Source organism: Chitinibacter sp. FCG-7 (assembly GCF_040047665.1).
Taxonomy (GTDB): Bacteria; Pseudomonadota; Gammaproteobacteria; order Burkholderiales; family Chitinibacteraceae; genus Chitinibacter; species Chitinibacter mangrovi.
Map to the genome: position 1 here is coordinate 1038089 of NZ_CP157355.1, position 115343 is coordinate 1153431.

Below are 115343 nucleotides of genomic sequence, written 5' to 3' on the forward strand. Positions count from 1 at the left end.
TATTTCACCCGATCGTAACGGATTGCACCATTGATCGCCCAGCCCGCCGCCAATGCATAGCTGGCATCGGCAAACAGCGCCTGATTGCCCAGATCAACACGGTAATCGCGGCGCACGCTGCCGGTTTGGTAGCTGAGGTATTTGCCGGTTTTCGGATCACGCACGATAGACAGATTCACTTCGCGCTGGTCATTCGGGCTGGCCTCGATCAGGCCCCCCACAGTTAGCTTCAAATCGCCCCATTGCTGGCGATGAAAGGCGCTCAGGCCCAGCGAGGTGAAGGTGTTGTCAGTGGTGCGCCCGCTGGCCGAGCTCGGGCCGGTATTGAAAATCAGATAGCTCGGCAATTGGTAGGTGCTGTTGTCGCGGTAATACAGCGTGGCGCTGCTAAAGCCGCCTTCGTTCAATTCGCCCGCCAAGCCGGTACTGGCGCGCAGGGCTTCAACCTGGCGTGTGGTAAAGGTCTGATACGAATAACCGGGGCGCGTCTGATAGTCGCTCTCATTCACACTGCCGGGCATATCGGTATCGAGCTTGGAATAGGTCAGCACCGATTTCCACAGCAGCGAATCGCTCAACCAGTGATCCAGCCGCGCAGTCAGGCCGGTTTTATTCATCGCGTTATAGTCTTGCCAGCTGTTGCCACGCGTGGCGCTATAGCCAGAGATACGCAAGCCGGTATCACCCCAGGAGTTAGACGCACCAAGGTCTACACGGCGATACCCCTCGGAGCTCAATTGCGCAGCAGCATTCCAGCTCAATGTCGCGCTGGGCGCAGCGGTGGTGAAATTGACTGCACCGCCAACTGCATTGCTGCCATACAGGCTGGATGCCGGGCCTTTGATGACTTCAATGCCATCGCTACCCGGCAGATTGATTTCATACAGCGCGTTGTGGTTGAAAATACCGACCGGACGAATCGGCACGCCGTCTTCCAGATACTGATACACCGCCGAATAAGTCATCGGCTGACGAATCGACATATTGTGCTGCTCATTGCCCAGATCGGTCATATGCACGCCGGGGATTTTATCGAGTACCTGACCAATAAAAGTCGGCTTGGTCTCAGAAATAGTTTTCTCGTTCACCTTGCCCATCGACACCGGCGCTTTGGCCAGCGGCGTGGCTTCGCGGGTAGCGGTGACGACAATTTCATCCAATTGTGTGATTTCGCTGGCAAACACATTCGCAGGGCCCAGCGTGGCCAGGACGGCGCAGACACTGCTGCGCAAAGTTGGAGTAGCAGACATTTTTTCCTCACGGTCTGGCGCGCAGCGGGCGGCCAGACTCAGCGAGCCCTGTTGCCAGTGCAGCAGGGCTGATCGAATCCATAGCTGCAAACACCGCCTGACTGATACGAGCGCGGAAATACCACTCGCCGCAGCGCAGCAAGCCAGATTTGCAGAATATTTAATGTTGACCCTGGGCTTGAAAACCCGAAGTCAGCAGACACTAGATAGATTGATCAGGAAATCAGCGGCGGGCCGCGCGGTGGCGGCGGGATGGAGAATGACTGCGGGGAGAAAAAAGCCTGTTGCCACGGCGGGGCGGCATGCTGCAGCGGCGCAAGCAAAGGCAGGCTGATCGGGGCTTGCAGCGGTGTAGTGGCGTTCAGCCCGGCCACCGAACACAAAGCACATTTAACGATCAGCTTGGCGTCACCGCTCTCGCTGGCCAGCGCGGCGATCTCGGCTTGACTGCTATCGAGCGCAGCAGGCGCTGGGCCAGTGCCACACCAGGCCATTTTCACGCCCGCATCCATCGCCGCCGCATGCACAAACGGTAGCAACAGCTGCGCCACGATGGCCAGCAGCGCTAGCCAGCTGGCCATCGTGGCACGGCAGGGCAGAAAAAGGGCAGGAAAACCGCGTGGGCGCACAGCAACACACCATAAAAGAAGTGCGCTGATCTTAACGTAAATATTCACACCCTGCCTTTGGCAAAGCTTACAGCGTAAACCGGGCAAGAAGATCGTGCGCCAGAACACAATTTGCTGGCTAAGCTGAAAACAGGGATGCTCGCAATAGGATAAAAACAATGGCGAAACCATCGGCAATCGCCGCAAGCAGGCAAATGCTTCGGCTGCTATTGCTTCAATCGGGGCTGGCCAAAATCCGCCGCGAATATCTGGCCGACGATCTGGGCGCAGGGATCAGCGTCTGCGTGGTGCTGATTCCGGCCTGCGTGGCCTACGCCGATCTGGCTGGCATGCCAGCCCAGTATGGTCTGTATACGGCGCTGGCCGGCATGCTGGTGTACGCCCTGCTGGGCAGCTCGCGCCATCTGATTGTCGGGCCGGATGCCGCGCTCGCCTTGCTGGTGGCGGCGGCCATTACACCGCTGGCCAATGGCAATCCGGCGCAATACCTGATGCTCAGCAGCGTACTGACGCTGCTGGTGGGCGTGCTGATGCTGATTGCGGCCAAGGCCAGGTTGGGCGCGATGGCCGATTTGCTGTCCAAACCGGTACTGCTCGGTTTTATGAATGGCGCAGCGCTGATTTTGATTGCCAGCCAGCTGGGCAAATGGACCGGGCTCAGCCTGCACGAAACGGCTTTTTTCCCGCGTGTACTCGAGTTAATCACCCGCCATGAACAGATCCACGCCACCAGCCTGATTATCGGCCTGCTTTCCATCCTGTTTCTGGCCCTGCTGCGCGAGCTGCAGCCCAAGCTACCTGCGGCGATTTTACTGTTTATCGTGGCCATTGGCGGCGCGTATCTGCTCAATATTGCCGAGCATGGCGTGGCGCTACTGGGTGATTTGCCCAAGGGGCTGCCCGATCTGGCCTGGCCAGCACTCAGCCTGAACCAGATCACCACACTATTGCCCGCCGCAGCCGGTATTGCCTTGCTGGCGATGCCCGAAGGCATTTTGCTGGCCCGCGCTTTTGCACAAAAAAATCACTATGAAATTGCCCCCAATCGTGAGCTGATGGCGCTGGGGCTGGCCAATGTGGCAGCCAGCCTGTGGCAGGGGTTTGCGCTGGGCGCCAGCCAATCGCGCACGGCAATCAACGACGCGGCTGGCGGCAAATCGGTGATGTCCGGCCTGTTTGCCGCCCTGCTCTTGCTGCTGTTTCTGCTTTTTTTGTCCGGCTCCTTGCGCTATCTGCCGGTGACCACACTGTCGGCGCTGCTGATTTTTGCCGGGCTAAACCTGATCGAGGTGCGCACCTGGGTCGAGATGTACCGGCTTGATCGCACTGCGGCGATTTTCTCGCTGATCACCACCGCAGGCGTGCTGATTGTGGGGGTATTGCCAGGTATCATCGTTGGCATCTTGCTTTCACTGGCATACCTCATACAGTTTATGGCGCGCCCCTTTGATGCCGTGCTGTGCTCGGTGGCTGGTCGCAAGGGCTTTCATGATGTGGCTGAGGCGCATTTAAGCGGCGAATCGCGCTATCTGCAAGGCCTGCTGGTTTACCGCTTTTATGCGCCGCTGCTGTTTGCCAATAGCAGCTATTTTGTTGACCGCATCAGCCAGCTGGTGGCCGAAGACGGCGACACGCGCTGGGTGCTGGTTGACGCGCAAGCTATCACTTTTCTCGACGTTACCGCCGCCGAGCAGCTACTGACGCTCAATCGCCTGCTGGAAGAAGCGGGCATTGATCTGAAGTTTGCCCGCTGCAACCGCCCGCTGCGCGAGGCGTTTGACCGCTACGGCGTCACCAGCGCACTGGGTGCCGACAGCTTTTTTGCCCACGTGCACGATGCACTGGCTCAATACAAGCTGCTCCACCCTGATGTTGCCCCCGAGCCGGTCAGCATGTCGTGGAATGGTGTTGATCGCCGCCTGGGCTAGTCAGCAGACCTTTAGGTTGAAAGCGTGTTCACAATCTAGCGGGCTAGGCCGGGCAAACGCGGCGGAAATACATGCGACGCAGCGTGTCGTAGCCCCAGTTGAACAAATAGGTATAGGGCAGGAAAAACAGAAAAAAGCCAATATCCATCGCCAGCGCATGCCACAGGCTTAAATCCATCCACCACATCGTCAGCGGCAGAGCCATCAGGATAAAGCCGCCTTCAAACAGCAAGGCGTGCAAAGCGCGGATGGGCGGCGTGCGCTGCCAGCCACGCAGGCGTTCCAGTTTTTCAAACAGAAAGTTGAATACCGCGTTCCACAGCATGGCAATACTGGCCAGAATCACCGCCAGCACGCCCACGTGCGCCATGCTCGAACCCATCAACCAGGCGGCCAGCGGCGTGACCAGAATCACGCCGCCCACTTCAAACAGCAGCGCGTGGGCGGCGCGCTCAAGCCAGGTTTTTTCCGGGAGCGATAAGAGGGTATCGGACTGATGAGTCGTGTTCAGCAAGAGGGTCTTCCTGTACGAGTTAAACGGATGCAGCGATTATCCAGCAAAGAACCGATAGAACTAAATTAGCTTCCATCGGATAATCCGATACATCAGTTCACAACACAGCGGGAACGCCGCCATGTTCAATTCAATCGACGCACTGAATGCCTTTGTACACGCCGCCCAGCTGGGCTCATTTTCCGCCGCAGCCCGGCATCTGGGCAAAAGCCAGTCCACCATTAGCGAAGCCATCAGCCAGCTGGAAATCGACGCCGGTCTGCAGCTCTTTGATCGCAGCTCGCGCCAGCCCAGCCTGACTCCGGCGGGCACCCGCCTGCTCAGCCACGCCCGGCACGTACTCAATAGCCACGCCGATTTGACGCATCAGGCGCGTTCGCTGCAAGCCGGGCTAGAAGCACAGCTCAGTATTGTGCTGTCCGATACCTTCCAGTCGTTGGAATTTGAAGCGCTGCTGAGCGAATTTGCCAGCGCATTTCCGCTTTTGCGGCTGGAATGCTTGGTGGGCGAAGATCAGGATGTGCTGGCCTTGCTGCGCAGCGGTCGCGCGCAGCTGGGGCTGATCAGGGCGCTGGAATCGGACGAAGCCGATGTCTGCCGCCACCCACTGCCCGGCCGCACCGAAATTGCCATTTATGTCGGCCAGCAACATCCACTAGCCAGCGCAGGCACGATCAGCAGTGCCGAGCTGGCTGCGCATCGCGAGCTCAAACTCAGCAGCTATAGCGAAACCATGCCCAGCACGCACAGCCCGCGCTGCTGGCTGGCACCAAGCTATCTGATGCTGCTGGAAATGACTTTGCGCGATTTTGGCTGGGCAGCGCTACCGAGCTGGCTGGTGCAGATGTTCGGGCAGAACCGGCTGGTGATGCTCGACGTTCCCACCTGGCCACGCGCCGTCCACGTCGATCTGGTGTGGCTTCGCCAAGCCCAACTCGGCCCGGCCGCCTGCTGGCTGATCGAGCAAATCAAGGCGACCCAACATCAACGGTGATGTTCTCAATGCGTGTTGATCGTTTTAGCGCCTTCGGCGCGATGTTTTACAGTCGCAATCCGCGACGGGGACTCACTTTCTTTGCTTCGCCAAAGAAAGTAAGCAAAGAAAAGCGCCCCCCGCCTGCGGCCCTCCGGGCTACCCTCGGTCGGTCGAGAGCCAAACGGTAAAGCTGTTTGTCTCGCTCCACTCCCTCGGCGATGGGCGAGAGGGGTTTCAAGCCCCAGATCCAGCAGCGCAGCTCAGATCAGATCAGCACGTATTGAGAAAATTACCCCACTAATAAGGGTATATATCTACAGATAAATTTTAATGAAGCCTACAGCCATATACCCATAGGATTTAGATCCAAAATCCTAATCGTCGGCCAAAGATTCAACATTATTGATCAAATGAAATTGATCAGATCAAAGCAGCAAAGCACGTGCCAACTAGATTCTAACGTGCGCCTCGATGTTCAGGCATGGGCGCAGCAGTTGGGCACACTGCGCGGCCGCGAATACAGTCAAAGACGCCTTTAACACCAGTGCCCAATTGCTCGCCCGCCTTGCTCAGATGGCTGCCAATGCCGGATAGGCCGCCCTCGTCATCTAGTGTAGGCGGAGTATCGGCGGCGGGTGGCTGGGCCGGTCGGGTTGCAACTTTTTGCGTGCTGCTACGCTCGCCCGGCGGCTGCGCGGTTGCTTCGACAGGAGCCTGCTCCTGCCATTGCGGCGGAGCGCTGGCCTGGGCGATCTCATTCAAGCCATCGGCAGCCATTTTTGCCAGCGTTTGCGCACGCTCTTGCTGCTCCATCTGCAAATCAGCGCCCTGCGCTATCCATTGCCTGACTGGCTCAACCGCCTCGCCCTCGACGCTAATCTGCGTCTGGGCAAATTCGATTTGTAGCTGATCTGACTGCGGCCAGACCAGCCAGAGCACAGCGCCCAGACTGGTTAGCGAAACCACGACCTGAGCGACGCGCGGCAAGGCCATAAAGTGCTGTTTGCCAGCCAGCGCGGTGCTCTGCAATCGGGGCTTCATCCACTGCCAGCCACGCTGTAATCTGGCCCACAGCAGCGGTGTCCAGCGTTGCATTAGCGCGGCCATCGTCTGGCTGGCACGCCAGCACCAGCGAGCCAGCCAGGCCGTTAGCCGCACCCCATGCTGCCAGAGCCAGGCTAGCAAGTTACCGGTTTGCACCAGCCAGGGCAGAACAGGGGAAGAGGGTGAAGCTGCTGGCGAAGCAGAATCGGGCTGTGATCCGCCTATCCCTCCCTCGAGAGTCAGCGTGGACTCATCCGCCAGCCTAGCCTCACTCACCGGGCCATTGGCCCCCGCCAGCAAGGCCGCCAGCGCCTCGTCGGCATGGGCAAAACGCGCTTCGGGGTGGCGCGCCAGACAGCGCATAATCAGCTCGGACAAGGCCCGTGGCACTTCGGCTCGCAACTCGTGCGGCGGTGGCGGATTGCTGTGCAAAACCTGATACACGATATTCATCGTGGTTTCGCCGTCAAACGGCGCATTGCCCGTCAGGCATTGATACAGCACGACGCCCGCCGAATACAGATCGGCACGGCCGTCGAGTTTCTTGCCCGCCAGCTGCTCGGGCGACATATAGCGTGGCGAGCCCAGTACGGTGCCGGTACGCGTCAGATCACTGGCTGGCATCTGGGCAATGCCAAAATCGGTGATTTTAAGCCGCCCCTCGCGGGTTAGCATCAGATTGGCAGGCTTGATGTCGCGGTGAATGACTTTATGCCGGTGCGCGTGCCCCAGCGCGGCAAACATCTGGCGCGCAATGCTGATCACTTGTCGGATCGACAAAGGGCCGCGCTTTTCCAGCATGTCCTTGAGCGTAACGCCTTGCACCAGCTCCATGGCCAGATACGGCTTGTTGCGCCACTGGCCACAATCATAAACGGTGATAATGCCGGGGTGATTGAGCCGCGCCGCCGAGCGGGCCTCCTGCAGCAGCCGCGCGGCATAATCGGCCGCTTCATGGCTCGCCAGATTGACCTGTACCAGCTTGAGCGCCACATCGCGCTCCAGCCTTTCGTCCCGCGCACGAAAGACCACGCCCATCGCGCCTTGCCCAAGGCGGGATTGCAACTGGTAATGCGCGATTTTTGGCTGGCTCATGGCAAAAAATATCGGGAAATCAATCGGTTCGCATTGTACCGTGCCGACTCGCCGCAGCGCAGCACTAATCCCCCGAAGGTGATCTTGCCCACAGACAAAGCGCGGGATTGTTGAGCCGGGTCAGCCCGTGCCTACGCTGCCATCAGCCAGAGCCGCTGCCACAACGTCATTCTGGGGTAAAATGGCGGTTTTATCTTTGCGTGAATGCCGCCATGAAAATCGCCCTCGCCCAGATCAACCCGATTGTTGGTGACCTTGCCGGTAATACCGAGCTGATTTTCGCTGCAGCCCGCGAAGCAATCGCTGCCGGTGCTGATATTTTGCTCACGCCAGAGCTGGCGCTAACCGGCTATCCACCGGAAGATCTGCTGCTGCGTCCGGCTTTTCTCAAGCAATGCAAACAGATGCTGGCGCGCTTTATCGACGAGCTCGACGGCATTACGCTGATCGTCGGCCACCCCAGCGGCGTAGCGGGCGATGAAGTATTCAACTCGGCCAGCGTGATTCGCGACGGCAATGTGCTGGGTCGCTACGATAAATTGCTGCTGCCTAATAATGCGGTTTTCGACGAAGTTCGCTACTTTACGCCCGGTTTTTCGCCCTTTGTTTTCGAGCAGAACGGCGTGCAGGTTGGCATCGCGATTTGCGAAGACATCTGGGATACCGAGCCCGCCGCCGCCGCACGCGATGAAGGCGCAGAGATTTTGCTGGTGCTCAACGCCTCGCCTTTCCATCAGGCCAAGCAGGAAACCCGCCGCGAAGTGGCGCGCCAACGCGTTGAAGAAAACGGCATTCCGCTGGTGTATTGCAACTTGGTCGGCGGCCAGGACGAGCTGGTGTTCGATGGCCATTCATTCGCGCTCAATAAATCGGGCGAGCTGGCGCTGCAATTACCGGCGTTTAGCAATCAGATTACCTGCTGCGAGTATATCAATGGAGACCTTGCTCAGTCTGACATAGCAGCCGATCCCCCCATAGAAGAAAGCATTTACGGCGCGCTGGTGCAGGGCGTGAAGGACTATATCGGCAAAAACCGCTTCCCCGGTATTTTATTGGGGCTGTCGGGCGGGATTGATTCGGCGCTGACGCTGGCGATTGCCGTCGATGCGCTTGGCGCCGAGCGTTGCCACGCGGTGATGATGCCGTCGCGCTATACCGCCGATATTTCAGTCACCGACTCGCGCGCGATGATTGATATTCTGGGCTGCAAATATTCCGAAATCGAAATCTGGCCTATGTACGAAGCCATGATGGCGGGTCTGGCCGATGAATTTGCTGGCCGCGAAATGGACACGACCGAAGAGAATCTGCAGAGCCGTATCCGGGGTATGCTGCTGATGTCTCTATCCAATAAAACTGGAAAATTGGTTTTAACGACTGGTAATAAATCCGAAATGACGACGGGCTACGCGACGCTGTACGGCGATATGGCCGGCGGCTTTGCGGTGCTCAAAGACGTCGCCAAAACGATGGTGTATCGCCTGTCGAACTGGCGCAATCAGCAAGCGATCGCCAACGGTCAACCCGCCCCCATCCCCGAGCGCATTATCACGCGCCCACCGTCAGCCGAGCTGCGCCCCGACCAGAAAGACCAAGATAGCCTGCCGGAATACGAGGTGCTCGATGCGATTTTGGCCGCCTATGTGGAAGAAAACCTCAGCATCGCCGACATTATCGCCCGCGGCTACGCTGAGGCCGATGTGAATAAAGTGGTGCGGCTACTGAAAATCAACGAATACAAGCGCCGCCAAGCGCCGGTGGGGCCACGGATTACCGAGCGCTCGTTCGGTAAAGACTGGCGTATGCCGATCACGCAGCGTTTTAGCCTGTAAATCGCCAGACCAAAGTGCCTGCACTTTCTTGGGTCGCTTGGTTGCACTACTTGCACTCTCTTTGGCTTCACCGCCTTTCGACAAGTGCACGACGAGCTGGCCTTGCGCCAAAATGTTTGGCCTGCTCCTTAAACAGACTGGTTTGTAACAAGACACAGGCCGCCCCCATTCCGGGCGGCTTTTTTCATGCGCAATTTTCTTTTGCAAACTAAATACTTAAGTCGCCTACAGCCACCACAGGTAGCGACTTTTCATCTTGCCGTAACATAAATGCAATCTTGCACTGATACCTTACAAGACTTATCGCACCACCGACATACTGGTATGCCATCCGAAAATCTTCCCGAACAGCAAGCCGAGCAAGTGCTGAGCATCATCCAGACGCAAGCACTGAGCGCCCTATTCCAGCCTATTGCCGCGCTGAGCGAAGGGCAGGCTTTTGGCTTTGAAGGCTTGATACGGGGGCCAGAACATCACCCGCTGCATTCGCCGATACAGCTGTTTCAAGCCGCCGAACGATGTGGCCTGCTGGCTGAGCTGGACCAGGCTTGCTGCAAAACAATTTTGCGCGCCTTTGTCGAGCGCCAGCTGCCCGGTCGCCTGTTTCTGAATGTGTGTCCCGGCAGCCTGATAGAGGCCGATTTGCGTGCCGCCGCCACGCTCGATTATCTGGCTGAGCTGGGCCTAGCGCCGCAGCGCATAGTGATCGAGCTAACCGAAAGCCAGGCGATTCGTGATTACGCCCTGCTATCGCGTGCGGTGGCGCATTACCGGCAAATGGGCTTCAAGATTGCGCTGGACGACCTAGGCGAGGGCTTTTCCGGGCTCAGGCTGTGGTCGGAACTCAAGCCGGATTTTGTCAAAATCGACAAATATTTTATCCACGGGATTGATCAGGACGCGCAAAAGCGGCAATTTGTCCGCTCAATCCAGCAAATTGCACTCAATACCCACACCACGGTGATCGCCGAGGGGATTGAAACGCGTGGAGAGCTGAAAGTGGTCAACCGCACCGGCATCAAGCTGGCGCAGGGTTTTCTGCTTGGCCGTCCGGCAGTGCAGCCCGATACCGCACTAAAGCTGCCGCGCCTGCCTCTCGATTACAGCAGCGAGCAGGCCAGCACCACCGCGCTATCGTTGCTACAGGAAGTGAGTGCGGTGTCACCGCACGATAGCCATGACGTGGTGTGGCAACGCTTTCGCTCCCAGCCCGAGCTGCTGGCCCTGCCGGTAGTCGAGCAGAACAAGGCCATCGGGCTGATCAAACGCAATGCCATTTTCGAGCTGTTTGCCCGCCCCTATAGCCGGGAGCTGTTTGGCGGGCGCAGCTGCAGCCTGCATATGGACGCCCAGCCCCTGATTGTTGAGCACGCCATGAGCCTGACCGAGCTGGCGCGGCTGATGACTTCGTGCGAGCGCCGCCAGCTGGACGACGGTTTTATCATTACCGAGGAGGGGCGGTATCTGGGCATGGGCACCGGGCGCGACCTGATTCGCGCCATGACCGAGCTGCAGCTGGCTGCCGCGCGCCACGCCAACCCGCTGACCGGCTTGCCGGGCAATGTGCCGATTCAGGACGCCATGAGCCAGCTGCTGGCCGCGCAGCACGACTTTACCGTGGTCTACGCCGATCTGGATCATTTCAAACCCTATAACGACGTATATGGCTACGCGCGTGGTGACGAATTACTGCAGTGCCTAGGGCAATTAATGCAGGATCATTTTGACGCCGGGCTCGATTTTGTCGGCCATATTGGCGGGGATGACTTTATCCTGCTGCTGCGCAGCCCGGATTGGCAACAACGCTGCGAGCAATTGCTGGCCGATTTCAAACTGCGGATTGCGGCGTTCTTTAATGAAGAGGATAGACAAAGCGGCAGCTATGTTGCTCCTAATCGGCAGGGGCAATTGCAAGCCCACCCGCTGGTATCGCTCTCGCTGGGCGCGGCGCATATCGTGGCCAAGTGGTATAAAAGTCACCATGAAGTGGCCAGCATCGCCAGCAGCGCCAAGAGCATGGCCAAGCGCGAAAGCGGCAACGCGCTGTTTATTGAGCGACGCATTCCCAATCCGATTGAAACTGGAAAGGTATATGCAGCAAAGCCAATATCAATCAAATCTACAGAGCAATACCCCAAGCAAAACAATGCAGAACTGAATAGCTAAAAACACAAACCCGGCCTCATCGTGCCGGGTTTGTCATCATGCCTGCTGCGCAAGCAAGAGAGCGTGAAGACTTTGGTCTTGCCTCGCTATTGCTGCAACGCATCAAGGGCGGATAAATCCCAGCCCAGATTCAAATCCTGATTGGCCAGCGCCAACAAGGGTTTGAGATTATTCATCAACGCAGCCAGATGCGGGCGCAGTTCTTCTTCGCGCCCTTTATGCAACATCACCAGCGCCTCGGAAATCAGCGGCGTCGGCACCTGCACACTGGCCGCATCAGGCATAAAGACATGATTATCCATCGGCTGCGCAAACAGGCGATCTTGCAGCACCGCCAGAATTCGCTCGGCCGAATGCACATCGTCATGCCATGAATTGGCCACCGCGACCGATGAGGTAACGCGCAATTGCTCGCTGCGGAAATTAACCCGCGCATTGGCAATCGTCTGGCGCAAGCGCTCGGCGACCACCCTAGCCTCAATCAGCGGCGTGGCTGGCGAGACCACGGCAAACATCGAATCATTCAAATGTGCCAGCGTGTCTTCTTTGCGCAAACGGGCTTCGATCAGCTTGGCCAGCATGCCCAGCAGTTGACCATACACCCGCTCGCCCAGTTTTTGCTGCAAAGCCTGGCCGTGGTTCACCTCCAGCAGCATGACGGTCACTTCGCTATTGTGCCGCAGGGCAAACGCCATCGCCTGCTCCAGCTGCAGATTGAGCAAGTGCGAGCTGCCCACGCCGGTGAGCGCGTCCGTGGTGCTGGTTTGTACCTGCACCGAGCGCGATTCGGCCAGCTCACGCCGGGTTTCTGCCAGCTCAAGATTGGCCTTCACTCGCGCCTGCATTTCGGTTTTATCGGTAGATTTGGTCACAAAATCATTCGCGCCGCACTCCACACAGCGCAATTTGGTCGCCTCATCTTCTTCACCGGAAATAATAATCACCGGCAAAAAATGCAAGCGTGGCTCACCCGAAGCACGAACGCGCGCGAGCAAACCCAGCCCATCCAGCTCGGGCATCGTCAGGTCGGACAGCAGCAGATTAATGCTGTCGTCACTCATCAGGCGACGCCAGCCTGCTTCACCGTCGGCCTCTTCGACCAGATCATACATTTCGGAAAGATGTTTCTTGATGGTTGCCCGCACGATCCGAGAATCATCAACAACCAGAATTTTAGGACGGCTGACCAGCTCGGTATTCTCGTTCATAAGATTCAGTCTATGCTTTAAACGTATTAACTAGCCTAGCATAATGAGCCGCAAAACGTGTGAATCAGCGGCGCTACTTGTGCAATATCACTAGACATTACCCGGCATGGCGTGTAAAAAACAAGCATTCTTGCGACATTGTCCTCTCGATCAAGGTCAATCCGATGGCTAGCACCTACCGCTTACAAATTGGCTTGTCTCCACTCTCGCCCCCCGAAGCCGAAGTGGCGCTAGCCACGATCCGCCGCATCTGGTGCATGCCATCATGGGTGCGCAAACAGCCCTTGGGCGATGGTGTTCTATTGCTTGAAGTGCGCCACGAAGCAGCGCTCAAGCCCGGCGAGAGTGCCGACTGGTTTGTTGAACGCATGGCCGCTGCACTCTGGCAGGATGTAGGACGTTTTGTCCGCATTATGATCGACATCGCCCCGCACGAAGCGCCTGATGGTCGAGTATTTATTCTGGAAGAAGCGTCTTACTGGCGCATCATGGAAAGCTTTCGCCTCTCGCATCCGCATTAATTGAAATATCAAAGACCTCAGATACAAGTTTTTCAATTCCTACGCAACAAGCGAGTTTCTATGAAACACCCACTCGCGCAGCGAGGCTCCCTCTCAGGGAGAGGGCGGGGGGAGTGGGTATAAAACATCAGCCTGCGAATCAAACAGCCTAATCATCTAGGGCTCGGCTATGCCGAGACCTGCCTCGCATCAGAATCCATGGCTCCGCAGGCGACAGGCGACAAAAAAGCCCACTAAAAAGTGGGCTTTTTTGCGATTCGGGCAAAAACTTAAGCCATTGCTTTGATAGCAGCAGCCAGGCGGCTCTTATGACGAGCAGCCTTGTTTTTGTGGAAAATCTTTTTGTCAGCGATACGGTCGATCGTGCTAACCGCTTGCTGGTAAACAGTAGCTGCTGCAGCTTTGTCGCCAGCTGCGATCGCTTTCAGTACCTTTTTAACTGCAGTGCGAAACTCTGAACGCTGAGCGCCATTGTGTTCACGTGCTGCGGTAGCTTGACGAGCGCGTTTGCGTGCTTGTGCTGTATTTGCCATGTTGTAATGCTCCTAGTAGGTGTAACGGGTCTACTGCTTGGCCGGAGACACGGACTTTCGGCAGCACACACAACCCTAGAAAGCCGACGATTTTATTCGTTCTTCACGGCAAGCGCAAGAGCGGCGTATCATTCGCCCCCATAGGGTGAGGAAACACGATGAATTTATTAAAAGCAGTGGCAGCTGTCAGCTCAATGACCTTGGTTTCACGGGTGCTGGGCTTTGCGCGCGATGCCATCATGGCGCGGATTTTTGGCGCAAGCGTGGCAACCGATGCATTCAATGTTGCGTTCAAATTGCCCAATCTTTTAAGGCGTATCTTTGCCGAGGGCGCATTCAGCCAGGCTTTCGTGCCAATACTGGCTGAATATAAAAACAAGCAGGGCGATGAGGCTGCGCGCGAATTCATCGCTGACGTGTCCGGTATGCTGACACTGATTCTGGCCATCGTCACCGTGATTGGCGTCATTGCCGCACCATCGGTGATCTGGATTTCTGCGCCGGGCTTTGCCAGAAACCCCGACAAATTTGCGCTGACCACTGATCTGCTGCGCATTACCTTTCCGTACATCTTGCTGATTTCGCTCTCGTCCTTGGCTGGCGCAGTACTTAATACGTGGAATAAATTTTCGGTTCCAGCCTTTGTGCCTACATTGCTGAATGTTTCATTCATTATTTTTGCGCTATTTTTAACCCCCTACTTTGATCCGCCGATTATGGCGATGGCCGTTGCCGTCGTCGTCGGCGGCGTGGCGCAATTGGCTTACCAGCTGCCGCATTTGCGCAAAATCGGCATGCTGTCCCGGCCAAAACTCAACTTTCAAAACGTCGGAATGTGGCGCGTGATCAAGCAGATGGGGCCAGCTATTCTGGGCGTTTCAGTCAGCCAGATTTCACTGATTATTAATACTATTTTTGCCTCCTTCCTGATTTCCGGTTCGGTATCGTGGATGTACTACGCCGATCGTTTGATGGAGTTTCCCACTGGCTTGCTCGGTGTGGCTTTAGGTACCATTTTGCTACCGTCGCTTTCCAAAACCTACGCCAACGACGATACCGCCGAATATTCTCGTCTGCTCGACTGGGGTTTGCGTCTGGCGCTGCTACTGGCAATTCCTTCCGCAGTCGCACTGGCGCTGATTGCCGAACCGCTGACTGTGGCGATGTTTCAGTACGGCAAATTTACCGCCCACGATGCGGCCATGACGCAACAAGCCTTGAGTGCCTATGCCGTCGGTCTGGTTGGGCTAATTCTGATCAAGATTCTCGCGCCCGGCTTTTATGCGCGGCAAAACATTAAAACACCAGTCAAAATCGCGCTATTTACGCTGGCGGTCACGCAGCTATTTAATCTATTGTTGATCGGTCACTTCAAACACGCCGGTTTGGCATTGGCCATTAGTCTGGGTGCGCTGACCAATGCGGGCTTGCTGTTTTATCAGCTACGCAAGCAGCAAATCTTTACCCCCCAGGCAGGCTGGCTGATTTTCATGTTTAAACTGCTAATCGCTGTGGGTATCATGGCCGCCGCACTCTTTGGCTTGATGCAATGGATGCCCGATTGGTCACAAGGCAATATGCTGATGCGGCTATTACGCCTTGCTGGCCTGGTCTTAGTCGGCGTCGTGGCCTACTTTGCAACGCTGGGATTACTGGGTTTCCGCCCTCGCGATTTTTCACGGCGTAGCGTTTAAAACTGCAACCACATCGTCAAGCTGATGATGTGGTTTTTTTACACTTGCAAACTAGACGACTGGTCTAATAAAATCGCCACTATCAATTCAAGCCACTGGAAATCATCATGAACGACACTCTCAAGCTGATGCACCAGCATCGCAGCATCCGCAGCTTTCAAGACCAAACAATCAGCGCTGCAACACTGGACGCCATTCTGGATGCCGCCTACAAAGGCCCAACGTCGATCAATGGGCAACAAGTTTCGCTGGTGGTCACGCAAGACGCCGCCCGCCGCGCGCAAATTGCCGAGATTGCCGGTGGCCAGCCGTGGATTGCACAAGCGCCAGTTTTTCTCACCGTGGTAATCGACTTTTATAAAACCGAGCAGGCGCTCGCCAAAGCGGGCAAGACGCAGCTGATTCATGAAAGTGTCGAAGGTTTTGCCGTTGGCGCAGTCGATGCCGGTATTGCCCTGGGCAATCTGATGACTGCGGCGCGCTCAGCCGGTTTGGGCGTCGTACCGATCGGGGGTATTCGACGTCATCCACAAGCCATAATTGATTTGCTGCAACTGCCGGCCAAAACATTCCCGATTGCCGGGCTCGCACTGGGCCATATCCAGCACGATAGCCCGCTAAAACCACGCCTACCACGGGCCAGTTTTGTGCACCACGAACAGTATCAAAGCGCCGATTTGCGCCAGCATATTGACGCTTATGATGAAACGCTGGCGCAATTCTGGCAAAGCATCGGGCGTGACGACGGTAAAATCTGGTCAGAAAATACCGCCCAAGTTTATCAAAGCATTTACTTTCCCGAAGTGGCTCCGACCGCAATGGCGCAGGGTTTCAAGTTTAGCGCGTAATTAAAGTCAGCCCGGGGCGCTGGCGAATGCCAGCGCCTCAAAATACCCTCAATGGTATATCTACCTAGGCAATGATTAACAATACCTACAAGCCCATACCCCCTAGTTAAAATCATGCCAATACGCGCTTGAGCCATCAAGCTGCGACGCAAAAACGGACTGCAGCGTAAGGTGCGCAGTCGTGCTAAAATCGACGCCGATCTTTTCCCCAAACCGCGGCAACCGCATGCACAGGCCTTTGCCCGGATACACTCAATTGATGGAGCATAGGATGACATCCTCGATTTTCGCCGCCGTAGAAATGGCACCTCGCGACCCGATTCTGGGCCTGAACGAAGCGTTTAATGCCGACACCCGCAGCACCAAAGTGAATTTGGGCGTAGGCGTTTACTACAACGACGAAGGCAAGATTCCTTTGCTCGCCGCGGTGAAAGAAGCGGAAAAAGCGCGTCTGGCAGCTCAGCCACCCCGCGGCTACCAAGCCATTGAAGGCAACCCAGCTTACAACGCCGGCGTGCAAAACCTGCTGTTCGGCGCAGAGAGCGAATTGATCGCTGCGGGTCGCGTTGTAACGGCTCAAGCTCTGGGCGGCACCGGCGCACTGAAAATCGGCGGCGACTTCCTGCAACGCCTGAACCCGAATGCAACCGTTTACATCAGCAACCCAAGCTGGGAAAACCACCGCGCGATTTTTGAATCGGCTGGCTTCAAAGTAGGCGATTATCCATACTACGACGCAAGCACTCGCGGCGTTGATTTCGCTGCAATGAAAGCCTTTTTGCTGGGTCTGGAAGCGGGCTCGGTCATCATTCTGCACGCTTGCTGCCACAACCCAACTGGCGCGGATATGTCTGACGCACAATGGGGCGAAGTGGTTGAAGCATGCCGCGAGCGTGGTCTGGTGCCATTCCTCGATATGGCTTACCAAGGTTTTGCTGAAGGCATCGATGCTGACTCAGTGGCGGTTAAAGCATTCGCAGCGTCTGGCCTGCAATTCTTTATCTCTAGCTCGTTCTCAAAAAGCTTCTCTTTGTACGGCGAACGCGTAGGTGCGCTGTCAATCATCACTTCAAGCAAAGAAGAATCTGGCCGCGTATTGAGCCAGCTGAAACGCGTCATCCGCACCAACTACTCTAACCCACCGATCCACGGCGGCGCAGTCGTTGCTGCAGTGTTGGCGAGCCCGGAATTGCGCGCAATGTGGGAAGAAGAACTCGGCGGCATGCGTGTTCGCATCCGCGCAATGCGCTCTGGTTTGGTAGAAAAACTGGCTGCGCGCGGCGTGGCGCAAGACTTCTCATTCGTAACGCAACAGCGCGGCATGTTCTCATACACTGGCCTAACTGCTGATCAAGTTGAAAAACTGCGCGCAGAATACGGCATTTACGCCGTATCAACTGGCCGCATCTGCCTGGCGGCGCTGAACGTGAACAACATCGACTACGTAGCGGATTCGATCGCGAAAGTGCTGTAATTTCCGGCTCTGCAACCATTTGCCCCAAAGCCCGCCTTGTGCGGGCTTTTTTGTTTCTATACTGATTTGGCATACACCTTAGCGGTCACCATCATGCCATTCAGCAATCGCAATATTCCCCTGCACTTGCATATTTCCTACCTGTTCATCGGCCTGATATTGGCTTTTGCACTGCTGGTGGGCATCGTGTTGTTTGGCAAAATGAGCAAGGAAGCACTGGATGCGACCAACCAGCGCTATGAAATGATCGGCAAAATGGCCGCCACCAGCGTGCTCGGCGTTTATCAGCCGACCAAAACATTTGTCGAAATTTTTGCCCATCATCGCATCACACGAGCCAGCACGCTGGAAGAACGCGTAGAAAGCCTGAGGTATCTAACTACAGCCCTTGATAGTATTGAGCCAGCGATCTCTACCTACATAGGGTATGAGAGTGGCGAGTTTTTTATGGTCAGAAAATGGCAGGAAAGCCCACTGCTCAGACAAAAGCTCAATCCACCCGCCAAAACGAGCTGGGTGATTCAGAGCGTCAACCTGCGGGGCAATATCATGCAGGGCGAATATCGCTACTACGACGGGCAGCTCAATGAGCTGGAACGCCGCATCGATCCAGACTACCAGTTCGACCCCCGCCCGCGTCCGTGGTATGTCAGCGGCTGGCAATCCCCCGATAGCGCAATTGCCACTGATCCGTATTATTTTGCGACCAGCGAAACAGTCGGCTTGAGCTATTCAAAAAAAGCAGCAGGTGAAAAAGCAGTCGTGGCGATGGATATCCAGATGACGCGCATCCAGCAAGCGCTGCAGCAAAAAATCACGCCCAATAGCCGCCTAGCACTGATCAACCCGCAAGAAGAAATCTTGTGTTGGCAGCTGGGGCAATCAATTAGCGGCATCCCCAAACTGCGCAAAAATGCCGACGGCAGCATGTCACTGCCCACCGTCAGCAATCAGGATGCGCGCGAACTCAAAGCCCTGCTGGCAGCTGAAGCCAACTACAGCCAGCACCCAGCTCCGCTGGATATTCATGGCGAAGAATGGCAAGGCTATATTGCCCGGATCGATATTCCCGGTGGCTCTCCACTACGCTTGCTGATTACATCGCCCCGGGCCGAGTTGCTCGAAACGGTCACCGCATCGCGTAATCAGGCCATGTTGATTTTTACCATCTTGCTATTAGCTGGCCTGGTGGCAGCGCTCAAATTTTCGCGCATGGCATCACAGCCATTGAAAGAGCTGAGTGAAGAAGCACAAAAAATAGAACAATTTGATTTTGAGTCCCCCATTGAAATGAAGTCGCGCATTACCGAGGTACTGGACCTAGCGCATGCCATGAACAATATGAAATCAACAATCAATTCATTTCTGGATTTATCCACCAGCCTGGCTTCCGAGACCAACTTTGAACGCCTGCTTGAACGCGTGCTTAACGAGCTCTCGGATATCGCCGGTGCCAAAGGAGGGGCGATTTATCTGCCAGAAACCAATCCTCAATTACTCAAGGCCAAATTGGCCGTGATGGATGGCAGCCAGCTTGATATGGGCGAGCAAGCACTGATAATGCTTGATCACGATGAAACCGTGATCGCCCGGGCCGCCCGCAACGGCACCGTAATTGATCAGCTGGCGCCAGCAACATTACAGCAACTGCTTGGCTCGCACCCTGAGCTGAACAGCACCAATACAGCTATTACTGTTCCACTGAAAGATCGCAACAAAACACTGGTCGGCGTTATTCTCCTGCTGCTTCCAAACGGCAAAGTGGATACCGGGCGACAAGCCTTGATTGAGGCCATTTCTGGCAACGCTGCCGTCGCCATTGAAAATCAGCGCCTGATTCTGGAGCAAAAAACGCTGCTTGAAGCCTTTATCCAGCTGATTGCCGGGGCGATTGACGCCAAAAGTGCCTATACCGGCGGCCACTGCCAACGGGTTCCCGAATTAACCAAAATGCTGGCCCAAGCGGCTTGCGAACAAAAAGAAGGTCCGTATGCGACTTTTGAGTTGAATGAAAATGAATGGGAAGAACTGCATATCGCCGCATGGCTACACGACTGTGGCAAGGTAACAACGCCAGAATACGTCGTCGACAAGGCCAGCAAGCTGGAAACTTTGTACGACCGTATCCACGAAATTCGCATGCGCTTTGAAGTTTTAAAAAGAGACGCAATCATTGAATACTGGCAGGCCCTCTCGGCAGGCGGTGAAGAAAACAGCCTTGCAGCCCAACGCGATGCACAATTGACCAGCCTGGATGAAGATTTTGCCTTCGTTGCCGCGTGCAATGAAGGGGGCGAATATATGGCTGCGGAAAAAATCTGCCGCCTGCAGCAAATCGCCGGCAAAACCTGGCTGCGTACCCTATCAGACCGGATCGGCATCGCCCACGAAGAAAAAGAGCGCAAAGAACGCAGCCCGGAACCAGCCCTGCCAACGCTGGAGCCATTATTGGCCGACAAAGCCGAGCACTTGATTACTCGTAGTACCAAAGAGCAAATGCCAGCAAGTAACCCTTGGGGTTTCAAAGTCAAAGTGCCCGAATATCTCTATAACCGGGGCGAGCTTTACAATTTATGCGTCACCCGCGGCACGCTATCGGAAGAGGAGCGCTATAAGATCAATGAGCACATCATCCAGACCATTATCATGCTGGAAAAACTCCCCTTCCCCCGACATCTATCGCGCGTTCCCGAGATCGCCGGTGGACACCATGAAAAAATGAACGGGACAGGCTACCCCAAACGCCTGCTTCGCGATGAAATGAGCATCCCGGCGCGCATGATGGCCATCGCCGATATTTTTGAAGCACTCACTGCCGTGGACAGACCTTATAAAAAAGGAAAACAGCTCTCGGAAACTATCCGGATCATGGCTGAAATGAAAAAAGGCCAGCATATTGATGCTGACCTTTTCTCGCTGTTTTTGCGCTCAGGCGTCTATCTGCAATACGCCCGGCGCTATATGAAACCCGAGCAAATCGATGAAGTTGATATCAAACAGTATTTATAAAAATATAAAGCATCCAAGCTCGCTATTGGCACATCTCACAGGGTACGGCGTGCGCCTAATGGGCTGCTCCGGGTGATTTTTTGGCTTTTTGCAAACATTCACGCCATTTTGTCGCCGTTGCTGCCGAGCTACCATCAACCACACAATCTCCAGCCTTCAAACGCAGATAATCAACCCCAGCATCCCCCGAACCTGCCACTTCGGACTCACTTTGACCTGCGGCAGCCGGAGTGCTTTTCTCCACCGATTCGGCCTTGCGCTCCAGACTTTTTATTTTGCTTTCCAGATCCGAAACATGATCCTGCTTGGCACGCAGATCGATTTTAAGTTCTTTCAGCTCTTTATCCAGTTCTTCATTGCGCTCCAAAACACCGGAAAGGCTATCTTTGAGCTTCCCGATCTGCTCCAGATAGAATTTTTTCTCAAAATGGCGCTTGGCCATGCCAATAGCAACGCCGGCGAGCAAAGAAAAAAGCAAAGAGATCACTACTGCCGCAATAATCAGATGAAGACGATATTGCACCAATAAATTAGGGCGGGATTGCGGCGGTTCATCAACAGGGGAAGGCGTAGCAGCTACGGCATCATCCGACATACTCAACTCCATCACAGCAGATATAAAATAGGAGTTAGCATAATCGCGACAACAGCAAAGTACAAAAAAGAATAGTTTGCTGTGGAAAAGAAAAAAGGCTAGCTTGACAGCTAGCCTTTTTATTTGGCTCCCCGACCTGGGCTCGAACCAGGGACACACGGATTAACAGTCCGTTGCTCTACCAACTGAGCTATCGGGGAATTGATCTTTACAATCAAATCATTTAAGTTAGTAAGAATTAAAAACTTAAATATGGTAACTTTGGCTCCCCGACCTGGGCTCGAACCAGGGACACACGGATTAACAGTCCGTTGCTCTACCAACTGAGCTATCGGGGAAGCGGTATGGGGCGTATAATAGACGCCCCTAGCTGTTCCGTCAAGAAAAACCGTATAAATTTATCGACGAAAATAAAACTCATGTCTAAAAATATTCTGATCGGCTTTCTAGCAAGCACGGGCGTTGTTGCTGCAGCCCCGCTTTTTTTTCCATACTCAATCTTCAAAATCGATGTGGAATCAAAGCTTTCCATGCTGTCGAATACCAAAGCGCAGATCGGAGAAATATCATTCAATTACAGCCCGCAGCCTGAATTTATTCTATCGAATGTCGTCCTTGATACGAGCGATACTGCCAGCATTGGCCAGATTTCAATTCCGCTAAGCACATACAATATACTCAACCTAGGCGACTCCATCCGCGATATCACCCTAGCAAAAGCCCAGTTTTCCCGTGCATTTGCCATTGACCTCCCCAACCGCTTGCTGCCCAAGGCAGGCTCTGGGCTAAAAATAGGCAGGATCAATCTGGCAGACACCTCAGTCAAGCTGGAAAAGGGATTAATTGGGCCAGTTGATGGACAATTGCGCTTCAAAGCCGATGGCAGTATTGATGATCTACTGATTACCTCCGATCAAGGCCGCGCAGAATTGCAAGTGCAGCCAGCAGAAGGTGATGCATTCAAAGTGCAATTGAACGCTAAAGGATGGCAACTGCCATTTGCTTATCCGGTACAGTTTGAATACCTCAAGCTCATTGGCACAGCCAACCGTGAAGGCATAGAGATAGCAGACATCCGGGCAGATTTGTACGGTGGCTTGGTCACGGGCAATGCCGTACTCAAATGGGATCAGGGCTGGAACCTGGCTGGGCAGCTGTTTAGCAAGAACATCCAGGCAGAACCATTTATTAAAGTATTCAGCAATGTCACCCGCGCCAGCGGCAGGATGAACGCCGATGCACAATTTCGCTATCAGGCGGCAAACTACAATACTTTATTTAAGCAACCACAAATCAGTGGCCGCTTTATTATCCAAGACGGCATGCTCAGCAATTTTGACTTGGTTACACCATTGAAATCTCAAAGCCCTAGCGTGCAAAGCAGAGGAGGGCAAACCAATTTCAACACCCTGTCCGGGGCTATTGCAATCAGCCACCAAAGTGTCCAGTTACGTCAGCTCTCACTGGATGCGGGCAAATTCCGCTCGCGAGGGGATATTGTTATCCGTGACAACAAAATTAGCGGCAATATTGCCTCGCAACTAGCGGCAGGCGCTGTCACAGCCAGCAATCAGCTGCAAGTGAGTGGTGCTTTAGATGCACCAGAGCTACGCAGCGGCGGCGCTTATCGCCCTTCAAACGAAGCAGCCCCAACCACTGAAACGGTTCAGCCAGAAACCCAGCCTGCCAGCTCGGGCGAATAATCTCGCTGCCGCGTCTCACAACGCGGAGCGTGATAAGATTGAGCGCACTTTATATTTCCAAACAGGAAGGCCTCAATATGACTTGGCTCGCTTCGATGGGCGCAATATTTTCAGCGACAAACCCGGCAATCATCACCTCGTTTGGCAATCCGGCCGCCGAGCTGCAAGCCTACACAGAACACACTGTGATTTGTCCACTGAGCCAGTTTGGCTTGATCCGCTTTAGCGGGGAAGAATCCCAGCCTTTCTTGCAAGGACAGCTATCTAGCGATATTCGCGCCTTGCAACGCGACCAGATTCAATTTTCGAGCTACTCAACGCCCAAAGGCCGCATGCAAGCGAGCTTTTATGTCATCCGCCGCGGCGATGATTATCTGTTGCAAATCGCCGCCGAAATCCAGCCAGCCATTCAGAAGCGCTTGTCAATGTTTATTTTGCGCAGCAAAACCAAAGCCAGCGATGCCAGCAGCGAGCTGGGCTTGCTGGGCGTAGCTGGCAAACACGCTAAATCCACCATGATTCAAGTATTCGGCCAGGCTCCCGAGTCAATGCAGCTGATTGAGCAAGATGGCGTCCAGCTCATCGGCCTACCCAATGAGCACTATCAGATCTTGCTCGAACAAAATCAGACTGAGGCCATCTGGAATAGGCTAGTGGCCGCAGGTGTCCAACCCGCGGGCGAACCGATCTGGCGTCTGAGCGAAATCCAGGCCGGATCACCATGGATCACGGCAGCAACTCAGGAGGAATTTGTACCGCAAATGGCAAATCTTGAGCTGATTGGCGGCGTGAGCTTTACCAAAGGTTGCTATCCGGGTCAGGAAATTGTGGCCCGAACTCAATACCTAGGCAAACTCAAACGCCGCACCTACCGCATGCACGTTGACAGCCTCGACGCCGCCGCAGGACAGGATGTATTTAGTGCAGAAATGAATGGTCAACCCAGTGGCAAAATCATGCTGGCAGCCCCGGCACCGCAAGGCGGCATGGAATTACTGGTCGTTGCCCAGATTGCCAGCCTTGAGCACGGCCTTCATCTAGGCGATGCAAATGGACCATTGCTGCACAACTTGGCACTCCCTTATGCCATGAATTGATATTTAAGCTTATAATCGCCCGATTGTTGATATTCGAGGACTATGCCCCATGGGGTTTCTCGCTAATAAAAAGATTTTGATTACTGGTCTTCTGTCTGATCGCTCAATCGCCTATGGCATTGCGCAAGCCTGTCACCGCGAAGGCGCTGAGCTGGCATTTACTTATGTCGGCGAAGACTTGAAAGATCGCGTAGTCAAGCTGGCGTCTCACTTCAACTCCAGCATTGTGCTGCCATGTGATGTGGCCAGCGATGAGCAGATTGGTGATTTGTTTGTCGAGCTGGCCAAACACTGGCCAAGCTTTGACGGCTTGGTTCATTCAATTGGCTTTGCACCACGCGATGCGCTTAAAGGTGATTACCTTGACGCGGTAACACGTGAAAACTTTGCGATTGCACACGACATCAGCTCGTACAGCTTTGCCGCCTTGGCCAAAGCTGCGCGTCCAATGCTGAATGAACGTGCTTCACTGGTCACGATGTCGTATCTGGGCGCAGAGCGCGCCATTCCAAACTACAACGTGATGGGTCTGGCCAAAGCCAGCCTAGAAGCGAATGTACGTTACATGGCCGCTTCCTTGGGCACCAGCAAAGAAATTCGTGTGAACGGCGTGTCGGCTGGCCCGATCAAGACTTTGGCGGCTGCAGGCATTGCCAACTTCGGCAAATTGCTGAAAGGTGCCGCCGATGCTACCCCAGCCAAGCGCAATGTCACGCAAGAAGAAGTCGGCAATGTCACAGCCTTCCTGCTCTCTGACTTGGCCTCTGGCATGACTGGCGAAATCTTGCACGTTGACGTGGGCTTCTTTATCGGCGCAGGCGCATTGGCTAGCGAATAAGCTTAGCGTTTACTCATAAAAAAGCCCGCTTCATTGCGGGCTTTTTTATTACCACCGTATGTATATGGCTGAACACCTTATCGGAATTGGGCTACCTGAAGATACTGTGATACCCCATACATTCCACGCCAACTAAATCCCGACTCGCCCGATTGCAGCAAGGAAAAACCAGCCCTACCCAGCAGCGAAGTAGCGGTTTGGCTAGCCGTATTGCTGCGTAATATTTGCAATGGGCTATTCAGTACTGCCAGTTCTTGTTGAGAGCTGGACACACTGCCCCCCAATTGATCTACAGCGTCGTTAAAGAGCTGGTTAACCGCATCAGTCCTCGCTAAGGCCTGCTGGCTCAGCCGAGTTTCATTCACCACCAGCTTGCCATCCTGCGCCGTCGTAATGCCAAGATCATTCAGCGACAAACGCTCATTGCCCAGGCCTGTGGCCAGATTATTCAGCACCCCCTCCAGCCGGTTGATTTCACGCCGCGCCAGACCCGATGCACCAGCACCATTTTCTGCAGCATTGACCGCGTTTAATTGCTCCCGCGCCTGATTGACCCGCCCTATCAGCTGGGAAATATTCTTGCCCAACTGCGCGGCATCGCGGTTTAGCGTGACATTCGCCTCGCCGGTCTGCAACAAATCCAGCTGCAAATTGCTGGCGCTATCGCGCACACGATTGCTGGTACTGCGGATTTCCCGGCCATCAATCTGCACGCGCGCATCCTGTGCAACCCGGCTGGCGGCTGCCGCCTGATTGCTATCAATCGCCAGCGTGGCCAGATTACCCGTTGCAGTAGCCCCCTGATTGGTCTGGGCGGTAATGGTGAACGCCTGTGCCGCGCCCAACGCCGCACTCTCCAGCTGCAAGCGTGCGCCTGCAGCGTCTTCAATGGCACTCGCCTTCAAACCCGGCTGAGCCTGGCTGATTTTCCTTGCTACATCACCCAGCGTATCGCTGGCGGCAACGTCAATCGTGATGCGTGACTCTTCACGTTGCGATGTACCGCCTGCGCCCAGCGCGCCAAACTGAATAGTCAACCGTCCCTGCCCGACCAATTCATCCTTATTGGCCAAATTGCCACTCTGGCTTAACTGCCCTTGCGCCAATTGCTCAATCCGCACGTTTTGCAGCGCACGGGGCTCGCCGCCGCCAATGGCCTGAGCCTTCAGAATATCGGGTGCACTCGAGCTGGCTTGTAATGGATTTCGCGCTGCGGGTGCGGCCAGTGTTTTCAGCTCGGCATTCAAATTACTCATCGCCGACTGGACTCTAGCGGGCGTGGAGAGCGTGACCGAGGTGCTATCGGCGCGTTTTTGCTGAAAGTCAGTTGATAAACGATTGAACGAATCGGAATTATTCAGCCGCAGACTGGATGCGCCCAGCCTGTCCACCGCGCTGAGCTGGTAGATGCGATCCAGCAATTGGGATGACAAACCAGCAGACTGCGTGATTGAACCACGGCCATAAATTGCGTCTGCGCCGCCGTAGCGCGAGTAAAAATCTGTGCGGCCAGATATACTATTTAGCATGGGCATCACCTGCCAATGCTCACGGATATTTCCTACAAGACACAGGAAATCATCATCCAGAGCACCCTGCTTTATTTTACGCCATAACGTTTCAAAATCAATAGGTTATAGACCATGTGCCAATTACTCGGCATGAATTGCAATACCCCTACCGATATTATTTTTTCCTTTGAAGGTTTCCGGCGTCGTGGCGGGCTAACCGATGAGCATTCCGACGGCTGGGGGATTGCCTTTTTCGAAGATCAGGGCTGCCGGCTGTTTCTGGATTACCTCCCGTCAATCTCCAGCCCGGTGGCCGATCTGGTGCGGGCCTATCCGATCAAAAGCAAAAATGTGATCGCCCATATCCGCAAAGCGACACAAGGGCAGATCAATCTGGCCAATACCCATCCTTTTGGCCGCGAGCTATGGGGACAACACTGGATTTTTGCACATAACGGCAATTTAAATACACTACCCACGCTGGAAAACAGCCGCTTTTTGCCGGTCGGCAGCACCGATAGCGAGCTGGCATTTTGTTATTTGCTCAATCAGCTGGCGCTGCGCTTTTCGACCCAGCCCGACTTGCTCACGCTACGCGAGGCAATTGCGGGCTTGAGCGCCGAGCTGGCGCAACTAGGGACTTTCAATTTTCTGCTCTCCAACGGCCAAGCGCTCTTTGCCCACTGCAGCACCAAGCTGCACTATCTGGTACGGCAAGCGCCATTTAGCCACGCTCATTTAAGCGATACCGATCTGGCGGTGGATTTTTCCCGAGAAACAACCCCCAACGATAGAGTGGCGATGATTGCCACCGAACCACTGACCGATAATGAAAACTGGATCGCAATGCATAGTGGGCAGCTACTGATGTTTGTGGACGGCCAGACCACCTAGGGTATATGCGTAAAGGGCAATACCAAAAATAGCTACAGCCATATACCCCTAAGCAGCAAATTGATGCAGATTCAATAGGGCAAAAACCCGGTCGTCAAAATATTCACCTTTTTCATCCAGCTGGCGCAACATCGGCGCAAGCCGCTCCAGCGGTAGCTGATTGTGCGAAAAGCGATCGCGCACGGTTTTGAGGCTTTGCGCACGGGACGCCAGTTGCGCACGCCTGGCTTCCATTTCCTTGCGCTCACGCCGATGCCCCCCCAGCGACAGATTCAGCCAGAGGATCAAGGGCACCGCCAGCAGCCAGAGCTCCATCAGCAAACAGGCAATCGCCCCCATCGACAAACCCAGATACCAGACCTGATCGATGTGTTCGATCTCCGGAAACAGCACCGACATCGTCGGCCAGCGGCGCTTGAGCATGGAACGGATACGGCTATCATCGCCCGCGTCGCGCTTTTTGCGCGCCAGCGCAGCATCCAAGGCCAGACTGATGTACCACTGGGTGACAACGCGGCAATGCAGCCAATCCTGTTCCAGATATTGCTGCATTTTGTCGTGCAGCTGTGTACAAAAATCCTCACTCGACAAGGGCGGCACCGAGTCATCATAAGGATCTTTGATCGAATGCTGCACGGTCAAAGGATAACCGGCAATTTCAATCAACATCTGCCGCCGGGCACTCATCAACTCGGCAGGGATTTTCAAGTCCGGATCGTCAAGGCGGATATATTGCTGAATCAGCTGATCCAGCGGCTCGAATGGCGGATGCGTACCGGGGTGGGTACGCATTTCTTTGCGGATACGCTCCACTTCGGCCAGCACGGCACGGCCAGTGGGCGCTGCCTCGGGCACCCAAGGCATACGAACCAGCGTTTCAGCCTTGTACAAGGCTTCGTCATAATGCCTGAAGTAGGCTTCGTAATAAGCCGCCATTTCCTTGTCGTCGCGGCTGCTATCGCCCGACATCAGGGGTTTGGTCGGCGGAACACGACGCAGATCGGTGGCCAGACGGTTCGCCAACGATTCCAGTTCGGGGGCAACGCCAGCACGGGCAAAGATGGGATCAAGCTCGTGTCGCTTGTTCCGCCAATCTTCCAGCGTTTTCCAGATACTCCAATCGGCCACATTACTCTCCCTGTCTGGCCTCTATTTTAACGTTGAAGCCGCACAAAAGGAGAGTTATCGCCGCAAAGTGTGCAGTGCCATTATTTACTTAGCATTGTTCTTGCGTTTTTTGGCAGTGGCCGCCAGCGCCGCCTCGATGCGCTCGCACAGATGCCGTAGCACTTCAAGCCGCGCATGGTATTTATTATTGGCGCCGACCAGATGCCAGGGCGCAACCTGGGTGCTGGTACGCTCGATCAGATCGCTACCTGCCTCGATATACGCATCCCATTTTTCCCGGTTACGCCAATCTTCATCGGTAATTTTAAACCGCTTGTATTCGATGGCCTCGCGCTCTTTAAAGCGGCGCAATTGCTCTTCATTGCTGATCGCCAGCCAGAACTTCACCACAATCACATTGGCAGTGCTGATTTGTGCTTCGAAATCGTTGATTTCACCATACGCCCGCATCCAGTCGGCACGGCTGGCAAAACCTTCGACACGCTCGACCAGCACACGCCCATACCAGGAGCGATCAAACAGCGTAATCTGCCCGTGCGGTGGCAAATGCCGCCAGAAACGCCACAAATAAGGTTGCGCTCGCTCCTCTTCGGTCGGTGCTGCAATCGGCACGGTACGATACTGCCGGGCATCAAGTGCCGCAGTAATCCGGCGAATCGCCCCACCTTTGCCCGCCGCATCCATGCCTTCAAACACACAAACAACCGAATGCTGCTTGAAATCGGGATGGCGCGTCAGGCCATTCAAGCGCCCTTGCAGCACTTCCAGCTGCTCGCTGTAGTGCGCCTTATCCAGATCGGTATCGAGTACCAATTTGTCCAACAGGCGAACACCATCAATCGACGGCATCAATGGTGCAGCATCAACCCTTTTTTGCCGTACTGATTCGCGCTCCAGATGATGGCCAATAGCTTCGACAATATGCGTTGCAATCGTGATATTACGGTAGCGCTCATCGGTGCTTTCAATAACCCGCCAGGGCGCATCGGCCAGATTGGTACGCAACAGCAAATCCTGTTGCGAAGCCATCACTTCATCATAATGATCCAGAAACCACAGATCAGAGTCGTCAAAACGCCATGCCGTGCGCGGATCATTGGCCAGCTTTTTCAGGCGTTTTTTTAATTGCTCTTTAGGTAAGTGCAACCAGAATTTCAGGATTAGCGCGCCTTCATCCGAGAGCATTTTTTCCAGGCGAATGATTTTGCCGACTTCATGCTCATAGCTCACCGAATCGGGGTTCGAGGTCAGTTGCTCCCACATCGGCCCGCTATACCAGCCACCAAACAGAATCGCCATTTTGCCTTTAGGCGGCAAAACACGCCAATAACGCCAATAAGGCGGACGGGCACGTTCTTCATCATTGGGAGCAGAAAAAGCATGCGTCGCAATATGCCGGGGGTCCATCCATTCGAGCAAGAGATTGGCCACCTGCCCGCGCCCGGCAGTTGGCACGCCGCCGAGCAGAACAATCAGGGGAAAATCACCACGCTCTTTGAGCTGGAACTGCATATTCAGCAACTTCTGCCGCAGCGTATCAGCGGCGGTCTTATATTGCTCCTTGCTCAGAGCATGCCCCAGTTCTGCGGCTGCGAACATGATATTTTCCCTCAATAGATCAATATCAGAAGAGAATCACCGAGTCATCCAGATCGGATGGGCGCAGCGATGCCAGCTCGGTGTCTTCAATCACTAACTCGTTTAATACCGAAATCACGCCGGAAAACTTCTCATCCAGGCTAAAGCCGGCTTCAAACAGATTGTCGGCATACAGGGCGCTGGCTTCGATCATAAAAGCCAACTCATTTTCCTGCGCGTCGGTCAAACCAAAGCCCACCAGAGACGCTGAAAACTGGGTACGCAGATTATCAAACAGCTCGTGCGAAGCCGTTTGCTGGTATTTGTAATCTTTTTCAACCTGCCTGACTACATCGGCAATGGCCGCCAGCGACTCGCGAATCTTCCGGCTCTGCGCTGCCATTCTTTGCTCAAGCACAATGCCATCAACACGGTGATCGGCAGCCTCGACCATAATGGCGATATGGTCGCGAATCCGGCCAATATAATCACCGTTTTCCCAGTTCAGATCCTTGATCTGTAAAGTCACTTTGGGATAGTTGATAATCATGCGGCTGCCGTATTGGTAAATCCGCTCGCCTTCTTTCAGGCTAAGCAGCAATTCGGCCTCCAGCGGACTGGAGCGACCTTCGCTATTCAAAGTCTTCTGCTCGGTTTCGGTCCGGATTTGCGCTGAAACCTTGAGCTGGAAATGGCCAGCGCAATTGGAAACCAGCGCTTTAAGCAGGGCTTCGATATCGTGGCAATCACTGGTGCGCTTCATGAAATCAATCACGCCGCCCATTTCACCACTATTAGAAATCGCCATCATGGCAATATTGGTCGCTTCCTGGAGCGACTGCTTCAAGCGCGATGCATCGGTAATTACCGAGCACAGCCGCTCGATTTTGAAAGCAATCGAAGCCAGATGCGCAGGCTTGACAATAAAATCGTCAGCGCCCACCGAGTAAGCCAGATCACGGTTTTCTGCCGAATCCTCTGCCGCCAGAAAAACAATCCGCGTATCAGGCAAGGACTCCAGAATTTGCTGGCACAGGTCAAAATCAGCCATGGTTGGCGTATTGGTATCAAGCACCACAATGTCTGGCGCATCCGCCAACACCTGCGGCAAAACGCCCTCGGCCAGCGCCAGTTGCTTGATCTCTCCCAGATGCTGCAAGGCCTGAGCGAGGTTGGCACTCAAACGTACATCACGATCAATGATCAAAATCCGTTTTCTGTTCATATCCTGCATGCTAAAGCCCTGAGCTGAAAGATGATTCAATAAAAATCCGATACCACAGTCATGCCGATGAGTGCGCTCTATCCTGATTCAAGCAAAAAGCGCGCGGTGTTGATTTGCCATTTTTGCGGGTTTTCATGCCCGACAATTTTGTCGGCCCCGCCTTTTCCCATCGGCCTGGCTAGGTCGATAATTTGTGGCGTGATATAGGCGTTTGATTTGGTACTAAAAACCGCTTTGACGATGGGCTGCAGCATGGCCGCTTCATTCTGTTCGATCACCACCGCCAGACGGCCTGATTCAAGCCTGACCAGCGTGCCCACCGGATAAATACCGATCGTGCGCATAAATGCCTGTACCAGCTCGGGGTTGAAATGAAACTTGCTCCATTCCCATAATTTGCGCAGCCCTTCCGGGGCGGGCATGCCTTTGTGGTAGCAGCGATCCGACGTAATCGCGTCATACACATCCACCACGGCCGCCATTTGCGCCATCTGGCTAATCTGCTCACCCGGCAGGCGGTGCGGATAACCCGTGCCATCCATGCGTTCATGATGATGCAGGGTAATATCGAGCGGAATGTCTTCCAGGCCATCGATCTGCCGCAAAATTTGCCAGCCTTCCTCCGGGTGCGTACGCATAATGGCAAATTCGGCTTCGGTGAGGCGGCCGGGCTTGTTCAGAATCTCGTTGGGGACTTTCATTTTGCCGGTATCGTGCAGCAGGCCACCGACGCCCGCGAGCCGGATCAGCTCTTTGTCCATTCCCATCGACTGGGCAAAAGTGACCATCAAAGTACACACGCTTACCGAATGCAAAAAAGTGTATTCATCCTTGTTTTTAATCGCACTCAAGCCCAGCAGCGCGCCGCTATTGCGCAGTACCGAATCGGTAATGTCTTCCACCACTTGCGCCACGCCATCAAGCTCAATGGCCTGCCCCAGCCGGACATCGCGCATCACCATACGTACGACATTGGTCGCCTGGCCATGAATTTTCTGTGCGCGCCCCATTTCCTGTGCAAACGATACCTTGATGATTGGCGATGGCGCTTCGGCAATCTTGATCAATTGCGCATCGAGTTCGGCGTTAACTTCTTCCACCGTCGGCGCGTCAGGCATGTCCAGCCCACGACTGGTGTCGATGTAGACCTCGCGCACGCCGGTGGCAGCGATCTGGGCGATCGCGTTGTCATCGCTGATCAGAAATTTATTGCGCACGAAGGGATGATTCATCCAGTCCACATTCAGATCATGGATAAACATGCCAACGCGTATTGCTTCGGAGGGGATTTTTTTGATCATGTCGACTGCAGGCAATTTTTTATCAGTGTAGAACATGATCGAATGTGGTGCAGCGCGGATTCTGTCTGGATAATTATTACAGCAGCTTGAGCAATGAAAGCATTGGCAGATGGCAGGATGAATGATTTGACACGAAACCGACAAGGATCACTGCTATCATAAGCCTGCACTTTTCCGCGTCTTACGTCTTTCACCCACGGAGCTTCCTACTATGAGTTTATTCGACACCCTGGCATCACAAGTTCTCGGCGGCAGCGAGCAGAGCAGCGCACTGGCGGGTTTGCTGGAATCACAGGGCGGTGTAGCCGGCCTGATCGAGAAATTCCAGAATGGCGGTCTGGGCGAAATTGCTCAATCGTGGATTTCAACGGGTAGCAATCTGCCGATTTCAGCCGAGCAGATCGAGTCAGTGCTAGGCAATGAAACCATTGCCAATCTGGCTTCCCAGTTTGGCGTTGACCCGCAACAGGCGGCAAGCCAGCTCTCTGCAGTGCTGCCCCAATTAATCGACGGCCTGACGCCAAATGGTGAATTGCCCGCTGGCGGCAGTGGCGATTTGCTCAGTGCAGGGCTGGACTTGCTCAAGGGTAAATTATTCGGCTAATACACTGAGGTGTATAGTACCGCAAGCCAAGCCAGCATTGGCATTCAGAGCAATACCTAAGGCCGACGTTCAAGTCGGCCTTTTTGTTTCAGCACTACTGTCACTTAGAAATACAAAGTCACTGGCCCTTTATTAATGAATTCGACCCAGCCGCGTGGCACCGGGTAGCCGCTAATCACCGGGAAGTAGGCAATAAAGAGCACCGCAGCCACCGCCGCCACCGCCCATGGCAGGTATTTGGCCCACGCACGCAGTGGGTTATCGAGCTGCAAACGCTGCAACTGTTGAAGAAGCCACACCAGCGCCAGAATAATAAACGGCACAGACGCAAAGAAATGGTAGATAAACACCAGTTTACGCGGGATCAGCGCCCACGGCAGGAACTGAATCAAGCCTGCGGCAATAATAAAGCTCAAAGCAAACAGCTGGCTCTGGCTAACCGCAAAACGCTGCAGCAGCGTTTTCGAGCTGGCCATAGTGAGCCGCCAGCCAATGGCGATCAGGAAGGCCAGCGTCCCCAGATACCAGGTCACCGGATTACCAAAGGCGCTGATCGACGACACTTTCAGCGGGCCAGTCCACTCGGTGCCCGAGTAGTACCACATCGGCTTGAGCATCGTTGGCCATTCGTACCACATCGAGCTGAACGGATGCGTGGCTTTCAACTGGCTGTGATATTGATACATACCGGTCTGGTTAGCCAGCATACCTGAAATGCCCTGCCCGGTAGCGTTCATCAGCGGGATATACGCTGCGGTATAAATCAGCGCGGGAATCACAATAAAGCCCAGCACCGACCACTGCACGCTTTGCGTGACCCAATCGCCATAGCTGCGCTGCCCCGGTAGCTTCGGAGGCAGGCTTTGCGCGACGCGATACTGACGCCATAAATTCCAGCAATACAAGAACGCCAGACCCACGCCGTGATACAGCACAATCCATTTGCTCGCCGCGCCCAGACCAAACATCGCGCCGCACAGCAGCAGTGATTTGAAGTCGGTTTTCCAGTCCTGTGTGGCCGGTTCCTGCTGCATCCAGCGCAGCATCCAGTACGAGCTGGCCAGAATAAAGAACACGCCATAGGTATCAATGGTGGCAATGCGGGTTTGCGTAAAGTGCATGAAATCAAGCGCGAGCAAGCCAGTCGCCAACAGCGCAAAGTTTTCCGAGCGGAAGACGCGGCGCGACAGGCCGAAAAACACCGGCAACATCGCAATGCCAAACACCACGCCCATAAAGCGCCAGCCAAATGGATTCATGCCAAACAGCCAAACGCCAATCGCAATAATGATTTTGCCCAGCGGCGGGTGGGTATTCTCGGTGGCATCAATGCCTTGCGAGATTTCCCACGCGCTGCGCGCGTGATACACCTCGTCAAAATACATGCCGTTATACGCGGTAGACAGCGTGACCGTTTTATCCTGCTCGTCGATCAGCGCCGCCGCATCGCTCGGCCCTGCTTGCAGCACCGGCGTGAGCAAGGCATTTTGCTGCCCACGCACGGCGATCTCGTTCATTTGCAGCGAGCCGGTACTCAGGCCAATTTTGAAGTAACGCGCAGGCAGATTGACTTCCAGTGGACGCCAGCGGAATTCGGAAAAGCGGTTGCTGATCACAATTCCTTTGCCAACCGTCCAGTTCTGCCCATCGGCCGACCATTGCAAGGCGTACTCGCCCTCGCCCAAGCCGTGATGGTATTGCAGCTGGCTCACCTGCTCGATTTTGCCCAGATCAAACACCGCCCAATCGCCCGCAGCAGGCGGATTCCAGAATTTTTGCGGCGACTGGCCATTACCCAGATAGGTAAACGCCGCCACGCTGTACACGGCACAAATCATCGCCAGCGCAGCCCACGCACGGCGGCTGACAGGCGCAAGCGGCTGCTCAACCGGGGGTATAGCCACAAAATCAGCACTTGCATTAGCACTGCGCTCAATACCTGCCGAGGTATCGTTTGAAACCAGAGCCTGACGATTGCCGCGCAAGAAAATATCGTAGCCAATGCGGAAGGTCTGCACCAGCAAAGCCACATTCGCCAGCGAGCACACCACCATAAAGAAGCTGCCATTGGGCACCGCAGTGCTATTGAGGCGGGTCAGAATATCGAGCGTGACCAGCGTATTGACAAACGTCGTTAAGCTAGCGGCAACGGCCAGCCACAGCACGCGCTTATCGGCAATCACCATAAAGGCGGTCAGGCCCACGAAGGCGGCGGGGAATAAATACCGCTCGTGCATTTTTGGCCCAACGACAAAAAACAGCACATAAATGGCAAACGCGCCAAACAGATAGCGGCCCTCGCCTTTGCCCTTGATCACGCCATACACCACCGCCGCCAGCGACGACAGCGTCAGTAGCCACGCCCATTTACCAACGGCCAGCCCCAAGAAAGGCGTGCTATTGGCCAGCCAGTTGCCGTTGAACAAGGCGTACAGATTAAACGCATTGATGGTCAGGTAGTCGTAGCTGGCCAGCGTGCCGCCGTACAGACTGAAAATCCACAATGGTTCGCGCGAAATGGTGAATGGCAGCGAGAGCAGAATAAAGGTGCCAATCGCCGCGCCCAAGGCTTTGAGCTGAACCTTCATATCACCCACAGTCAGCAAGGCAATCAGCGCAATCGGCCCTACCAGCAAGGCTTGCGGCTTGAAAATCACCGCCGCGGCATACAGGGCTGCCGCGAGCACAATGCGGCGGCGCTCCAGCATCAGGAAGGATGCTGCCAGAATCAGCGTGAAGATGCTGTCCACCTGCCCCCAGAATGTCGAGGTCACGATCGCCAGCGGATTAAACAGCCACAGAATGGCAGCAATCAGTGCAATCGCGCGCGTCGCATTATCTTTGCGGCCCACCCAGAGCAGAAATAGCGCACCGGCAATATCGGCCAGCATGGCGGGCATTTTCAGCGCGGCCAGAAAGCAGGGCGTGTCGTAGGCCAGACCAAACCAGTTGGCGGCACCGCCAACCAGCCACAAAACGGTGATGTAGCCGGGCGGATAATCGGCAAAATAGCCGGGGCGATAAAAGCCCTCGAAGCCGCGCTGATACATATCAAACGCCCACGCGCTGAATGTACCGATGTCATATGAATGTCCGCGATACGCGCCAGCCCAGTAGATTTTGATCAGGAAAACCGCCAGCACCAGCGCAATCGCTGGCCAGGTTTTGCTCAGCGGGGCAATGCCATCGAGCACGGCGCCAAAACGCTGGTACGCGCCATCGCGAGCGCGAATCAGCCACGCGACCAGCCCGATATAGCCCAGTGTCACCAGCCAGAGCACCACATTGGCGCTCAGTGCCGAGGGGCTGCCATTGTCGGCAGCGGGTGCCGCAGCTGCAGCTGGCGGCGGGGTAAAACTGATAATCTGGGTTTTCGAATCCTGCTCGCCCGGCTCGCCTTCCTGCACCGAAACATCGTCAAACCAAGCCGTGCCAGTGGCTAGGCTGCCATAAAAACCCAGTCGCAAAGCGACTTTGATTTCATTTTGCTCGGGGCCGGTTTTGCCCCAGGCCACCAGCTCCTGCCAATCCTGATCGCCTTTGATATCGCGCGAGTGATCCATCGCGTCAACAATACTGATATTGGCGCCCACCTTGGCGTCGGCAGCAATGCCCTGTGTTTTAACCCAAGCCGAGACGCGATACCAGGTATCCGGTTTAACCTTGATCAGCTGGGTCAGCTTGCCATCGTCGCCCTGCCCCAGTTGAATCTTGAGTGAAGATTTCCCGCTGCGAAACACGCTCTCGTCGCGTGTACCGATGCTTTGCGGCTCGCCTTGTGTCCAGTGATCAAAGGTCCAGCCCGATGCGCCGCCCGATGGGCTGCTCTCTTCCGCCCCCGCATTACGCGCCAGCTCGGCGTGCGCGGGCAGCGCCAGCACCAGCAAGCAACACCAGCAGGCCAGTAAAAACCGTTGCAGACTCAGGCGGCCAGCAAATAGCGGTGTAGATATCGACATGATTCAAACTCGGTCAAACAGCGGGGGAAGTTGGCACTATAACGGCTCTCTATCCTGACGCCTAGTTCCTGACATCACATCGGCAGTGCGCAGTTGCAACAAGCTGGAGCCAAATCGGCGTGGCAATTCCTTACAAGCCCAAGAGTGCTGCGGCCTGACATGCTCATCGCACTGCAACATTCAAATTGCTATATCAGCATCCGCTAAAGCGTTTATTTTCCTAGTGTTGTGGCAAATTTGCCTCAGTCATTTTGCACCTGCAATACCGCCTGGCGAGAGCTGGGGCACAAAGCTTGGCAAGCGGGGTTTTCAATCCAGGCTTGATGATGTAAGGTTAAGCCCAATCGCAATGTAGTCGCGAAAAAATCATAACAAACAGGCCACGTGCCTAGCGCCAACCGAGTGCCAATCAGAGCCTGGAGCGCATGGAGGATGAGACAATGCAGCAAAGCCCAACACAGCAACGCCTGTCGGTAGTAATCCCCTGCTACAACGAAGAGGAAGTGATCGGTGAAACGCTCAAGCGCCTAGGCGAGTTTCGTGCCACCGTTACTGACCTGGACGTTGAATTCATTTTTGTCGACGACGGTAGTAAAGATCGCACTCGCGAATTACTCACCGCTGCCCAGCAAGCCAACCCCGAAATCCGCGTGGTCGGCTTTGCGCGCAATTTTGGCCACCAGACCGCTGTTACCGCCGGGATTGATGCCGCCAGCGGCGATGCGGTGGTGCTGATCGACGCCGATTTGCAAGACCCGCCCGCAGTGATCAGCGAAATGATCGCGTTGTGGCGCACTGGCTACCATGTGGTTTACGGCACACGCGTTGATCGTCCGGGTGAATCGGCATTTAAACTGGTCACTGCCCGCGCCTTCTACCGCGTCCTCAATCGTCTGTCTGACGTGCCGATTCCGCTCGACACGGGTGATTTCCGCCTGATGGATCGCAAAGTCGTTGACGTACTCAAAGGCATGCCCGAGCGCGACCGCTTTATCCGCGGCATGGTCAGCTGGGTTGGCTTTAGACAAATTGCCCTACCCTACCGCCGCGCCGAGCGTTTTGCCGGCGAGAGCAAATACCCGCTGCGCAAAATGGTGCGTTTTGCCACCGACGGCATTATGTCTTTCTCGACCAAACCGCTGCGTCTGGCCGTGACGCTGGGCTTGCTGTCATCCTTCTTTGCCTTGATCGGCATTATCAATACGCTGGTGGTGCGTCTGACCACCGATCACTGGGTGCCGGGCTGGGCCGAGATCATGGTGGCGATTCTGTTCTTGGGTGGCGTGCAGCTCTTGTGTATCGGGATTCTGGGCGAATACGTTGGCCGCACCTACAACGAAATCAAGCGCCGCCCGCTGTATGTGGTGCAAGATCGTTTGGGCTTCCCCGACGAGCAGCAATAAATACAAACCCAGCCTGATCCAAGGCTGGGTTATTTTTTGCCCATAATACCCGTGGTGGTATTGCCCGCTGAATAAAGTAGGACAATGCCGCCAAGCATATACCCTCGAAGAGCGCATCATGCCCCCGTCGAACAAACTGCTGCGTCAACTCGTTCCGCAGTCGATTTATCTGATCTTTGCCGCTATTTTTTCCATTTTTCTGGCCGTCGCCTTTTTTGTCGATGCATTCTGGAAAAGCGACACCTGGTTTTCGCGTGGCGATCTGCAAATGCTGGGGCCACAAAACCCGCTATTGCAGGCACTGGGTATTGCGGTGTGGTTTCTGGTTTTATACGGCGCGTGGCGCGTGGCAAAACGCCTGGATCAAAGCCAATTCATCCGCCTGATAATTGCTGGGCTGTTTCTGGGCTTTTTTGGCCTGATTAATCTATTTATTTATTATTTTCCGGTGCATGCGTATGACGATGCGCTGGTCATCCGCATCGTGGTCGATGATTTATTGCGCGGTAATTTCATCTCGTTTTTTGACACAATGACTTTGGAAAACAAGGCCAAGAATTATCTTTATCTATTTCCATTACAAGTGCCGTTTACGCTATACACCTACGCCATTCACAACCTGATTGGCGATAGCTATACCTGGACGCGCATTATCAATACCATCTGGATTACCGGCAGCAGCTATGTGATTTATCAGATTTATCTGCTGTGGCAGCAAAAACGGCATGATTTTTTTGCCGCGCTGATTTGCACGACGTTTATTCCGTTTATTTTGCTCGGTGCGTGGGTGTATAACGATTTTCCGGCGATTTTTCTCAGCTGTATTGCAATTTATTTTTTTACGCTATGGCAGCAACAAGGCCGCAAACGCGCAATCATTCTGTGCCTGATTGCATTGGCTTTTGCCAATCTATTTCGCCCGATTGCGCTGCTGTTGGCGCTGAGCTTTGCACTGATTATCGTGCTGCGCTGGATTAAATCAGGCCAGTACAAGCCTGATCAAAGTACTAGTGCAAAAGTTTTATGGCAAGGCGTCGAAGCCGCAGACAGTACATCTAGTACGACAAGGCGAGACAACGATGCAAGAAAACTTTTGCTTAACTACTTATGGATTTTGTTTGGGCTATTTATTGCTATTCAACTACCGCACAAACTCGTCAATGGCGCGCTCGCGCTCGGCGGCGTGCCAACGTATAGCGGCTTGAGCACCAGCGCGCCCGCGCCCAAATGGATGTGGCTCAATATTGGCTACGATTACAAACGCCTCGGCGTCTGGTCGTACAACGAAGCGTATTCAACCTTTGTCAGCGAAGCGCCGATTGATGAAGACGCAGTCAATACGCTGTTCAAGCAGGAAATCGCCAAAAAATGGCAAGAGATTGGCCTGACCGGCACGCTAAGCCACTGGGCGAAAAAGACCTACTGGCAATGGACTGAAGGCACGTATCAGGCGGTGTATTACGGCATCGGCGATCCGGCCCGCCCCGATTATTTTGCTCACCCGACCGCTGCGACGCAGTTTGCCCATGGCGAACACGGCGAAACCTTCCGCTACACGGTGCGGCGCATTACGCAATTACAAAACTGGTTGTATCTGTTTGCCGCGACCTGTGTCGTTGTTTTGGCCTTCAAACGCGCCAGCCGCGATCAGGATGCGCCACTGGATGAAACCCTGCTGCTGTTGGCGTTTTACACGTTAATGGTATTTGGCATGTATATGCTGTGGGAGTCCAAATCGCGCTACATCTTATCGAGCACGATCCCGCTCTTGCTGCTCGCCAGTTACGGACTGCCACAGTTATTTGCCCGCTTTGAAGCGGCCTTAAAAGCTACACCAGAACAACAAACCACAATGATTGAGCCAATACCCGCAACGGAAACACAAAACTAAAACGCGGGATGGACGGAGGAAAAACATGAAGCAAGAAGCCAGTCACTTTGACTATCTTGATGGTGTGCGCGGTATTGCCGCGTTTTCGGTCACATTACATCATTTCTTTTATGCCTTTCTGCCTGCGCTGATCTGGGGCGCGGCAGGCAATAAAGGGCTGATTGTTCCGCAGCTAGAAATGGCGATTGCGCAAACGCCGCTCAATATCCTGTGGAGCGGCGATTATGCGGTGATGGTGTTTTTTGTAATGAGTGCGTTTGTGCTCACCTATCGTTTTTTCCGCGATCAGCACGAGCCGGATTTTAGCCGGGTCAGCTTTTTAACTTCGGCCACGCTGCGCCGCTATCCGCGTTTGGTGCTACCGATTTTTGCCGCGTCGCTGATTGTGCTGCTGGTGATGCAAATGGGCGGGCTGTTTCATCAGCAGGCTGCGCAATACTCCTTGTCGTTTGAATGGCTGGCGCTGCAATGGCATACGCCCAACGCTGGCTTTGTCGACGTGCTGCGCAACAGTTTTCTGGAAGTGCCATTCAAACCCGAGCCGCGCTATAACAATGTGCTGTGGACAATCTGCATCGAGTTTTATGGCTCACTGCTGGCGTTTGCGCTGGTGGCGGTGCTCGGTCGCCAGAGCTGGCGCGGCTGGGGCTATCTGGCGCTGGGCTGGTATCTGGGTAATTCGCCTTATCTATGTTTTGTGATGGGCGTGGCGCTGGCTGATTTGATGTATGCGCCGGGCGCGGCCAAAGTTCGCACCATCTTGAGCCGCCCTGCGGCGTATTGGATTTTGGCCATCGCAGGCCTGTATCTGGGCAGTTTTCCGAAGGGCATCGACGCGAGCCAGAACATCTGGTTTAGCTGGCTGTATTGGCTCGACGGCGGCTCAATGTCCAACGCGCAGTGGACGCACAACTGGGGCGCGCTGTTTTTGCTGCTCGCCGTGCTGCACGCGCCAAGCTGGCAGGCGCTTTTGTCGCGTCAGCCGTGGCGCTGGCTGGGGCGGATTTCGTTTTCAATGTATTTAATGCACGGCCTGTTTCTGGGCTCGATCTGCTCGTGGCTGATTGTGACGCTGGTGCCGAGCATCGGCTATGCGGCGGCGTTTGTGATCACCTTGCTCGTGTATTTACTGGCAGTGTTTGCCTCGTCGCACTTCTTTGCCAGGTATATCGATGAAGCCAGCGTCAAATTTAGCCGTCAGGCCTATACCCTGCTTATTGGTCGCAAGCTGGAAGCCTTCCTGCCGCGCTGGAATACGCGCTGGCGCAGCAGCCTGTTTGTGCGCCGAGAATGGGGCTATCTGCTGTTTGGTATTCTGCTGATGTATGTGCTGTTTTACGCGGCGCTGAAGCAGCCGTGGTTTGCGCACAGTGGCTGGGATTCGTATATTTTGCAGGCGCAAGCGTGGTGGCAAGGCCGTACGATGCTGGCGCAGGATTATCCGTATCTGGAATTGGCGATTTTCAAGGGCCAGTATTATGTGAGCTTCCCGCCAGTACCGACGATACCGCAGTTCCTGCTCTACCCTTTCTTCGGCGAGGGCACGCCGAATCATTTCCTGAATTCGGCCTACACCATATTGAGCTTTGCGCTGCTGAGCTTCTGGTTTAACCCGCAAGCCCAGCTGAAACAATTCTGCGTGCCGCTGGCGGCGGTGTTTGGCAGCAATCTGCTCGCTGTGTCGCTTAATGGCGGCGTGTGGTTTCAGGCGCAAGTGCTGGCGTTTTTATTCACGATCAGCGCGTTCTTTTTCGCGGTGAAAAGCCAGAATCGGCCGTGGGCGATGCATTTATCGGCCTTGTGTCTGGCGCTGGCCGTCGGCTGCCGCCCCTTCCAGCTCGTCTACTTCCCAGCGCTGTTATGGATTTTTGCTTATCACCTTGGCCATATTGGCAATGCGGCACCGAAGACCAAAACGCCCGAAGGCCGCGAAGACGCCGAGCCGTTGCAGCAGTTCTTGATTTTCCCGATTCTGATCGGCGGTGCGCTGGCCTGGTATAACTGGCTGCGCTTTGGCAACCCGATCGAATTTGGCCACAATTACCTGCCCGAATTCCAGCGCGCAACCGAGGGGCAATTTAGCCTGTCGTACGTCCCGGAAAACATCATGCGCAGCCTGCGCCTACCGAGCTTTACGCCTGAAGGCGGCTTGAGCTTTCCGCGCATGGACGGCGTGATGTTCTTTCTGGTCAACCCCATTTTCCTGATTCTGGCGCGCAAGCTCACGCAGCTGAAACGTGAATTCTGGCAGGTGAATGCCCTGCTGTTTGCCGCCATCGCAATTCATATGCTCGCCACCTGGAGCCATCGCACCATGGGCGGCTGGCAGTTTGGCAATCGCTACTTTATCGATATGATTCCGGCGGTGGTGCTGCTGTTGTGGCTCAATCGCAGCAAGTTTGATGGAAAAGATTTGATGCTGGCGCTGTTTGGCCTTGGGCTCAATGCGTATGGCGCATTGTGGCTATATCTTGATTGGCCTTAATGGCTGTGAGTAAAAATTTATGCCAAAACTGTTGAAACAATTTCTCACCTTCGCCGCCGTTGGCCTGTGCGGCACGGGTATTCAATATCTGGTGCTGTGGCTCGGGGTTGAGTTTCTGACCATGAAGGCCGCGCTGGCGTCCGGCATCGGCTATCTGCTCGGCTCGGTGGCCAATTACCTGCTCAATTATTTCTTTACCTTTAAAGATCAGCACGGGCAGAAATCGCACCGCGAGGCGGCGGCGAAGTTTTACACCATTGCGGGGCTGGGCTGGCTGCTCAATACCGCGCTGATGGTGCTGTTTGTTGAATATCTGCACTGGGCCTACTGGCCTGCACAATTGTTGACTACGGCGATTGGTCTGGTCTGGAATTTTGCCGGTAGCCGCTGGTGGGCATTTCGCCACCCGGCCAGCGCTTAAAGATTGCTAAAAGAGAAGAAACCATGTTTTTCGCACTGATCTACTTTATCGCCCACCTGATCGCCTGGGGCTATGCCGCGCAAAAGCTGTTTGCTACGCATCCACAGTGGATCCGCTTGGGCGCAGGTGGCGTCTTGGGTGCCACCGCATTAATGTGGGCGCCGGTGCCGTTTGCATTCTTTGTGCAATTTAGCCCGCTGAGCCACGGCCTGGGTCTGGTGCTGTCGTGCACGCTGGCGGGGACGATTTACGCCAAAGCCCGCCCACTAGCGGCCAGCCCGATTAACTACGGCGCGATGCCAAAAACGCTGCTGTGGCTGGGCCTGCCGATCTTTGCTGTAATGGCCTATCTACTGCACACGCATCTGATTTTGCCGACTGCCAATGGTTATGACGTGGGCCAATCAACGTTTGGCGATTTGCAAATGCATATGGGCATGGTGACGTCCTTGGCACGCCAGCAGATTTTCCCGCCCGAATACAGCATCTTGCCCGGCCAACGCCTGAGCTATCCGTTTCTAGTTAATCTGGTGTCGTCGTCGCTGTACCAGCTGGGTTTCTCGCTGCGTTGGGCTCTGCTGCTGCCCTCGCTATTGATGTGCGCGATGATTGTGTTCAGCTTTATCCTGCTCGCATTTGAGGTCAGCAAAGATAAACGCGCGACGCAAATCGCGACGCTGCTGTTTTTCTTTAACGGCGGCTTGGGTTTTATATATTTCTTTGGCTGGCACGAATACACCTTCGCGCAAATTCTGACCGAGTTCTACAAAACGCCAACCAATTACAACGAGATGAATATCCGCTGGTCGAACGTGATCGCCGATATGATTATCCCGCAGCGCACGACGATGGCGGGCTGGTCAGTGGCGCTGTTTGCGCTGTGGGCGCTGCTGCGTTTTACCAGAACGACGGTTCGTGAAGAAAAACGAGCCTGGGGTATGCTCGCCGGGGTCTTGGTGGGATTGCTGCCAATGATACATACCCACTCGTTTATGGCGATTGGCCTGATTTCACTCGGCTGGCTCGGCGTTGATTTGGTGCTACGTCGCAAGGCGATTGTTCAAGTCATTATCGATTGGTGCTGGTACGGTCTGCCGGCGATTGGCCTCGGCATCGGCCAATTGCTGTTCTGGACTTTCCAGCAAGCGACCGCTGGCGAAGGCTTTGTGCATTTCCATCTGAACTGGGTCAACAAGCTCGAAATCGACCCCTATTTCTGGTTCTACCTGAAAAACATGGGCGTGGTGTATGTGGGCTGGCTGATTGGCTTGGCGGTGCTCGCGCGCAGCGCATGGCGCGACAAATTGGCGGTTGCCGCTGATGGCGGAGAGGGTTCGCTGCTTGACAAGCATCTGGCGCTGTTGCAATTGGGCCCGCTGGTGATTTACATCGTCGCTGAGCTAATTATTTTCCAGCCCAACTTATACGATAACAACAAGCTGTTTTATATCTGGTATGTGTTCGCCGCGATCACCGCCGCGTGCGTGATTATCACGGCTTTCCGCTACTGGCTGGCGCGCGGGCGCTATATGCTGGCGGCTAATTTGGTGGTGTTTAGCATCGCGATTGGCTGCATCTCCGGCATACTGACTTTGGCGCGTGAATGGGTATCAAGCTACACCGCGTACAACCCCGCACACGTTGCCGCGGCGCAGTTTATTGATCAGAACACGCCGACTGACGCGATGTTTGTCACTGCCGACAACCACAACAACACCGTTGCTGCGCTGACCGGCCGCAATATCGTCGTCGGCACCGACACCTATTTATTCTTCCACGGGCTGGATACCAAGCAGCGCCACGACGACGTACGCAAAATCTACGAGAGCCCCGCCGAGCGCGCGGCGCTAATCGCCAAGTACAAGGTGGATTATATTTTCATCAGCGATTTCGAGCGTAGCAGCTACCCGGCCTTTGCCAGCCTGTTTGGCCTGTATCCGGTGATTTTTGATAATGGGCAGGTGCAGGTGCTGGCGGTGTCTCAGCGCGCGCAAAACTACCAGCGCTAGCCCAGATTGGCCCAAGCCACAGCCAAAAATGATGAAAATCAACAAGGGTATATCCATCAATAGCAATCTGGAATTGATCTTGATGGGTATACCTGACTACAGTCGGCCTTACCGCATTAAGCCTGATACGGCAGTGTCACTGTGAAGCAGCAGCCCTGCCCGCCCAGCCCGCTACCCAGACTGATGTGGCCATTCAAGCGGGCCACGGCTTGCGCGACAATCGCCAGCCCCAGCCCGGTGCCTGCCACATCGTGCCCCGCGCCGCGATAAAAGCGCTCAAAGACCCGCTCGCGATCAGCCTCTGCAATACCCGGGCCATTGTCGGCCACCGATACAATCAGACAGGCATTGAGCACCTGCAATTGCACCTCGATCTGATCGCCTTCGTTGACATACAAAATGGCGTTATTCAGCAGATTTTGCGCGATGGTTTGCAGCGCATTGCTGTCCGTGCGGCATGGCAGCGTATCGGGCGCATTCAGTGATAACTCGATCTGCCGTGCCATCGCCGCAGGGACTAGGCGGGCCAGCTCCCGCTGCAGCAAGGCCGCAACATCAATCAGCTCGTCGGGCTTAAGGCGATCGTTATCGATATGCGACATATCGAGCAGCTGCGCGATCAGATGCGAGGCGCGATGAATGGCCTGCTCCAGATTTTTTTCAGCGGTTTTTCGCTCGGCAGGCGTGGCCGCCAGTGTCAGTACATGCGCTTGCGCGGAAATCACCGCCATGGGCGTACGCAACTCATGGGCGGCATCCTGCACAAAAGCGTGTTCCCGCTCGATTTTGCCGCGCAATTGATCAAGCAGGTGATCCAGTGCAGTGGTCAGTGGTTTTAATTCGGCATAGGGGCTGGCAAAGTTGAGCGGCGACAGATCATCGCGGTGTTTGGCGGCAATGGTGCCGGACAAGACACGCAATGGGCGCAAGCCACGGGCAACGACCAGCCAGATGGTCAGGATCATGATCGGCAAGGCAATCAGCATTTGAATGGTCATACTGACGACCACCATTTTGAAAAACCAGAACGAATTCAAGCTGGGCACCGCCCACATTAATTCCCAGCGCGGGGTCTTGGCGTGAAAAACGCGATAAGTTTCGCCATTGAGCCGGATATCGTACAGCGTCGTATTCCCTTGCGGCAGAGCGCGCGCCTGAGCCTCTGGCGACAGATACAGCAAGCGCCCCTGCGCATTGCTGAGCTGAAATAGCATCACGCGGGGTATCTGCAGCTCACGATAGTTTAAGTTGTACAAATCGGAATGAGTGGCCATCACCATCTTGGCCTCGGTATCGGTTTGCGCTTTCTCCAGCACCTGCACCATCATTTTGCCCTGGGTGAGTAGCATGCGATCACGCTCGGCTGGATTGGTCTCGGACCAATAGCCATACAGGGCGAGCACCACCCAGACCAAGGCAAAAGCGAGCAAAATCGCCAGCACCACGCGGCGAATCAGACTGGGGCCAAAGTAATCGAGATAGCGTTTCATTTCACCAACATATAGCCAACACCGCGCACGGTGCGGATTTTTTGCGCGCCGATTTTCCGGCGCAGATTGGACAGATGCACTTCCAGCGCCCCAAAATCAATCGCATCCCCCAGCGGCTCCAGACGCTGCGCCAGTGCGCTTTTCGGCACCACAATCCCGGGCTCTCTGGCCAGCTCAAGCAAAAGATGAAATTCGCGCGGCGACAACTCCAGCGGCACGCCCGCCAGACTCACCTGATAACGCCGTGGCTCAATGTGCAGCTCGCCAATGATCCAGACATCGCTGGCCTGCTGGGCATAACGGCGCAAAACAGCGCGCATGCGGGCAATCAACTCCTCGGTGGCAAACGGTTTGATAATGAAATCATCCGCCCCGCCATCCAGCCCCGCCAGCCTATCATCCAGCGCCGAACGCGCGGTAATCACAATAATCGGCGTGGCAATACCCGCCCGCCGCCAGCGCCGGAGCAAATCAAAGCCCAGCCCGTCGGGCAGCGTCAGATCAAGCAGCACACAATCAAAAGCCATGTCCTGTGCGTAATGCGGCGCGTCGGCAATACTGCGCCGCCATTCGCTGCTGATGTCTTCGGCTTTGAGCGCCTGCTGCAGTGCGAACCCGAGATCGAGATCGTCTTCAATGATGAGGATATGCATGCCGCCACTTTACCCGAAGAACCTTAAGCTTAGCCAAAGCTTGCCCCTGTCATAGTGCTGGACATGATCAATCACACCGAATCAGGCACGCGGTAACAGCCAGGCTTGAATTCGGCTTTTAAACGGGAGCTCATCATGTGGGGTTTTGGCCACTGTCCAATCGATCTGGATCGCATCATCGCCGCGCAAACATCATCCGCCGCATCAAGACGCCCGGCCATAGAACGCCGTAGCGAAGCAGAGCAACAAACCCCACTTCATGATTCAGCCGCGAGCCCGGCTCAAATCACGAAGCACAAGGAAAATCAGTAGACAGAAATAAGCAACTGAATCCACAGTTTGGTCTTCACCCTTCGAGCATTTCTCCGACATCACCAAACGGGATCGAACACAGCAAGACGCTGTCATGCCTGCACACCCAATGGGGTTCAAGCCGCGAATATTTCATGCCGGAACATTGCTGGCTGTGCAGTAGCTTGATTCCCAAGGGGTATCCCATTCAAATCCTTGCTGTTATTAGCATCCATGCACATACATTGGATGGTATCGTGGAGTAAGTGTTTTCCTGTATTCACGGTTTGTTCATCAAATAGCCATCGTTCCGTCATCGATGCAGCCTAAGCTTTCCCCTACTTACAACAGGGGGAAATAATGCATAAACCAACAACTTTAGCCATTGCGCTAGCCTTGGCCGGCGTACTAAACGCCTGCGGCGGCAGCAACGATGCCATTATCAGCAATCCATCTGTCACGCCAGCACCTGCCAGCGCACCGATCGAAGTAAAAATGCTGGCGATTAATGACTTTCATGGCAATTTGAAACCCGGTGGCACGGTGACGATTCCCGATCCGGCTGACGCGAGCAAAACCATCAAGGTCGCGGCCGGTGGCAGCGAATATATGGCGACTTGGATTAAAACGCTGAAGGCCAAAAACCCCAACAATATCGTGGTATCGGCCGGCGATTTGATCGGTGCTAGCCCATTGATTTCGGCGCTATTTCACGATGAGCCGACGATTGAGGCAATGAATGAGCTGGGTCTGGAGCTCAATGCGGTCGGCAATCATGAGTTTGACGATGGTCGTGATGAAGTCTTGCGAATGCAAAATGGTGGCTGCCATCCGACCGATGGCTGCAAAGGCGGTGCGACCTTTACCGGAGCCAAATTCAAATTTCTGGCGGCGAACGTGATCGATACCGCCAGCGGCAAAACCTTGTTCCCTGCGTATCAGACCAAGACCTTTGGCGGTGTGCCAGTCGCGTTTATTGGTATGACGCTGAAAAACACGCCGCAAATTGTGACGCCAAGCGGTGTGGCAGGTCTGAGCTTTAAAGACGAAGCCGACACGGTGAATGCGCTGGTGCCGGAGCTGAAAAAACAAGGCATCGAGTCAATCGTGGTGCTGGTGCACGAGGGTGCAACTCAAGGCGGTGGCCTCAATGAATGTAAAGGCGTGTCGGGCGCGATTGTGGATATCGTCAAACGTCTCGATCCGGCGGTCGATGCCGTGGTGTCAGGTCATACGCATCAAGCGTACAACTGCCAGATCAATGGCAAGCTGGTGACCAGTGCGAATCAATATGGCCGCGTGATTTCCGAGATTGACCTCACCATCGATCCAAAAACCCGCGATATTATCAAATCGTCGGCGAAAAACATTGTTGTGAGTAATGATGTTGCCAAAGACAGCATCCAGACTGCGATCATTACCAAATACGATAATCTGGTGAAGCCACTAGAAAACCGCATTGTAGGTAAGCTCGCCGGTGCGCTGTCTAAAACACTCAATACGGCCGGTGAAAGCAGCTTGGGGAATGTGATTGCCGATTCGCAATTGGCGGCCACGAGCCCGGCCAAATTGGGCGGCGCACAAATCGCCTTGATGAACCCGGGCGGTGTGCGGGCCGATTTGACGCCTGACGCGAGCGGCAACGTGACCTACGGTCAGCTGTTTACCGTACAGCCATTTGGCAACACGCTGGTGTCGATGACGGTAACGGGCGCTGATTTGATCGAATTGCTGGAGCAGCAATTTACCGGCTACAGCAATAACCAGCCGTTTGATCGTGTATTGCATGTCTCGACTGGTTTTAGCTACAGCTATGACCGCACGCAGCCAGCCGGTCAGCGCGTATTGCGCAATACGGTGATGCTCAATGGCTCATTGATTTCAGCGGTGATGACGTATCGGATTACCGTGAATAACTATCTGGCGACTGGTGGCGATGCGTTTACCGTGCTGACGAAGGGAACCAATATCCTCGGCGGCGCGCAAGACGTGGATGCATTTGAAGCCTATATCAAAGCCCAAAGCCAGACTGGTTCGGTAGCGGTACCAGCACTGACTCGCATCAAGCGAATCAACTAAGCCGATCTAGCGCAAAGAATCGGCCAGAAAAGCCCCTGCAGGCACAAGCCTCAGGGGCTTATTCAATTGTGCTCTTCAGGTTTGAAAACACCGAATCAGGATGCCCCAGGATAAGCTGCTCGACGCTATAGCTCCTTAAGCTTGCATTAAGGAATACATCAAGATAATGGCATGGTCACCACTTTCAGGAAGTTTGCCATGCCCATCTCTAGCCGCTTTGCCCACTGCCTTATCTACAGCTCGCTTATTTGCGCACTGAGCGCCTGCGGCGGTGGTGCATACCGCGATCCGACAATCGACTGCCTGAAGAAAAATCCTAAGGCCTCGCTTGATGAATTGAAAAAATGCACTACCGACACCAAGACAACACCGAAACCAAGCCCGGCTGCCACCGCTACACCTGCGCCAAGCCCAACGAGCACAGGAGCGCCAAACAATATCCGGCTTAGCCCGCCAAAGCAGGGCTTACTCTCGATTGGCAACAATATCAATCTGGAATATCTGGATTTTGGCGGCAAAGGCGAGCCGGTGATATTACTGGCCGGGGGTGGCAATACCGCTTATATATACACCCGTTTTGCCCCCATGCTCAGCGATCAGTACCGGGTGATTGCTTTAAGTCGCCGTGGTTATGGCGCGTCCAGCCAACCCAGCACCGGCTACGATACGGCCACGCTGAGCAATGACCTGCACGCGGCCATCAACGCACTGGGATTGAATCGCGTCACGCTCATCGGCCATTCAATTGCTGGCGATGAAATGACCCGCTTTGCTGCGCTTCATCCAGAGCGCGTCTCACGACTGGTTTATCTGGATGCCGCCTATGATCGCACCGCCATGCTCCCGGTACTGCTTGAAAAAATGCCAGCCATAGCCGAACCAGAGCCTACAGCGACGCAAGTTGCATCGATTAGCGGATTGCAGAATTACCGTCAGCAAACACGTGGGGTACGCTGGCCGGAGGAGGAAATTCGCGCACTGGTGAAAACCACCCCTCAAGGCGAGATTACCGAACAGGTCACACCGGAGCACATTGAGGTGCAGCTGATCACCGGTGTGATTGCGCCCGATTACAGCAAGGTCAAAGCACCTGCACTGGCCATTTATGCCCAGCCGCAAAAGCCCAGTGACGTTTTTCCCTGGCTTAAACCCACCGATAGCCAATGGCTAATTGCGCAAACTGCCATAAACCAGACTCTGCTGCCCGCTTATCAACAGCAACGCGATTTATTTGCCAGAACCATGGCCAAGCAGCAAACGCTGGTGCTGCCCGGTGCGAACCACTATGTATTTATCTCGCATCAGGACGAAGTACTCAGGGCGATTCGGGCATTTATGCAATAAGCCCTGCGGGTTAATCAGCCCCAGCAAAGAATAACCTCCAAGGAAGTCCATCATGCTTAAACCATTGATTTTATCTGTATGTATTCTGAGCCCGATCAGTTTTGCCAGCGAGCTCACGCTAGGCTCGGGCACCGAGCAAGGTCTGTCGCGCCTGCAAAGCCTGTGGGCCGAGGCCAGCGAGGGCGACAACTGGCAGCTCGCTGCCGGTCTGGGCGTGGCCTATGCGCCCGAAGTGCTGGGTGGCAAGAAATATAAAGCCAGCCCAATGGCCAGCCTGGAAGTCGCACATCGCTCGGGCTTTTTTATCAGTAGTAGCAATGGCATAGGCTGGAGCTACACCGACAATCCGGCTTGGCAAGCCGCCGTTTTTCTGGGGCAAAGCGCCTCACGTGATGAGAAAGACAAGCTCACCGACAAAATCACTTTCAAAGGCATGGGCAAGATTAGTTCCGCGCTGCAAGCTGGCGCGTCGGTCAATTACACCCTGGGAGATGTCGAGCTTTCCAGCGTGATCACAACGGGCTTATCGGAGAAAAATCGCGGTGTGCAACTAACGCTGGGTGCCGATTACACCGCATACGCCAGCGAGCAATTTGCCTTGACGCTGAACAGCGCACTCACCGCCAGCAATGGCAAATATCAGCAGCGCTGGTACGGGGTAACAGCCCAACAAGCCAAAAACAGCCGCTTTAAAGCGTATCAGGCGGGCAGCGGCCTGACTTTGGCCAGCGTGGGCATCACGGGCATTGTACCGATCAACAAAGAATTGCGGCTAATCAGCAATGTGACATACAACCAGCTACTGGGCGATGCCGCCGATAGCCCATTGGTAAAATCAAAAGGCAGCGGCGCATTTTCCACATACCTGCAATACACCTGGTGAGCCGCAGCTCAATGATATCGTGACGCTGGCGAGAAAATTCCACGTTAAAAAGGCCGCGAATGCGGCCTTTTTAACATCAGAATGGCGTCTTGATTTTCAAAGATTCCAACAGCCAAGGTATGCAATCCCCTGCAGGACTTACGCGCACTATCCAGCAAAATACACTGACTATGTATTGCCTTTTAGCTCAATACTGGAGCGATCTTCAGCCATATACCCTGCCATTTTGTCTTTCAGCCTGATCCAGCAGCCTTTCACGCCATATTGCAGCAATGGCCGCTCGAAGCAGTAGGTAATCAAGCTGGCGACGATGATGGAGGCGATGAAAGCGATGAAAAACATCGTCCAGCGCCAGGTAGGATCGTCAGTTGGCGTAGGCGTGGCGGCGGTCCACCAGCCGTGTTCTTTGATCACGCGGGCGATAACTTGGTGCCAGATATACAGGTTGTACGAAATCAGCGATAAAAAGGTCAGCGCGCGATTGGCGAGGATGGTGCGGCAAACCGCGTGCGCGTACGTGGCCGCGACGGTGAACGCGATCAGTACAAAGCAAAAAAACAGCCGATGTTGCGATTGCCAGATCGGATAAGAATCGGGTTCGAAACGCACCTGATATAGATCATTGAACAGCAGCAGCATCGTCAGCAGCGCGAGCGCAACGATCACACCCATGCCTGATTTCACTGCGCTAAGCACACTCGTACCTTGTTCTCGCACCCAAACCAGCAAATATGCCGTCAGCATGCCGCCGCCAAATAGATCAAGAAAGCCCGGCAGCTGATTATTCAGATTAATAAACTCACCCACCGGCAAGGTGCGCGTCCAGTGGCGATAAATCAGCGCCACGGCGCACATCAGCGCGAACACCAGCCACGGTTTACGGCGAAAGCCCCATGCGAGTAGCGGGAAGATCACATAAAACTGCACCTCGACGCCCAGCGACCAGAACACGCCATTAATGCTGCCGTGCGTGTCGGGGAACAGATTATGCACAAAGCCCAGGTGCATCAAAATATCGGTCCAATAGCCACGCTGCGCGCTGGTGGGGTACATCTCGGGCAGCAGCACCAGCAGCAAAAGCATCGCCAGCCAGTACGAGGGCAAAATCTTAATCGCGCGCCGATAGGTGTAGTGGGTAATGCTCGGCAAACTGCCCTTGCCCAGCATCACTTTGGCGTGCGGATACGCCAGACAGAATGCACTGAGAAAGAAAAACAATTCAACACCCAGTGCGCCAGCGTACTGGATCATCTCGAAATTGATCCGCCCTTCGGTGAACGGCAGCGGAATCACCCACCAGGTGATTTGCCAGTAGTGAAACAGCACCACCAGCAAAATCGCCAAGCCGCGCAAGCCATCAACAATCGCGATATGCTGCGCCGCGCTCGTTGGCGCGTGCGGGTTTTCTAAGGTTGGCGCGCTCATCATGCGGCATCCTTCGCGCCATCTTTGACGACGACATTCCGGCGCATCAGCAGCATAGCCAAACCCATGCCGATCACCGACAGCACCAGCGTCGATCCCACCAGCATCAGCCACGGCGCGGCTTTGCCTTGCGCGGCGGGGCTGAGTGCGGCAGTTACATTCTCGGTTTTGGCTTGCGAGCGCGGCATTTCGAGCACTTTGGCACCGGCCGGAATCTCGGTAACCTTCTCCAGACTCACCGCATCAAACCACGCCTCGCCCTGATTTTCATTGCCAAAATGCCCCAGCCCGAGCAAGAGCTGGAGTTCCTGCGCATCGTTCGATTTGATATACACCTGACGCAGCTGCCAGTCGGCATCGGTACGCACCGTTTCGCTCACATCGTAGACGCCTTCAACACCGATCACGGCTGCGAGTTTGTCAGCATTTGCGCCGCGCGCTTTGACTTTGGCCTGAAATAAATATGTCTGATTGGGCTCAACGGCGATGGTTTTATTCACCCGCACATGGTTGGGCTTGCTGCTGCTTAAATGCAGCACCTGCTTGCCATCGGCAGCGGCGGCCGCTTCCAGCGTGGCTTTGGAAATATTGGGCTGCCAGGCCATGAAGCTCCAGTCATTCGGCAGCGCCGTGCCAGTTTCAAATGATTCATTGACGAAGAACTGATCAACTGATGATTGCGCCGCTTGGGCGTGAGAAGCTGACGCGGCCAAGCTAAGACTGGCTGCCAGTAAAACTGTACGTAACATTTTTAAACTCCATCCATGGTGGCTCTAACGGCCTTGCGGGTAGCCCGCTGGTATCAGTCTGCCAATGTACCAAAGCCGCGCCCACTAAGCACCAACCTTGTCAGACTTGATGTAGACAGGTATCAGGTATAATCGGCGCAATGCAATGTCGATCACACTGTGGTGCCTGCTGCACCGCCCCATCCATTTCCAGCCCGACCCCCAAACACCCGCATGGCAAAGCGGCGGGGCTGCCCTGCCTGCATTTAATGGACGATTTAAGGTGCGAATTATTCGGGCAAGCCAGCCGACCCGCCGTCTGCGGCGGGCTGCAACCTTCGATGGAAATGTGCGGAGAAAATCGTGAACAGGCGATGTTTTATTTGACGCAACTTGAAGTGGCAACGGCACCACACATTGTCTGAGCGGCAAAAGGCGCATCATGACGATAAGAACAAAATTCAGCCGAATATTTTTAAAATGTATCGCGGTAATCTGTTTTGTGTTTACGCTGCTATCGGGATACCTGCTTTTTTATCAATATGCTCAAGGTGGACATGTATTTTTTCGGGTATGTCGCAGCAATAACAATGATTGCTTGGCGCTCGACGCCACAATTGTAGCGACGATATGTATCGGATCTTTTTTACTGAGCGTGGCTCTATTCTTTTTCAGCCGTAGAAAAACAAATTGAACCTAACTTTCTGCAGAAACCAAATCCAATTTGGTAATGCCCGATCAGAGAGGATATAAGCAATGGAACAACTGCTGCGCGAGATGCAAAACAGCAAGACCGATCAGGATTCACTGGGCAAACTCACTGCGCTGGTCAATGCACTGCGCCCAGCTAGGGCGGATGATCAGGTGACGGCGGTGAATAATATTCGCGCGCTGTGTTATCTGCTGGAACAAAATCCTGAATACCGGGCTTCTTTGCGTCGTGAGTTTTTCTCGCTACTCGACAATACCCGGCAGGTAAATCTGTATACCGAGACGGGCATCTTGCTCAACGAGAGCATGATGACGGCGGTGAAGCGCCGCATTGGTGCCAAGCTGTTGCCTCCCACCATCAATGAAGAGCATTTCAGTGATTTACTGGGGGTAATCTTCCACAAGCCAAATGATTACTTGTGGCTGGACGCACTCCCCCAGGAGGTATGGTATGAAATCGGCCAGGCACTACATATGCACGAGCTGCAGGAAAACGAAGTTCCGCCGCATATCCGCCTGCAGCAGCTGGAAGCCATCCAGGTTTTGTCGTGCCGGATTTCGGCCATTGGCCTGGAGCCGGAAATCATCCGCAATCACCCGGATGTTGAGCGCTTCGAGTCGCCCTTTGTGCGCCTGAATGCCGAAGTGCTCAATTACATCGAGCAATACCGCCACGATCTCACCGCGCGCCGAGCGCCGGACGAAGACCACAGCCATTTACTGGTATTGCTGGAACAGTGCGAAGCGATCATGGGCAAGGTGTGGAAATACGCGTCCAAAAACGGCGCATCGGTCAGCCTGACTTATCATTTATTGCGCTTAAAGCAGCATATCGACCGCATGAAGCTGCTATTCGAGCTGGTCGACCCCAAAGGCGAGCAGGCCGACGCGCTGATTCGCCTGTTCAAGGCACTGGTCACGGCAGAAAACCGCAAAAACAGCGTGCGCGATGTATTTAGCGAAAATACCGAGCTGCTGGCGCTGCAGATTACCGAACACGCCAGCCATACCGGCGAGCACTACACCAGCGAATCGCGCCGCGAATGGCTGGATATGTTCCGCTCAGCCGCTGGTGCCGGGGTGGTGGTCGGCTTTATGGCGCTGATTAAAATCCTGATCAGCAAGGCGCATCTGCCGCTGCTGCTCGAAGCATTTGCCTTCAGCCTGAATTACGCCATCGGCTTTATGCTGATTCACATCATGCATTGCACCATTGCCACCAAGCAGCCCGCAATGACTGCTGCCCGCATTGCCGCCGCCCTGCCCGCACCGGGTAGCAAGGAAGGCTATGGCACGCTGGTCGAGCTGATCGTCAAAGTGGTACGCACGCAGTTTATTGCCATTCTGGGCAATGTGTTGCTGGCCATGCCGGTGGCGCTGGCGATTGCCTGGCTGTGGTGGGATAGCCTGGGCAGCCATGTGGTCGGCCCCGAAAAAGCTGCGCATCTGATGCATGATCTGATGCCGATTTCCGGCATGGGCGTGCCGCATGCGGCGATTGCCGGTGTCTGCCTGTTTATGGCCGGGCTGATTTCGGGCTACTACGACAATAAGGCGCTGTATAACAAGATTCCGCAGCGCATTGCCGCCCTGCCACTACTGCGCAAAACCATTGGCGATTATCGTAGCCAGCGGCTGGCACAGTATATCGAGCACAATCTGGGCGCGCTGGCGGGGAATTTCTATTTCGGCTTTATGCTCGGCTGCATTGGCACGGTAGGGATTTTGCTAGGCCTGCCGATTGATATTCGCCACATTACTTTCTCGGCGGCCAATTTCTCCTTTGTGCTGGCGGCCAATGATTTTTACCTGCCGATGTGGAGTGTGATCTGGGGCTTGCTCGGCGTGGCGCTGATCGGTACCACCAATCTGGTCACCAGCTTTGTACTGGCCCTGTGGGTGGCGCTGCGCTCGCGCAAACGCCGCCTGGGTGAATTGCAACCCGTACTCGGCCTGCTGTGGAAACGGTTCTGGCAGCGTCCGGTCGATTTTTTTATTGCGCCCAAACAGGTAGACAAAGTCAATGAGTGAAGCGGTATACACCTCGATCTGCGATGCGCTGGCCGAGCAGGGCTGGATCATTGTGCCCGATTTTCTTGATGCCCAAACGGTGAGCGAGCTGCATCAGCTGGCGCAGCAAAGACGTGAGGCTTTTCACCGCGCTGGCGTTGGCCGCGAGGCAGCGCATCAGGTGCGCAATGATATTCGCGGCGATTCGGTGCTGTGGATTGAAGATCACGATGAAGCCATGCAGCAAGCCAATGCACGCATGGCCCAATTGCAGCAGCACCTCAATCGCGAGCTGTTTCTGGGCCTGGCCGAGCTGGAATGGCATTTTGCCCACTATCCGGTGGGCGCGTTTTACCAGCGTCATCTGGATCAGCACCGCGCGCAGGACACACGCGTGGTGACCGTGGTGCAATACCTCAATCCGGATTGGCACACCGACGATGGCGGCCAGCTGCGGCTGTACCTGAATGACGGCGAGCAGCTGGACGTCACCCCCTACGGCGGCACGCTGGCGGTGTTTATGTCGGATCGGTTCGAGCATGAAGTGCTACCAGCTCGGCGTGATCGCTATTCACTCACCGGCTGGTATCGCCGCCGCGCACTCTAAGCAGGCCAGCCACCCGAGGGTGGCTGAATATATATTTCAGGCATTACTCCAACCAATCCTCAAACCACAGTCAACACCTGCTGTAGCGGCTTGCGGGGCTTTTGCGCCCAGTTGCTCGCCAGCGGGCGGCCGACGGTGACCAGCATGACCGGAATCAGCTCGTCGCCAAGTGCAAATTCCTCAATCAGCGCGTCGTGATCAAATCCTGTCATCGGGCAGCTGCCCAGCCCCATGCCTTCGGCGGCCAGCATTAGCGTCATTGCGGCTAAGGATGCCGAACGGATGGCCTCGTCGCGCTGCGCTTGCGGCTGCTCGTGCTGGGTGGCGCTGGCTATGGCCACCCAGCTATCGGCCAGTGCAGCCGGAATAGCCCCCTGCTCCACCGAGCCTGCCAGCACGCTGGCCAGCGCCTGATACCCATTGCGCACCCCGCACACAATAAATGTCACCGCTGCGTCGGCCACTTTTTGCTGGCCAAAACTCAGTTGCTGCAAGCGCTGCTTGTGCGGCTGGCTGCGCACGGCGATAAATTGCCAGTTTTGCAAATTAAACGCGCTGGGCGAGCGTGTAGCCAGATCGACCAGCATTTCAATCTGCTGATCGTCCAGCTGGCACTGCGGGTCAAAATGATTGATCGAACGGCGCGCCTCGATCAGTTGATGGATAGGATGTGGGTTGGGATGTGGGATGAAATATGACATGGTTTATTTCTCCTGAAGGGATGAAGGAACGGGCCGCGCAAACCACTGCACCGCCATGACACTGGCAAAAACAATCAACAAACCGGCGAGCGACAGCGGGCTCATTGCCTCGCCCAGCAGCCACCAGCCCAACACCACTGCCGACAGCGGGCTAAGCAGACCCAGCGCAGACACCGCCACAGCCGATAGCGAGCGCATGCCGCGAAACCACAGCACATAGGCAATCAACGCGCCAAAAATACATAGGTAGGCATAAGCCAGCAGCTGGCTGGGCCTTAAAGCTGGCAGTGGCGCATCCAGCCACAGCATGGCCGGCAAGAGCAGCACCCCGCCCAGTAAGAGCTGCCACCCCGTGAGCGCCAGCACCGGCAGAGGCAAAGCCCAGCGCCGGGTTAAATAGGTACCCGTCGCCATACACGCCGCTCCTGCCAATGCCGCCAGTACACCGGATATGCTCCAGCTGCTATCGGGAGCCAGTAGCAAAGCGCTCATGCCCAGCACGCCCATCAGGCAGGCGCACACCAGCCAGAATGCAGGTTTGATTTTTTCCAACATCCAGATCAGCGCCAGAATCAGCAAAGGCTGAATCGCGCCGATCACCGCCGCTAGACCGCCGGGCAGCTGATAAGCCGCAATAAACAGCAGCGATTGAAACAGGCTGATATTCAGCAGCGACAGCAGCAATACCTTGCTCCACTGACCTGCAGCTGGGCGCTGCCATTGCAGCGCCAGCAAAATCAGCCCGGCGGGCAACACACGGATTAGCGCCGCCGTAAACGGCCGATCGGGCGGCAAGAGCTGGGAAGTCACGATATAGCTGGAACCCCAGATCAGCGGAGCCAGCGCGGTGAGCAGTAAATGAGGGTTTAACAAAGCGCGCATGATTTTGTCTCGCATTCAAGATATAATCACTCTACGGGCAATTTATCTCGAATGCAAGATATATTGAGGGAATAAAAATGAAAGAAGCAGCACAGACAGCAGCAATAGGGCCAGCCGACTTTGTCGATGGCGTTCTAGCGCAGTGGCAACAGGAAAAACCGGCACTCGACACGCGCGCCATGGGTACGGCAGGCCGGCTTAAACGCAGTGCAGCCTTGATGCAGCGGCAAATGGATCAGCTCTTTGCGCGATATGATTTAAGCAGCTGGGAGTTTGACGTACTGGCCACGCTGCGCCGCGCTGGCGCGCCATATTGCCTGGCACCCACCGCGCTGTTTTCGGCACTGATGCTGGCCTCGGGTACGATGACCCGGCAATTGCAACAGCTGGAAAACCGGGGCCTGGTCTGCCGCATAGCCAATCCGCAAGATGCCCGCAGCCTGCTGGTGCAGCTGAGCGAGAACGGCCTGACGCTGATTGATGAAGCCATCGAAGCGCACACCCGCAATCTGCAGCACATCCTGTCGCCACTATCCGATGCGCAGCGCACAGCACTCGATCAAGGCCTGTCTGCCCTGCTGCCGATGCTGGAGCAGACATCGTAGTGCGCTAGGGATTCTCCTTCGTCCGGCCACAATTAATGTGCGTCTACCACGACATGGCGCAACTTAAGTTTTGCAGCCAATAGGCGGCAGAGAGACAATCTGGCCACAATCGAAGCTAGCAGATACGCAGACTTGGCTTAAGATGAATCCTGCAATCGTTTCAAGCCATGGACTCATCACGCCGGTGGCACGATTCACTACTCTGTATCCAACATTGAAAGCCGGTGGCGGTTTATTTTTGGAAGCCATTTCATGAAGATGGAAGTCAAACATTATTCGCTGCTGGCCAGCATACTGAACCAGCTGCTGGATGCCATTTGCGTGGTTGATGAGCATGGTCGCGTCATATATGTCAGCGCGGGTTGCGAGCGGGTTTTTGGCTATACGCAGGCCGAAATGATCGGGCGCGAAATGATCAGCCTGGTTGCCCCCGAAGACCGTGAACGCACGCTGGCCGAAGCTGGCAACGTCATGTCCGGACGGCCATGGGTTGGCTTTGAAAACCGCTACATCCATAAAAACGGCCATCTGGTGGACATCATGTGGTCGGCGATGTGGTCAGAGACCGAGCGCGTGCGCATTGCGGTGGCTAGGGATGTCACTGTCCGCAAACGGGCCCAGTCCATGCAGGCGGCAATGTATGCAATTGCCCAGCTGGTCATCGAAGCCGACGATCTGCCAGCTCTGTATCGACAAACCCATCAGATCATTGGCCAGCTGCTGCCTGCTACGGCTTTCACCGTTGCCATCCGGCCCGGCCAGGACGCAAGACTAGTTTTTCCCTACCCGCAGGCACTGGCCAATCAGCACGCAGCGGCGATGGGGCTGTCGGCCATGTTCGACCAGATTCTTGCCTCTGGCGAGCCCTTGCTGCTAAATGATGCGGCGCAATTGTCCTGCGCAATCCCGCATACCGATGGCCGCAGGCTGACCAGCTGGCTGGGGGTTCCTTTGAATGCCGGGCGCGGCGCCTTTGGTGTGCTGGCCTTGGGCAGCTATGAAGGCAGCGTGAGCTACGAGGCCCCAGATCTTGAATTATTGCAATTTGTTTCCGGCCAGATTGCTTCCGCCATCGAATACAAAACCCTGCAAGAACAGCTCAAACGAATGGCCTTGTACGATGATCTGACCCAGCTTCCCAACCGCGTGCTGCTGGCCGAGCGCATAGGCCATGCCATCGCCCGTGCTGAGCGCGAACACCACCCTTTCTCCTTGCTGTTTATGGATCTGAATGGTTTTAAGGCCATCAACGATTGCTACGGGCATGCTGCCGGAGATGGTCTTTTGCAAGAAGTAGCCCGGCGGCTGTGCGCCGGAGTCCGCCAGATGGATATGGTTGCCCGCCTGAGTGGCGATGAATTTGTGATTTTGCTGGACAACGCCAATGCCACGATCGCGCAAGCGGTGGCCGATAAGCTGGTCGCGCAGATCAACGCGCCCGTGCAAGTGGGCAGTCACACAATCCGTGTAGCTGCCAGCGTCGGGCTTAGCTGCTACCCGGCTGACGGACTGACTGAACAGCAATTGCTAAGCTGTGCCGACCTGCGAATGTACACGGCCAAGCGTCTTATGAAACAGTCTAACGCAGACGAGGCACTCGAAGCACAGCGGTTTTCCCAGCACAACTAAGGCTTGGCAGAATGCACAGTGTCATCATCCGCTTGAAAGCGTAGAATAGTTTTTATTCTTTCAACGACAGATCAAGGAGCTTGCCATGCGCACTCGACACTATTTGCTCGGCGCCCTGCTCGCCCTCTGCACGGTACTGACAGGCTGCATCACTGCCGATTCAGCCAATGTATACAAGAAAAACGAAATGAAACAGCTGGCCACTGCACGCGCTGGCGTGATCGAGAATGTGCGCGATGTGCAGATCGACGATAGCAGCACCGGCATCGGCTCGATTGTGGGCGCGGTGATTGGCGGTGTGGGCGCTTCGTCCAATATCGGCAAGGGCAGCGGTACGGTGATTAGTGGCACAATCGGCGCTTTGCTCGGCGGCTTGCTGGGCAACCAGATTGAAAAAAACATCATGCGCAAACCGGCCAAAGAGCTGACCATCCATATGCACGATAATGGCGAGCGGCTGGTGGTGATTCAGGATGCAGATCTGGCCCTGAGTGTGGGTCAGCAGGTTGATGTGATCAGCGATGGCCAGAGCGCCCGCATCGTGCCCAGCAACCGCGCGGCACCGATGAAGAAAACGCTTTAAACCAGCTCAAGGGTATTGCTCTGCAGGACAATCTGGCCTTGACCTACAGCGCCATACCCCAAGCGCTGACATATTGTCGACACGGCTGATGCCGAGTTCAGCGTGTAAAAATGCAAGCCCGGTGCGCCGTTGGCCAGCAAGCGCTCGGCCAGCTCGGTGACCACATCAAGGCCAAAGGCGCGAATCGACGCGCTATCATCACCCAGTCCCTGCAGGCGCAAGCGGCGCGGGATTTCGTAATCGCCGATCTTGTTGACCTTGTTAACAAAGTGCACCACGGCGGCCGCAGCACTGAGCAACTGCGGGTGAAATTCTAGATAGGCTGCCACCCTGATATGAAATCAGTCAGTTAATTAATTACAACCCTTCAAAGATGAAGTAACAGCCAACAGTGCTTAATAAGCATGCAAAACACTTCTTCAACATTTGGGGTGATAGTGAATGTGCTACTTTAGCGCCTAACTTTGCAGTAAAAAAGCTCATTGAGCTTATGCCAATAAAAGCATAAACATGAACATAACCAAGGCTGTTTGCAACTAAAGCTCTGTCATTTACGCCAAAAAATACAAAGCCGATTGCACCAGCAACTGCAATTGGCAATCCGCATGCTGCTGATGTCCCAACCGCTTTTTGCATAACCACACCATAATAATTAAGATATGGCACTGTTAAACTGCCTCCGCCAATTCCAAAAACTGCGGATGCAACGCCTATCCCTGCACCTGCACATATTTGTTTAGTCGTTGATGGAAGTACTTTACCCTGATCAACTGCCTTTTTTGCACCAACAAACATTTTATATGCCACCCAAATTGCAAATGAGCCAATAATGAGCTGCAACTTGGCACTAGATAATAATCCTGCAATACCGGCCCCCAAAAAAGACCCGACTGCTAATCCGGGTGCTAGTTTCTTGAATACAGGCCACAGTACGGCCTCATTGCTATGATGGGCCAGCAATGAGCTGATCGATGTCACAATAATAGTCGCTAATGATGTACCTAAAGCTAAGTGCATTACGATTTCAGGGTCATAAGCCATTTGGGTAAAAACCCCATACAAGAGCGGTACGATGATAAGTCCACCACCAACGCCAAAAAGCCCAGCAGCAAATCCTGCCAACACGCCGATTAGAATAAATATTATTAATTCCACAACTAAACCCGAAAAAAATTTGCTTTAAGCGACTTTCGACTGCCCAACATAATTATAGGTACGATTAAAATAAACCAAACCTTGATCATGTTGACTTTGTTGAATAGCTATAACACGACAAATAAAAATAGCGTGAGTACCTACTTCTTGAACTTGTTCAATTTCGCAATCAAAACTCACTAAAGCATCCTCTAGCACCGGTGCGCCAGTCTCCAGCTCTGTCCATACGCCAAAATCAAACCGTTCTTCTGGGCTTATTTTTGATGAAAATGCCTTTGAAATATATTGATGATGCGCCCCTAAGACATTTACTGCTAAAATTTTATTTTCTAAAAAATGTGCATGTGAATTTGAAGATCTATTCATACAGACTAGCAATGTTGGCGGTGAATCGGTAACACTACATACTGCAGATGCAGTAAACCCATAAGAACCAGAATCCCCTGCCGTAGTCACAACACTGACCGCACTGGTCAACAGAGACATTGCGCTTCTAAATTCAGTCGATCCTATCACCATTTAATCCTCAAGCGAACCACAATTTTAATACTCATCAATTCAGCATTACTTAAAAATATCAGCATACCAAGCAAAGAAATTAAACCAATATATTATTTTCTACCAAATGGAAAACTATTGACCTGACCATAAAAAATAATATCAACATAACATGGGAAAGCCATGTCGAGTTTTCCAATTCTACAGGAGCCGTCAATCTAGCCCCTGTAAAACTTAATTACTTCTGTTGTGGAAATTTAATTGATTAGCATTATGCCAACAATTCATTGCGAACGATTGCAGCACCAGCGCTTAAAGCATTAAGTTTGCCTCTTGCTACTTGACGAGACAAAGGTGCCATGCCGCAGTTGGTGCAAGGATAGAGTTTGTCGCTATCGACAAACTGAAGTGCCTTTCTGAGTGTATTAGCGACTTCCTCTGGAGTTTCAATGGTATTGCTTGCCACATCAATAGCGCCGACCATCACTTTCTTGCCCCGAATAAGCTCAATCAAATCCATTGGAACTCGGGAGTTGTGACATTCCAGTGAGATAATATCAATATTTGACTTTTGCAGTTTGGGAAAAGCTTCTTCATACTGCCGCCACTCTGATCCCAAAGTCTTTTTCCAATCAGTATTGGCTTTGATACCGTAACCATAACAGATATGAACAGCCGTTTCACACTTTAGCCCCTCTATTGCTCTTTCTAAGGTGGCAACCCCCCAATCATTTACTTCATCAAAAAAGACATTAAATGCAGGCTCATCAAACTGAATAATATCAACACCAGCCGCCTCTAGTTCTTTGGCTTCTTGATTCAGAATTTTAGCGAATTCCCATGCAAGTTTTTCCCGGCTTTTATAGTGGCCATCATAAAGAGTATCAATCATCGTCATGGGCCCTGGTAATGCCCATTTAATTGCTTGATTCGTTTGCTGACGTAAAAATTTGGCATATTCAACAAAAACAGGTTTCTGACGAGAGACCGCACCAACGACGGTAGGTACACTTGCATCGTAACGATCACGAATTCGAACGGTCTCGCGTTTTTCAAAATCCACACCGTTAAGGTGCTCAATAAATGTGGTAACAAAATGCTGACGAGTTTGTTCGCCATCACTGACAATATCAATACCTGCTTGTTGTTGCTCTTGCAATGACAAACGTAAAGCGTCGTGTTTCCCCTCAATTAATTCATCACCTTGCAATTTCCAAGGCGACCACAATTTCTCTGGTTCTGCAAGCCAAGAAGGCTTGGGTAAACTACCTGCTGTTGAGGTTGGTAACAATTTTTTCATAATCAGTTATCTTTTATATTTTTGTTAATTAACAAATGTAATTTGCAGCCCATTGCGCAAGAGTTGCCTGGTAAGGCTTGATGAAGTGCTCTTCAACAAATTTTCCTTGCTCAACGGCCAGACGGGCACGTTCTTCGCGATCATACATAATTCGAGTTAATGAATAATCTTCGTGTTCCAAGCTAGGTTGATAAGCTTTTCCAGCTACTGAATTCGCATTGTAAATTTCTGGACGATAAATTTTCTGAAATGTTTCCATTGTGCTAATGGTACTCATAAGCTCAAGATCAGTGTAATCACTAAGCAAATCACCTGAGAAATAAAAAGCCAATGGAGCAACACTATTTGCAGGCATGAAATAGCGAACTTTCAAACCCATTTTTTTGAAATACTCATCAGTCAAAGAATAATCGTCTTGCAGATATTCAATACCCAGTACAGGATGCCGATTCGCAGTCTGCTGATAGGTTTTACTGCTTGACACACTCAGACATATAACAGGCTGCTTATTAAAATAATCTTTGTATACATTCGAATTTACAAAACTCTTGAACAGCTTTCCATGCAATTCACCATAATTATCCGGAATGCTAAACTTAGCCCTCCCCTTATTATGATCTTGCAGCAATATGCTAAAATCATAATCTCGAACGTAAGATGAGAAATTATTTCCTAAAACACCTTCAATACGTTCGTTTGTTTTTCGATCAACAATACTTGTTTTTAGCATTTCGATCAAAGGGAGAGCATTTGCGCTGCTTTCAACATCAACATTCATCTCAACAGAAATAATTTCAAGCTCGACAGAATAACGATCACCTTTAGGATTATCCCAATTCGCCAGAGCATTAAAACGATTGTCAATCATCCTTAAAGTATTGCGCAAATTTTCTTGGCGACGCTCCCCCCTTGCCAAGTTAGCAAAATTGGTTGTAATGCGTGTATTGTCTGCTGGACGGTAGTTCTCATCAAAACAGATACTTTTAATAAAAAATGTAAAATCTTTGCTCATTGTAGTTTGGCGTCCTTATTATGAATAACACACTAATCTATTGCTTGCTCTTTCTGAAATTGCTAAGTTTCGGACGCTCTAATACAGTTTGTTTCCAGCTTTTCTGATTTACAGCTTATGGTGTAATTAGGGATAAGCTGCAATATTTTTATCGTTGAGCACACCGAAAGCTCATTTTGGAAATAGTGCCATTGAATATCAGTCCGCCACGAAAATTTCATCCACAGAAGAGGTATTGCGAGATTTTCGTTTTAAGCATGGTGCAATTTATACCCTAACCGCAGCATGAACAAAAATGATAAAATATAACGACAACGTGAATATTATTCATGCAAGCCACTACTGAAGCATTTGGACCAGACCTTGTTTCGCACCATGCGTTCGCCATCAACATGGTCGTAGACCCTATGTTTGAAAAATTGCCGATTGGAAACCATTGAGTGAAGGACGAGTTTTCTGTCGAAGCAGGGGTTTTCCGAGGAAGCAGTTTTCATCGTGCTGGAGCCGGAAGCGCCGCAAACATTAGGTCATTTGCTCAGAGCGCGCGCGTCACCCAAGCACCACGCTTGGACTTGATCGCTAGGGCTGTTGGTGTTTGGTTTGCAGAGTGCGTTTGTGTTGGTCTTGAGCCGAGACCAGGGTCTGTTTTTTATAAGGATCATCCACCGCCGCATAACCACGCGATGCAAGGTTTCAGCCACAGCTAGGTCAGCTCAGAAGCTGCCTCTTACAGGCGAACAGGAGGAATTAGAAACTGACTGGGCGTAACTGCTAAGGCATGGCGATCACTTCTCGATTCACAAACATGAATAACATCATCATTAAACATAATTAATGATGAAGTATATTCATTCAATACCCACATTAGTCATGTGGTTGTAAGCAGAAATTGTATTTTGCAACAAGCACTTGCCACAAGATTGCCTCATGAACCCGAATCACTTAGTATCAACTGGCCGAGAAAATTTGGCACCCATAGCGGCCACAGAATAGCCGCATACCGATAATAACTGGATGGAGACGTAAAATGACTCAACGCACCCTGATGCGTCGTACCCGTATTGCTGCAATCATTGGCGGGCTGATGCTCGCCGCCAGCGTCAGCGCGGCCACCTGGCAGGAAGGCAGCACGTATGCTGCAGGAACGGTGGTGGATTACAACGGCAAAACCTATAGCGCGCTAGTCACTCACACCGCCTACGCAGGCGCTAACTGGAACCCGGCCAGCACCCCAACACTATGGAAAGAAACCGGCACCAGCAATAGCACAGCCACTCCAGCACCAACCGCAACCCCCGTGCCCACCGCAGTACCAACCCCGCACGATAATGCACCAACCCAGCCACCCGCCACGGCAACACCAGCACCAACTGCCACGCCTATTTCTGGCGTCAGCGCCTGGAGCAGCTCTGCGGTGTACACCGGCGGCCAGCGCGTGAGCTACAACGGCGCAGTGTACGAAGCCAAATGGTGGACCCAAAACAACGCACCGGGTGCCGATCAATGGGGCCCGTGGAAACTGGTAAGCGGCACAGCAGCGACACCAACGCCAACCGCCGTACCTACCCCAACATCAGTACCAACAGCATCACCTATCCCGACCGTTTCTCCAGTACCAACCGCCACGCCAGTGGTCACTGCCACACCAACGCCAGCACCAACGGCAACGCCTTGCGCCAGCAATTGCCCAACGCTGCCCAAACACGCTGTCGTGGGCTACTGGCATAACTTTGAAAATGGCTCTGGCGTGATTCGCATCAAAGACGTACCGGATGAATACGACATCATCAATGTGTCTTTTGTGGAAGGCGATCCTTGGACCAAGGGCAAAGCCACGTTCGTGCTGGACAAAGCATTTAACGAAGCTGAATTCATTGCCGACATCAAGGAAAAACAAGCCAAAGGCAAGATTGTACAAGTCTCGCTCGGCGGCGCTAACGGCACGATCGTGATCGACAGCCCGGCTGCACGTGAGGTGTTTATCCAGAGTCTGGGTGACATCGTTGCCAAATACGGCTTTAATGGCGTGGATATCGATATTGAAAACAATCTGTCGATTGCCGCTGGCGAAGACTTCCGCAATCCAACCACCCCGCAAGTCGTGAATCTGGTTGCCGGTGTGAAAGCGCTGAAAAAACGCTTTGGCCCAGGCTTTACGCTGACGATGGCACCAGAAACCGCCTATGTGCAGGGTGGTTTTGGCGTATCTGGCGGTATCTGGGGTGGTTACCTAGGCATTATCCACGGCCTGCGTGACGAGCTGAACCTGCTGCATGTTCAGCATTACAACTCGGGCGGTATTACCGGCAAGGACGACAAAACCTACACCCAGGGTACAGTTGACTTCCAAGTCGCGATGACGGACATGCTGTTGACCGGCTTCAATGTGGGCCGTGACCCGAACAAGTTCTTCCCGCCGCTGCGCCCGGATCAAGTGGGTATTGGTCTGCCTTCGATTCCTGCTGCGGCACCTTCGGGCGGCTATATGAATAACGCCGAAGTGCAAAAAGCGCTCGACTGCTTGATGAAGCTGCAAAACTGCGGCAGCTACAAGCCAGCCGCAGCGCAGCCAGATCTGCGCGGAGTGATGACCTGGTCGATCAACTGGGACAAAACCAATGGCTACAATTTTGCCAAAGGTCACAAAGCCTACCTCAATACTTATCCGAAATAAGCCTGATTCGGTTTAAGGATTAAGCTTGATCCATTGGCATCTGCGTTCTGCGTAGCGCAGGTGCCAATTTTGTTCCCGAACAAAATCTTTGCCAGACCGGAACGCTAAATTAGCACTGAATTTCGCCAGATTCGGTTAGAATCTGTGCAGTTTTCCCCAACACCCTGACTGGGTTCACGATTTTAAGCATGCAGCTAAGGCATTTTCATCGGCAAGGCACACTCTGGCTAGCGCTACTGGCGCTGGTGATGTACCTATTGCTGCCGTTTGCCCACGCCTACACCATGCAGAGCGATCCGCTGGCCGCACTCAATCAGCTCTGTAGCACCAGCAGCAGTAAAATCACCGCCAGCACGCCAGCCAATCTCCAAACCAATAGCAGTACGGATTCCCCGTCAGCACACGGCATGCCAGCTTGCCCAAGCTGTGCCGTTCAGGCGGGAAATCATCTGGCGCCACCACCGGCGCCGTCGGCCTTACCTTCAATTCGAGAGCACGTCAGCTCGCTCCGACTGACGCGGACTGAAGGTTTTTTTATACCGACCAGCATATATACCCTCCCCCCGAGTCACGCTCCACCGCAGCGTGGATAAGCCTTAGCGCAACATACCCCGCCTAATCAAGCGGACACAGCAGTTCATTTTGAATCGCCACCCAAGGCAACCTTAATAGCGCAGCCCAACCAGCTTTGCGCAGCGGATGCTTTTGCCGTCATCAGACCGCTCAAAGCAGGCTTCAGTGGCGATACGATTCGTATTCATTTTCAGGCTTTAAACCATGCTTAAACAATTCATGCTCGCCAGCGTATTGCTGGCCAGTGCCAGCCTGTCGCTGGCGCACGACTACACAATCGCCCACCTGAATATCCATCATCCCTGGGCGCGCACGACGGTCAACGCTGCTCGCAATGCGGGTGTGTTCATGCAAATCCGCAGCAAACAGGATGATCAATTATTACAAGCAAGTAGCGATCTGGCTGAACGCGTAGAAATTCACAGCATGAAAGTCGTCGATGGCATCATGCAAATGCGCCCACTGCCGCAGCTGGAGATCAAAGCCAATAGCGAAACCCATCTGGCACCCGGCGGCTATCACATCATGTTACTGGGTCTTAAACGAGCGCTACAGGAAGGCGAAAAATTCCCGCTGACGCTACACTTTGCCAAAGCAGGCCAAAGTGTCGTCGAAGTCAAAGTAGAACCCATCACTTATCAAGCATCGGGCAGCGCGCACGCTGGCCACTAAACAGGAGAAACACCATGCGCCAAACCTTCACCCGCCTGATCGCGACGCTACTGCTAGGCACACTGCTGGGCTTGAGCCCACTGGCTCTAGCCGATGATGCCGCTGAAATTACGCATGCCATGAAAGCGGCGTGGGATAAGCCGGAGCAGCCTCTGACCGTCAAGCCGGTGGTGATTGTGGATCAGATCGCCGTAGCGGGCTGGTTGCAGCAGGATCGGGGCGGTCGTGCCCTGCTCAAGAAAACCGCCCACGGTTGGCAAACGCAATTGTGCGCGGGTGAAATGACTTTCGCACTGCTGCATCAGGCTGGAGCCAGCCATGCCACAGCCAACAAACTGCTCAAAGCGCTATCCAGCGCCGAGCAGAGCACATTGAGCGCCAATGAGCGCAAGCAGCTCGATTCATTTAGCGGCGTGGTTAAAATGGATGGCAATGGCCACCACGGCCATCATGCTGAACATGGCCAACCATCGCACCAAAACCAGTCGCACTAAGAAGCAGTCACACGAATCAAACGTGTATTCACAGCTCATTTGCGGGCGGCGATATTGCCCCCGCAAGCCTGACCGCAAGCCAGCTGATTAAGCGGCCAGGCCGCTCAGGCTGAGTGCGCAGCCTATCAGTGCACTGCCCACAATCACCTCGATCACGCCGCGCTTGAGTTTGAACAAAGCCACAGCGGCGGCCACTGCGATGGCGAGTGCAATCCAGTCGATGCTGCCGCCCTGCACCTCGGGTCGATACAGCACGTGATAAGCAAAAAACAGCGCCAGATTAACGATTACACCCACCACGGCGGCAGTAATCGCCGTGAGCGGCGCGGTCAGTTTCAGATTGCCGTGCGTTGATTCAACCAGCGGGCCACCCGCCAGAATAAACACAAACGACGGTAAAAAAGTAAACCAGGTCACCAGACACGCGGCCACTGCGCCAGCCAGAAACAGGCTGTCGGGGCCAAAAACGCCTTTCACATAGCCGCCGACAAAACCGACAAAAGCCACCACCATAATCAGCGGCCCCGGCGTGGTTTCGCCCAGCGCCAACCCATCGACCATTTGCGTCGGCGTCAACCAGCCATACTGCCCCACCGCGCCCTGATACACATAGGGCAGCACGGCGTACGCGCCGCCAAAAGTCAGCAGCGCGGCCTTGGTGAAAAACCAGCTCATCTGCGTCAGCGTATGCTGCCAGCCAAAATACAGCGTCAGCGCGGCCATCGGCAGCGCCCATAAAGCCAGCCCGGCCAGCACCACGCCGAGCAAACCAGCCCAGCGAAAGCGCGCGTGCGCCGGGGTGGGCGTGTGATCATCAATCAGCGCCGGGCCATACGAAGCCTGCGCTGCCGCGTGGCCGCCACCGGCCTGAAAATACTGCGGCGTGTAATGCCCGCCCAGCCATCCGGCCAGCGCTGCGGCCGCGACAATCAACGGGAAAGGCAGATGCAGGACAAAAATCGCGATAAAGGCAGCAATGGCAATCGCCCACAGCGCGCGGTTTTTCAGCGTACGGCCACCTATCCGGTGCGCGGCTTGCGCCACAATCGCCGTCACCGCCGGTTTGATGCCGTAAAACAACCCGGCTACCAGCGGTACATCGCCAAAAGCCAGATACAGCCAGGATACTGCCACCAGTATTGCCAGCGAAGGCAATACAAATAGAGCTCCTGCAACAATACCCCCTAGTCGCCGATGCATTAGCCAGCCGATATATGTCGCCAGCTGCTGCGCCTCCGGGCCGGGCAGCAGCATGCAGTAATTGAGCGCATGTAGGAAACGGCGCTCGGAAATCCAGCGGCGTTTTTCAACCAGCTCCTGATGCATGATGGCAATTTGCCCGGCTGGCCCGCCAAAGCTCACGCAGCCTAGCCGCAGCCAGAAACGAAAAGCCTGCCAGAAGCTCACGCCACCTGTAGCCTGCGGTGTATTCATTGCTTGTCCTTGTGCGGCAGATTGATGTCTGGGTCGCAGTTTACCCAAGCAGCATGCCAAAATCATGCAAAAGCATAGATTCAATGGTGCTATGTATAGCAGGATCGAAATGACCTGAAATGGATTGGAGCGGATTGGAACGGATTGAAATGGATTAAAGAAGAGATGGGCTGAAATCAGCACACTGTCAGGGCAATTCTTTACAGATTGCGCCAGCAAGGCGATGATTTGCGCCTTGTTGGGGAGGTAATATGTGGCGTTTTTTTCTTGGTGTGGTACTGACACTGGTCTGGCCGCTGAGTGTGCAAGCGGGATCAAGCAGCAGTGAATTTGGCCAGCAGGTGGCCGATCTGGTCGCGCTGCGCACCGAGGCGTATCAGTTTGCCGTCAAACACAAAATCACCGAGCAGAAAACCCCGGCGCTGACCCGCGCACAAAGCAATCAGATGCGCGAGCTGGCGCTGCGCTATATTGCATTGCGTGCGCGTCTGCTGCCCTATGCCAGCGAGATGGCACCGCTCTTTCAAACCAACGTCAAGCTCACGCTGAGCACCGAACACGCAACCAACGCCGAGCAGATTCTGAGCGAGCCGCCACCCAGCATTCAGCGTGGTATCCGCACAGTCTACGTCAACCCCAATGACGCCAAGGGCGCACGGCTGCTGCACGACATCCAGCGCGGCCTTGCTGCGGCATTGGTGCTGATGGACAGCTACCAGATTGCCATCGAACCCTATCGCGACAACGCCACCATCGGCTACCTGCTCACCTACGATGTGCGCAGCAAAACGACGCTGCGCGAGCTATCGAACAATTATTATTCATCCGAATACCGGGTTCGCCTGCAGCGCGCCACGCAGTTTGTCGATCAGCTGATGGCCTATCGACGCAGCCAGGGCAAAGCCGCCAGTGATGATGAAAACAATTATTACGCGCTCAGCCAGAGCACCATCTGGTACGTCACCCTGCATCAGGGCAATCCGCTGGCGCTCACCGGCTCATTGCGCCAGCTGTTCAATACGGTGGGGCAAGGCGAGAAAAAACTGCAAAACACGCTGAGCTACGGCCTGAGCATGGGCTTTGGCAATATGATCGGCCTGGTCAAAACGCGGGGCGGCAAGCTATCCAGACTCAAACCCGATGAAGTGGCGGCGCTGGAAAAGCAGCTTAAACCGCTGGACATCCTGCTGGAAAAAACGCCATTCCGCCTGAGCGACAAAATGATTCCCGGCCATTACGGCCATGTGGCAATCTGGCTGGGCAGCGAGCAGGAATTGCGCGAGCTGGGCATCTGGTCGCAAATCCCGGCGCAATACCAGCAAAGTATCCGCGAAGGTGGGCGAATAGTTGAAGCGCTGCGCAGCGGCGTCACCATCAGCCCGCTGCAACGCTTTCTGGACATCGACGATTTGCTGGTATTGCGCCAGAACGGCGAGATCCGCAGCAACGATCAGCAAACTGCCGCGCTGACTGCGATTGAACAGGTGGGCAAGGAATACGACTTCAATTTTGATGTGCTAACGCACGAACGGATTGTCTGCTCAGAGCTCGCTTACGTGGTTTTCCCCGATCTGCCCTGGCCGCTGGCCAGAACACTGGGCCGCTATACCATCAGCCCCGATAATGTGGCGCAGCTGGCAATCAGGGAAAAGCCGCTGCTCGATCCGGTGATTCTGTATCGTGATGGCACGCCGCTCACAGGTGATTTGCGCAAAACACTGGCCAAGCTCATCGCGCCGGAAAGCAGTGTGATGGCGCAGAAGTAATCACGCCTGATCAGAGCGGTTTGAAAGTGATCCGCACCTGAAAGCCGCCTGCAGGCCGATTGGCAAATTGCAGCGTTGCGCCGTGCAGTTGCGCGATGCGCAGCACGATAGATGCCCCCAGACCCGCACCCGGCATGCGCTGGCCAGCTGGCCGGTAAAAACGCTCGCCCAGCCGCGTCAGCGTTTCTTCGCTCACGCCACAGCCATGATCGAACACCAGCAGCTCACTGCCATGAATTTCAATACCGATCAGCACCTGTTCGCCCGCGTAACGCTGGGCATTGTCCAATAGATTGCGCAGCAATAAATTAAGCAGCAAGGCGTGTCCGGCGATCTGGGCGGGCTGATCGAGCAGCAAATGCGGGGGCTGCGCAGGGATTCCGGCTTCCTGCAGCACTTGCGCAGCCAGATCGGCCAGATTGAGCGGGCTAAAAACGGGGCTATCACCATGCTCAAGACGGGACATTTCCAGCAATTGCGCCACCAGCCGCGTGGTGCGATCAACGCCTTCCAGCGCCCGCCCCAAGGCCCGCTCGCGCGTGTCATGCCGCGGGCTGCCTTGTGCCAGCTCGATTTGCACGCGCAAACCGGCCAGCGGTGTTCTTAGCTCATGCGCAGCATCAGCGGTAAAACGGCGTTCACGCTGCAGCGTGGCGCTAACCTGCGCAAACAGCAGATTCAGCCGGTCGCGCATGGGCACAATCTCGCCTGGTACGTCGAGCGTTAGCGGTGCCAGATTATCCGGTGCCCGCTGCGCCAGCGCCTGCGTCACTTGCTGCAAAGGCTGCAAGCCGCGCCGGATGGCAAACACCAGTAGGGGCAGCAGAAGCAGCAGCGCCAGCAAAGCCGTTTGCCCCAGATGCTCGCTGATTTCAGCCACCACCTTGCGATGGTGGCGTATCGGCTCGGCCACAATCAACTGCCGTTCATCATCCTGCCGTACGCAAATCCGCCACAGCTGGCCTGCCCATTGCAGGGTATGGGGTGCATCGTCCGCTTCGCTTTGATAGGGAATGGCCTGCGCCAGATTGCTCGATTGCAATTGCGCCTCGGTATCATAAAGGGCAAACGCCAGTTGCAGCTTGTGCTGCTGAATATGGGAAGCCTGATAAGGCTTCAGATCGTCATCATCGCCCAGATTCTGCCACAGCATATCGGTGTAGGCAGCGAGTTGCTTATCCAGCAGCTCGGACGTTTCCTTGCGCACTTCGTACAGCAAAACCAGACTAAAGCTCACCCACGATAGCAAGGTGGCGAGCACAATCAGCGCTGTGAGCCGCGATAATAAAGAGCGGGTCAAAAGAGCGCGAAGCCGCTGCAGGCCGAACATCAATAATCCTCGCCTGTCGCCGATGGGCTACCCATGCGCCAGCCCAGACCGCGCATATTCTGAATCGCATCGCGGCCCAGCTTTTTGCGCAAATGCGATAAATGCACATCCAGCGTATTGCTCTCAACCTCGCCGCCCCAGCCATATAGCTTGTCATCAAGCTGGCTGCGCGACAGATAATTGGGCGCATTGGCCAGCAAGACATGCAGCAAGCGAAACTCCATTGCCGTCAGCACCAGCGGCTCACCGTGCAGGGTGGCAGTTTGCCGCGCCGGATCCAGATGCAAGGTGCGCCAGACCAGCTCATTGCCGCTGCGTCCCTGTGCGCGGCGCAACAGTGCATGAACCCGGGCAGTCAGCTCGCCCAGGGCAAAAGGTTTAACCAGATAATCATCGGCACCGGCATTGAGCCCAGTGATGCGGTCTTCAATCCCATCGCGTGCGGTCAGCAGCAAAACCGGCACTTGCTGATAGCGCGGGCATTGAGGCCCACGCAACCAGGCGAGCAATTGCAAACCGGTGAGCCGGGGCAAGGCAATATCGAGCACCAGCAGATCAAATTGCTCGCTGCTGCACAGCGCCGTGCGCGCGGCTTCGCCATCTTGCAGCCAATCGACAGCAAAACCGGCGTCGCTCAGGCCATCCTGCACGCCCTCGCCCAGCAAAATATCGTCTTCGACCAGCAGCACCCGCATTCGATTTAGTCCCTGTCTTTTACCTGCGCATCGTCGTTTAAAGCGCGTTTATAGCCATGTAGCATCGCGGCGGGCAGGCTTTCCTTGTGACGATAACTCTCGATCACGGCCGCCAGCACATGCAACCCCACACCACCCAGCAAGGTATAGGCCAGCACTTCATGCAGCTCTTCGAGCCATTCCTCGCCCCAGAAGGCATCGGTGCCCATCAGATAGCCGGTCATGGCCATGCCCAGCACCATAACAAGCAAAAACAGCATCATCACCGCACCGACCGGGTTGTGCCCCAGATAGCGCGGATGCTCGCCGCGCAGCAGGCTTTGAATATACGGGAATAATCGGCTTGGCAGCGGAAACCAGTCGCTAAAGCGTGCATACCGGCTGCCAATAAACCCCCAAATAATGCGGCTAATCACCAATGCCGCGGCGGCGTAGCCTTCCCAGCGGTGCCAGCTGTCGCCGCCTTCGTTCAGAAAATTGATCAACACCGCCAGCGCCAGCGTCCAGTGCAGCAGGCGAACGACGGGGTCCCATACTTTGATTCTGTTCATGATCGTTACTCCAAGATCATAACTCAGTCACAAGGGTATATACCCACAGTCCTTATTTAATAAGGCCTACAGCTACATACCATGCAATAGCACAGCAGGATGCGGCAATACATCCTGCGCGGGGTACGCTTAGTCGATTTCAGCTTTCACCACATTCAGTGTTTTGGTGTCGAAATACACCTCGGCCTTTTTGCCTTCTTTATTGTGGCCATAAATTTCGTAGCACTCGCCAGAGACTTTGAATTTCTTGATTTTGTAACCCATGCCTTCAATTTTGGCTTTGGCATCGGCTTCTTTCAGCCACTCCGCTTTCGGGTGTTTGGGGCAATCTGCGCCAGCAAAAGTGAATGAAGACAAGGTCAGAGCGGCTACAGCGGTCAAAGTGATAAGTTTCATGTTCAGGCTCCAGAGATTAAAAATGCAATTAGCGTTCAACTGACTGCCAGAACATTTAAACAAAGGAAAATGAAGCGAAACTTAAGCGCATCAAAAAAGATTGCGCGCGAACCACCCCACCAGCAGTACCAGCAGCCAGTACGCCAGCGTTAGCCCCAGAAACCGCAGTAAAAGCTGGCGCGCACCAGCGAGCCGCTGCGCCATGCTTCGGGGTGGATGATGTGCCACTGCACGCCCGAACAGGGCGGCGAGCATCTCATCAAGTGCGTTCTCGTCCAGCTCGCCGCGCGCCATGGCGGCGAATAAATACGCGTCAAACAGCAGCCGCCAGCCGTAGAAAAACTGCAGCAGCGCCACTAGCAACGCCAGCCAGTTGAAGACTGAGGCCGGGAAGGATGTGTTTGCCAGATGCAGCAATGTGGGTAGCATCAGCCAGCACAGGCTGGCGAGCAAAGCCGCCATCACCGCCGCGTGGCGCTGATCAGCATGCGGTAGCGCAAACTCTTTCATTCGCAGTTTCCTCGGCTCGCCCCCTGCCCGGCCCATTCGATCTGGCTGGCATTCAGGTGCACCGCCCGCAGCTGGCGAAGGTGTGCAATCGCCGCGGCAATATCGCTGGCGCGGCCGGTCTGCACCAGCCAAGCCGCGATCACCGTCGCGCTGCGCGAAAAACCCAGCGCGCAATGCACCAGCAGCGGGCCAGTCGTTCGGTCACGCAAGGATTCAATCGCCGCCACACCCTGTGCAATTTCATCGGCATTGGGCGGCAACAAATCAAGCCGTGGTAAGTTGATATACGCCGCCGCAGGATGCACCTGACGCGGGATTTCGGCGCATAAATCGAGCACCGCCGCAAAACGCGGATCGCCTGCCGCCGTGCTCGCCCCCAGCCAGACGCCCTCGGCCACCTCGACCGCTGGCGGCACTTGGCGCAAGAAATACCATCGGCTGAGCGCAGCCCCAAGGCGATACGGCGCGGTGAGCCAACGTACGGCGAACGATGTTTCGCCGCCGATTTTCTGCAACGCGACCGGCCCCAGCCCGCCGTAGGCGGCGGCCACTATCGCCAGCGCCACCGCTGGCCAAGCCAGCAGCCAAGCCCAGCCTTGCAACGACAGTACTACAACGGCAAAAAATGCAGCACCCGCGCCGTAGCGCAGCGCCAGTTGCCGCGATTTTTGGCGTTGCAATGCGATCAGCCCCGCTCGCCATTCGCGCGCCGAGCACCAGACGAGCGGCGGCATCGGCAACAGGTAGCACACCAGCAAGCCCATCGCAAAACCGGTGGGTATATCGATGAAATGATGCTGCCACGTGGTCAGCACCGATATACCGATCAGGGTACACCAGAGATGCAACACGCCGCGCGCCAAGGGATGCGTCAAATACGCAGCAAAACGTAGCCAGATAATAACGAGCAGACTGATATGCAAAGACGGCGCCTGATTAAAGGGCTGATCAATCTGCCCCAGCGCCGCAAACATCGCACCAAACAGCCCATCGACCGCTGGCCTGTCCCAGCCAAAACGCAGCGGCCACAGCACAAAGCAGATCGACGACAGCAAGGTGGCCAGCATCAAGCGCAAGGCCTGCGTGCGCACTTCACGCTGATCAGCGCACAGCAGCAGCGAAAATCCGAACATCAGGTCGATCGACCAGTACGGCACGATGCTCCACGGCCAGAACGGAATGGTGTCGCGCTCCCAAGCAAACACGATGTTGCCGACTTGCTCCGGCGGCAAACTGGTGGCGTATTGATTGGCATTGCCATAAAACAGGAAAAAAGCTGGGCCCGCGAGTAGCAGCCACAATATCGCCGAACGCCACGGCAAGCCATCAGGATGAGTTTGATTTTTCATATCGACAAGCAAGCCATGGGTATACAGATGAGATTCAATCTGGAATTAAGCTACAGAGCAATACCCATAGAGGTATTGTTCGTCACACTTTATGCCGCAGCGTGAATACCCAAGACTGCGCTCAACTCAAGAAAGCGCGCCAGCTTGGCGGTGCGAACCAGAACGACTTGTTTTTCGCGGGCAACTGACTGACTGAAATCGACGACGCTATACGTTGGCGCAAGCTCTTCCTGCACTTTCGCCAAAGCAGCGTCCGCGTTCAACCCGGCCAGATCGGCCACCGTCAAATCGAGTTCATCGTCGCCAAAAGCGTCAACGATCTGCGCATACAGTGCGTCCACTTGCGGCGCGTGGAAAATCAGCCCGCCCTCCAACTGCTCCAGCAGCACCCATTCCCACAATGGCAGCGGGTACGATTCCTGGTATTGCGACCCGGTATCGGCTTGCAAATACGCCACCGCATCGGTATGCGCCTTGAGCACTTCATCGCTCATCGCCGCAATATCCTCGGCATCGAGGCTGCCATCGGCGATGATTTCAAATAGCTCGTTAATGTGTTTTTGATTCATAAAAATCCTTTGCAAAGCCCGCTTTGGGCGGGCTTCAAATTTAGGGCATCACTTCGCCCAGAGCGTCGCGAGTGTTTGAACTGGCGACCGTTGCCGCGATTTTACGCTGTGCAATCGAAACGGTAAAAATTCCCCACTCGTCGATGCGTTGGCCGATTTTTTCAAAGCCTGCTGCGGCGACAAGCTGATCCATTTCGGCCTGCGTGCGGCGGCGCATGACCCAGGCTTTGCCATCTTTGTGGCTGGTCAGCGTGCGGGCAATCATTTCCAGCTGCGGATGCCACGGCTGATTGGTGTAAACCAGATAGCCGCCTTCGGGCACGGCCGCGGCCAAACCGGCGAGCGAGTCGCGGATGCCCTGATTTTCGGGGAATAACTCGTACAGACCCGACACCACCGCCAGCGTCGGCTGCGGGTCTAGCGTTGCCAGACTATCGCGATCAAAGGCATTGCCTTGCGCAAAGCGTGCCTTATCGCTCAGGCCGCGCTGCGCAATCATGGATTGCCCGGCTTTGACGTTGATGTCGCTGTAGTCACGCAGCAGCACATCATCAAAAGGCAGGCCATCAATCGCATCGAGAATATAGCGGCCATGCCCGGCGGCAATATCAACAATGCGCACCGGTTTGCCCGCCGCGTGCAAACTACGCACCGCGTCGCCAATCAGCTCTTGCAAATGGATTTTGCGCTGGCGAATACCGCGCCAGCCCACCGAGTCGAGATAGGCCCGATCGCCGAGCTTGCCCAACGGCGTAATGCCGTTGGCCTGATTGCGATACACATAATCGAGCGTCGAGCCCGAATCAAAACCGGTTTGCCAACCCAATTGAATCCCGCCCGACAATTTGCCGATGCTGGCCAAAGTGCGGCGGGTGATGCCAAATTCCCAGCGTTTGGGGCTGAGCAGGCTCAAAGGCTGCTGCAGGGCGCGATACTCGTTATAGGTATAGCCATGTACGTCAGCCTGGCTTAGATCCTGAGGCAATACCCCCAGATCAACTTTGGTGATAAAACTGCGGATCAGCGCAAAGGCTTTTTCGCGCTCCAGCTCGCCCAGCGTGTCGTGATAAAAGCCGTCGAGAACGTGTTTTTCTTTCACAGTAGAGCCCAGGCGTTCGAAAAACTCGTGCTGTGGGCCGTGGTGCACGACAAAATCCGCGCCCGAGATCAGCACTTGTGTCGGCACAGTGATCGCGCCCGCGTCGTCGATAATGCGCTCAGCAGTTTCATACAGCGCCAGCAAAATATGCGAGGCAATCGGCCGCGTGATCAGCGGGTCGCGCTCATAGCTGGCGATGCGTTCGGGATCGTGGCTCAGAAAGCGCGCTTTAACGTAGGAATTCACAAAAAACTGGCCGCGCAATTTTTGCATCAAGGCAATGCCGGTGCGCGCTGCGGGGACATACAACTTCACTTTAAACGCAGGAGCAGCCAGCACCAGAGCACGGATATTCGGCGCGTAATCGTGCACCCAAGTACTCGCCAGCACTGCGCCGACGCTTTGCGCGATCACGATAATATCTTGCGGCGCGTAACCATGTTCATGCGTAATGTGTTTGATAAAGCAATCCAGATCGCGCACGGTGCTGGCCAAGCTCGGCGAATAGCCACGCTTCCCTTCATTGCGGCCATGGCCGCGCGCGTCCCAGGCAAAGAAAGCCGCGTCGTCCAGACCCAGCTCGTCAACAATATGCTGAACGCGTCCGGAGTGTTCGTGACCACGGTGCAGCAAGACCACGGCCCGCCGTGCCCCGCCCTCGCCTGCAGCAGGCCAGTGGCGGTAAAAAATCCCGTGCTGATCAAACGATGAAAACTGGCTTTCCTGACATTCACGGATTTGACGCATCAAACAGACTCCTGTGTGGGAAGAACTTTCTTGCGTAAAGATTGAAATTGTTCGGCAATTTGCGCCTTAAACAGCGGACGCTCGGGCAGCCAGGGCAAAGGCCGGCCTATCGCGACATCAACAAAAAACGGAATCGGCAACCACTGCCCGCGCCCCATTGCGCGGCCAAGCCCGTGCATATACACCGGCACAATCGGTGCTTCGGGAAACTCCTGTGCCAGATACCACAGGCCCGATTTAATTTCGGAGAGCTGCTCAGGCTCACCGCGCGTGCCTTCGGGAAATAAAATCAGCACCTTGCCTTGCTGCAGGGCTTCGCGGCAGCCCGCTAATGGATCGCTGCCTTTTTTGGCGCCACCGCGCTGCACCGGAATAATGCCGATCACCTGCGTGGCAAACCACGCCAGCGCACGATTGCGCAAAAAATAATCCGCCGCCGCAGCCGGGCGAACATTGGTGATGTCTTTTAAATCAAACAGCGAATACAACGTGAGAATATCGAGATGGCTATTGTGGTTGGCGATGACGATTGCCGGGCCTTGGTGCGGCAGGCGATCGGCATTGCGCACCGTCAGCCCCAGCCACAGCTTCACCACCGGGCGCGCCACCAGCAGGACAAATAAGGTTCTGAGATTGAACATACTTCCCCTAAGTATTGAGAAGTTCGACATTCAAATTAATTCGAAATCCAAAAGCATGCAGGCAAGGCGTGCGGCCGTAGACAGTACATCGAGTACGGCAAGGCCGTAACAACGCAGCATGCATGCTTTTGCCTGAACTTCTAGAAGTAGAGGTAACGAATAAAGTGGAAAAATAGCGGCGCGGTATAGGTCAGTGAATCGAGTCTATCCAGAATACCGCCGTGGCCGGGCAATAGCGTCCCAGAGTCTTTGACGCCCAAATCACGCTTCACCGCCGAAATCACAATATCGCCAATAAAACCCATGGTGCCGATCAGCACGCCAGCGCACGCGGCATACAGCGGTGACAGTGGCGTCAGATACGGCGCGATCAGCCAGGCCAGCAAGGTCGTCGTGAAAATCCCGCCCAGTAATCCACCCAGGGTTTTATTCGGGCTAACCGTCGGGCTGGCTTTGCGCCGACCGATTGATTTGCCCCATAGATACTGCGCGACATCGTTGGCTTGCGTCAGCGCGACCAGAAAAAATACCAACTTCGCGCCTTCCGCAGGCGAGCCAGGCAAAGTGAGCAGCGCGGCCAGATGCGAGAGGCTAAAGACGCAAATCATCAAGCCCCAGTGCAAAGACGAAGCCGACTGGAGAAAGCCTTTGGTTTCACCAATCAAGACCATGCGCATCGGCAACAGCAACAACATATACACCGGAATAAACAGCACAAACATGCCGTACCAAGCAATGCCGATCCAGAAATATTGCAATGGAATCGCCAGATACGCCCAGAACAGCACCACATGGTCGGCTTGGCGGGTATTTGATAGCGTTAGATATTCTTTAAACGCCAGAAAACTGATCAGGCCAAATACCGCCAGTGCAATCTGCAATTGCCCGATCAGCGTGAGCGAAAACACCAGCACAATCCACCACCAGGTGTTAATCCGCGCTTTAAGCTCGCGCCAATCTTTGCCGGGATAACGCACGCCCAGCAGCGCAATCGCGCTACTGGCGACAAGAAGTAGCGCAAACACGGCAAGCAGCGCCCAGCGCAGCTCTGGCGCCATCTGTAGCAGAAATTCAGGCATGTTTTACCTCGCTTAAAATGGCGCGGGCACGCTTGATGCAGGTAAGCAGCAATAACAGCGTGAACGCCGCAAACACCCAACTCAGCACTGATGTACCGCTGGGCAGCCAAGCCAAACCATGCGCCAGCCCCAGCACGCCCAGTACAAAAGCTCGGTCACTTTTACCCAGCGGGCCGTCATAACGGCGGCTTGCGCCTAGCATGGGGCCAAGCACAGCGATGTATTCGGTCAGAATCGATAAAATCAGCGAGGCCAGAATCAAGGGCACGGCCAGCGCCTCATCCAGCTGCCAGGCCAGAATCATAAATGGCAGTAGCAGCGCCGCATCAGCGAGCACATCGCCCACTTCGTTCAAAATTGCGCCCAGATGGCTTTGCTGCCCGTGCTCACGCGCCAACATGCCGTCAATCGCGTTCAAGGCCATGCGGATAAATAGCCAGATGGGTAATGACAACCAGACCCAGCTTGCTTCACTGTGCAATAGCGTTGCCATACCCAGCACAACGCCCAGCGCCACCGAAACCAGCAGCGCGGCCATAGTCACCGCGTTCGCAGTGACACCCAGACGCGCCAGCTGACGCACCAGCGGGCGTAGCAGCTGCTGAAAAGTGGATTTGAGTTGATAAATCGACATTCATTGGGAGGCCAAAGTCATGATGCCGACATTATTATCATCGTTTTAACGTAATTGAAACCCGAAAGTGATGTAAGTTGCAGGACCTGAATTGACCAAACTCGAAACGCTAAGCGATTATTTCTTCAGTGAAAACAGGCATTTCCCCGCCCAATCGGGCTAGCCCCCGCCAAGATTTGAACTGATAATTCAAAGGCTTAAACCATAAGTACAAACCCGTAGATCACAGGGGCTTTCACACCATGCCCGAACCGGATCAGCAGCCTGCGCTGGCGCAGCTCTGTGTAAAAATACAGCGCAGAGGCAAAAAAAAACCGACCCAAAGGTCGGTTTCAAATCAAGAGCAAATACTCCCGATGTGCGCAAAAATCAGTTAGAGAAACTCTAACTACAGATCAAATGGTTCGCAAAAACCAAGCAACTGCTTGCCAAGATGGGCCACCTCAGCCAGCAGATCAATCTGGGAAGGATAATACCAGAAGAGCTTTGGCGATTAGAATAGCACTGTGCCAAAATTGTGCGCTATACCACACAGAAACCGCATAAAAGCTGGAAAAATACGGGATTACCCGTACAAAAACGTCCCTATTCCAAGCGGGAAAACTGGTATCAAACCAGTTTTTAAAACGATCATTTCAGGCCTCAATCAAGATCGCCGCCTTGATCGCAGCGATTCTGGCGGCCTCCACCGCCTGTGGGATCTGCTTTTTATCGCTGCATTGCTGCGCAATTTCACCGGCATTGACCGCATTGGCCGCCGCCAGCAAGCGGCGCAAATAGTCGGGCTGCGGATAATCACAATCTTCAAACTGGTAACGGCCGCGTGCGTCGGCCAGACAGGCATCGAGCATTTGATTAAAGCGTTCTGGGCGGCGGAATGCGTCACAGCGGATAAACAGCTTAAGTACGGTTTCGGCGCGCAATTGCTCGGCTGTATGCACCAGCGTGTGCTCGCGACACGTCATCACCGCCAGATCGCGACAATCGCTGGGCACGCGCAAACGCTGGCACAGCGCCTCAACCTGCGGCACTCCGCGTGATTCATGCTGGATATGACGCGGCAAAATATCGGCTGGCGTCAGCGCCTTGCCCAAGTCGTGGCACAAGGCCGCAAAGCGCGTGGCGAGAGGCCAGCTCTGCGCTGCGCTAGAGTCCTGTCCGAGCTGCGAGTCTTGCGCGGCGGGAGAATCCGAACCGAGCCGTGCGCCTTGCGCGGCGGTAGGATCGGTTCCCAGATGCCTCCGCTGCGCGGCGGCATAGTCGAGCACCAGCATGGTGTGCAGGCCGGTATCGACTTCGGGGTGATAGTCGGCGCGTTGCGGCACGCCCCACAGTGCGTCGATTTCCGGCGCAATGCGCGCCAGCGCGCCGCATTCTCTGAGCACCGCAAACATCAGGCTGGGCTTGTCTGCCATCAGGCCTTTGGCCAGTTCCTGCCAGACGCGCTCGGGCACCAGATGATCGGCTTCGCCATCGGCGACCATTTGCCGCATCAGTGCCATCGTTTCCGGCGCGGTGCTAAAACCAAATCTGGCAGCAAATCGGGCAAGGCGCAAAATGCGCACCGGGTCTTCGGCAAATGCAGGCGAAACATGGCGCAAAATTTTGGCTTTCAAATCGGCCTGACCATTGAATGGATCAATTAAATTGCCGTTGGCGTCTTCCGCGATGGCATTGATTGTCAGATCGCGGCGCAGCAAGTCTTCCTCCAGCGTCACCTCCGGGCTGGCATGAACAGTAAAACCAGTATAGCCGTGACCGCTTTTACGCTCAGTGCGTGCAAGCGCATACTCCTGACGGGTATCTGGATGCAGAAACACCGGAAAGTCTTTGCCGACGGCCTGATAGCCCAGCTCAAGCATTTGCTCCGGCGTTGCACCGACCACCACCCAGTCAATGTCTTTGACGGGCAAACCCAATAAACGGTCGCGCACAGCGCCGCCAACGCGATAGATTTGCATCTGCATATCCTTAGTTTCAAGAGTTACTTCAACTGATCTGGCAAGTAAGACTACAATCTGCTGATTATCCCCTAATTCACCTCAAGGATGGACACGTATGAAAATCGCCAATAATGTCACCGAATTGATCGGCAAAACGCCGCTGGTACGCCTGAATCGCATCAACGACGGCGGCGCGACCATCGTCGCCAAGCTTGAATACATGAATCCTTCGCATTCGGTCAAAGACCGGATCGCGGTCAGCATGATCGACGCCGCCGAAGCCGCTGGCAAAATCGGCCCGGACACGGTGATTGTCGAGCCGACCTCGGGCAATACCGGCATTGGTCTGGCGATGGTCTGCGCGGCGCGCGGCTACAAACTGGTGCTGACGATGCCGGAAACGATGTCGAAAGAGCGTCGCGCACTGCTGCGCGGCTATGGTGCCGAATTGATTCTGACACCCGGCCCCGAAGGCATGGGCGGCGCGATTGGCAAAGCCAAAGCATTGACCGAAGAGCACGCCAATTACTTTATGCCGCAGCAATTTGAAAACCCGGCCAATCCGGAAATTCACCGCAACACCACCGCCGTTGAATTGTGGGAAGACACCGATGGCCAGATCGATATTCTGATTTCCGGCGTAGGCACCGGCGGCACGATTACCGGCGTTGCCGAAGTCATCAAGGCGAAAAAACCATCATTCCAGGCGATTGCCATCGAGCCCGATGCCAGCCCAGTACTCTCCGGCGGCGCCAAAGGCCCGCACCCGATTCAGGGCATTGGTGCCGGTTTTGTTCCGGCCGTGCTCAACACGCATATTTATGATGAAGTGATTCGCGTAACGAACGACGATGCATTTGCCACAGCACGTGCGATGGCAACGCAGGAAGGTATTTTGTGCGGCATTTCAGCAGGCGCAGCAACCTGGGCAGCGATTCAAGTTGCACGCCGCCCGGAAAACGCGGGTAAATTGATTGCGGTGATTATTCCATCGTTTGGCGAGCGTTATTTGTCGACCAAGCTGTTTGAAGGCTTGGCCGATTAAGGCTGCGGCGAGCTGACACCGAAAAACAAAGCAGTGCTATAAAATCAATGGGTATTGCCATGTAGCCTCGATTAAATAAGGGCTACGCAGCAATACCCATTCTTATTTCACCGTACAAAAGTCTTCCAGCAAGGCATCGACGCCGCAGGCAGTACAAGTAGTACGGCAAGGCGAGATAACGATGCTGGAAAACTTTTGGTTTACTACTTAAGACAAAATCATTACTAATTAATCATCAACTCAACCCTGTCGTCCAGATCCCGCCAGTTGCTGATATCGCGGAAAACCAGCACCGCGCCGATGGTACGGGTTTGCTCGTCACGAATCCGGGCGGCGGATTCTTCCACCTGAAAATTAAGCCCGAATTTATTGAGCAGCACGCTGCGCCGCGTGCCGTGATATTGACCACCCTCACGCAACACTTCATCCACCAGATCAGGCAAAGGCAAGCGGCTCAGGCGATCAACCGATTGGTAAATCACCGACAGCAATTGCCCCTTGGCCGATGCCAGCTCCCAGCCGACCAGCGATGAAGCCACCGGGTTAATGTAATCGACCCGCCCATAAATATCGGTAGTAATCACGCCATCGGCAATCGACTCCAGCGTGGCCTGCGCGCGCTGCTGCTCGGAAAGCAGCGCTTTTTGCGCCATCCGCACGGCAGTGACATCGCGCCCGATGCCACGATAACCCGTGAACTGGCCTTCGGCATTAAAACAAGGAAAGCCCGAAACGCTGACAATAATGGTTTCACGGCCCAGCGTGGATGAATATTCAAAATCCCGATAAGGCAATTGTTTGGCCAGAATGGCGCGGTGCTCGTCCCATTGCGCCTGACTCAAACCGCCCGAGCCCAGATCCCAGCGCCGCTTGCCAATAAAGAAGCTAGGCGACACATCAAAACGGCTAAAAAATCCGCCTGTCACCAGTGTAAAGCGAGCCTCGGTGTCTTGCTCCCAAAACCAGTCGCTCGAAAGCTCGACCATTTCGGACAGGCGCTGGTTGGATGCTCTTAGCTCCAGATACTGGGCATAGGATTCGGAAACATCGCGCACCTGCATGGCGATCGCGACCGGCTGCAAGATTTCATTGCGCACTGGCTGCACTGCCACATCAAGCTGTCGCCCCTCTGAATCACCCGGCGGATAATGCAGCGAAAAAGTGGACGAATGCGTCAAATCGCCCAGCTCGGACTGGCTAAGCAGCACATCATACTTGCCCAGCAGATCATGCTCATCAGGAGCAAACCACTGCTGCGCCATGGCATTGGCATAAATAATCTTGCCGTCGGGCTGACGCAATACCAGAGCATCGCGGCTATTTTGCACTGCCTGCATCAATAGCTGGCTTTGCTGCTGGCGCAATTGCTCGTCGCCTTGCGCCTTCATCAGCATTTGCAGCGACCACTGCCGCGACAGATATAAAAACTGCATCAGGGCGGCGACCAGAATCAGGCTTAGCGTGGCAATCACGGCCACCATGATCAGCCATTCATTTTCTTTTTCGCTCCAGACGGGGAGCAAAGAATGCAGATCAATCCGCCATTGGCGTCCGGGCAGGTGTACCAATTGCGTCATTGATTGCGACGCGGCAGCGCCCACTGTCGTTGCGCTGCGCATGACTTCGCTGGCGGCACGCGCTTTAAGCCAAGTTTGCAGTGCATAGCCCTGATCAAATAGTTGCCAGCTTAAATCGTGCTCCTCCAGCACGCGGCTGATCGGGCGCAATATCTCGTTAAGCCGGACATAAACCAGCACCGTACCAACATGATGGGTGCGCCGCTCGACCACGGTGGGCTCGACGGGCAGATTGACATAAATGGGTGCAAACAGGCAGAAAACAGGCTCATCGTGCTGATCCAGCCGGATGACGGGGCTGGCCAGCATGCGCCCGGTATCGCGGGCAATGCCCATGCCCTCTTTCAAATCATCCGATTCGGCCAGATTGCTACCAAGAAATTGCTCGGTCAGGCGGTTGATCGGGTACAGATGCTCCAGCACCAGCAAGGGCGAGTCGCCCACAACAGGCTTGGCGGTGAAGTTTTTGTAAGGTAGCGGCGCAACCCGCTTATCGGCGCGCACCGCTGCCAGATACTGCGGCAGATCAGTGTGAGCCACGGGTCTGGCCAAGGCGACGGCCAGCAAGCTGGGGTGACGATACATGACATTGCTTTGCAGCAATAAATTGTAGAACTGCTGGCGATCAAGCTTGGGATTGAGCGTCAGGGCGGCCTGCAAACCGAGCAGCACTTCCTGCTGCTGCACCAGCCGCGCCTCAAGCTGGGCGGCCTGTACGGCACCGATCATTTCCAGCCTGTTTTGTGCCGCGGCTTGAATCTGCTTCTGAATTAGTAGCAGCGTGCCGGCGATCACCAGCAATCCGGCCAGCAATACCGAGAAAAAGACAAAGTAGCGTCGGAAAAATGCCCAGATCAAGTGCAAAGCCAACTCCTTGGTCGATCAAAAAAGGGGCATAAAGCCCCTTTTATTCTTACAGTATATTTCCCAGCCTCCAAGCATGATCTCTTTCTACGGGGTTAATTACAACTTAATTCGAGCCCAAGAAAAGCTGGTAAGCCTGATTTTGGGTTTCCACCCAGTACGGATAACCCAAACGGGACAGGAACTCCTGAAAATGCGCATCGTCTTCGGGTGGTACCTGAATGCCAACCAGCACGCGGCCATAGTCTGCGCCGTGATTGCGGTAGTGGAACAAGGAAATATTCCAGTTATCGCTCATACCATTGAGGAAATTGAGCAATGCACCCGGGCGCTCAGGGAACTCGAAACGGATCACCCGCTCGTGCAAGGCCTGTGGCGCTTGCCCGCCGACCAGATGGCGAATATGCAGCTTGGCCATTTCGTTGTCGGTCAAATCCAGCGCGGGCAAGCCCTCGGCGGCCAGTTTCTCGATTAATTCGACCACTTCGCTGCGTTGCTGAATCGACAGCCCCACAAATACATGCGCTTGCGTATCTGAGCCATAGCGATAGTTAAATTCGGTCACCGCCCGTGCGCCGATCAGGCTGCAGAATTTACGGAAGCTGCCCGGCTGTTCCGGCACGGTCACGGCCATAATCGCTTCGCGCTGCTCGCCCATTTCAGCCTGTTCGGCCACGTAGCGCAGACGATCAAAATTCATGTTTGCGCCTGAAGCAATCGCCACCAGAGTCTGCCCCTGCACGCCTTCACGTGCCGCCCAGGCTTTCATGCCAGCGATCGCCAGCGCACCCGCGGGCTCCAGAATCGAGCGATTGTCTTCAAATACGTCTTTGATCGCTGCGCACATCGCGTCGGTATCGACCAGAATCACATCGTCAACAAACTGTCGCGACAGGCGGAAAGTCTCTTCTCCCACCTGCTTGACTGCAACACCGTCGGCAAAAATACCAACCTGCGGCAAAGTGATACGCTCGCCTAATTTGAGCGACAAATACATTGCATTGGCGTCGGTTGGCTCAACACCAATGACTTTCACATCGGGACGCAAGCGTTTGATATACGCGGCCATCCCTGCCAGCAAGCCGCCACCGCCGACCGGAATAAAAACGGCATGAATCGGATCGGGATGCTGGCGCAGAATTTCCATCGCCACTGTACCCTGCCCGGCGATGACATCAGGATCATCATAAGGATGAACAAAAGTGGCACCGGTTTCGGCCGCCAGCTTGACAGCGTGCTCGTAACAATCGGAGTATGACTCGCCAACCAGCACCACCTCTGCGCCTCGGCGGGATACCGCCTCGACTTTAATGCGTGGCGCAGTGGCTGGCATCACGATGGTGGCACGGCATTGCAGATGTTGCGCTGCCATGGCAACGCCTTGTGCGTGATTTCCAGCTGACGCGGCGACCACACCGCGCTCAAGATCGGCACGGCTCAATTGCGCCATTTTGTTGTAGGCACCGCGAATCTTGAACGAAAAAACCGGCTGCATGTCTTCGCGTTTGAAATACACCGTATTACCAATACGGCGCGACAAATTCGGCGCAAAATCCAGTGGAGATTCAACCGCTACGTCGTAAACCCGGGCGGAAAGCGTGCGTTCAAGATAGTCTTTAGTCATATCGGTCTGGCCAAAATGGGCGAAATGTCGTCGCAATTCACCCATTTTAACCTTAAAAGAGACCGAACGATTTCAATGATCAGTTAAACCTTGTCTGATTTCTTCGATTTTGGGCAGACAATTGAAAAAAGCCTCCACGACGCGTGGATCAAAATGCTGCCCCGAGCCTTCGCGTATAGTCTCCAGCACCTTGGCGCGCGGCCATGGATCTTTGTAGCAACGCGCGTGCGTCAGCGCATCGTACACATCGGCGAGCGCAATAATCCGCCCCGCAATATGAATTTCTTCGCCTTTGAGCTTGCGCGGATAACCCGAGCCATCCCATTTTTCGTGATGTTCATGCGCAATAATGGCCGCCATTTTCAAAATCCGGGGTTTGGATTCGCGCAGCATGTCATAGCCCAACTGGGCATGGGTATCCATGATGGCGCGCTCTGCAGTATCAAGTGGGCCGGGCTTATTGAGCACCATATCGGGAATGCCCACTTTGCCGATATCGTGCAAAGGACTCGCTGCGCGGATAATTTGCGCTTCTTCTTCACCCAGCCCCAATTCCAGCGCCAGCACATAGGAAAATTCGGCCATGCGGTGGATATGCTTGCCGGTATCTTTGGAGCGGTTCTCGATGACCTCGGAGAGCTGGTAAATAATGCTGCGCTGGGTGTCTTCGATTTCCTTATTCAACATCAGGTTTTCATAGGCAATCGAGACATTTTTGCAAAACAGATCAACCAGATTGGCATCCGGATGCGATAGCTCAACCGGCCCATCAATAATCAGCAGATTAATCGGGCCGTGCGGCGAGAGGAAAAAGCCGACAAAATGATCACTGGCAAAAACGCTTTGCTGCTTGGCAATGGCCTCGTCAATCGAAGGCTGCAGGCGGCTTAATTCGGTCTGCCCAAGTGGGCGGCCACAATATTGTTGATACCCCCCGGTAGCATACATCACCATCACCTGATTATCATGGGTTAATGCAGCCATACCCCCATTCACAACCAGATACAAAGCATCTTGTTCGAAGAACAACAATGATTGCAGCTGCTCAAGCACGCCCTGGGCAAATTGCTGGATGGATTGCAAACGGAAAATACTGGTCGACGCATCAACCACTTTGATCAGGCCACGGCGGTTGGCATCAAGCTGGCGGCGCTGATGCTCGATCAGCATGATGTCGTTGTACGAGCGCAGCGTACCTAGCACCGAGGTATACAGCTTGTCGCGGGTCAGCTCGGTTTTGGCTTTGTAATCATTGATGTCGTAATTTTCAATCACATGGCGCTCGGGCGCTACGCCCGGTTGTCCGGTACGCAAGATAATGCGGATATGATGATTATCCAGCGTTTCGCGGATTTCGCGCGCTACCACCAGGCCCGCATCTTCGGTTTCCATCACCACATCAAGCAAAACCAGCGCAATATCATCACGCGATGCGAGCAAGGCTAATGCTTCCTTGCCTGAATAACAGGACAGGATATTGAGTGGACGCTTGAGAAAATCGATATTGGACAAGGCCAGTTTGGTGACATGGTGGATATCGGGTTCATCATCCACCACCAGGACATTCCAGGGTGCTACTTTGACGGCATGATCATCCTGCGTGTCGTCTTCCAGCCAGTTATCATCGTCAAGCATATTCATTCCAAACGTCTCCCTTATAAGACTCGGGGAAAAAGAATCACAAAACTTGCCCCACCGCCCGGCGTTTCTTCAATGCTAATAGTGCCTTTTAATTGGGCGACGACCAAGTTATGGACAATACTCATTCCCAAACCGCTGCCACCTTGTCCCCGCTTTGTAGTGTAGAACGGCTCAAATACTTTTGCTCGAACACTTGGCGCAATGCCCACGCCATTGTCGATAAAGCGCAACTCGACAAATCGGTCGCCATACGGTGCGGCCTGAATCATGATGCTCCCCACCTGATCGGGTGGAAAAGCATGCAGGATGGCGTTATTGAGCAGATTATTCAGAATTTGCGTAAACGCGCCCGGATAGGTACGCACCATCAACTCGGGCGGGCAGGCCAGCTCAACGTGATGCGGCGTTTGCTTCAGGCTTGGTTTCAGCGATTGCAGGATTTCGTCCAGATACGCCCCCAGATTGAATTCGCGCAGCGCATCGGAGGTCTGATCGACCGAGATATTTTTAAAGCTGCGAATCAGCGCAGCTGCATTATCACAGTGTTTCAAGATCAGACCGCTGGCCTCCTGCGCCAGCCCCAGATAATGCTGCAGATCGGTTTTTTTCAGCTGGCCTTCCTGAATTTGCGCCACGATCGCCTGCGTATCTTCGCTTAAAGTCGACGCGGCGGTGAGCGCAATACCCAGCGGGGTATTGACCTCGTGCGCCACCCCCGCTACGAGCGATCCCAATGCGGCGAGCTTTTCCGACTCAATCATCTGCAGCTGGGCGCTGCGCAATTGCGCCACCGCCAGCTCGGCGGCATCCTTGGCGGCAGAAAGATCGGCCGTCGCGCGCCGCTGCTCAGTAACATCGGATTGCGCACCGACCACATTGAGAATTTGCCCCTCAGCATCGCGGTAGGCCACCGCACGCGACAAGATATTGAGCCAATGCCCTTCTTTGTGCTGCATTCTGAATTCAGCTTCCTGCACACAATGCTCGGCCATTTGCCGTGCCTGCAAAAAGGCAGAAAAACGCTCGCCCACCGCGCTGACATCATCCGGATGAATCAGCGCATACAAGGTGGCGGCTTCATCGCGCAACTCATGCTCGGCGTATCCCAACATGTTTTTCCAGCGTGGCGAGAAATACCAGCTGTCTTTGCCCACATCCCACTCCCAGATGCCATCGCCTGTAGCATCGAGCGCCAGAGACCAGCGCCGCTCCGAGCGGCGCAGCTGCAAGCCCATTTCATTAATCTCGTCGAGCGCATCGGCAAATAATTCATTCTTGTTATTGAGCTCGATAATGGCCCGATTTTGCTCGCTCAGAATAGGCTGCAGCGCACGCAATAAGGGCGCAAAAAATCCGCTTAAACCCGCCAGTTGCTGATCATTGAGCTGCCCCAGGGTGGGCAAGAGATGCACTGCTTCACGCAAATGCTGCTGAATCAGCGAATATAAAAACAGCATGGGTATTGCCATCAACAATAGGTGAATCAATGCTAAAACGGCAATACCCCATAGGCCAATAGAATAGAAACCCGCTTGCAGGCAATAAATATCAGTCGCCAGCAGCAGCCCGAACATCAGGGCCAACAGGGTGCGCAAGGGGCGGGATGCAAAGAGTGGATCGGCTTTCAACACTCGGCTCGATTCGTTAGGGTTTCTCCACTATAGACAATCAGCCGCGCAACACCGCGCGGGAAATCTCGTCCAACGCATCTTTAAAACTGGCACGCCTGCCCTGATCTCTTGCTTATTCGTTTTAAAGGATCGCCAACATGACGCAGATGACGCCGCAGGAAATCGTTCACGAACTCGACAAGCACATTGTCGGCCAGGCCGCAGCCAAAAAAGCCGTAGCGATTGCGCTCCGCAACCGCTGGCGCCGCCAGCAAGTGGCCGAGCCACTGCGCCATGAAATTACACCAAAAAACATCCTGATGATCGGCCCCACTGGCGTGGGCAAAACCGAGATCGCCCGCCGTCTGGCCAAGCTGGCTGATGCGCCTTTCATCAAGGTGGAAGCGACCAAATTCACCGAGGTCGGCTACGTTGGCAAAGACGTCGACAGCATCATCCGCGATCTGATGGAAATCGCGATCAAACAGGTGCGCGACGTGGCGATCAGCCGCAATCGCGTCCGCGCCGAAAACGCCGCCGAAAATCGCATTCTGGATGTACTGCTGCCACCACCAGCGACCAACAATAACTACGGCAGTGTGAATGGCGAAGACCCGATGGCGGAAACGCGGCAGAAATTCCGCAAAATGCTGCGCGAAGGCAAATTTGACGACAAGGAAATCGACATCGAAGTCGCCGCCGCCGTACCGACCATGGAAGTGTTGAGCCCGCCGGGAATGGAAGATTTTTCCAGCCAGATCCAGCAAATGTTCAAAGGCGCGATGGGCGGCAAAACCAAAACGCAAAAAATGAAAGTGACCGATGCGCTGAAACATCTGATCGAGGAAGAAGCCGCCAAGCTCGTGAACGAAGACGACGCCAAAGCCGAGGCGCTCAAGGCGGTCGAGCAAAACGGCATTGTGTTTATCGACGAGATCGACAAGGTGACGACGCGATCCGAAGGCAGCGGCGGTGAAGTCTCACGCCAAGGCGTGCAGCGCGATTTGCTGCCACTGGTGGAAGGCACCACGGTCACCACCAAGTACGGCATGGTGAAAACCGACCATATTCTATTTATCGCCAGCGGCGCTTTCCACCTTGCCAAACCGTCCGATTTGATTCCCGAGCTGCAAGGCCGTTTCCCGATCCGTGTTGAGCTTAACTCGCTGACTGTGGACGATTTCGCCACCATCCTCACCGGCACCGACGCTTGTCTGGCCAAGCAGTATCAGGCGCTACTGGCCACCGAAGAGATCGAGGTGAATTTTAGCGATGACGGGATCAAGGAAATGGCGCAAATGGCGTGGTCGGTGAATGAAAGCACCGAAAACATCGGCGCGCGCCGTCTTTACACCATCATGGAGCGCCTGCTGGAAGACGTGTCTTTTGACGCCAAGCGCGGCGCGGTGAATGTGGATGCGAGCTTTGTGCAGCAAAAGCTCGGCAATCTGGCTGGCAACGAAGATCTGGCCCGCTATATGCTGTAACGCAGCGCAGACACCGATCACCCAATATACACCACACTGTATTGCCCTGTAGAGCAAAATCATCAACACCTACAGGGCAATACCCCCTTTGCGCTAGCCGCCTATTCAGATTTTTCCTCAAGTCTACCCCACTTGCAGATGTCAGCTTCAATCGCTGGCCGTCAGTATTTGATACTCGTCAAAAACAGCACATATAGCGAACATCAAGCTGAAAAAACACCATATATTGTGTTTACGCGTAAAGACCACCGATCAATGCCGCACCGCAGCGCCAGCTCGCTGCGCGCACACCACAAGGCAGCAGCACTGATCCGGCTCAGGTCTGACACCGCTGAAATGAGCCACTTGGGGCGAGCATACGGGCTCGCCCGCTTTTTCGCGCCACCTTGGCGCAACAGGTGCGTATTGGTCTTGGGCATCGCTGGCCGCAGCCTGATGCCGGGCACAATCTGATTACAGGAACAGCCAAGCTTATGCTGAAAGTCATCAAACGCGACGGCGCCAAAGCCGCTTACGACGGCGCCAAAATCTTTGAAGCCTGCCGCCGCGCCGCCACTGCCGCCCGCTATCCAGAGCCCGAGCTACTGGCCGCCGAGATCACCGCCTACGTCGAAGATGAATGCCGCAAGCTGACCGAGGCCGATCTATTTAGCAAAACACCGCCTCAGCTCGACATCCCCACCATTCAGCAATTGGTCGAAGACGCGCTGATGGCGCAATACCCGGAAGTGGCACGTATATATATACAGTACCGTTCAGATCGCGACCGCATCCGCGCCCAAGGCTCGGAGCTGCACGCCAAGCTGATGGGGCTGGTCAATAAAACCGATCTTGAAGCCACCACCGAAAATGCCAATAAAGACGCCAATGTCTTTCCGGTGATGCGCGACTTGATGGCTGGGATCGTCTCCAAGCAATTTGCCAGCACCTTCCTACCCAAAGATATTCTGGAAGCGCACCACAGCGGCGATATTCATTTTCACGATCTGGATTATTCACCCTTTCTGCCGTTTACCAATTGCTGCTTGGTCGATCTGCAAGGCATGTTGAAAAATGGCTTCCGCCTGGGCAATGCCAAAATTGAAAGCCCGAAATCAGTCGGCGTGGCGTGCGCGGTGACAGCGCAAATCATCGCGCAAGTCGCCAGCCATCAATACGGCGGCACGACGATTCCGAATATCGACCAAACCCTCGCTCCGTATGTACTGAAAACCTACGAGAAAAATCTGGCGATTGCCGCCGAATATCAAATCGCCGATGCCGAGCGCTACGCACGCGAGCGCACCGAAAAAGAAGCCTACGACGGCATTCAGGCCTGCGAGTATGAAATCAACACGCTATTTAGCTCCAATGGCCAGCAGCCGTTTGTGACGTTCTCTTTCGGCATGGGCACCAGCTGGGCCGAGCGGATTATCCAGCAAGCCATCTTGCGCGTGCGCATCAAAGGGCTGGGCAAAGAAGGTACGACGCCGGTTTTCCCCAAGCTGGTGTTCTTTATCGACGAGGGCATCAACCTCAAACCCACCGACCCCAATTACGACATCAAGCAACTCGCGCTCGAATGCACATCCAAGCGGATGTACCCGGATATTATTTCAGCCAAACTCAATCGCCAGATCACCGGCTCCAGCGTACCGGTCTCGCCCATGGGCTGCCGCAGCTTTCTGCCGGTGTGGCGCAATGCTCAAGGCGAGGAAGAACTCGATGGGAGGAATAATCTGGGCGTCGTCAGCCTGAACCTGCCCCGAGTTGCGATTGAAGCGCGGGGCGATCTGGGGCGCTTTGAGCAATTACTCGCCGAACGGCTGCAGCTATGTTTTCGCGCACTGTCGGTACGGATTGAGCGCCTGAAAGGCGTTAAAGCCAATGTGGCGCCCATTTTATATACCGAGGGCGCTTTCGGCATTCGCCTGCAGCCCGATGACGACATCATCAGTATTTTCAAAGATGGCCGCGCGTCGATCTCGCTCGGCTTTATCGGTCTGCACGAAGTCGGCGTGTTGATGTTTGGCGAACACCCGGCCAACAGCCAGAGTGCGCAAGCGTTTCTGCAGCACATCGTCCGCACCATGAACGAAGCCACCCAACGCTGGAAAGCCGAGACTGGCTTTGGCTATTCGCTGTACTCAACCCCCAGCGAATCACTATGCCATCGTTTCTGCAAACTCGATCAGGCCCGCTTTGGCCACCAGCCTGAAGTGAATAAATTATGTGCCAAAGGCTATTACACCAATTCTTTCCATCTGGACGTTGCGCACAAGGTCAATCCATTTGAAAAAATCGACTTTGAAGCGGGCTACGCCGAACTCGCCAGCGGCGGACACATTACCTACGTTGAATTGCCCAATATGAAGCACAATCTGCTGGCACTGGAACGCATCTGGGACTACGCCATCACCAAGGTGCCGTATTTTGGCAGTAACACCCCAGTCGATGCCTGCGGAAAATGCGGATTTATGGGCGAAACATTAGCTACGGCGCATGGTTTTACCTGCCCGGAATGCGGCAACCACGACAGTGCGACACTTTCCGTCACCCGCCGCGTCTGCGGCTATCTGGGCAGCCCCAACGCCCGCCCATTCAATGCGGGCAAACAAAAAGAAGTCATGCGCCGCGTAAAACACCACGCCCAAGCCCAATACACCAACGGGTATAGCCCTGAAGCTAATATTAATCAAAAGCTACAGAGCAATACCCAAGCAGCATCATTAGCACAATGAACTACGACCGCTACTACACTCACGATCTAGTCAACGGCCCCGGCATCCGCGTGACGCTCTTTGTCACCGGCTGCACCCACGCCTGCCCCGGCTGCTACAACCAATCAACATGGGATAGAAAATCGGGCTTACCTTTTACGGCACAAGTACAGCAAGAACTACTAGCCGCCTGCGAAGGCCACGACGGCCTGAGCCTATCCGGAGGTGATCCACTTCACACCGCCAACCGCGAAGCGATCCTCGAACTCTGCAAAGCCTTCAAAACCCGCTACCCGGACAAGAATATCTGGGTGTGGACGGGGTATTTGTATGAAGAAGTACGCGAGTTGCCCGTGTTTGACTATGTGGATGTGGTGATCGATGGCAAATACGAAAAAGAAAACCCCAGCACACTGCCGTGGCGGGGGTCGGGGAATCAGCGCCTGATCAATACAGGTCAGCCCTCCTCGGTGCGTTAAAATAACCACAACCGTAGATAACACTATGCAAACTATCGCGGCCAAAGCCCCAGACTGCTGACAGTATATCGTTTTTGAAGCGGGGAATGTGTTGAATTGAACGGTGCGCTAAACTCAATCTTAGCCATAACTTATTAACAGTTGCGAGTTCGGAGAGTGATCAGCAGTCTGCAGCACATGATTTACACCCCCAAACGGCACAGGCCCCGTGAACCGTGAACAGCGAAAAAAAGGCCATAGGGTACAAAATCCGACAGGGAATAACGCATTAACATAAGGCTTGAATTAACAATGGGATTTATCAGCGGGGCAGTCTGAGTGTGCAAATCAAGATTTGCACACCCTAACACAGCTGACCGAGATGGCTTAGTTTTTTTTCGAGGCACCCAATAGATCAATTTGAATATTAAGGATCAATTGCACAGCTACCACTTTGGGTTTGGCAGGTAATTGTTTTAACTCCAGGAACATTGGGGGTTAAAGTAAAGCTTGCAGCAATGCCAACATAGGTATTGGGAACTGTCCCCGTGCATGATTTAAGAGTCAAAGTCGGCATTAAACCATCATCCGAATTAGTTACAGCAGTAGCAATAAAATTAGCAACACCTTTTGCCTCAGCCAAACAAGCTCGCTCCGCAGCTGTTTGCGTATAACTTTGATATTGAGGAAGCGCAATGGCAGCCAAAATACCAATGATAGCCACTACAATCATCAGCTCAATTAAGGTAAAACCCCGTTCGGAATTATGTGTAACTTGACTCATGTCATATCTCCAATCCGACTCTAACTTGCTTTAAACGAAGCAATACCCATGCCAATGCAAAGAAATAAGTAGGCCTGCTAATAAACTTAGTTGGAATGATGAGATGCTAAATCTTTGCTTTACATAGAGTCAGAATCAACAGCATTCAAACTATCTGTGGCGGGCGTACTTAAAATCTTGTGGAAAATCTAGTTTTTACCAATGTAAAAAAAGCCGAGACTAGTCTCGGCTTTTTATATTTAATACTTGTCACTATTTATGGAGCAGCAACACAATTACCTGTCGCAATTGTACAAGTTACTGTGTTTGTACCTTTGGTAGAGTTTGCAGTCCAAGTAGTACCAGCGGCAGCTGTAGCGTAATCAGCAGGTACTCCAAATGATCCATCACATGCTTTGCCGGTAGGAACTGGGTTTGGATACAACGCTTCGTTAGCAGCAGAAACTGCAGTGGTCACCAGATTTGATGCTGCTTTAGCTTCAGCCAAACAAGCGTTATCCGCAGAACGTTCTGTGTACTGTTTATACTGAGGCAAAGCAATTGCAGCCAAAATACCGATAATCGCGACAACGATCATCAACTCGATCAGCGTAAAACCTTGTTGAGCACGTTTCATAGTTTGAGTCATTTTGCTTCTCCTTGGGTTTGGATTGAGCAGGCTTATCGCCTTGCTTGGGCTTAGTATAAGCATAGGGTGTGCCAACTTTGTTTTTCTATGCCTTGCAGGCCATTTTTGGTGTGATCCTGCTTACATAAATAAGGCAAGATCGCTGCCGATGCGCCGTATTGCTTGTCAAATCGGGCGATCTGCAGCCGTGCTTTGTAATTGTTTCCCCGTACACGTTTCCACGTCTTGATACATCAATACCGGGCGAGTGACATTTATCGTCACTACATTGCCCTTATCAGGAACTGCTAATCCACGGACATTCAAGGCAGTGCCCGGCTTTGGGTCATCTGATATAAAAACTGGCTACTAGGCAGCCACAGCACCATATCGTCCAGCTCGGCATCCGGGGTGTCGGCTCGGTAATTAGCGTCGGCATTGCGGTTGTCATTTTCATCGCTCGTGCCTAGCGCGCCCAATTCGCCTTCGGAATAAATTACCGCGACGGCGTTGCTAACGAGGATGCGGGATGTGGCTGCAGCGCCATTGCGGCGGGTGGCGGAGCGCAGGGTGAGTAGGTTGCTGGCGCTTTGCAGTGTGAAACAGGGTTTGTTGGTGGGTAGACCACAGGCAGTGCCAGCGGTGGGGTTGGATCCAGCAAAATCACCTGCGTAGCTGGCCGTACCTCCGCCTGGATTGGTGGCCACTGCATATTTAAGCCGTCGGCCCCACGCATCAAGCTCGGGCAGGCCCAACTCACGCCACGGCAAATCGCCGTAGCTGCGAACACAGCGATAGGCGTTGGCATTTCCTGCGTCCTGCCGCTCTTGCATGCCCGCGGTGGCCTCAGTATTGGCCAGAGCCGGGTCTGCGGGGCATGGCAAGTGATGGTTGGCCAGCGCAAAGCCAAATAGGGCTTCGTTGGCGCGCTCGAGCATCAGCTTGCTTTCCCGATGGCGCTGGGCGGCCATTTGCCCGCTAAATGCGCCAAGACCGCTGGCCAGCATAATGCCGATAATCAGCAACACCACGGCCAGCTCCAGCAATGAAAACCCGCTCTGCTTTAACATAGTCTTGTCCTTTCGCTGCATACGCCCTGCCGACACACCAGCATCAGATCATTGCTGGTACACGCAGGAGTGACAAACTCACGCGCTTGCGGCTGCAGCCATTTATCCTGATGCGCCGCATCGTCCAGATACAGCGCCAGATCAAGGCTGGCATTGGCCGCCAGCTGGGTATTATCGGCTCTGGCACTCTGGCTGGCGCCGGGCAGAATCAGCAGTGCGTCAATATCCGGCTCAGCCACACCATCCAGAACAAAATCGGCCGTGCAGTGGATACCCTGTTTCACCGCGTAAAACACCGCCCGATGCCAGATATTCTGCCGAAACCACACCGGCAGCCGATTGATCGCCGGGGTAGCGAAGCGCCCCTGCCCTGTCCAGTCGTTCGCCGCTCGCGGCAAAATGCCTGCGCATAAATCGGCCTGGCTGCGGCATCCGGTATTGGCCGCGTAGACCACATTATCGCGGCAAGTTGCATCGCCCAGCATATTGGCGGGATAGGGATAAGCTTCGGGAATGGCAGTTGGTACAGGTGGAGGAGTCGGAGCCGCACTCGGTACAGGGCTCGCAGAAGGGGCTGGTGGGTTGGCGATTTGAAACGCTTCCCAGTAGCTTTGCAACTGGCTGGCAATCGCCACACCCAAGCGTGGCTGCGCCAGTTCGATCAGCTCCCGGTCACGAATAAATAGCAATTGGTCGTTAAAGTCACTGGCCAATGCCGCAGTAATATACGGCCCGCCCACCTGCGCATTATTATAAATACCTGCCGCATCCAGAAATTGCGCAGCCTGATACGGAGCCAATCTGTTCTGCCCGGCCAATGCCGGGCCAGGGGCAAAGAGGATGGCCGCCGCCCCATCGCCCGTGGCGGTTAGCTCGACACCATTCTGAAAAACCCGCAAGCTGGCCTGGCTATCCAGATTGATTTTGCGCGCCTCGGTATCTTGCGTGCGCACCACAAAGCCCCGATCCACGCTGTACCACAGTGGCTCGCCATAGGCGTCGAGCAATTTGGGAATGCCCAGCGTTTTCCACGGCAGCCAGCCCTGGCGCGAAGCCGGATTGGCCGCGCTATTACAACTGGTGATCGACGTGCCAATGCTGTTGATGGCGCTTTCATTGGGGTTGGCCGGGCAAGGCAGCTCAAGCGGCGAGCAGGCACGGCCATTCGGGGACGAGGTGGGTGAGCAATGGCCGAGCCCGGCGGTGCCATCGCGGCTTAAAGACCAAGCCAGCAAGGCCTGCCGTGCTTGCGCCAGAATTCGAGCATTATGCTCGCGGCGCAGTAATTCGGCATCACGGCCACGCAGCGCCGACAAGGCAAACGTCGAACACGCCAGCACCAGCAACATCAGCAGTAGTAATAAAGCCGCCCCCTGCTGAGCCAAACGCCGTGCCGCGCAATTACCCACCATCAGTATTGCCCTCCAAGTCATTTAAATCATAACTTGCAGGGCAATACCCTTATAGACCGAACCTGCACATTATGTGTTTACAGATATAGTCAGAAAAAGAATAAGTCTCAAGCACCGTAGCCATTCGGGTTAGCGTTTTGCCAGCGCCAGCTGTCATTGCACATATCCTGCAAGGTCTTTTCGGCGCGCCAGCCCAGTTGCTCGAAAGCGGCTTGCGGGTCGGCGTAGCAGGCGGCAATATCACCAGCGCGGCGGGCGACGATCTCATACGGCACAGCACGATTGGACGCCACTTCAAACGCTTTGACCATATCCAGCACTGAATAGCCGATGCCCGTACCGAGGTTGACAGTGACATTGCCCGGCTTGGTTTGCAGCTTTTGCAGCGCCTTAACGTGCCCCAAGGCCAGATCGACGACGTGAATATAATCGCGCACGCCGGTACCATCGGGCGTTGCATAATCGCCGCCAAACACCGACAATTTTTCGCGTTTGCCAACGGCTACTTGCGTGACAAACGGCATCAGATTATTCGGAATACCCTGCGGGTCTTCACCGATCAGGCCGCTTTCATGCGCGCCAACCGGGTTGAAGTAGCGCAGCAAGGCGATATTCCAGCACGGATCGGCCACGCGCAAATCGCGTAGCATGTCTTCGATCATCAGTTTGCTACGGCCATAGGGATTGGTTGCCGAGAGCGGGAAATGCTCCAGAATCGGCACCGCATGTGGGTCGCCATACACCGTGGCGCTGGACGAGAACACCAGGTTTTTAACGCCAGCGGCCTTCATTGCGTCCAGCAGACGCAGCGTGCCGACGACATTGTTATCGTAATACTCCAGCGGCTTGGCGACCGATTCACCCACCGCTTTCCAGCCGGCAAAATGCACCACCGCACTAAACGGATACTGGGCAAAAGCGGCATCCATCGCGGCACGATCACGGATATCGCCTTCAATGCACAGCACATCGCGCCCGGTGATTGTTTTCAGGCGGTTCAGCACTTCGGGTTTTGAATTGTAAAAATTGTCAAAAATGACCGGCGTGAAGCCCGCTGCGAGCAATTCTATATAGGTATGTGATCCAATATAACCTGCACCGCCAGTTAGCAAGACATACATAGCAAGGGTATCCATTCAACTCAAAGAATATACAAAGCGCTAGGGGCTAGTGCGGCGTAATTGATCAGTGCTCGACCAGCAACAGCGCGTGAACTACGCTCAACCTTTTTCCTGCCGCCACAAAAAGTAAATCGCCAGCAATGACAAGCCCAGCGTTGGCAAGGCCGCAGCCAGCAAAGGCGGCAGCTGATAAAGCTCGCCAATGTGGCTCATCATCTGGTTGACAAAATTAAACGAAACTCCCAGCAAAATGCCGAGGAAGATTTTCATGCCGACATTGCCGCTGCGGCGCTGGCTTAAGGCAAACGGCAAGGCGATCAGCATCATGGCCAGACAGGCAAAGGGATAGAAAATCTTGGCCCACAGCGCCAGCTCATAGCGCGCCGTACTTTGTTTATTGTCTTTCAGATGCTCAACATACTGCTGCAAAGCCTGCACTGACATATCTTTGGGCTTGATCATCAGAACGGCCAGCATCTTCGGGTCCACCTGCGTAGCCCACGGCATGCTGCCTGCGCGCGTCACCGACACCGAATCGGCCAGAAAACGCGTTTGCGTCACGTCTTCGAGCTGCCACATCCCATTACCCTGATAGCGGCCACCTTGCGCATCGATGATTTTCAACAACTTATGCTGATTATCATGCACATAAATCCGCAAGGCCTGCAGGCTTAAATCGGACTGCATGGCGGAGACATTGATAATTTCCTGATTATTTTTCAGCCATACGCCGGAGCGAAAGCGCCCGAATAGCACCGACTCTTTGGCCGCCACCTGATAGCGCGTGGCCGCATCATTGCTTAAAGGCGCGATATATTCGCCAATGGCAAAGGTCAGGCCGCCAAACAGCAAGCCAGCAGCCAGCAGCCAGCGGCAAATGCGCAGAATGGACACCCCAGCGGCGCGCATCACGGTGATTTGCGAGCTATCGGCCAGGCTGGACAAGGCAAAAATACCGCCAATCAGCAAGGACACCGGCAGCAATTCATAGGCGCGGGCCGGGGAGCTGAGCAAGACATACACCAGCGCATGCCCGAACTGATAGCTGCCTTTGCCCACATCGCGCAGCTCGCCGATCAGGTCAAAAAAGACAAACAAGCCAAACAGCACCAGCAAGGCCAGCAGCACATGCCAGGCGATGGTGGAAACGACGTAACGGCCCATGCGATTCATGTTAAGCCCTCACCTTGCTGCGCCAGCGGTAAAGCAGCAGCGTCAACAGCGCCGCCAACACATGCAGCGGCCACATGCCGATCAAACCGGGAATTTTTTCGGTGGCAATCCATGCTTGCAGCACGTTAATCGCGTTGTAATAAGAGAAAGCCAGCAAAGCGGCAAACAGCAGGTTGAAAGAGCGCCCACCGCGCGGGTTGGCAAAGGCCAGCGGGATGGCAGCCAGCATCAGAATCAGCGCCTGAATCGGCAAAGCCATGCGCCAATGCAGCTCGGCCCAGGCTTGCGGACTTAAGTGTTTCAGCAACTGGAGCGTTTTCATGGCCTCGATGGCCGGGCTGACCAGCGGTTTGCTGGGCACATCAATGCGGATTTTGCCCGTTTCAAAGGTCAGAATATCGTACTGCGGACTACCCGGAATGGCCTGATACGCGGTGGCATTTTTCAGCCACATCCAGCGGTCGCCCTGCTCATCAATCTCCATCCCGCCCTGATCGGCCAGAATGGTCGAGATCTTGCCGTTCTGGCGAATCTGCAAAAAAACATTCTCGCCCAGCCCGCGCTCAGCCGAAAAATTCTCAATGAAATACACCCGGTCAGCGCCGCGCGACTCGCGAAAAACACCAGGAGCAACCTGGGTGACTTCCTGATTGCTCAGGCTGGCTTCGCGATATTCCTTGCCTTTGAGCTGTGCCCACGGAGACACGCCCAGCGATAGCGCGCCAATCAGCAATACCACAGGCAGACCCATCGTCAGTACCGGGCCAATAAAGTCATAAATCGAGCGCCCGGCCGAAAACCAGACAAACATTTCGTGATCTTTCCATAGCCGGGTAATCACCGACAAAATGGTAATAAACAGCATTAGCGAAAACAGCAGCGGCAGATAGCGCACGGCGGTAAAGCCCATCACGGCCCAGACAGCCGAGCTGGCCAGCGCCCCTAGCGCAGCTTCGCCGAGCAGGCGCACTACTTGCGAGGTCATGACGATCAGCAATAACACAATGAACAGGCCAAAGGCCATCCAGGTCATTTCATGAATCAGGGTTTTGCGAAAAAGCATTGCCAAATAGGAATCCAAAAATTTGCACGCAAGGCGGGCAATGAATATAAGCACGCCACAGACAGCTCATACAGTGCGCGGCCAGCGAGTTGCCGGTTTTTGCCTGGCCAGCTGAGATTTGTCTTTTGACTTGGGCGAAGTGTAAGTGAATAATCGATTCATTCTTAGAAAATGAGCCCGGAGCGCCCCATGGAATTTACCATAGTTTCACCCTCACCCGAGTCTGCCGACTGCCTGGTTCTGCCTGTTTGCGGTGAAAAACTGCCCGCGCAAGGCAAAGAGCTCGATACCATGGCTGGCGGCATTTTAAGCCAGGCGATCAAAGATGGCGAATTGGCAGCCAAAGCAGCGTCGGTTCTGGCACTGGGATTGCCTGCGGGTTTGGGCTTTAAGCGCGTTATTCTGGTGCAACTGGGCAAAGAGCCCAATGAGAAAATCGTTCGCGACAGCGTCCGTGCGCTGGCCAAAGCACTGATTGCCAGCCAGAACCAGACCGCGTGTATTGCACTCTCGGCAGCAGGCTACAAAAAACAGGATCAAAAAGCCACAGCGCAGGAAATCGTCAACGCGCTGATGCTCGAAGTTTATCGTTTTGATCAATTCAAGTCGGATGCGGCGCCTGCGCCCAAACTCGAACTCGTCAGCCTGCTTGCGCCGAAAAAAGGCGATATCGACGAGATCGAAGCGGGTCTGGTTTACGGCCTGGCGCTCGGTCACGGCATGAATCTGACGCGCGATCTGGGCAATTTGCCACCTAACGTCTGCACGCCGGATTATCTGGCAGCGACCGCACAGCATCTGGCGCACACCTACGACTTCTCCTGCCATGTATTGGAGCAGGAAGAACTCGAAACGCTGAAAATGGGCTCGTTCCTCTCGGTCGCCAAAGGCTCGATTGTGCCACCCAAATTTATCGTGATGGAATATCACAACGCCGATAAAAAACAGAAACCCGTCGCGCTGGTCGGCAAGGGCATCACCTTTGATTCAGGCGGTATTTCACTCAAGCCCGGCGAAGGCATGGACGAGATGAAATACGATATGTGCGGTGCCGCCACCGTGCTGGGCGTATTCCGCGCCGTGGCCGAGCTGGATCTGAAAATCAATCTGGTCGGCATCATTCCTGCCTGCGAAAACATGCCTGCTGGTAACGCAGTAAAACCCGGCGATATCGTCACTAGCATGAGCGGCCAGACGATTGAGATTTTGAACACCGACGCCGAAGGCCGCCTGATTTTGTGCGATGCGCTGACCTATGTGCAGCGCTTTGAGCCTGCTGTGATTATCGACATCGCCACGCTGACCGGCGCGTGCATTATTGCACTCGGCCACACCACCACCGGTCTGTTTGCCAATGATGACGAACTGGCTGATGCGCTGCTCGCGGCATCAAAAGAAGCGGATGACAAAGCATGGCGCATGCCGCTGTTTGATGAATACCAAGAGCAGCTTAAATCCAATTTTGCCGATATGGCCAATATTGGCGGTCGTCCGGCTGGCTCGATCACGGCGGCGGCGTTTTTGTCGCGCTTTGTCAAAGAGCAAAAATGGGCGCACTTGGATATTGCTGGCACGGCATGGAAATCGGGTGCGGCCAAAGGCGCAACAGGCCGCCCGGTTCCGCTTCTCTTGCAATACCTCGCAACACTGTAAGGAGTTAGGTGTAAGGAGTGAAGAGTGAGGTGTAAAGGCTGTTTCGCCTTACCCCTTACCCCACACCTTGCCCCTTACATCGCATGACTGACATCACGTTTTATTTTAATGTGCGTTCCCGCGAAACGGCGCTGTGCCAGCTTGCGGGCAAGGCACTCGCGGCGGGCAAATCGATCTGCATCCTGACCGGCTCGCCCGCCGCGTCGCAAGTGCTTGATCGCCTGCTGTGGGAAATCCCGGCCATCGGTTTTTTGCCGCATTGCAGTTTTGACGCAGCCATCGCCGAGCAAACGCCGATTATTCTTGACCATCGCGTCGAGCTGATGCGCGCGCGCGATGTACTATTCAACTGGACTGACCACGTTGCGCCGCGCTTTGGCGAATTTGGTCGCCTGATTGAAATTGTGGATAGCGACGAAACACTTCGTCTTGCGGCCCGCCAGCGCTGGGCCGCCTATAAACAGCAGGGCTTTAGCCCAAGCGCGACAGATATGACATCCCCAAGCGATGCCACAGCCAACCCATCCAGGAGCGATTGAAATCGTGGCCGACCAGAAGCAAACTCCGAATAACGACTCGGTAAATCCGCTATTCAATAAAATGGACGCGCTGATGGCCCGCCACCGCAATGGCCCGGCTGCCAGCCTGGACGATATTCCGGTGCTGACCGAAGTGGCACCCAAAACCATACCCAGCCTGTTTGATGTGGTCGATGACATTCCATCGCTGACCGACGTGGTTGAGCCCAATCTGGCTGACAAAATTGCCAGTTTGGAGCTGGAATGGGGGATTGACCATCAGGATGGCGACATTGCGCAGCTGGAAGCAGAGCCAGCCGCCGTCAGCCGCAAACCACAAGCCCTGATGATTGACCCGCTGCCGTTTCAAGCCGCACCAGCCAAGAGCCGGGACGAAACGCCAACCGTCCAGCCAGCCGTGGCACCACAGCCCGCAGCCATTCCGCTACTACCCGGCGCGGCAAAGCCCCCCCAGAGCGGCGCCAAACCAAAACCCGAGCCCGTCTTTCTTGATCTACCCATGCTTGACCTTGAAGCACTCAAGCAAGAGCACAACCCTGACCTGATTGAGTTACCCACGCTACCGAGCACGACGCGGCGCGATCTGGTTAGCAGCAGCGAACACCAGTTTCTGGCCAGCGATCTGGTGCTGCCGCTGGAGCTCTTGCCCGAAGCAACACCAGCCGACACCGACTTCACGCAGGCACTGGCTGAAGCCAGCCTAGCTGCAGCGGAAGTACCACATCTGGATCTGGACGCCATCCTCAGCCTCAATAGCACCGAGCAGGTCGAGCCCACCGAATCGATCGCCGAGCCAGACAGTACCCCAGCATCTGCGGCTATTGCCGACAGCAGCGCGGACGAAGCCTCAGGCACCCCGGAGCCCAGCGATGCAGAGCCGGTGGCTGAGCAAGCCGCGCCAGCTCAAGCACTCGCACTCCCCGATCCAGAAGATGCGGCACCAGAAGACGCAGACCAACATGACGCGGGCAATTTTGCCGCCGTCGTAGCCGAGTCTACGCTTGGAACACCAGCACCCAACGCCGAACCCGCCCGCCTTGAGGCCGACCACATCGAAGCAAACCTGCAAGCTAGACTGGACGAACAGGTTGATGAAAACCCGGCGAGCAACCCGGAAGACGAAGAGCTGCAGTATATTGATCTGCACCTGAGCGACGATGACGATGCGCCGGAAGCAGATCTCTTCGATGCGCCAGCTTTGCGCGTCGGCGAGCCGCAAGACCTGCAAAGCACGCCCTACCCAGCGCGGCGTCACAGCGATGAGCCCACCACGGACGAGCTGATTGTGTATGGTCGACACGATGAATCGCTGCCGATCGTAATTGATCTGGACGCCGACGAAGCCGAATGGCAAACCGTTACCGATGAGATTGTCCTTCCCGCCGCCCTGACGGACAGCGCGGTTCCACCGGAGGAATGGCCGGATACCGTACCAGCCCAAGCCGACACCGATACTGATACTGATACTGAAGCGGGTATAGCCGCAGAGGTGATGAATGATGAGCCCCAGGAAGCAATACCCCAGGAGCTGGATCAGAATGCCGTCGCCGAAATCACCGCCATCGTTGGCGCCCAATTGGCAATCGATATTGCCAGCGAAGTTGAGCAGCTCACAAAGCAGCATTTCAGCGCGCTGATGAACCAGCTCTATGGCGAAACGCTGCGCAAGCTCACCGAAGAAATCAGCCGCGATCTTGAAGCGCATCTCGCACCGCGCATTGCGGAGCTGGTTGAAGCCGAATTGCGCAGCAAAGGGTTACTCTAGCGAAAGAAGCCGCGTGAGGCCTGCCGAGAAAGTCGCGTGAGACGTGAGGCGTGAGGCGTGAGGCGTGAGGCGTGAGGCGTGAGGCGTGAGGCGTGAGGCGTGAGGCGTGAGGCGTGAGGCGTGAGGCGTGAGGCGTGAGGCGTGAGGCGTGAGGCGTGAGGCGTGAGGCGTGAGGCGTTCAGATTGTAAAAACCACAGGGTATTGCCCTGCAAGACTTATTCTATAAAAGCTGTATCAATATACCTCCCAACTCCATTTAGAAAATACACCTCACACCTCACACCTTACTCCTCACTCGCTCACTTCACGTATAATCTGCGGTTTCGCGTTTAATTCGAGCACGCCGCCATGGAACTCGCCAAGAGCTTCGAGCCACAGAATATTGAATCCCGCTGGTACCCGTTCTGGGAAAGCCAGGGTTATTTCCAGCCAAGTATGGACCTCGCCCGTGAGGCCTTTTGTATCCAGTTGCCACCGCCGAACGTCACTGGCACTTTGCACATGGGACACGCGTTCAATCAGACCATCATGGATGGCCTAACGCGCTACCACCGTATGCGCGGCGACAACACGTTGTGGTTGCCGGGCACTGACCACGCCGGTATCGCGACGCAAATCGTCGTAGAGCGCAAACTCGACGCGCAAGGCGTTTCGCGTCACGACTTGGGTCGCAGCGCCTTCCTCGAAAAAGTTTGGGACTGGAAAAAAGAATCGGGCGACACGATCACCGGCCAGATGCGCCGCATGGGCTCGTCGGTCGATTGGAGCCGTGAATACTTCACGATGGACGACAAAATGTCGACCGCCGTGATCGAAGCCTTTGTTCGCCTGTTTGAAGAAGGCCTGATTTACCGTGGCAAACGCCTATCGAACTGGGATGCCAAACTCGGTACCGCGATTTCTGATCTGGAAGTGATTTCCGAAGAAGAAAACGGCCATATGTGGCACATCAAATACCCAGTTGTCGGTAGCGATGAATTCATCACCGTCGCCACGACGCGTCCAGAAACGCTGCTTGGCGACGTGGCCGTGGCGATTGCGCCAGACGACGAGCGCTTTACGCACTTGCTCGGCAAGATGGTCGAGTTGCCTTTGACTGGCCGCCAGATTCCCATCATCGCTGACGAATACGTTGATAAAGCCTTCGGTACTGGTTTCGTCAAAATCACCCCAGCGCATGATTTTAACGACTACCAAGTGGGTAAACGCCACAACACGCAGCTGATCAATGTAATGAGCTTGCAAGCGACCATCCTCGCCAAAGCGCAAGTATTCAGCTTTGACGGCGCGAGCCTCGGCAGCGTTGAGTTGCCAGCTGCGTACGCGGGTTTGACGACCGCCCAGGCGCGCAAAGCGATGTTGGCAGACTTGGAAGCGCAAGGTCTGTTGCTCGACACCAAACCGCACAAATTGATGGTGCCACGTGGCGATCGTACCGGTACCGTGATCGAGCCTTTGCTGACCGATCAGTGGTTTATGGCAATGAGCAAGGCCGACGCAAACGGCCAGAGCATTACTGATAAAGCACTTGAAGCCGTCCATAGCGGCGAAGTGCAATTTGTGCCGGGCGACTGGGTCAATACCTACAACGCATGGCTCAATAACATCCAAGACTGGTGTATTTCACGCCAATTGTGGTGGGGCCATCAGATTCCGGCTTGGTACGACGAAGACGGCCAAGTGTATGTGGCGCGTACCGAAGCGGAAGCGGTAGCCAAAGCTGGCGGTAAGGCTGTGACACGTGATAACGACGTTTTGGATACGTGGTTCTCATCAGCGCTAGTGCCATTCTCTAGCCACGGTTGGCCGAACGAAACACCGGATCTGCAAGCCTTCCTGCCTTCATCGGTTCTCGTCACCGGCTACGACATTATTTTCTTCTGGGTTGCCCGGATGATTATGATGACCAAGCATTTCACCGGCAAAGTGCCGTTTAAACACGTCTACATCCACGGTCTGGTGCGCGATGCCGAAGGCAATAAGATGTCGAAATCCGAAGGTAACGTGCTCGACCCAGTCGATTTGATCGACGGTATCGCACTTGAGCCTTTGCTGGAAAAACGCACCACCGGTCTGCGTCGCCCGGAAAACGCGCCGAAAGTCGCGGCCAAAACCGCCAAGGAATTCCCGGAAGGAATTCCAGCTTACGGTGTCGATGCCTTGCGCTTCACGTTTGCGTCGCTGGCATCGCTGGGCCGCTCGATCAATTTCGACCAGAAACGTTGCGATGGCTATCGCAACTTCTGCAACAAAATCTGGAACGCAACGCGTTTTGTGATGATGAACGTCGAAGGCAAAGATTGCGGCCTCGAAGAAGGCGCTGAGCTCGAGTACAGCTTCCCAGATTTGTGGATCATCGGCCGTCTGCAAGAAGCCGAAGCAACGATCACGCAAGCACTCGACACTTTCCGTTTCGACTTGGCCGCGCAAGCGATTTACGAATTTGTCTGGAACGAATACTGCGACTGGTATATCGAGCTAGCCAAGGTATCTACTCAGTTTGGAACAGATACCCAGCAACGCGCAGCACGCCGCACGCTGATTCGCGTACTCGAAACGATTCTGCGCCTCGCGCATCCAATCATGCCTTTCATTACCGAAGAGCTGTGGCAAACCGTTGCCCCACTCGCCGGCAAGAAAGACAGCGATTCGCTGATGACCGCGAAATGGCCTGTAGCTGATTTGAGCAAAGTGAACGCGGAAGCGAACACCAAAGTCGAAACACTGAAAGCCTTGGCCTTCGCAGCGCGTAATCTGCGCGGCGAAATGGGTCTGTCGCCTGCGGTAAAAGTGCCGATGTTCCTAGAAGGCTCAGCCGAGATGGCCGAATTCGCGCCATATCTGAAGCCTTTGGCCAAATTGTCGGAAGTGAATATCGTCGCGGCGCTGCCAGCCGGCGATGCGCCTGTGGCCGTGGCTGCTTCGGCCTTGGGCACCACGCGCATGATGCTGGTCGTTGAAGTCGATAAAGCGGCCGAAACCGCTCGTGTCACCAAGGAAATCGGCAAAACTTCTGATGCACGCGAGAAACTCGTCGCTAAACTCGAAAAACCAGGCTACACCGACAAAGCGCCAGCGCATCTGGTCGAGAAAGATCGTGCGCAACTGGCCGAGCTGGACGATAAACTCGCCAAGCTCAATGCGCAGCTGGCCAAACTGAAGTAATCTGCCCCATCCCACAGCGACCTTCGGGTCGCTGTGCTTCCTCCCGAGACACTTTCGGCCTTTTGCGTCGAATCTGCTTCTCGCCCTCCCCGTCTCATACTATATTTGATTACCCTTCAAACCTTACGCCTTACAGGACTTCACCCTGCTCATGCTGCGCTCGTTTTTTAACAGTGACTCAAGCATTCAGCGTATTCGCCAGCATCGATTGGCGCACTTTATCAGCATCGCCATGTTGGCCATCCTGATCAGCGCGACGCAGAATGCTTTTTTTGGCAACTGGCGCGACGCCAGCCTGCTTGGGATCGCCTTTGTGGTCATCTCCCTGTCGCTGCTGCTCGTCAGGCGCTCGCATTACGAATCGGCTTCGATACTTTTTTCGCTCTGCCTGACCGGGATGATCGCCAGCATACACTGGACCAGCTCCGGTCTGTATGGGCCAGCCATGCTGGTCTATCCGGCCATACTGGTCTTTACTGGTCTGCTGTGCGCACCGTGGCTATTTGTATTGCAATTTGTGCTAATCATGTCGCACCTGAGCGCGCTGATTTTTGCCGAAACCCAGGGCTGGCATGTTTCCAAAGTGATGCCGGTGGATTTGAGTTTCTGGATTGATCTCAGCCTGATCATGAGCACGGTGGCCATCAGCGTTGGCCTGATCATGAAGGACTTTCGCCGCACGCTGGCCGCTTTGCACTCCGAGAATGAACGCGTTTCCAAATCACAAAAAGAAGTCGAGTTTCTCGCCACGCATGACACCCTAACAGGGCTGCCCAACCGTGTGTTGGCGCGGGACCGCTGTACCCATGCACTGGCGCTGAACCAGCGTCAGCAGAGTCATACCGCACTGCTGTTTATCGATCTGGACAATTTCAAAACCATCAATGATTCACTGGGGCACGCTGAAGGCGATCAATTGCTGGTTATCATGGCCGAACGCCTGCGCTCCTGTGTACGCGCCTCGGACACAGTGTCGCGCCAGGGGGGCGACGAGTTTCTGATTATGCTCGACCAGATCAGCGATGATCGCATCGCCGCAGAAATTGCCGAGAAGATCATTCAAAGCCTGTCACAACCGCTGACGCTGCGTCACCTGAGCATTACGGCCACGTGCTCGATTGGCATTGCCATTTCCGATCAGCATGTCACCGACTACGACCAATTGATGCAACGCGCCGATATGGCGATGTACAAGGCCAAAGCGGCCGGGCGTAATGGCTATCGCTTTTACGACGAAGGTATGAATACCAAAGCCACCGAGCAGCTGCAGCTGGCGTCCAAAATGCGCGTCGCACTGGGGCGCTCCGAGTTTACCTTGCACTACCAACCGCAGTTTGACCTTAAAAGCGGCCGGATTATCGGCGCTGAGGCGCTGGTGCGCTGGCGCCACCCCGAGTTGGGTCTCGTGCCACCGGGCAAGTTCATTCCGGTAGCAGAAAACTCGGGCCTGATCGTGGAAATGGGCGAATGGATTGTGTTTGAAGCCTGCCGACAAGCCAAGGAATGGTACGACGAAGGCCTGGGGTCCATCGTGGTCGGGATTAATATCTCACCCATCCAGTTCCGCCGTGGCGATGTGGAAAAACTGGTGTCTACCGCGCTCAAACTGACTCAGTTGCCACCCGAGCTGGTCGAGCTGGAGCTAACCGAATCGCTGCTGCTGGAAGACTCCGATCACCTGAAAATCATTCTGCAGAACCTGCGCAGCCTGGGGCTTAGCTTCTCGATCGACGACTTTGGTACGGGTTATTCCAATCTGAGCTATCTGAAACATTTTGAGGTGGAACGCCTGAAAATCGACCAATCGTTTATCCGCCGCCTGACCGAGGACGCGCACGATGAAGCCATCGTCAGCGCGATTATTCAGGTGGCCAACAGCCTGGAGCTGCAATTGATCGCCGAGGGGATTGAAGATCAGTCCACGCTGAACCGGCTGATCGAGCTCGGCTGCGCCCAAGGCCAGGGCTACTACTGGTCACCCGCCATTCCGGCCGCAGAATTCAAACAATTTGTCCTTCGTCACCAAGCCCAAGCTCACCATGTACCTTAGCCATCTGCACCACCCGCAAGCGCCCTTACCGCGCATAATTGAAACCGCGCTGGACTATTTGCGCAGCACCGACTTTAGCCAGATGGAGCCCGGCCGCTATCCGCTGGATGGCGAGCAGATGATCGCGATTGTGCAAACCCCGCAAACCCAGCCTTGGGAAACCGGATTGCCCGAGTTTCACCAGCGCTATCTGGATATTCAATATGTGCTGGAAGGTGAGGAAATCATGGGCTACCACATCGCACCGCACACGCCCAATCTAATGAAAGATCAGCTGGCCGAGCGCGATATTGCTTTTGTTCACCCGATCGAAGGTGAATCGCGCCTGCATTTAAGCGCTGGCATGTTTGCCATTTTCTTCCCAGGCGAGCTGCACAAACCCTGTCGCAGCGTGACGCAATCGTGCACGATCAAGAAAGTCGTTATCAAAATCGACGCCAGCTTGCTTAGCGCATAATCCACTATGGGTATAGCCCTGCAGCGCAATATCCAAAAGCACTACAGAGCTATACCCCTGCTGTCTTACTGAATAATCCCGCCGCCCAGGCAGACTTCGTCTTTATACAAGACCATCGATTGCCCCGGCGTCACCGCCCATTGCGGCTCGTCGAACACCAGTTGCACGCCGCCGTCGATGTGAGTGAGCGTGCACGCGCTGTCTTGCTGGCGGTAGCGGGTTTTGGCAGTGTAGCGCCCTTCCGCCGGTGTTTCGCCCAGAATCCATGAGCAATCTTTGGCGACCAGCACCGGATTGAGCAGCAAGGGATGGTCGTGCCCTTGCACGACGATCAGCTCGTTCTTTTCCATATCCTTGCCCGCAACAAACCATG

90 protein-coding genes, 2 tRNA genes and 2 pseudogenes (2 of these 94 running past the window's edge) are annotated in these 115343 nt (G+C 54.6%); 43 read left to right on the top strand and 51 right to left on the bottom strand.

Annotated features, from left to right (window positions below; all coding sequences use genetic code 11):
- Both ABHF33_RS04825 and ABHF33_RS04830 read right to left on the bottom strand, forming a co-directional pair.
- Positions 1–1250, bottom strand: partial view of a TonB-dependent receptor family protein gene (locus tag ABHF33_RS04825; protein ID WP_348945885.1) — the 5' portion only. The gene continues 844 nt to the left of window position 1, outside the view; 1250 of the gene's 2094 nt are visible here — the first part of the coding sequence; its start codon is at positions 1248–1250; its stop codon lies off the left edge, out of view.
- 215 nt (positions 1251–1465) lie between these two features.
- Complete coding sequence (locus ABHF33_RS04830; RefSeq protein ID WP_348945886.1) at positions 1466–1831, bottom strand: DUF2946 family protein; 366 nt, start codon at positions 1829–1831, stop codon at positions 1466–1468.
- Between the two features lie 206 nt (positions 1832–2037).
- Here ABHF33_RS04830 and ABHF33_RS04835 point away from each other — a divergent pair, with 206 nt between their 5' ends.
- The gene (locus tag ABHF33_RS04835) at positions 2038–3807 is read left to right on the top strand and encodes a SulP family inorganic anion transporter (RefSeq protein WP_348945887.1); all 1770 of its coding nucleotides are present in this window, start codon (positions 2038–2040) and stop codon (positions 3805–3807) included.
- Between the two features lie 43 nt (positions 3808–3850).
- Here the strand turns inward: ABHF33_RS04835 and ABHF33_RS04840 are convergent, their stop codons facing one another.
- Entirely contained in the window at positions 3851–4321 is a 471-nt protein-coding gene (locus tag ABHF33_RS04840) for a multidrug/biocide efflux PACE transporter (protein WP_348945888.1), read from the bottom strand.
- 121 nt (positions 4322–4442) lie between these two features.
- Here ABHF33_RS04840 and ABHF33_RS04845 point away from each other — a divergent pair, with 121 nt between their 5' ends.
- On the top strand, positions 4443–5315 hold the full coding sequence (locus ABHF33_RS04845; RefSeq protein WP_348945889.1) for a LysR family transcriptional regulator: 873 nt from the start codon (positions 4443–4445) through the stop codon (positions 5313–5315).
- 438 nt (positions 5316–5753) lie between these two features.
- On the opposite strand, the gene ABHF33_RS04850 is transcribed toward ABHF33_RS04845, so the two are convergent.
- Positions 5754–7436, bottom strand: a complete 1683-nt coding sequence (locus ABHF33_RS04850; RefSeq protein WP_348945890.1) for a serine/threonine-protein kinase — start codon at positions 7434–7436, stop codon at positions 5754–5756.
- A gap of 212 nt (positions 7437–7648) precedes the next feature.
- Here ABHF33_RS04850 and ABHF33_RS04855 point away from each other — a divergent pair, with 212 nt between their 5' ends.
- Positions 7649–9268 carry an NAD+ synthase gene (locus tag ABHF33_RS04855; RefSeq protein ID WP_348945891.1) on the top strand — a complete coding sequence of 540 codons (1620 nt, stop codon included), beginning with the start codon at positions 7649–7651 and terminating at the stop codon, positions 9266–9268.
- Between the two features lie 324 nt (positions 9269–9592).
- Positions 9593–11434 carry a GGDEF domain-containing protein gene (locus ABHF33_RS04860; RefSeq protein ID WP_348945892.1) on the top strand — a complete coding sequence of 614 codons (1842 nt, stop codon included), beginning with the start codon at positions 9593–9595 and terminating at the stop codon, positions 11432–11434.
- Positions 11435–11520: 86 nt separating this feature from the next.
- Here the strand turns inward: ABHF33_RS04860 and ABHF33_RS04865 are convergent, their stop codons facing one another.
- On the bottom strand, positions 11521–12642 hold the full coding sequence (locus tag ABHF33_RS04865; RefSeq protein WP_348945893.1) for a GGDEF domain-containing response regulator: 1122 nt from the start codon (positions 12640–12642) through the stop codon (positions 11521–11523).
- A 164-nt stretch (positions 12643–12806) separates the two neighbouring features.
- On the opposite strand from ABHF33_RS04865, the gene ABHF33_RS04870 reads away from it, so the two are divergent.
- The gene (locus tag ABHF33_RS04870) at positions 12807–13163 is read left to right on the top strand and encodes a hypothetical protein (RefSeq protein ID WP_348945894.1); all 357 of its coding nucleotides are present in this window, start codon (positions 12807–12809) and stop codon (positions 13161–13163) included.
- Positions 13164–13432: 269 nt separating this feature from the next.
- Here the strand turns inward: ABHF33_RS04870 and rpsT are convergent, their stop codons facing one another.
- Positions 13433–13696 (bottom strand): 30S ribosomal protein S20, encoded by a 264-nt coding sequence (gene rpsT / locus ABHF33_RS04875; RefSeq protein WP_157669404.1) that lies wholly within the window; start codon positions 13694–13696, stop codon positions 13433–13435.
- Between the two features lie 158 nt (positions 13697–13854).
- On the opposite strand from rpsT, the gene murJ reads away from it, so the two are divergent.
- From murJ to ABHF33_RS04895, 4 genes are all read left to right on the top strand, one after another.
- Entirely contained in the window at positions 13855–15390 is a 1536-nt protein-coding gene (murJ, locus tag ABHF33_RS04880) for a murein biosynthesis integral membrane protein MurJ (protein ID WP_348945895.1), read from the top strand.
- A gap of 107 nt (positions 15391–15497) precedes the next feature.
- Positions 15498–16238, top strand: a complete 741-nt coding sequence (locus ABHF33_RS04885; protein WP_348945896.1) for an NADPH-dependent oxidoreductase — start codon at positions 15498–15500, stop codon at positions 16236–16238.
- A gap of 271 nt (positions 16239–16509) precedes the next feature.
- Positions 16510–17712 carry an amino acid aminotransferase gene (locus tag ABHF33_RS04890; protein ID WP_348945897.1) on the top strand — a complete coding sequence of 401 codons (1203 nt, stop codon included), beginning with the start codon at positions 16510–16512 and terminating at the stop codon, positions 17710–17712.
- Between the two features lie 93 nt (positions 17713–17805).
- Entirely contained in the window at positions 17806–20721 is a 2916-nt protein-coding gene (locus ABHF33_RS04895; protein WP_348945898.1) for an HD domain-containing phosphohydrolase, read from the top strand.
- Positions 20722–20776: 55 nt separating this feature from the next.
- Here ABHF33_RS04895 and ABHF33_RS04900 read toward each other — a convergent pair whose 3' ends face one another.
- From ABHF33_RS04900 to ABHF33_RS04910, 3 genes are all read right to left on the bottom strand, one after another.
- A complete protein-coding gene (locus tag ABHF33_RS04900) occupies positions 20777–21316 on the bottom strand; it encodes a hypothetical protein (RefSeq protein WP_348945899.1) in 540 nt (179 codons plus the stop codon).
- Positions 21317–21440: 124 nt separating this feature from the next.
- Positions 21441–21516, bottom strand: a tRNA-Asn gene (locus ABHF33_RS04905).
- A gap of 62 nt (positions 21517–21578) precedes the next feature.
- Positions 21579–21654: transfer RNA gene (locus ABHF33_RS04910), tRNA-Asn, on the bottom strand.
- Here ABHF33_RS04910 and ABHF33_RS04915 point away from each other — a divergent pair.
- The 3 genes from ABHF33_RS04915 (at position 21628) to ABHF33_RS04925 (ending at position 24954) form a co-directional block, all read left to right on the top strand.
- The gene (locus tag ABHF33_RS04915) at positions 21628–23019 is read left to right on the top strand and encodes a hypothetical protein (RefSeq protein ID WP_348945900.1); all 1392 of its coding nucleotides are present in this window, start codon (positions 21628–21630) and stop codon (positions 23017–23019) included. The two genes, ABHF33_RS04910 and ABHF33_RS04915, sit on opposite strands and share 27 nt — an antisense overlap.
- A 77-nt stretch (positions 23020–23096) precedes the next feature.
- Positions 23097–24116: a YgfZ/GcvT domain-containing protein gene (locus tag ABHF33_RS04920; protein WP_348945901.1), complete on the top strand. Its 1020-nt coding sequence runs from the start codon at positions 23097–23099 to the stop codon at positions 24114–24116.
- Between the two features lie 49 nt (positions 24117–24165).
- Positions 24166–24954, top strand: a complete 789-nt coding sequence (locus tag ABHF33_RS04925) for an enoyl-ACP reductase FabI (RefSeq protein WP_348945902.1) — start codon at positions 24166–24168, stop codon at positions 24952–24954.
- A gap of 77 nt (positions 24955–25031) precedes the next feature.
- Here ABHF33_RS04925 and fliD read toward each other — a convergent pair whose 3' ends face one another.
- Complete coding sequence (fliD, locus tag ABHF33_RS04930; RefSeq protein ID WP_348945903.1) at positions 25032–26483, bottom strand: flagellar filament capping protein FliD; 1452 nt, start codon at positions 26481–26483, stop codon at positions 25032–25034.
- A gap of 114 nt (positions 26484–26597) precedes the next feature.
- Between fliD and ABHF33_RS04935 the strand changes: the two genes are divergently transcribed.
- Positions 26598–27359 (top strand): class II glutamine amidotransferase, encoded by a 762-nt coding sequence (locus tag ABHF33_RS04935; protein ID WP_348945904.1) that lies wholly within the window; start codon positions 26598–26600, stop codon positions 27357–27359.
- A 48-nt stretch (positions 27360–27407) separates the two neighbouring features.
- Here the strand turns inward: ABHF33_RS04935 and ABHF33_RS04940 are convergent, their stop codons facing one another.
- The 4 genes from ABHF33_RS04940 to ABHF33_RS04955 all read right to left on the bottom strand — a co-directional run bounded on the left by ABHF33_RS04940 (position 27408) and on the right by ABHF33_RS04955 (position 32591).
- The gene (locus tag ABHF33_RS04940; protein WP_348945905.1) at positions 27408–28487 is read right to left on the bottom strand and encodes a hypothetical protein; all 1080 of its coding nucleotides are present in this window, start codon (positions 28485–28487) and stop codon (positions 27408–27410) included.
- A gap of 84 nt (positions 28488–28571) precedes the next feature.
- Positions 28572–30086: a polyphosphate:AMP phosphotransferase gene (gene pap, locus ABHF33_RS04945; RefSeq protein ID WP_348945906.1), complete on the bottom strand. Its 1515-nt coding sequence runs from the start codon at positions 30084–30086 to the stop codon at positions 28572–28574.
- 25 nt (positions 30087–30111) lie between these two features.
- Entirely contained in the window at positions 30112–31290 is a 1179-nt protein-coding gene (locus tag ABHF33_RS04950) for a response regulator transcription factor (protein WP_348945907.1), read from the bottom strand.
- 77 nt (positions 31291–31367) lie between these two features.
- A complete protein-coding gene (locus ABHF33_RS04955; protein ID WP_348945908.1) occupies positions 31368–32591 on the bottom strand; it encodes an HD-GYP domain-containing protein in 1224 nt (407 codons plus the stop codon).
- Positions 32592–32802: 211 nt separating this feature from the next.
- Here ABHF33_RS04955 and ABHF33_RS04960 point away from each other — a divergent pair, with 211 nt between their 5' ends.
- A complete protein-coding gene (locus ABHF33_RS04960; RefSeq protein WP_348945909.1) occupies positions 32803–33195 on the top strand; it encodes a YidB family protein in 393 nt (130 codons plus the stop codon).
- 104 nt (positions 33196–33299) lie between these two features.
- Here the strand turns inward: ABHF33_RS04960 and ABHF33_RS04965 are convergent, their stop codons facing one another.
- Positions 33300–37154 (bottom strand): phospholipid carrier-dependent glycosyltransferase, encoded by a 3855-nt coding sequence (locus ABHF33_RS04965; RefSeq protein WP_348945910.1) that lies wholly within the window; start codon positions 37152–37154, stop codon positions 33300–33302.
- 440 nt (positions 37155–37594) lie between these two features.
- Between ABHF33_RS04965 and ABHF33_RS04970 the strand changes: the two genes are divergently transcribed.
- From ABHF33_RS04970 to ABHF33_RS04990, 5 genes are all read left to right on the top strand, one after another.
- Positions 37595–38557, top strand: coding sequence for a glycosyltransferase family 2 protein (locus tag ABHF33_RS04970; protein ID WP_348945911.1), 963 nt, complete (start codon positions 37595–37597; stop codon positions 38555–38557).
- 118 nt (positions 38558–38675) lie between these two features.
- Positions 38676–40448: a glycosyltransferase family 39 protein gene (locus ABHF33_RS04975; protein WP_348945912.1), complete on the top strand. Its 1773-nt coding sequence runs from the start codon at positions 38676–38678 to the stop codon at positions 40446–40448.
- Between the two features lie 25 nt (positions 40449–40473).
- The gene (locus tag ABHF33_RS04980) at positions 40474–42933 is read left to right on the top strand and encodes an acyltransferase family protein (RefSeq protein ID WP_348945913.1); all 2460 of its coding nucleotides are present in this window, start codon (positions 40474–40476) and stop codon (positions 42931–42933) included.
- A 19-nt stretch (positions 42934–42952) separates the two neighbouring features.
- Entirely contained in the window at positions 42953–43354 is a 402-nt protein-coding gene (locus ABHF33_RS04985) for a GtrA family protein (protein WP_348945914.1), read from the top strand.
- Between the two features lie 23 nt (positions 43355–43377).
- On the top strand, positions 43378–45363 hold the full coding sequence (locus ABHF33_RS04990) for a hypothetical protein (protein WP_348945915.1): 1986 nt from the start codon (positions 43378–43380) through the stop codon (positions 45361–45363).
- 116 nt (positions 45364–45479) lie between these two features.
- On the opposite strand, the gene ABHF33_RS04995 is transcribed toward ABHF33_RS04990, so the two are convergent.
- Positions 45480–46853: an ATP-binding protein gene (locus tag ABHF33_RS04995; protein ID WP_348945916.1), complete on the bottom strand. Its 1374-nt coding sequence runs from the start codon at positions 46851–46853 to the stop codon at positions 45480–45482.
- Entirely contained in the window at positions 46850–47506 is a 657-nt protein-coding gene (locus ABHF33_RS05000; protein ID WP_348945917.1) for a response regulator, read from the bottom strand. Before ABHF33_RS05000 ends, ABHF33_RS04995 begins: the two co-directional genes overlap by 4 nt.
- 651 nt (positions 47507–48157) lie before the next feature.
- Between ABHF33_RS05000 and ABHF33_RS05005 the strand changes: the two genes are divergently transcribed.
- From ABHF33_RS05005 to ABHF33_RS05015, 3 genes are all read left to right on the top strand, one after another.
- Complete coding sequence (locus ABHF33_RS05005) at positions 48158–49876, top strand: bifunctional metallophosphatase/5'-nucleotidase (protein WP_348945918.1); 1719 nt, start codon at positions 48158–48160, stop codon at positions 49874–49876.
- A gap of 198 nt (positions 49877–50074) precedes the next feature.
- Entirely contained in the window at positions 50075–51220 is a 1146-nt protein-coding gene (locus tag ABHF33_RS05010; protein ID WP_348945919.1) for an alpha/beta fold hydrolase, read from the top strand.
- A gap of 52 nt (positions 51221–51272) precedes the next feature.
- The gene (locus ABHF33_RS05015) at positions 51273–52103 is read left to right on the top strand and encodes a MipA/OmpV family protein (protein WP_348945920.1); all 831 of its coding nucleotides are present in this window, start codon (positions 51273–51275) and stop codon (positions 52101–52103) included.
- Between the two features lie 168 nt (positions 52104–52271).
- On the opposite strand, the gene ABHF33_RS05020 is transcribed toward ABHF33_RS05015, so the two are convergent.
- Together ABHF33_RS05020 and ABHF33_RS05025 are read right to left on the bottom strand one after the other, a co-directional pair.
- On the bottom strand, positions 52272–53531 hold the full coding sequence (locus ABHF33_RS05020) for an acyltransferase family protein (RefSeq protein WP_348945921.1): 1260 nt from the start codon (positions 53529–53531) through the stop codon (positions 52272–52274).
- Positions 53528–54277: a carbohydrate binding domain-containing protein gene (locus ABHF33_RS05025; protein ID WP_348945922.1), complete on the bottom strand. Its 750-nt coding sequence runs from the start codon at positions 54275–54277 to the stop codon at positions 53528–53530. Before ABHF33_RS05025 ends, ABHF33_RS05020 begins: the two co-directional genes overlap by 4 nt.
- Before the next feature lie 140 nt (positions 54278–54417).
- On the opposite strand from ABHF33_RS05025, the gene ABHF33_RS05030 reads away from it, so the two are divergent.
- The 3 genes from ABHF33_RS05030 to ABHF33_RS05040 all read left to right on the top strand — a co-directional run bounded on the left by ABHF33_RS05030 (position 54418) and on the right by ABHF33_RS05040 (position 57584).
- Complete coding sequence (locus ABHF33_RS05030) at positions 54418–54681, top strand: hypothetical protein (RefSeq protein WP_348945923.1); 264 nt, start codon at positions 54418–54420, stop codon at positions 54679–54681.
- Between the two features lie 331 nt (positions 54682–55012).
- Positions 55013–56998: a site-specific recombinase gene (locus ABHF33_RS05035; RefSeq protein ID WP_348945924.1), complete on the top strand. Its 1986-nt coding sequence runs from the start codon at positions 55013–55015 to the stop codon at positions 56996–56998.
- A complete protein-coding gene (locus ABHF33_RS05040; RefSeq protein WP_348945925.1) occupies positions 56991–57584 on the top strand; it encodes a 2OG-Fe(II) oxygenase in 594 nt (197 codons plus the stop codon). The genes ABHF33_RS05035 and ABHF33_RS05040 overlap by 8 nt, the downstream gene beginning before the upstream one ends.
- Before the next feature lie 59 nt (positions 57585–57643).
- On the opposite strand, the gene ABHF33_RS05045 is transcribed toward ABHF33_RS05040, so the two are convergent.
- Both ABHF33_RS05045 and ABHF33_RS05050 read right to left on the bottom strand, forming a co-directional pair.
- On the bottom strand, positions 57644–58285 hold the full coding sequence (locus ABHF33_RS05045) for a nitroreductase family protein (protein ID WP_348945926.1): 642 nt from the start codon (positions 58283–58285) through the stop codon (positions 57644–57646).
- 3 nt (positions 58286–58288) lie between these two features.
- A complete protein-coding gene (locus tag ABHF33_RS05050; protein WP_348945927.1) occupies positions 58289–59167 on the bottom strand; it encodes an EamA family transporter in 879 nt (292 codons plus the stop codon).
- 77 nt (positions 59168–59244) lie between these two features.
- On the opposite strand from ABHF33_RS05050, the gene ABHF33_RS05055 reads away from it, so the two are divergent.
- The 3 genes from ABHF33_RS05055 to ABHF33_RS05065 all read left to right on the top strand — a co-directional run bounded on the left by ABHF33_RS05055 (position 59245) and on the right by ABHF33_RS05065 (position 61984).
- Complete coding sequence (locus tag ABHF33_RS05055) at positions 59245–59772, top strand: MarR family winged helix-turn-helix transcriptional regulator (RefSeq protein WP_348945928.1); 528 nt, start codon at positions 59245–59247, stop codon at positions 59770–59772.
- 252 nt (positions 59773–60024) lie between these two features.
- Positions 60025–61401, top strand: a complete 1377-nt coding sequence (locus ABHF33_RS05060; protein ID WP_348945929.1) for a diguanylate cyclase domain-containing protein — start codon at positions 60025–60027, stop codon at positions 61399–61401.
- A gap of 85 nt (positions 61402–61486) precedes the next feature.
- Positions 61487–61984, top strand: coding sequence for a glycine zipper domain-containing protein (locus ABHF33_RS05065; RefSeq protein ID WP_348945930.1), 498 nt, complete (start codon positions 61487–61489; stop codon positions 61982–61984).
- On the opposite strand, the pseudogene ABHF33_RS05070 reads toward ABHF33_RS05065, so the two are convergent.
- From ABHF33_RS05070 to ABHF33_RS05090, 5 genes and pseudogenes are all read right to left on the bottom strand, one after another.
- Positions 61981–62325: pseudogene (locus ABHF33_RS05070) on the bottom strand (methylenetetrahydrofolate reductase); the annotation flags it as partial. The gene ABHF33_RS05065 and the pseudogene ABHF33_RS05070 overlap by 4 nt on opposite strands.
- A 16-nt stretch (positions 62326–62341) precedes the next feature.
- On the bottom strand, positions 62342–63139 hold the full coding sequence (locus tag ABHF33_RS05075) for a sulfite exporter TauE/SafE family protein (protein WP_348945931.1): 798 nt from the start codon (positions 63137–63139) through the stop codon (positions 62342–62344).
- A 24-nt stretch (positions 63140–63163) separates the two neighbouring features.
- Positions 63164–63625 carry a flavin reductase gene (locus ABHF33_RS05080; RefSeq protein WP_348945932.1) on the bottom strand — a complete coding sequence of 154 codons (462 nt, stop codon included), beginning with the start codon at positions 63623–63625 and terminating at the stop codon, positions 63164–63166.
- Between the two features lie 283 nt (positions 63626–63908).
- Positions 63909–64937 carry a methionine synthase gene (locus tag ABHF33_RS05085; protein ID WP_348945933.1) on the bottom strand — a complete coding sequence of 343 codons (1029 nt, stop codon included), beginning with the start codon at positions 64935–64937 and terminating at the stop codon, positions 63909–63911.
- 28 nt (positions 64938–64965) lie between these two features.
- On the bottom strand, positions 64966–65949 hold the full coding sequence (locus ABHF33_RS05090; protein ID WP_348945934.1) for a DUF1852 domain-containing protein: 984 nt from the start codon (positions 65947–65949) through the stop codon (positions 64966–64968).
- A gap of 1027 nt (positions 65950–66976) precedes the next feature.
- Between ABHF33_RS05090 and ABHF33_RS05095 the strand changes: the two genes are divergently transcribed.
- The 4 genes from ABHF33_RS05095 (at position 66977) to ABHF33_RS05110 (ending at position 70362) form a co-directional block, all read left to right on the top strand.
- The gene (locus ABHF33_RS05095; protein ID WP_348945935.1) at positions 66977–68623 is read left to right on the top strand and encodes a chitinase; all 1647 of its coding nucleotides are present in this window, start codon (positions 66977–66979) and stop codon (positions 68621–68623) included.
- A 188-nt stretch (positions 68624–68811) separates the two neighbouring features.
- Positions 68812–69216 carry a DUF2946 family protein gene (locus ABHF33_RS05100; RefSeq protein ID WP_348945936.1) on the top strand — a complete coding sequence of 135 codons (405 nt, stop codon included), beginning with the start codon at positions 68812–68814 and terminating at the stop codon, positions 69214–69216.
- A gap of 184 nt (positions 69217–69400) precedes the next feature.
- Positions 69401–69868, top strand: a complete 468-nt coding sequence (locus tag ABHF33_RS05105) for a copper chaperone PCu(A)C (protein WP_348945937.1) — start codon at positions 69401–69403, stop codon at positions 69866–69868.
- Positions 69869–69882: 14 nt separating this feature from the next.
- Complete coding sequence (locus ABHF33_RS05110; protein ID WP_348945938.1) at positions 69883–70362, top strand: copper uptake system-associated protein; 480 nt, start codon at positions 69883–69885, stop codon at positions 70360–70362.
- Between the two features lie 87 nt (positions 70363–70449).
- Here ABHF33_RS05110 and chrA read toward each other — a convergent pair whose 3' ends face one another.
- Positions 70450–71796, bottom strand: coding sequence for a chromate efflux transporter (gene chrA, locus ABHF33_RS05115; protein WP_348945939.1), 1347 nt, complete (start codon positions 71794–71796; stop codon positions 70450–70452).
- A 251-nt stretch (positions 71797–72047) separates the two neighbouring features.
- Here chrA and ABHF33_RS05120 point away from each other — a divergent pair, with 251 nt between their 5' ends.
- Positions 72048–73562 carry a YiiX/YebB-like N1pC/P60 family cysteine hydrolase gene (locus ABHF33_RS05120; RefSeq protein ID WP_348945940.1) on the top strand — a complete coding sequence of 505 codons (1515 nt, stop codon included), beginning with the start codon at positions 72048–72050 and terminating at the stop codon, positions 73560–73562.
- A gap of 10 nt (positions 73563–73572) precedes the next feature.
- Here the strand turns inward: ABHF33_RS05120 and ABHF33_RS05125 are convergent, their stop codons facing one another.
- The 12 genes from ABHF33_RS05125 to ABHF33_RS05180 all read right to left on the bottom strand — a co-directional run bounded on the left by ABHF33_RS05125 (position 73573) and on the right by ABHF33_RS05180 (position 85123).
- Entirely contained in the window at positions 73573–74892 is a 1320-nt protein-coding gene (locus tag ABHF33_RS05125) for an ATP-binding protein (RefSeq protein ID WP_348945941.1), read from the bottom strand.
- Entirely contained in the window at positions 74892–75587 is a 696-nt protein-coding gene (locus ABHF33_RS05130) for a response regulator transcription factor (protein ID WP_348945942.1), read from the bottom strand. The genes ABHF33_RS05125 and ABHF33_RS05130 overlap by 1 nt, the downstream gene beginning before the upstream one ends.
- Before the next feature lie 5 nt (positions 75588–75592).
- Positions 75593–76138: a cytochrome b/b6 domain-containing protein gene (locus ABHF33_RS05135; RefSeq protein WP_348945943.1), complete on the bottom strand. Its 546-nt coding sequence runs from the start codon at positions 76136–76138 to the stop codon at positions 75593–75595.
- 129 nt (positions 76139–76267) lie between these two features.
- The gene (locus ABHF33_RS05140; RefSeq protein ID WP_348945944.1) at positions 76268–76534 is read right to left on the bottom strand and encodes a PepSY domain-containing protein; all 267 of its coding nucleotides are present in this window, start codon (positions 76532–76534) and stop codon (positions 76268–76270) included.
- A gap of 90 nt (positions 76535–76624) precedes the next feature.
- On the bottom strand, positions 76625–77044 hold the full coding sequence (locus ABHF33_RS05145) for a hypothetical protein (RefSeq protein ID WP_348945945.1): 420 nt from the start codon (positions 77042–77044) through the stop codon (positions 76625–76627).
- Positions 77041–78393 (bottom strand): phosphatase PAP2/dual specificity phosphatase family protein, encoded by a 1353-nt coding sequence (locus tag ABHF33_RS05150; protein ID WP_348945946.1) that lies wholly within the window; start codon positions 78391–78393, stop codon positions 77041–77043. Before ABHF33_RS05150 ends, ABHF33_RS05145 begins: the two co-directional genes overlap by 4 nt.
- 89 nt (positions 78394–78482) lie before the next feature.
- Positions 78483–78962 (bottom strand): hypothetical protein, encoded by a 480-nt coding sequence (locus ABHF33_RS05155; RefSeq protein WP_348945947.1) that lies wholly within the window; start codon positions 78960–78962, stop codon positions 78483–78485.
- 40 nt (positions 78963–79002) lie between these two features.
- The gene (locus tag ABHF33_RS05160; protein ID WP_348945948.1) at positions 79003–80808 is read right to left on the bottom strand and encodes a bifunctional alpha/beta hydrolase/class I SAM-dependent methyltransferase; all 1806 of its coding nucleotides are present in this window, start codon (positions 80806–80808) and stop codon (positions 79003–79005) included.
- The gene (locus tag ABHF33_RS05165; protein WP_348945949.1) at positions 80808–81449 is read right to left on the bottom strand and encodes a lysophospholipid acyltransferase family protein; all 642 of its coding nucleotides are present in this window, start codon (positions 81447–81449) and stop codon (positions 80808–80810) included. Before ABHF33_RS05165 ends, ABHF33_RS05160 begins: the two co-directional genes overlap by 1 nt.
- Positions 81450–81589: 140 nt before the next feature.
- Positions 81590–82528, bottom strand: a complete 939-nt coding sequence (locus ABHF33_RS05170) for a phosphatidate cytidylyltransferase (RefSeq protein ID WP_348945950.1) — start codon at positions 82526–82528, stop codon at positions 81590–81592.
- The gene (locus ABHF33_RS05175) at positions 82521–83162 is read right to left on the bottom strand and encodes a CDP-alcohol phosphatidyltransferase family protein (protein WP_348945951.1); all 642 of its coding nucleotides are present in this window, start codon (positions 83160–83162) and stop codon (positions 82521–82523) included. Before ABHF33_RS05175 ends, ABHF33_RS05170 begins: the two co-directional genes overlap by 8 nt.
- Positions 83163–83797: 635 nt before the next feature.
- Positions 83798–85123: a multifunctional CCA addition/repair protein gene (locus tag ABHF33_RS05180; RefSeq protein ID WP_348945952.1), complete on the bottom strand. Its 1326-nt coding sequence runs from the start codon at positions 85121–85123 to the stop codon at positions 83798–83800.
- 97 nt (positions 85124–85220) lie between these two features.
- On the opposite strand from ABHF33_RS05180, the gene cysK reads away from it, so the two are divergent.
- Positions 85221–86150, top strand: coding sequence for a cysteine synthase A (cysK, locus tag ABHF33_RS05185; RefSeq protein WP_348945953.1), 930 nt, complete (start codon positions 85221–85223; stop codon positions 86148–86150).
- Between the two features lie 224 nt (positions 86151–86374).
- Here cysK and ABHF33_RS05190 read toward each other — a convergent pair whose 3' ends face one another.
- From ABHF33_RS05190 to ABHF33_RS05205, 4 genes are all read right to left on the bottom strand, one after another.
- Complete coding sequence (locus ABHF33_RS05190; RefSeq protein ID WP_348945954.1) at positions 86375–88591, bottom strand: PAS domain S-box protein; 2217 nt, start codon at positions 88589–88591, stop codon at positions 86375–86377.
- A 106-nt stretch (positions 88592–88697) separates the two neighbouring features.
- Entirely contained in the window at positions 88698–90260 is a 1563-nt protein-coding gene (gene ilvA, locus ABHF33_RS05195) for a threonine ammonia-lyase, biosynthetic (RefSeq protein WP_348945955.1), read from the bottom strand.
- A gap of 27 nt (positions 90261–90287) precedes the next feature.
- On the bottom strand, positions 90288–91856 hold the full coding sequence (locus tag ABHF33_RS05200; RefSeq protein WP_348945956.1) for a DUF3369 domain-containing protein: 1569 nt from the start codon (positions 91854–91856) through the stop codon (positions 90288–90290).
- A gap of 14 nt (positions 91857–91870) precedes the next feature.
- Complete coding sequence (locus ABHF33_RS05205) at positions 91871–93484, bottom strand: sensor histidine kinase (RefSeq protein WP_348945957.1); 1614 nt, start codon at positions 93482–93484, stop codon at positions 91871–91873.
- Between the two features lie 140 nt (positions 93485–93624).
- Here ABHF33_RS05205 and hslU point away from each other — a divergent pair, with 140 nt between their 5' ends.
- From hslU to nrdG, 3 genes are all read left to right on the top strand, one after another.
- The gene (gene hslU / locus ABHF33_RS05210; protein WP_348945958.1) at positions 93625–94953 is read left to right on the top strand and encodes an ATP-dependent protease ATPase subunit HslU; all 1329 of its coding nucleotides are present in this window, start codon (positions 93625–93627) and stop codon (positions 94951–94953) included.
- A gap of 398 nt (positions 94954–95351) precedes the next feature.
- Positions 95352–97673, top strand: a complete 2322-nt coding sequence (gene nrdD, locus ABHF33_RS05215) for an anaerobic ribonucleoside-triphosphate reductase (protein WP_348945959.1) — start codon at positions 95352–95354, stop codon at positions 97671–97673.
- Positions 97670–98131, top strand: a complete 462-nt coding sequence (gene nrdG, locus ABHF33_RS05220; protein WP_348945960.1) for an anaerobic ribonucleoside-triphosphate reductase activating protein — start codon at positions 97670–97672, stop codon at positions 98129–98131. The genes nrdD and nrdG overlap by 4 nt, the downstream gene beginning before the upstream one ends.
- 406 nt (positions 98132–98537) lie before the next feature.
- Here the strand turns inward: nrdG and ABHF33_RS16920 are convergent, their stop codons facing one another.
- The 7 genes and pseudogenes from ABHF33_RS16920 to lptF all read right to left on the bottom strand — a co-directional run bounded on the left by ABHF33_RS16920 (position 98538) and on the right by lptF (position 105340).
- The gene (locus ABHF33_RS16920) at positions 98538–98894 is read right to left on the bottom strand and encodes a type IV pilin protein (protein ID WP_432803957.1); all 357 of its coding nucleotides are present in this window, start codon (positions 98892–98894) and stop codon (positions 98538–98540) included.
- A 504-nt stretch (positions 98895–99398) separates the two neighbouring features.
- Positions 99399–99510, bottom strand: a pseudogene (locus tag ABHF33_RS16925) (prepilin-type N-terminal cleavage/methylation domain-containing protein); the annotation flags it as partial.
- Between the two features lie 314 nt (positions 99511–99824).
- Positions 99825–100571, bottom strand: a complete 747-nt coding sequence (locus ABHF33_RS05235; protein WP_348945961.1) for a type II secretion system protein — start codon at positions 100569–100571, stop codon at positions 99825–99827.
- A complete protein-coding gene (locus ABHF33_RS05240) occupies positions 100565–101983 on the bottom strand; it encodes a hypothetical protein (protein ID WP_348945962.1) in 1419 nt (472 codons plus the stop codon). Before ABHF33_RS05240 ends, ABHF33_RS05235 begins: the two co-directional genes overlap by 7 nt.
- Before the next feature lie 107 nt (positions 101984–102090).
- Positions 102091–103104 carry a UDP-glucose 4-epimerase GalE gene (gene galE / locus ABHF33_RS05245; protein ID WP_348946598.1) on the bottom strand — a complete coding sequence of 338 codons (1014 nt, stop codon included), beginning with the start codon at positions 103102–103104 and terminating at the stop codon, positions 102091–102093.
- A gap of 99 nt (positions 103105–103203) precedes the next feature.
- Positions 103204–104277 carry an LPS export ABC transporter permease LptG gene (lptG, locus tag ABHF33_RS05250; protein ID WP_348945963.1) on the bottom strand — a complete coding sequence of 358 codons (1074 nt, stop codon included), beginning with the start codon at positions 104275–104277 and terminating at the stop codon, positions 103204–103206.
- 1 nt (position 104278) lies between these two features.
- A complete protein-coding gene (gene lptF / locus ABHF33_RS05255; RefSeq protein ID WP_348946599.1) occupies positions 104279–105340 on the bottom strand; it encodes an LPS export ABC transporter permease LptF in 1062 nt (353 codons plus the stop codon).
- 189 nt (positions 105341–105529) lie between these two features.
- Here lptF and ABHF33_RS05260 point away from each other — a divergent pair, with 189 nt between their 5' ends.
- The 6 genes from ABHF33_RS05260 (at position 105530) to ABHF33_RS05285 (ending at position 114970) form a co-directional block, all read left to right on the top strand.
- The gene (locus tag ABHF33_RS05260; protein WP_348945964.1) at positions 105530–106993 is read left to right on the top strand and encodes a leucyl aminopeptidase; all 1464 of its coding nucleotides are present in this window, start codon (positions 105530–105532) and stop codon (positions 106991–106993) included.
- Positions 106994–107076: 83 nt separating this feature from the next.
- On the top strand, positions 107077–107532 hold the full coding sequence (locus ABHF33_RS05265) for a DNA polymerase III subunit chi (protein WP_348945965.1): 456 nt from the start codon (positions 107077–107079) through the stop codon (positions 107530–107532).
- A complete protein-coding gene (locus ABHF33_RS05270) occupies positions 107501–109297 on the top strand; it encodes a hypothetical protein (RefSeq protein WP_348945966.1) in 1797 nt (598 codons plus the stop codon). The genes ABHF33_RS05265 and ABHF33_RS05270 overlap by 32 nt, the downstream gene beginning before the upstream one ends.
- A 349-nt stretch (positions 109298–109646) precedes the next feature.
- On the top strand, positions 109647–112463 hold the full coding sequence (locus tag ABHF33_RS05275) for a valine--tRNA ligase (protein WP_348945967.1): 2817 nt from the start codon (positions 109647–109649) through the stop codon (positions 112461–112463).
- Between the two features lie 151 nt (positions 112464–112614).
- A complete protein-coding gene (locus ABHF33_RS05280) occupies positions 112615–114513 on the top strand; it encodes a putative bifunctional diguanylate cyclase/phosphodiesterase (RefSeq protein WP_348945968.1) in 1899 nt (632 codons plus the stop codon).
- A complete protein-coding gene (locus ABHF33_RS05285) occupies positions 114473–114970 on the top strand; it encodes a YhcH/YjgK/YiaL family protein (protein ID WP_348945969.1) in 498 nt (165 codons plus the stop codon). The genes ABHF33_RS05280 and ABHF33_RS05285 overlap by 41 nt, the downstream gene beginning before the upstream one ends.
- Before the next feature lie 65 nt (positions 114971–115035).
- On the opposite strand, the gene mnmA is transcribed toward ABHF33_RS05285, so the two are convergent.
- A protein-coding gene (mnmA, locus tag ABHF33_RS05290) for a tRNA 2-thiouridine(34) synthase MnmA (protein ID WP_348945970.1) crosses the window boundary here: on the bottom strand, positions 115036–115343 show its final stretch. It continues 757 nt past the right edge of the window; the window shows 308 of its 1065 coding nt (coding positions 758–1065); the start codon falls outside the window, past its right edge — the gene reads right to left on this strand; the stop codon is at positions 115036–115038.

Bases quoted from the DNA above. Each gene is read 5' to 3' on its own strand.
- ABHF33_RS04830 (WP_348945886.1), bottom strand. From the start codon at position 1,831: ATGGCCAGCTGGCTAGCGCTGCTGGCCATCGTGGCGCAGCTGTTGCTA.
- ABHF33_RS04835 (WP_348945887.1), top strand. From the start codon at position 2,038: ATGGCGAAACCATCGGCAATCGCCGCAAGCAGGCAAATGCTTCGGCTG.
- ABHF33_RS04845 (WP_348945889.1), top strand. From the start codon at position 4,443: ATGTTCAATTCAATCGACGCACTGAATGCCTTTGTACACGCCGCCCAG.
- ABHF33_RS04850 (WP_348945890.1), bottom strand. From the start codon at position 7,436: ATGAGCCAGCCAAAAATCGCGCATTACCAGTTGCAATCCCGCCTTGGG.
- ABHF33_RS04855 (WP_348945891.1), top strand. From the start codon at position 7,649: ATGAAAATCGCCCTCGCCCAGATCAACCCGATTGTTGGTGACCTTGCC.
- ABHF33_RS04860 (WP_348945892.1), top strand. From the start codon at position 9,593: ATGCCATCCGAAAATCTTCCCGAACAGCAAGCCGAGCAAGTGCTGAGC.
- ABHF33_RS04865 (WP_348945893.1), bottom strand. From the start codon at position 12,642: ATGAACGAGAATACCGAGCTGGTCAGCCGTCCTAAAATTCTGGTTGTT.
- ABHF33_RS04870 (WP_348945894.1), top strand. From the start codon at position 12,807: ATGGCTAGCACCTACCGCTTACAAATTGGCTTGTCTCCACTCTCGCCC.
- rpsT (WP_157669404.1), bottom strand. From the start codon at position 13,696: ATGGCAAATACAGCACAAGCACGCAAACGCGCTCGTCAAGCTACCGCA.
- murJ (WP_348945895.1), top strand. From the start codon at position 13,855: ATGAATTTATTAAAAGCAGTGGCAGCTGTCAGCTCAATGACCTTGGTT.
- ABHF33_RS04885 (WP_348945896.1), top strand. From the start codon at position 15,498: ATGAACGACACTCTCAAGCTGATGCACCAGCATCGCAGCATCCGCAGC.
- ABHF33_RS04890 (WP_348945897.1), top strand. From the start codon at position 16,510: ATGACATCCTCGATTTTCGCCGCCGTAGAAATGGCACCTCGCGACCCG.
- ABHF33_RS04895 (WP_348945898.1), top strand. From the start codon at position 17,806: ATGCCATTCAGCAATCGCAATATTCCCCTGCACTTGCATATTTCCTAC.
- ABHF33_RS04900 (WP_348945899.1), bottom strand. From the start codon at position 21,316: ATGTCGGATGATGCCGTAGCTGCTACGCCTTCCCCTGTTGATGAACCG.
- ABHF33_RS04920 (WP_348945901.1), top strand. From the start codon at position 23,097: ATGACTTGGCTCGCTTCGATGGGCGCAATATTTTCAGCGACAAACCCG.
- ABHF33_RS04925 (WP_348945902.1), top strand. From the start codon at position 24,166: ATGGGGTTTCTCGCTAATAAAAAGATTTTGATTACTGGTCTTCTGTCT.
- fliD (WP_348945903.1), bottom strand. From the start codon at position 26,483: ATGCTAAATAGTATATCTGGCCGCACAGATTTTTACTCGCGCTACGGC.
- ABHF33_RS04935 (WP_348945904.1), top strand. From the start codon at position 26,598: ATGTGCCAATTACTCGGCATGAATTGCAATACCCCTACCGATATTATT.
- pap (WP_348945906.1), bottom strand. From the start codon at position 30,086: ATGTTCGCAGCCGCAGAACTGGGGCATGCTCTGAGCAAGGAGCAATAT.
- ABHF33_RS04950 (WP_348945907.1), bottom strand. From the start codon at position 31,290: ATGAACAGAAAACGGATTTTGATCATTGATCGTGATGTACGTTTGAGT.
- ABHF33_RS04955 (WP_348945908.1), bottom strand. From the start codon at position 32,591: ATGATCAAAAAAATCCCCTCCGAAGCAATACGCGTTGGCATGTTTATC.
- ABHF33_RS04960 (WP_348945909.1), top strand. From the start codon at position 32,803: ATGAGTTTATTCGACACCCTGGCATCACAAGTTCTCGGCGGCAGCGAG.
- ABHF33_RS04965 (WP_348945910.1), bottom strand. From the start codon at position 37,154: ATGTCGATATCTACACCGCTATTTGCTGGCCGCCTGAGTCTGCAACGG.
- ABHF33_RS04970 (WP_348945911.1), top strand. From the start codon at position 37,595: ATGCAGCAAAGCCCAACACAGCAACGCCTGTCGGTAGTAATCCCCTGC.
- ABHF33_RS04975 (WP_348945912.1), top strand. From the start codon at position 38,676: ATGCCCCCGTCGAACAAACTGCTGCGTCAACTCGTTCCGCAGTCGATT.
- ABHF33_RS04980 (WP_348945913.1), top strand. From the start codon at position 40,474: ATGAAGCAAGAAGCCAGTCACTTTGACTATCTTGATGGTGTGCGCGGT.
- ABHF33_RS04985 (WP_348945914.1), top strand. From the start codon at position 42,953: ATGCCAAAACTGTTGAAACAATTTCTCACCTTCGCCGCCGTTGGCCTG.
- ABHF33_RS04990 (WP_348945915.1), top strand. From the start codon at position 43,378: ATGTTTTTCGCACTGATCTACTTTATCGCCCACCTGATCGCCTGGGGC.
- ABHF33_RS04995 (WP_348945916.1), bottom strand. From the start codon at position 46,853: ATGAAACGCTATCTCGATTACTTTGGCCCCAGTCTGATTCGCCGCGTG.
- ABHF33_RS05000 (WP_348945917.1), bottom strand. From the start codon at position 47,506: ATGCATATCCTCATCATTGAAGACGATCTCGATCTCGGGTTCGCACTG.
- ABHF33_RS05005 (WP_348945918.1), top strand. From the start codon at position 48,158: ATGCATAAACCAACAACTTTAGCCATTGCGCTAGCCTTGGCCGGCGTA.
- ABHF33_RS05010 (WP_348945919.1), top strand. From the start codon at position 50,075: ATGCCCATCTCTAGCCGCTTTGCCCACTGCCTTATCTACAGCTCGCTT.
- ABHF33_RS05015 (WP_348945920.1), top strand. From the start codon at position 51,273: ATGCTTAAACCATTGATTTTATCTGTATGTATTCTGAGCCCGATCAGT.
- ABHF33_RS05020 (WP_348945921.1), bottom strand. From the start codon at position 53,531: ATGATGAGCGCGCCAACCTTAGAAAACCCGCACGCGCCAACGAGCGCG.
- ABHF33_RS05025 (WP_348945922.1), bottom strand. From the start codon at position 54,277: ATGTTACGTACAGTTTTACTGGCAGCCAGTCTTAGCTTGGCCGCGTCA.
- ABHF33_RS05030 (WP_348945923.1), top strand. From the start codon at position 54,418: ATGCAATGTCGATCACACTGTGGTGCCTGCTGCACCGCCCCATCCATT.
- ABHF33_RS05035 (WP_348945924.1), top strand. From the start codon at position 55,013: ATGGAACAACTGCTGCGCGAGATGCAAAACAGCAAGACCGATCAGGAT.
- ABHF33_RS05040 (WP_348945925.1), top strand. From the start codon at position 56,991: ATGAGTGAAGCGGTATACACCTCGATCTGCGATGCGCTGGCCGAGCAG.
- ABHF33_RS05045 (WP_348945926.1), bottom strand. From the start codon at position 58,285: ATGTCATATTTCATCCCACATCCCAACCCACATCCTATCCATCAACTG.
- ABHF33_RS05050 (WP_348945927.1), bottom strand. From the start codon at position 59,167: ATGCGCGCTTTGTTAAACCCTCATTTACTGCTCACCGCGCTGGCTCCG.
- ABHF33_RS05055 (WP_348945928.1), top strand. From the start codon at position 59,245: ATGAAAGAAGCAGCACAGACAGCAGCAATAGGGCCAGCCGACTTTGTC.
- ABHF33_RS05060 (WP_348945929.1), top strand. From the start codon at position 60,025: ATGAAGATGGAAGTCAAACATTATTCGCTGCTGGCCAGCATACTGAAC.
- ABHF33_RS05065 (WP_348945930.1), top strand. From the start codon at position 61,487: ATGCGCACTCGACACTATTTGCTCGGCGCCCTGCTCGCCCTCTGCACG.
- ABHF33_RS05080 (WP_348945932.1), bottom strand. From the start codon at position 63,625: ATGTCTCTGTTGACCAGTGCGGTCAGTGTTGTGACTACGGCAGGGGAT.
- ABHF33_RS05085 (WP_348945933.1), bottom strand. From the start codon at position 64,937: ATGAAAAAATTGTTACCAACCTCAACAGCAGGTAGTTTACCCAAGCCT.
- ABHF33_RS05090 (WP_348945934.1), bottom strand. From the start codon at position 65,949: ATGAGCAAAGATTTTACATTTTTTATTAAAAGTATCTGTTTTGATGAG.
- ABHF33_RS05095 (WP_348945935.1), top strand. From the start codon at position 66,977: ATGACTCAACGCACCCTGATGCGTCGTACCCGTATTGCTGCAATCATT.
- ABHF33_RS05100 (WP_348945936.1), top strand. From the start codon at position 68,812: ATGCAGCTAAGGCATTTTCATCGGCAAGGCACACTCTGGCTAGCGCTA.
- ABHF33_RS05105 (WP_348945937.1), top strand. From the start codon at position 69,401: ATGCTTAAACAATTCATGCTCGCCAGCGTATTGCTGGCCAGTGCCAGC.
- ABHF33_RS05110 (WP_348945938.1), top strand. From the start codon at position 69,883: ATGCGCCAAACCTTCACCCGCCTGATCGCGACGCTACTGCTAGGCACA.
- chrA (WP_348945939.1), bottom strand. From the start codon at position 71,796: ATGAATACACCGCAGGCTACAGGTGGCGTGAGCTTCTGGCAGGCTTTT.
- ABHF33_RS05120 (WP_348945940.1), top strand. From the start codon at position 72,048: ATGTGGCGTTTTTTTCTTGGTGTGGTACTGACACTGGTCTGGCCGCTG.
- ABHF33_RS05125 (WP_348945941.1), bottom strand. From the start codon at position 74,892: ATGTTCGGCCTGCAGCGGCTTCGCGCTCTTTTGACCCGCTCTTTATTA.
- ABHF33_RS05130 (WP_348945942.1), bottom strand. From the start codon at position 75,587: ATGCGGGTGCTGCTGGTCGAAGACGATATTTTGCTGGGCGAGGGCGTG.
- ABHF33_RS05135 (WP_348945943.1), bottom strand. From the start codon at position 76,138: ATGAACAGAATCAAAGTATGGGACCCCGTCGTTCGCCTGCTGCACTGG.
- ABHF33_RS05140 (WP_348945944.1), bottom strand. From the start codon at position 76,534: ATGAAACTTATCACTTTGACCGCTGTAGCCGCTCTGACCTTGTCTTCA.
- ABHF33_RS05145 (WP_348945945.1), bottom strand. From the start codon at position 77,044: ATGAAAGAGTTTGCGCTACCGCATGCTGATCAGCGCCACGCGGCGGTG.
- ABHF33_RS05150 (WP_348945946.1), bottom strand. From the start codon at position 78,393: ATGAAAAATCAAACTCATCCTGATGGCTTGCCGTGGCGTTCGGCGATA.
- ABHF33_RS05155 (WP_348945947.1), bottom strand. From the start codon at position 78,962: ATGAATCAAAAACACATTAACGAGCTATTTGAAATCATCGCCGATGGC.
- ABHF33_RS05160 (WP_348945948.1), bottom strand. From the start codon at position 80,808: ATGCGTCAAATCCGTGAATGTCAGGAAAGCCAGTTTTCATCGTTTGAT.
- ABHF33_RS05165 (WP_348945949.1), bottom strand. From the start codon at position 81,449: ATGTTCAATCTCAGAACCTTATTTGTCCTGCTGGTGGCGCGCCCGGTG.
- ABHF33_RS05170 (WP_348945950.1), bottom strand. From the start codon at position 82,528: ATGCCTGAATTTCTGCTACAGATGGCGCCAGAGCTGCGCTGGGCGCTG.
- ABHF33_RS05175 (WP_348945951.1), bottom strand. From the start codon at position 83,162: ATGTCGATTTATCAACTCAAATCCACTTTTCAGCAGCTGCTACGCCCG.
- ABHF33_RS05180 (WP_348945952.1), bottom strand. From the start codon at position 85,123: ATGCAAATCTATCGCGTTGGCGGCGCTGTGCGCGACCGTTTATTGGGT.
- cysK (WP_348945953.1), top strand. From the start codon at position 85,221: ATGAAAATCGCCAATAATGTCACCGAATTGATCGGCAAAACGCCGCTG.
- ilvA (WP_348945955.1), bottom strand. From the start codon at position 90,260: ATGGGTGAATTGCGACGACATTTCGCCCATTTTGGCCAGACCGATATG.
- ABHF33_RS05200 (WP_348945956.1), bottom strand. From the start codon at position 91,856: ATGAATATGCTTGACGATGATAACTGGCTGGAAGACGACACGCAGGAT.
- hslU (WP_348945958.1), top strand. From the start codon at position 93,625: ATGACGCAGATGACGCCGCAGGAAATCGTTCACGAACTCGACAAGCAC.
- nrdG (WP_348945960.1), top strand. From the start codon at position 97,670: ATGAACTACGACCGCTACTACACTCACGATCTAGTCAACGGCCCCGGC.
- ABHF33_RS16920 (WP_432803957.1), bottom strand. From the start codon at position 98,894: ATGAGTCAAGTTACACATAATTCCGAACGGGGTTTTACCTTAATTGAG.
- ABHF33_RS05235 (WP_348945961.1), bottom strand. From the start codon at position 100,571: ATGTTAAAGCAGAGCGGGTTTTCATTGCTGGAGCTGGCCGTGGTGTTG.
- ABHF33_RS05240 (WP_348945962.1), bottom strand. From the start codon at position 101,983: ATGGTGGGTAATTGCGCGGCACGGCGTTTGGCTCAGCAGGGGGCGGCT.
- galE (WP_348946598.1), bottom strand. From the start codon at position 103,104: ATGTATGTCTTGCTAACTGGCGGTGCAGGTTATATTGGATCACATACC.
- lptG (WP_348945963.1), bottom strand. From the start codon at position 104,277: ATGAATCGCATGGGCCGTTACGTCGTTTCCACCATCGCCTGGCATGTG.
- lptF (WP_348946599.1), bottom strand. From the start codon at position 105,340: ATGCTTTTTCGCAAAACCCTGATTCATGAAATGACCTGGATGGCCTTT.
- ABHF33_RS05260 (WP_348945964.1), top strand. From the start codon at position 105,530: ATGGAATTTACCATAGTTTCACCCTCACCCGAGTCTGCCGACTGCCTG.
- ABHF33_RS05265 (WP_348945965.1), top strand. From the start codon at position 107,077: ATGACTGACATCACGTTTTATTTTAATGTGCGTTCCCGCGAAACGGCG.
- ABHF33_RS05270 (WP_348945966.1), top strand. From the start codon at position 107,501: ATGCCACAGCCAACCCATCCAGGAGCGATTGAAATCGTGGCCGACCAG.
- ABHF33_RS05275 (WP_348945967.1), top strand. From the start codon at position 109,647: ATGGAACTCGCCAAGAGCTTCGAGCCACAGAATATTGAATCCCGCTGG.
- ABHF33_RS05280 (WP_348945968.1), top strand. From the start codon at position 112,615: ATGCTGCGCTCGTTTTTTAACAGTGACTCAAGCATTCAGCGTATTCGC.